Below are 115343 nucleotides of genomic sequence, written 5' to 3' on the forward strand. Positions count from 1 at the left end.
CCCAGCTCCATGCTGAATGAAACAACTGTAAACCTCGCTTCCGCACCGGACCGGTTTCAGGTGATAAACCGGCCAAGATAGTTGTCGTCTACCGGCCAAGATAATTGTCGCTCACCAGTAGCGCATACGCCACGTCCTGGGCCTGGCTCAAGATGTTGAGTTCGCTGTCGATGGCCATGCTGCGCAGGTTGATATTGGCTGAACCCAACGTGAATGCGGCGTCGTCGACGATGGCGACTTTGGCGTGGATATAGATTTCTTCGTAGTCGTAAATGCAGCACGCTTCCCTGGCGCAGGTCCACAGCGATCCCATCACCACGTGGATGCCCTGTTTTGCCATGGCGTCTGGCGTGATGGGTGGCGGACCCTCGCCGCGCATGGCCTTGTTGACGGCTTCTGCATGTTCGACAGCCATGCGCTCGCTTTCGCCTATCTTGCCCAAGACATTGTAGGTGGGCCGGTCCATGCCGCTTTTCTCTGGCGTGGAAGTGAGGATGAAGACATAGATTTTCTTGCGGTAGCCGGCCGTGCGCAGGATTTTCGCGCATTCGATCAGGTGATCGGCCCACGCTTCGTACTGGATGTACTGGTTTTGAATGAAGATGTAGTGCTGTGTTTGCCGGTTCAGGTTGGCACAACACTCCTTGATGGTTTTTTCGTCATATTGGGGCTGGGTACGCAGCAATTGCACGCTGTGCCGACCACTCGGTACATGAAATACGCCTGCTTTGATGGCCAGGCGCCTGGCGACAAAACCACTGTCCTTTTCAGGATTTATCCATTTGCTGACTTTATTTCCGGCTTGGCGCGACCAGCTATGTTTTGCAAAATTTCCTAACCAGAACAGATCCATGAACATGGCGTTGGGACGCTGCGATGTTCTCCAGCCTTGGCAGAAATTGTGATTCAAGTCATGCAGTATTGCTCCGCGTACACGGCATGACACATCCTGGAATGGTTTGGTGATGTAACTGTTCTGCTCCAGAAAGGCTTGTGCGGCTTGCTGTTTTTGCTCGAGGAGGGCCTGCGATGGTATGTAGCCGGGACATACAAACCACCTGCGGGATCGAGTGCTGGTCCCTGTTTCCATGCCTGATTGTGTTCGGTGGCTGGATCCTCACGGTAGAAGCGTTCGCGGCGCGGGTCCCGGAACAGGTGTGCTTCGGTATCCCAGAAATCGGTAATGGAGTTGTGTCCCATGACATAGCCAATGGCCTGCGCCGGTTTTTCATAGTCGATCAGTAACATTTTCTGGTGATGGCTGGCATACCAGCTACTGACGCTGGCGACGACACCCTGAGGCATAGACTCGCCTTGCAGGGAGGTTTTCAGCAGCGCAGGATCGAGCAGGCGTACGTGAAAACTGATGTTCGGTATCGCGCCTGCGCGGATTTCTTCAAACCAGGCGGCGTTATATTCCTGATGCACTTTGCTGTAGTAGCCGGCGCCGGTGCAGCCGACGGCGGGAAAGCGCGTGCCATAGAAACCGGGAATATTTTTCATCTGCGACTGTGCGAGTACATCATCGTGCCAGACCAGCAAGCGCACTTGGACGGGGTTGTGCTTGCGTGCGGCGATTGTCTTGAGCAGGTCGCCATAACGCGTCCCCAGTTCGCCAGCCACGCCGCGCACCAGCACCATGCCTGGATCGAAACCCCAGGTGATGATGTCTACGCTATCTGTAGCGTTGTCGAGATCGGCGGCGATCCGTTTGAAGACATTCTCGCCGCAGATCAAAGGCTCGATGTGACAACTATGGCGCGGAGAATAAACGGGCTGCGGCGTGCGTACCCACCAGGGTTGCGCCAGCACTTGCGCCGGAGCCGCATTCTCGTTGTACGACAGGGTTTGAATGTACAGCTTGGCATTGTCGTTCATGCTGGACATGACGCTACTCCGTTTCGATGAAAGCGATGGTCCGCAGGCCTGCGCCATTGAGCGGGTATCGGTCATGTTAACGGGGTGAAAGAGGGTGGTATTGATGAGGCACAATCGTGCTTGATAAGCAGAAGAGGCTCAAGGAACTTTGATAAATATCAAGAAGCTGTGATGACGCAGCGCCTAAACTAGACAGGAACTCCCTGCCCCTGTCAGTGGTCTGCATCGGCGTCGGCACCATCGTGTTCGACTCTTCCTTGTGTGACGCAACAACATTGGCGATGGCGGGAGTTCACTTTTCAGCTTGCCACTATTTCACTTTCTTTTTCCGCCCAGCGCAGCCGGATGGCGTCGATGGTGGGCAATTGCTGCACAAACAGGTCGACCAGCCGCGCATCGAAGTGGCTGCCTTTTTGCGCCTGCAGGAAGGCCACGGCGTCTGGCACGGATCTGGCACGCTTGTACGGGCGTACCGTCGAAGACGTCGGCCACGGTGACGATACGGCCCGCCAGCGCCAGCATGCCGCCCTCGGCGTGTTCGCCGATGCTGGCGGCTTGCCATGAGGAATGTATCTGGGGCTATGTTTCTACCCGGCCTTGCTAGCGCGCGCGCCGTCGAGCTGGCGCGCGCGGTGCCGGTATTGTTAGTTGTGAGGTTGCAAGTCCAGCCAGACGGCGTATGACAGGCGCTTGCCGTTCCACAGCCCGCCGCCACGGATGACGGCGTCGCACGAGGTCAGCTGGCCCACCAGGTCCTGGCGGCCGAGGTTGCGGCGTAGGCGCAGCGCGTCGTTGTGCGACAGATAGCCCACCAGCTGGCCATCGATGAAGACGGCGATGGCTTTGTCCTGGAACGGGTTGGCGTCGTCGCAGACCAGCAGGGCCAGGCATTTTTCCTCTGCGTTGCCGGGGCCATGCTCGCCCGCCAGCTTGGCGATGGCTGACTGGTACATCGATTCATTTTCCACTTCCGAGGCAAAGCGCCCTTCGTCTCGCCAGTGGTGCGCGGGTGCGCCCGGGGGAATCGCCGGCACGTACTGGCGTATCGACAGCAGCGCCTTGTGCAGCGGCTGCACGGGCGTGCGGCCGCTGAAGACGTAATACAGCAGGGCGATGACGATCGCGATGGCAAGCAGGTAAAGCATGGTATCTCTCTGATTTATGGGAAGGGTGAGTCGATGGTGCGGGCGCGCAGCGCCCCGTTGCCGCTACTATAGCAAGTTCGCCTACTGACCGTGCTGGCGCAGCAGGGCCGCGTAGTCGCGCAAGGCATGGCCCTGCGCCAGCATGCGCGCGTCGACATCGACCTCGATGGCAAAGCGCGGCCGGTGCAACGGCCACCACAGGGGCAAATTCCACGGCATGACACAGAGCAAGGCATACGCCAGGGCCAGCAGCTGCGGGTCGCGCGCTTTGATCCGGCATTGCGCATGCGCCAGCAACAGCGCCTGTTGCCGGGGTGGAATCAACGACAGCCACACGGACAGCCCGATACGGGGCCGCAGCAAGCCCGCCACGCAGGGGCCGATGCCGCCGCTCAAGTACACGGGCGTGCCCAGCAACGATGTTTTTTGCCAGCGCCGCTGGTGCGACCGCCGCCAGCCTGGCATTCAGCGTTTCAGCGCCATGCCGACCGAGGCGGGCGCCGTGTGCCGGAAACCGAACTGCGCGTACAGGTCTTGCGCCTGGCCGTCGGCGATCAGGCTGACATAGGCGCTTTGCGGCACGTCGGTATCGATGAATCGCATGATTTCGCGCATGATCCGTTTGCCCAGGCCCTTGCCTTGGTGGGCGGGCAGCACGGCAATATCAACCACCTGGAAGAAACAGCCGCCATCACCGATGATCCTGCCCATGCCCACCACCTCGTCGCCCTGCAGCACTTGCACGGCAAACAGGGAGTTCGGCAAGCCCTTGGCTGCCGCCGCCGTGCTTTTCGCGCTCAGGCCGGCGGCAAGGCGCAGGTACTGGTAGGTGACGATTGCGGGGATGGCCAGGCGGGTGGTGTAGGGCAATGCTGCGGACAAGGCGCTCTCCTGTGAGGTTGGTCTGAAGGGCCATTATAGGCGGCCATGGCGGACAGGGCCGGCAGGCTTTATTCCTCGCGCGCCTATGTTGTCCGCGCCGCTTTTGCGCTATGGTGGCGCCATCCATTTACGTTGAAAGCATGCCATGTCCGCAGAATTTACCGCCACCGAGTTGTCCGTCGTCAATGAAGACGAGGCCCTGATCACCACCCTGGCTGCGCCGGCAGGCAAAGGCGAGCCCGACTACCTGATGCTGCAGCGCGCCGACGCCTACGACGCGCAGGACGTGGCGCTGGGCATGGATGAGCCGTATATCGAATATTGCGGCCAGCAATTTTCCTGGTATGGCCACATGCACGCCGTGATCCTGCATCCGAACCGCCTGTCCGTGCAGATGGATGCCGAGGCGGCCATGCAGATGGACGACGATGGCCAGATCGACGTGCGCTTCAAGCTCCCGCCGGAGCGCTACGCCCAACTGCAGCAAGCGCTGCGCACCACTTTCGCTGGCTGTGACTATTATCGCGAAGAGCGTTGATCTGCGATGATGGCGCCGCGCCTGCCGGTGCGACCGTTTGGTTATTGAAAGAACTTAAACGATGCACGCCGCCTTGCGCGGCCAACTGGCGGCGAGGGGAATCCCATGCATCGTGTGCGTCGCGCAAAGGCTGCGCCGTGGGCCCTTGCGTTGAAATGCATGCAGTAAAAAATTCAGGGAAAACAATAGGACGGAAATGCAAAAAGCACCGACCGAAGTCAGTGCTTTTTTACTTTAATTCTGGTGCCCGAGGCCGGACTTGAACCGGCACGCCTTGCGGCGGCGGATTTTGAGTCCGCTACGTCTACCAATTCCATCACTCGGGCAGCGCGAGACGCATTATCACTTATTTGTCGCAATTCGGCAAGTTTTTCGCTTGCCGTGTTAGCCCAAAGTAGAAACGCCGCCCCGGGCGCGGGCGCGGGGCGCGAACCCGGGGCGGCGTTTTCACCACTGCTGCGGCGTCAGGCTCAGTGATGCGCGGAGTTCAGCTGGCGCGCGATGATGTCGTGGTTGAGCCAGATGACGGGCGCTTGCGGCTCCGACATGGCGTGGAATATCAGCGGACCCGTGCCTTCCAGTATCAGGGAACTCAGGTGGTCGGTGATCAGCTCCTTGCGCTCCTTGTGCAGCTTGGTGATGTCGTCCGAGGTGCCGATCATGACTTCGGCCAGTTCCGGCGTGTTGTCCATCGGCCAGGCGGCAAAGTTGCGGAACTGCACGCTGGTGGCGTCGCCGTTGTAGGCGGCGATGCGGTCGAGCAAGTCTTGCAGCGAGACGCCGTCTTCCAGCAAGCCCTGGCAGATTTTCCACTGTTCTTCGGCCCACGCTGCGCCGCCTTCTTTTTTCAGCGCGTCGAGCAGGGGGAACAGCGACAGTTCCACGCCGACGAAAATATCGGACGAGTTGGTGCGGATTTCCGGGCAGTTGAAGACGGTCGCCTTGATGCCTTTTTCCCACGCGGCCTTGGCCACGTTTTCCAGGCGTATCTTGGCCAGGCCTTGCGTGTAGTTGCTATACGTTTGCCACTGGTATTTGCCGTCGATCAAGATCTCGGTGCCGTGGTAGCCGTAGGCGCTGTAGCGCACCTGGCCGCCCGTTTGCTCGATGCGGGCGCGGATGGCGGCGCTGCCGTCGATCAGGTGCTGCAAGGTGTTGGCGGTGACTTCGTCGAAGTTCATCAGGATCAACTTGCCCAGGTCGCTGTCGAGCAGGGCGCGCGAGGACATGAAACGCTCGCTGCGGCCTTTGTAGATGCGGTTGGCGATGGCCAGGAAGACTTTTACTTTTGGAATGCCGCCGGCCATGGTGTGGGCAAAATACACATTGCTGCCGTCAGGAATCAGGCTGTCCAGTTCGGCCATGGCTTTCGCCACGGAAGCGCTGAAGCGGGCGATGCCGGCTTCGCGGCAGCGCTCGATCTGCGCCCAGTCCAGCTTGTCTTCCTGCCAGCTTTTCAGAGTCATGCCAGCCAGCAGGGCCGTCGGCGTCGGCTCGCCCGCTGGTGCGTCGAGGTCGAAACCTGCCATCAGCGGCACATTGATGATGCGGCCGCCCAGGTTGGCTTCGGCTTCGGCCAGCTCTTCCGCGTTCAGCGGGCGCAGCGCCATGTTTTCATCGCGGCGGCCGACCGTCATGCCGACGATATTCATGCCCGCCTTGCGCGCTTCGTCCAGCAAGCCATTCACATAGCCGCGGCCGAACAGCTCGCCAAACAGCACAAAGGTGTCGCCTTTGCGGAAGATATTTTTTTGCGGGATGTCTCTTAAGGACGTGATCTCGGTCATGGTTTCAATTCATTCAAAAATTAGCAGGGCAGACGATGAGATGTACTGCTGCTGGTTCATAGTGTTAAATTATGCGCCATTTCAGCGGGAAAAATCCTGTTGCGAACGATTCTCGTCTGAAGTGGCATCTTCTTCTCTGGAACAGCTCTTATTCTTTCGCCATGGCGTATTTTACGCTGCTGCGGCGCAGAGCGCCTGCAGACAGGGCAGGACAGGCCCGGCAGGCGCCGATATTACCTCAGCTTGGCCGCGCAGGTAAGCAGAATTGATCTAAAACAAATTTAAAACAAGTCCTGCTGTCCCGATACGAGGCGCGAAAAATCGTCGCCCAGGAACGGCAGGATGGCGTCCGCCACCGGTTGCAACTGGCGCGTCAGGTAGTGCTGGTAGTCGATGGGCGAGCGCTGCGTCTCCAGCGGTTCCGGCCCCGCTACCGTGATGACATAGCTGATCCAGCCGCCGTTCTGGTATTGCAGCGGCCGTCCCTGCGCCAGGTTGTAGGCGTCGGCCGTGCGCGCCGCGCGCACATGGGGCGGCACGTTGCGCTGGTAGTCGCCGAGCGGACGGCGCAATCGCTTGCGGTAGACCAGCAAGGCGTCGAATTCGCCGCGCACGGTACGCGCCACATAGTCGCGCACATAGTCCTGGTAGGCGCTGCGCTGGAAGATGCGCCGGTACAAGTCTTGCTGGAATTGCTGCGCCAGCGGGGTCCAGTCGCTGCGCACCGTTTCCAGGCCCTTGTAGACCATCTGCTCGCTGCCGTCGGGCTTGCCCACCAGGCCCGCGTAGCGCTTCTTGCTGCCTTCTTCCGAGCCGCGGATGGTGGGCATCAGGAAGCGCCGGTAATGCGTCTCGAATTCCAGTTCCAGCGCATTGTCGAGGCCAAACTCTTCGCGCAGGTGGCGGTCCCACCAGGCATTGACATGCGTTACCAGGGCGCGGCCGATCTTGCCCGCTTCGACATCCGTATGCGCCGTTTTCAGCCACACGAAGGTGGAATCGGTGTCGCCATAGATCACCTGATAGCCCTGCCCGGTAATCAGCTCGCGCGTGCGGTGCATGATGTCGTGGCCGCGCAGGGTGATCGACGAAGCCAGGCGCGGGTCGAAAAAGCGGCAACCGCTGGAACCCAGCACGCCATAAAACGCATTCATGATGATTTTCAAGGCTTGCGACAGGGGCGCGTTGCGCTCGCGCTTGGCCGCCTCGCGCCCCCGCCACACCTGTTCCACGATGGCAGGCAGGCAATGTTTCACGCGCGAAAATTGTGCGCCCCGGTAGCCGGGCACGGTTTCCTCTTCCGCTTCAAGTTCCCCCATGCGCGTGCCCACCACCAGGCCCACCGGGTCGATCAGGAAGGTGCGGATGATGGATGGGTACAGGCTCTTGTAGTCGAGCACCAGCACCGAGTCGTACAGGCCCGACTGGGAATCCATGACGAAGCCGCCCGGGCTGTTTTCGCCGGAAACATCGCCCAGGTTGGGCGCCACATAGCCCTGCCGGTGCATCAGCGGCAAGTACAGATGCTCGAAAGCGGCCACCGAGCCGCCGCTGCGGTCGGCCGCCAGGCCTGTCACGCTGGCTCGTTCCAATAGAAAAGTCAGCAATTCCGTCTTGGCGAAGATGCGCGTGACCAGCTCGCAATCCCTGAGGTTGTAGCGCGCCAGCGCGGGTTTGTCTTCGCGGAAACGCCGGTCGATCTCGGCCATGCGCTGGTAGGGATTGTCGATGGACTTGCCTTCGCCCAACAGCGTCTGCGCCACGTTTTCCAGGCTGAACGAGGAGAAATTCCAGGTCGCCGATTTGAGCGCTTCGATGCCGTCGATGATCAAACGCCCCGCAGCGGCGGCAAAGTAATGTTCTTGCTTGCCGCCATGCTCGCGCCATTCCATGATGGCGCCGCCGCGTCCCAGCCGCAAGGGCACCTTGTAGCGCTCGGCATGTTCCTTAAGGACGCGCAAGTCGAACTGCACCAGGTTCCAGCCGATGATGGCGTCCGGGTCGTGCAGCGCCATCCAGGCATTGAGTTTTTCCAGGATCAGGGCGCGCGTGTCGCAGTATTCCAGCGCGAAGTCGAGCACGCAATCGGGCACTTCAGCGCCGCCGTTTTGCGGCCCCAGCATGTAGACCTGGCGCTGGCCGCAGCCTTCCAGCGCGATCGAATACAGTTCGCCGTGCGCCGTCGTCTCGATATCGAGCGACACCAGCTTTAATGCAGGGCGGTAGCCGGGTGCCGGTTTCAAGTGCACTTCCTGCGCCGTGTCGCCGCTGAACGCCACCGGCGCCGTGATGAAGCGTTCCATCAGGTAGCGCTCGGGCGGGCGGATGTCGGCTTCGTAGACGTCGACGCCGTGCGCGCGCAGCTGTTTTTCCAGCGCCAGCAAGTGCCGGTATTGCTTGCAATACAAACCCAGCACCGGGCGGTGATGAAAGTCCGACAGGGACAGGGGGCGCAGCTCGGCATGGCGTTCGCCGCGCAGCAGCAGTTCTGCCTGTTCGCGTTGCTCCATGGGAATAAAGGCGACCGCCGTCTGCACGGGCAGGCGCACGTGGCGGGGCCCGGCATCTGTTGCCAGCCAGAAATCGACCTGCGTGCCGGCGCTGGTGTCGCGCCAGTGGCGGGTCAAAATAAAGCCCTGTTCGGGCGGGGGCGCCGTGTTGTTGCCTGTCATGAATGGGTCGTGCCGTGATTTACTGTGAGTTGGCGTGAGTTGGCGTGCGTCCCTTGCGTGCCGGTCTGCACATTACAGCAAGCCGACGCAGGGTGGGGGCGTATGCGGCTATAATTTTCAGCATCGAAGACACATCGAAGATGATAACAAGAGCGCGTCGCGCCACACACCCTGGAGACAGCATGCAAGCAATGAGTTATGTACACGGCGCTCACGAGACGCCGTTGATCGGCGAAACCATCGGCGCCTACCTGGACGGTATCGCCGCCCGCTACGGCCAGCACGATGCCCTGATCGTGGCGCACCAGGACGTGCGCTGGACGTACGCGCAATTCCAGCAGCGCGTGCACCGCCTGGCCGCCGGTTTGTTGAAACTGGGCTTGCGGCCCGGTGAGCGCGTCGGCATCTGGTCGCAAAACTGCGCCGAATGGGTGCTGACCCAGTTTGCCACGGCGAAAGCCGGTTTGATCATGGTCAACATCAACCCCGCCTACCGGCGCTCGGAACTCGAATATGTGCTCGACAAGGTGCAATGCAGCGCGCTGATCCTGTCGCCCAGCTTCAAGTCCAGCGATTACCTGGCCATCGTGCAAGATGTGGTGCCGGAAATCGCCCATAGCCGCGCCGGCGACCTGCAGTCGCCGCGCCTGCCGCAGTTGCGCCACATCATCCGCCTGGGCGCGGCCGCCACGCCGGGCATGCACAACTTCGACGCCTTGCTCGATGGCATCACGGACGCCGACCTGGCGCACCTGGAAGAAGTGAGCGCCACCTTGCAGTTTGACGACGCCGTCAACATTCAGTTCACCTCCGGCACCACGGGCGCGCCGAAAGGCGCCACCTTGACGCACCACAACATCCTGAACAACGGCTTTTTCATCGGCGAAGCCATGCGCCTGACGGAAAAGGACCGCCTGTGTATTCCCGTGCCCCTGTATCACTGCTTTGGCATGGTGCTGGGCAACCTGGCCTGCGTCACGCACGGCGCAGCCATGGTGTATCCGGGCGAAGGTTTCGACCCCAAGGCCGTGCTTGAAACGGTGCAGGCCGAACGCTGCACGGGCTTGCACGGCGTGCCGACCATGTTCATCGCCATCCTCGACCATCCTGATTTCAAGCAATACGATCTGTCGAACTTGCGCACCGGCATCATGGCCGGCTCGCCATGCCCGATGGAAGTCATGACGCGCGTCATCGAACTGATGCACATGGCGGAAATCACCATCGCCTATGGCATGACGGAAACCTCGCCCGTCAGCTTCCAAACCTCGATCGACGATCCGCGCGCCATGCGCGTGTCGTCTATCGGCCGCGTGCACCCGCACCTGGAAGTGAAAATCGTCGATGCGGAAGGGGCCATCGTGCCGCGCGGTGAGAAGGGCGAATTGCTGACGCGCGGCTATTCCGTGATGCAGGGCTACTGGGGCGACCCTGAAAAAACGGCCGAAGCCATCGATACGGCGCGCTGGATGCACACGGGCGACCTGGCCGTGATCGATGAAAACGGCTTTTGCAGCATCGTCGGCCGCTCGAAAGACATGGTCATCCGTGGCGGCGAAAACATCTATCCGCGCGAGGTGGAGGAATTCCTGTACCGCCATCCGAGCGTGCTCGACGTGCAATGTGTGGGCGTGCCGGACGCCAAGTATGGCGAAGAGTTGTGTGCCTGCATCATATTGCGCCCCGGCATGCAAACCACCAGCGAAGATATCCGCGCCTTTTGCGATGGCCAGATCGCGTATTACAAGATTCCCCGCTATGTGCGCTTCGTCGAAGCTTTCCCCATGACGGTGACGGGCAAGATCCAGAAATACCTGCTGCGCAAGCAAGTGGCGACGGACTTGGGCCTGGGCGCGGAATAAGCGCTTACTTTCCTGTCTGACATAAAAAAACACCGGGACGCTGGCGCGGCCCGGTGTTTTGTTGTTGCTTGCCTCGCTTATGCCATGTGCGCCTGCGGTGTGCGCGCTGGCGTGCGGCGGCGCACAAAGGCGAGCAAGCCCAGGCCGGCCAGCAGCATGGCGTAGGTGCCCGGTTCCGGCACGGCCGACACGCTCACGGTGTTGAAGCCGGAGCCGAGCATGGTGATACGGCCTTTGCCGTCGTTGACCGAATTGGCGATCAGTGTGCCGGTCATATCGCCCGAGCCCGAAAATGCGCTGTCCGGCGCCAGGATGCTGCCGCGCACGTAGACGCCCGAGACGGTGGTGGTGCTGGCATTGGCAAAGTTGAACAGCGTGCGGTCGGCGTAGTTGCCAAAATTGCTGAAGCCGCCACTCATGTTGATGTCGCTGGCGGTACCGTTGATGATGATGCTGGCCGTGCTTTTCAGCGTGGTCAGGTCCAGCGTCAGGTTATGCAGTTCGCTCTTATCGATATTGAAAATGTTCACGTCCGCGTTGATGTCGCCGCGCAGGGTGTAGCCGTCATTTTCCCATACCGCCGTGCCGTTCGATTGCAGCTTGGCCACATCGCTCGACAGGGTGGTCAGTTGCTGCTTGGCAGCTGCGAAGTCCAGCGTGGACGCATTGCCCTTGCTGAAGGTGCCCGGTGCATACCAGGATGGTGCCGTCAACGTGGCGTTGGCATCGGTGACGCCATACACTGCCGTACCTTTGAGCGTACCGTCGCCAATCTTCAGGCTGCCGCCAGCGACGAGCGTGTTGACGCTGCTGCCTGGTTTTTTATTCGTGCCGACATCGTAGCTGTTCAGGTAAATGTTGCCGCCAGCGGCCAGGCTGCCGCTAACGCTGCTGAAGCCACTTTGGATACTGTTGCCTGTGCTGCCGCCGATATTGCCAAAGATAAAGGCCGAGTAGCCATTGGCGACGCCCAGGTCAATCACGGTTGCCTGGGCCGAGGCGCAAAAGGAGAGCGCGAACAGGGTGGTGCTGATGAGTGGCAGGGTGCGTGTAATAAATGATTTCATGGGTATTTTTATAGTAAGAGGGAGGATAGGGCGGGAGAGCAAGAACACCGCCATCACGCTGGGCGATATTATAATCTAAAAAGCAATTTTAGTGCAATTTAACTAATTAAATATATTTAAATGCAACACTTTTCCTGCCTCTGATTATTTCGCGGCAGGCATAAAAAAACCGGGCTGAACTGGCCCGGTTTTTTTGTTTATTTGACGCGCTGGTAGAGGCGGAAGCGTTCCACGTCGTCGGTGGGGCGGCGCCCTTCCCACAGCTTGATCCAGCCGGCGCCGTGGTGCTCAGGCAGCTGTTCCTTGTTGTCGCGCACCCTCGTGCTGTCTTGCAGCAGCAACAAATCGCAGCGCTGCGTGTCCACGCTGGCAAACGGCAGGCGGCCATAGTAGGCGAACGAGGCGCGCTGGGCGGCGCCGACATTGCTGGTGATGCAATTGTTGCCTGGCGGTAAATTGATGGAAATCTGGTGCGCCACGCTGATGTAGCTCTTGCTGTAATTCAATTCCGGCAAGAACAGGGTCATGATCAGTACCCAGATGAGTATCAGTCCGCCGGACGACAGCACCACGGCGCGCCACAGCACGGCCGGCTGGCGCGAGATGCGCCAGTGCACCAGGGCGATCCAGCCAGCTGTCACGCCAGCGGCGACGAAGAAGGCGATCAGGTCCAGCCCAGGTTTGAAGCCTGGCAAGAGTTTCAGGGCATTGTGCGCCAGTTGTGTCGGCCAGCCCGTCAGGATGGCGAACCAGAACAGCCATAGCGCGGCGGCGCACATGGTCAGCACCGTCACGGAGAACCAGTCGATAGCGTTGATGGCACCCCGTTTCATGGTCAGCAAGCCAAACGCGGCCATCACGGCCAGCGGCGGCAGCAGGGGCAGCAGCTGGCTTGGGTCGGGATCGGGATGGCACAGGCCCAGGATGGCCAGCATGGCGACAAAGGTCAGCGGCACGACGATGTGCAGCACATGGTGCTGGCGGCGCCAGGCATATACGGCCCAGGCGGCGAAGGGCCAGGCCGGCCAGAAGAACCAGATGCCGACGCGCAAGAAATATTGCACGCTTTTCAGGCTTGGGGCGCTGAACTGGCGGCTATTCCACTCCATCCATGCTTGCAGCGGCGCATGGCCGTATGGTTGCAGCCATTCGCCGGGCAGCAGCCAGACCAGGGTCAGCGCGATGGCCACGAGCAAGGCCAGCGCCAGGTGGCGCACGCTGCGCAGCAGCGGCAGGCGCAGGAACACCGTGCACAGCAGCATGGCGATGGTCAGCGCCGCCGGCGTGATCCAGCCGCGCGTGAGGGTCAGGCCGCCCAGCGCCAGGCCCAGCAGGGCGGCATTGCGCACGGAAGGGCCTTCCACGTAGCGCACGGCGCGGTACAGCAGATAGGCCATCAGGGAAACATACAGCGCTTCGGCGGTGATGTCGTGGCTGTGCTGCAGCAAGCCCAGGCAGCCCAGGTAGATGAGCACGGCGGCATCGGCCAGGGTGCGGCCGAAGTCGTCCGGTTCAGGCTGGCCGCCGAACGCCAGGCGCAGGGGCTGGGCGTCGTTGCGGCGGCCCAGGTTGAAGGCGGTGTACCAGACCGACAGTGTGCTGACGACGAAGATGCCAATGGTCGACATGCGCGCGCCAAACACGTCGCCATCGATCCAGCCGAACAATTTGATGAAAATGGCGCCGAGCCAGAAGGTCAGCGGGCCTTCCTCTGGCATGGACAGGCCGGCTACATTGGGCCACAGCCAGTCGGAGAGGCCGCCGTGCGCCATGGTCCACATGATGCCGAAACTGGCGGCGTCATCGTTCTTCCACGGCTCGCGGCCAATCAGGCCAGGCAGGATGTACAGCAGGCCAAGCGCAAACAAGGCCCATCGTGGCAGCGCGAGTGTGGCAGCGGCGGGAAGGCGGACTGGCTTCATCGATGGTCGGTATCAGTAAGAATGGAAGGCGCGACGCATTGCGTCGGGGGTAAGCGGCAGTGGCAGTATAAAGTAAAGCGGCCAAGGTGGCCAAAGCGGCGGTAAAAGACAAAAAAGGCAGCCGTAGCTGCCTTTTTCCTGCTAGCCGAAGCTGCCTTTTTTTGCCGCAGAGCGGCAAAAATTAGCCTGCTGCGATGGCGGTTTTCGAACCGACGGTACCAAATTTCTGACGGAACTTCTCGACGCGACCTGCGGTATCGACGATTTTGTGCTTGCCCGTGAAGAATGGGTGCGATTCAGCCGAAACCTCGATCTTCACCAATGGGTACTCTTTACCGTCATGGGTGATTTTGTCGCGGGTTTGGATGGTCGAGCGGGTAACGAATTTGAAATCGCACGACAGATCGTGGAAAACAACTTCGCGGTATTCTGGATGGGTATCGACTTTCATGGGATTCTCTCTAAGTAGGTAGCCAAACAGCACTTCGTCGGTCGTCTTGCTTCTTGACCCGATTGCCGATCACTTGCCAGGGTTTAAAATAATGCAACCGTCGATTATATAGCGCTTTTTGGTCGCCGGCAATAAAAAAGCCGCTCGGAAGCGGCTTTGGTGGCAACATGTTACCACCGGGGAGGGAGAAACCGTAGCGAGCAGGCCGCAGTTGCGATTGAGTAGCGCAACCGTACTGGAGTACGGTGAGCAACGGAGATCGTAAATGCGGCCGCGCAGTAGGTTTATCCCCCCCGGCGGTGACGCAGGGGTTTCGTGAGGCGCAGCCACACGCCAGCGTAACGGCTTGGCCATGCAGGGCACAAGCTCCTTGCGCCTCACTTGTGGCGGGTTTACCCGCCCCGGCGCATCATGTCGAAGAACTCTGCGTTGTTCTTCGTGGCTTTCATCTTGTCGAGAATGAACTCCATCGCCTCGATCTCGTCCATCGAGTACAGCAACTTGCGCAGGATCCAGATTTTTTGCAGCTCGTTCGGCTTGATCAGCAATTCTTCGCGGCGGGTACCCGATTTGTTCAGGTTAATTGCCGGGTAGACACGTTTTTCAGCCAGGCGGCGTTCCAGATGCACTTCCATGTTGCCGGTACCCTTGAATTCTTCAAAGATCACGTCATCCATGCGCGAGCCCGTTTCGATCAGCGCCGTGGCGATGATGGTCAGCGAGCCGCCTTCTTCGATATTGCGCGCGGCGCCGAAGAAGCGTTTTGGACGTTGCAGCGCATTCGCGTCGACACCACCGGTCAGTACCTTGCCCGAGGCAGGGATGACGGTGTTGTAGGCGCGCGCCAGGCGGGTGATCGAGTCGAGCAGGATCACCACGTCTTTTTTCATTTCGACCAGGCGCTTGGCTTTTTCCAGCACCATTTCAGCCACTTGCACGTGGCGCGTGGCCGGTTCGTCGAAAGTCGATGCGACCACTTCGCCGCGTACCGAACGTTGCATTTCGGTAACTTCTTCCGGACGTTCGTCGATCAGCAGCACGATCAGGGTGATGTCCGGGTGATTCGCCGTGATGGCATGCGCGATGTGCTGAAGGATCACGGATTTACCGGATTTCGGCGATGCCACCAGCAAACCGCGCTGGCCTTTGCCGATCGGGGCGATCAGGTCGATGATGCGGCCGGTGATGTTTTCCTGGCCATTCATTTCACGTTCCAGGCGCAGCGGCTCGTTCGGGTGCAGCGGCGTCAGGTTTTCAAACAGGATGCGGTGTTTCGACATTTCCGGCGATTCGCCGTTGACCTTGTCTACTTTGACCAGTGCGAAATAGCGTTCGCCATCTTTCGGGGTCCGTACCTCGCCCTCGATCGAATCGCCCGTGTGCAGATTGAAGCGGCGGATTTGCGAAGGGGAGATGTAAATGTCGTCGGTGGACGCCATGTAGCTGGCGTCAGGCGAGCGCAGGAAGCCGAAGCCGTCAGGCAGCACTTCCAGGGCGCCGTCGCCAAAAATCTGTTCGCCCGATTTGGCGCGTTTTTTCAGGATAGCGAACATCAGCTCCTGTTTGCGCAAGCGGGCTGCGTTGTCAATGTCAAGACCGATCGCCATCTCAAGCAGGGCGGATACGTGTAGGGCCTTTAGTTCGGATAAATGCATATGTGTTGAGTGTCCCGAGACGGGATGTAAAGGTAGGGGAGGGGACTGCGTGGCTTGATTAATTTATCAGGGAAGGGACAGCGTATGGTGCTCTGTCCAATCAGGCGGCGCTGCGGGCGCAGCGCTGCCTATCATACATTAAATGTTGCTGTCGACGAAAGCGGTCAACTGGCCCTTGGCCATGGCGCCCACTTTTTGCGCAGCGGCGACACCATCCTTGAACAGGATCAGGGTCGGGATGCCGCGAATGCCGAACTTGGCAGGTACTGCCTGGTTGGCATCGACGTCCATCTTGGCGATCTGGATGCGGCCAGCGTATTCCTTGGCAACTTCTTCCAGAATAGGCGCGATGGCCTTGCAAGGACCGCACCACTCCGCCCAGAAGTCCACCAGGACGGGCAAGTCGGATTTCAGGACGTCTGCTTCAAAAGAAGCATCGCTAATGTGTTTGATATTTTCGCTCATATTTTCCTCAAATGAGGGTGGGATCAATAATGCCTGGAATTAACCATACGCTGGTTCGCCATCCATGCTTCCTGGAATGCAGCTAGCAGATGGGGGCAATGGGCACGAATTCAATGTTCTTGGAAGGTGCGACCAGAGGTATGCAGGCGGGGATGGCTGAAATAATAACCCATTTTTTCAAAACGTGGCGATTATTGCAGAAAAACTTGAGGCAGATCTGTCCCAGGTGCTTTTGCAGGGCGGCAAAGCCGCATGCCTGCTTGCCCACGGCACGTCTTCCATCCTCCCCGCCCAGTTCCTGCCTCAGGCTTGCACGCCGCTCTGGCGCGCCGTGTGCTGTCGTTGCAAGTTCATCATAAGCTCCAGTTCTGCGCTTTCCATCGGCTTGCGGAAGGTGCCTAATATATGCAGGCCATTGGCCACCGCCAGGCGTTCGGCCGCCAGGCGCACGGCCGAATGCAGGCCCGACAGCAATACGACACCGCCACGGAAGCCGTTTTCTGCCGCCATGCGCAAGAATTCGATGCCGTCGACGTCGGGCATGGACAGGTCGCAGATCAGCAAGTCGGGCTGATGCTGCTGCAAGGTGGCCAGCGCCTGCCCGCTGTGCGACTCGCAGCGGATGTCGAACTGGCCCAGCTGTTCGAGCATGTCGCTAAGCACGTCGAGCATGAAGACGTCGTCATCGAGCAGCAAGATGCGCAGTGGCGCTACGCCTGCTTCGGCTTGGGCTTGGGCCTCAGTGTGTTGATTGGATACATTGTTCATCGTGATATCTTTCTATCTCCGGTCTTTATGCTGCATCGTGGTCGATGCCGGTACCTTGCCGCAATGTCTATTCGCGGTGGCTAATCGTCATTGGCAAAGCTGGTGTTGTTCATGATGTGTTCGGTAATCTGGTCGAGCAGCGGCCACAGACGCGTGACGATGCGCTGTGCCTGCTCGGCTTCCTCGACCGGTTCGCCCGGTGCCAGGGTTTCCAGGTTGTGGCACAGCTCGGCCAGACCCAGCGCCCCGACCGTGCGTGCCGACGACTTGATGCGGTGCCCCAGCTCGCGCACCTGGTGCACGTCGCCGCGCGCCAGAGCCGCATCGATGTCGCCAAAGCCCTCCTGCGTCGTTTGCAGGAACTTGAAGGCGAACTTGCGCACCTTTTGCGGGTTGTAGCCCAACAACTTGGCCAGGATGGACAGGTCGATCACCTGCGGATCGCCGGCCAGGGTGGTCTTGAAGGCGGGCCCGGCGCGGCTGCGCACGGGCGGTGGCGTCTCGTGCACCGGCAGCCAGCTGGCGATGGTCTGGTACATCATGGCCGGCTGGATGGGCTTGGAAATGAAATCGTCCATGCCCGCTTCCAGGCAGCGCACGCGGTCTTCGCTGGTGGCCGTGGCCGTCATGGCCAGCACGCGCAAATGCGCCAGCTGCGGGTCGGCGCGGATGAGGCGCGTTGCCTGCAAGCCATCCATCAACGGCATTTGCACGTCCATCAGCACGCAGTCGAACTGCGTCTGGCGCAGCAGATCGAGCGCTTCCTCGCCATTGTTGGCCAGGCACACCGAGGCACCCGCTTCTTCCAGCAATTCCAGCGCCACCTGCTGGTTGAAAGTATTGTCTTCCACCAGCAAGATGCGGGCATGCTGGAGCGTGCGCATCACCAGGGCCGCGTCGGCGCTGGCGCGCATGGCCGCCGCCGTCTGCGCCATGCTGTCGAGCATGGCCGGCGCCGCCTGGTCGGAAATGCCCAGGTTGGCTGTGAACCAGAAGGTGCTGCCGGCACCGGTGCGGCTGTCGACGCCCACCTCGCCGCCCATCAGCTGGGCCAGCTGCTTGCAGATGGCCAGGCCCAGGCCCGTGCCGCCATACTCGCGCGTGGTAGAGGCGTCAGCTTGCTGGAAGGACTGGAACAGCTTGCTCATTTCATCTTGCGACAGGCCGATGCCGTGATCGCACACTTCAAAGCGCACCAGGCAGTGTTTGGCGTCCGCCACCACCTTGTGCACTTTGATGGTGATGCTACCTTTTTCGCTGAACTTGATGGCATTATTAGCGTAGTTAATCAGAACTTGTCCCAGGCGCAACGGGTCGCCCACCAGCACGGCCGGCAATTGCGGGTCGATCTCGAACACCAGTTCCAAGTTCTTGCCGGCGGCGCGTGGCGCCACCACCGTCATCAGCGTCTGTACTACATGGTCGAAGCTGAAATTGACGCGCTCGATTTCCAGCTTGCCCGCCTCGATTTTCGAGATGTCGAGGATGTCGTCGATGATGCCCAGCAAGTGTTCGCCGGCAAAGCGGATCTTTTCCAGGTAGTCGCGCTGGCGCGGCTCCAGCTCCGTTTTCAGGGCCAGGTAGGCCATGCCGATCACGCCATTCATCGGCGTGCGGATTTCATGGCTCATGTTGGCCAGGAATTGGCCCTTCGCCAGGCTAGCCTCTTCGGCCACCTGCTTGGCCTGGTCGAGCTGCAGGGTGCGCTGCGCCACGCGCTCTTCCAGATGTTCATTGAGTTCGCGCAAGGCGCTCTCGCTGCGCTTGTGATACGTGATGTCCGTCAGGCTGGCCACCACCATGCCCACCTTGCCGTGTTCATCGCGGATGGCTTCCGTATTCACGGACAGCCAGGACAGGCAGCCGTCTGGCTGCTGCACGCCCATCAGCACGTCGCGCATGGCGACGCCCGTCGACAGGGTGATGTGCACGGGATGGCTGTCCTGGTCGAAGGCAGAGCCGTCTTCGCGGATGGCTTGCCACCGGCTGTTGCCGACCGGACTGGCCGCCAGCATGCGCGCGGCCGCCGCATTGCTTTCCAGGATATGCCCGTCGCTATCCTGCACCACCAGGCCATTGGTCACGGCGCCGAAGACGGAGGCCATGCGCTGGCTGGAGTTCGACAACGCGATCGATGCCTGGCGCCGCTCCGTGATGTCGGTGATCATCGCCAGGGTGCCGCCCGGCTCGCCGTTGTCCGACTCGATGCTGGTGCTCGAGAGCAAGCCCCACAGGCTGGACAGGTCCTTGCGGAAGAAGCGGAAATCGACCTGGTCCGGCTGGCTGGCCAGGCTGCCGTGGCTGGCCAGGCGGCGCTGCATCAGCAGCTGGCTGTCGCGGTCCATGAAGTCGAGCAGCGGGCGGTTCAGCATTTCCTCCACCGAGTAACCCAGCATGTGCGCCATCTTCGGATTGACGAAGGTGGTCTTGCCATCGGCATCTGTCATCCAGATGCCTTCGGCCGCCGTCTGCACGATCAATCGATAGCGCTCCGAGCTGGCGTGCAGCGCTTCTTCGGCGCGTTGCCGCTGCGTCATGTCGCGCAGGGAAACGATGGAAAACACCTGGCCGGCCATATGCAGCGGCGACAGGCTGATCTTGGCAGGGAAGTGCGTGCCGTCGCGGCGGCGCGCCAGCATCACCCTGCCGGGCAGGCTGTGCCGCGCTTGCGGGTCGCTTGCGGACTGGTTGGGCGTGCTTTCCGGCACTAATTGCTCCAGCGACATGCCTGTCAATTCCGCCAGCGGATAGCCAAAGCAGCGCGCGCCGATCTGGTTGGCGTAATGCACCTTGCCCTCGATATCGGCCACCAGCATGGCTTCGGGGGCCGCTTCGAGCATGCAGCGCATGTGCGATTCCTCATCCATCTTGCGTTCGCTGATGTCGCAGACGATGCCGCTGGCCTGCGTGGCGGCGCCATCGGCGGCGCGTGCCAGGACGGCGCCGCGTACCAGCAGCCAGCGCCAGTGGCCATCGCTGTGGCGCAAACGAAATTCGCAGTGGAAGATATCGGCTGACTGACCATCGAACTGTTGGCGAAACGCAAGGCTCAGGCGTGCGCGGTCATCGCGGTGCACTTCGGCCAGCCAATCGGCCAGCGTGTGTTCCAGCCGCGCCTGCCTGTCGCCGAGTATTTCCTGGTACAGGGGGGCGAACAGCAACTGGTCGGAATGGCGCCGCCATGTCCAGCCGGCCATGGCGGCGCCGCGCAAGGCTTGCGTGAGATGCCGCCCGGTAACGCTTTCAGAGCTGTGTTGCAGCAGCCGTAATTGTTGCCGCCAGCGCCAGGCTTGCCAGCAAGCCAGTGCCGCCAGGGCCGTGGCGCTGGCGGCCGCATACGGCCACAGCAGCGCATTCGCCACGCCCGGTGCCGCTGCCTGAGCCTGCGCCAGTGCGGGCAGGGACAGTGGGATGCCCGCAGCCAGCATCGTACGAGCGAGCAGGCGCAGCGCAAAGCGCCGTGGTGCGCTGAAACTCGTGTGGCTGCAATACGGCAAATGCATCCTTTCTGGGGCGTGATTGACGGGATTGGCGGTGCAATTTGCGCGCCGGGATATCGATCTCCGGCACGTTCTGGCGGCCACTATAGCATCGAATATTTAGCCGCAGTAGTTAAGTTCGGAAAGGCTAAAAACGGGGCTCTGTTTGCCCAGGATTGGCCTGTTTTTTCGTCATTTGGTGAGAATTTGTGAGAATGTCTGCGCAAAATCATGCTACTGAAACGCGCTGTATGGCTTCAGGCGAAGCTGCCTGCGAACTGATAGCGGTGCCCAGGGTGCCACATGGTAGCGATCGAGGCGATCTTGCCGCCCGAGCGCGTCTGGCGGCGCAGCACCAGGCAGGCCTGTTTCGTGTCGATGGCCAGCATTTCGGCGATGTCGCGCGGTGCCGATAGCGCCTCGATGCTGTAGGTGGCGCCCTGCAGGGGCGCGGCGGCCATCAGGTATTCATTCGGCGTGATGCTGGAGAAATCCTGCGTCATGTAGTCGGGCGCGCAGGCGGGATTGACCCAGCGGTCTTCCACCTGGATCGGCACGCCGTTTTCAAAATGCACGATCAGCGAATGAAACAGCGGGTGTTCCGGCAGCATGCCGAATTGCTTGGCCAGCAAGTCCGAGGCCTTGGTGCGCTCCAGTAACTGCAAGCTGCTGCGGTGGATGTGCCCGCGCGCGCGCACTTCGTCGGCGATGCTCTTGATTTCCAGCAAGGTCGCCTGGTATTTTTGCTGCGCCACATAGGTGCCGGAACCCTGGCGCCGCGTCAGCACCTGTTCGCTGGTCAGTTCGCGCACGGCGCGGTTGACCGTCATGCGCGAGACGCCGAATTGCTTGACCAATGCCTGCTCGGAGGGAATTACGTCGCCTTCCTTCCAGCGTCCGGCGGCGATGCCGGCCAGCAGAAAATCCTTGATGCGCTGGAAAATGGGCGTATTTTCTTGTGTATTCTGTTCGTCCAATGCGGTTTCTCCGAAGCGCGGGCAGGGCGCGCCTCCGGGCGGAAGCGCGATGGACGATTTTAGCACCGAGCAAGGCAGGCGCCGCCAGCCTTTTTTGAATTCAAAAGCAAGCGCCGGAGTGCGTCGCGCACCAGCGCCGCTTATGCTCGATACTTAGCAACCACAAGCACGGAGTGCGTCATGGATCACCCTTACTCTACCGATGATGAACGCTGGGACGCCCTGCAGCTGCGCGCGCCTGACGCCGACGGCGTCTTTTATTACTCGGTGCGCACGACGGGCGTGTATTGCCGGCCCTCCTGCGCGGCGCGCCCCGCCTTGCGCCGCAACGTGGCGTTCCACGCCAGTTGCGAGCAGGCGGAGGCGGCCGGCTTTCGCCCCTGCCTGCGTTGCAAACCGGATCAGCCGCCGCTGGCGCAGCGCCAGGCGGCCATCGTGGCCGATATCTGCCGCCTGATCGACGCCAGCTGCGCCATGCCAGAGCTGGACAGCCTTGCTAGGGCCGCCGGCATGAGCCGCTTTCACTTTCACCGCGTCTTCAAGGCGCATACGGGCATCACGCCGAAAGCCTACGCGGCGGCGCGGCGCGGCGAACGGCTCAAGGCCGGCCTGGCCCGGGATGGCAACGTCACCGAGGCGCTGTACGCGGCCGGCTTCAATTCCAGTGGCCGCCTGTATGCCGTCACGCCCGGTTTGCTGGGCATGACGCCGGGGGCGTTTCGCGCCGGCGGCAGCGGCGCCGTGATCCGCTTCGCCATCGGTGCCTGCTCGCTGGGCGCCATCCTGGTGGCCAGCACGGACAAGGACATTTGCGCGATCCTGCTCGATGACGACCCGGAAGTGCTGCTGCGCGACTTGCAGGACCGCTTTCCCCGCGCCGAGCTGCGCGGCGCGGAGCCCGATTATGAGCAGACGGTGGCGCAGGTCGTCGGCCTGGTCGAGGCGCCGGGCCTGGGGCTGGACTTGCCGCTCGACGTGCGCGGCAGCGTGTTCCAGCAGCGCGTGTGGCAAGCCTTGCGCGAGATTCCCGCTGGCAGCACCGTCAGCTATGCCGAGCTGGCCCGGCGCATCGGCGCGCCCAAGGGCGCACGCGCCGTGGCGGGCGCATGCGCCGCCAATGCGCTGGCCGTCGCCATCCCCTGCCACCGCGTGGTGCGCAACGATGGCGCGCTGTCCGGCTACCGCTGGGGCGTGGAGCGCAAACAGGCGCTGCTGGCGCGCGAGGCGGGGGAGTAAGCCGGGGGCGATGCAATCGCGCTGGCCGCCGATGAGTTTCCGCAATTACATGGCATGATGGCTACTCCTTTCCTTATTCTTTCATTCCCGCCATGTCCGTGTTTCTCCGCCTGTTGTGCCTGTTGACCATTTTCCTGCTGCCCGGCGCCCAGGCGGCCGATGAGGGGGAGCCGTCGCTGATGGCGATGGCGCCGGTGCAGGCCGCGCCGGCCAGGACGGCGCCGCTGATGTTTGCCAACCGCAAGGTGTTTGTCTTCCGCGCCGCACTGGCCGGTTATCCGCCCGAAGAGCGCGCCACGGGCGCGCAGCGCCGCCTGGAGGGCGTGCTGGCGAAAAACGGACCCCTGCAGGCGAGCACGCGCATGATTTCCGAGGGCACGCAAGTGCTGCTCGATGGCGTGCAGCTGTTTGTCGTCGTGCCTGGCGACGTCAACCAGCTGGCGGGCGACACCACGGAAAGCGTGGCGAAGACAGCCGCCGGGGAATTGAGCAAGGCCCTGCTGGACTACCGCGAACAGAACAGCTGGCGCTACCTGGCGATCGCCGCCGCCGTGTGCGTGGCCGCTACCCTGGTGTTCTGGCTGGTGTGGATGGGCTTGACGCGCTTGTACCGCTGGGCCAAGCGCCGCAGCGGCATCTTGCTGGCTGCGCGCCTGCGCGACGTGCGCCTGAAAAACGTGCGCGTGCTCGACGCCGAGCACTACATCGCCTTCGCCTACCAGTTGCTGAGCGCCGTGCTGTGGGGCTTGCGCCTGATGGCCACCTATCTGTGGGCCGCCTTCGTGCTGGGCCGCCTGCCCTACACGCGCTCCTGGGGTGAAAGCCTGAACGGCTACCTGTTCGACGTGGCGGCCGACGTCTTCCACGCCATCATCGGCGCCCTGCCGGGGCTGGTGCTGGTATGCGTGATCTTCGCCATCGCCCGCCTGATCGCGGCCACGGCCGCCTCGCTGTTCAAGCGCGTGGAAAGCGGTGAATTGCAGATCGGCTGGCTCGACAAGGACACGGCCTTGCCCACGCGCCGCATCGCCAGCGTGGTGATCTGGCTGTTCGCGCTGGCCATGGCGTATCCGTATCTGCCCGGCTCGCACACGGCCGCCTTCCAGGGCCTGTCCGTGCTGGTCGGCCTGATGGTGTCGATCGGCGCGTCGAGCATCGTCGGCCAGGGCGCCAGCGGCCTGATCCTCATGTACACGCGCGCCCTGCGCAAGGGCGAATATGTGCGCGTGGGCGACAGCGAAGGCACGGTGGTGGACGTGGGCATGTTCGAGACGCGTTTACGCACCGGTTTGGGCGAGGAAGTGGCCTTGCCGAACGCCTGGGTGATGTCGCAAACGACCAAGAATTACTCGCGCGCCCAGCCCGGCGGCGGCTTCGTGCTCGACTCCACCGTCACCATCGGCTATGCCACGCCATGGCGACAGGTGCATGCCATGCTGGAACTGGCCGCCTCCCGCACGCCCGAGCTGTCCACCTCGCCGAAACCATACGTGATGCAGCTGGCCCTGCAAGACTACTACGTGCAATACCGCCTGGTCGCTTACGCCAGCGCCGAAGTCCCCCGCCAGCGCGCCGAAGTGCTGAATCGCCTGCACCAGAACATCATCGACGTCTTCAACGAATTCGACGTGCAGATCACCTCGCCGCACTACATTGCCGACCCGGAAGAGTCGCAGGTGGTGCCGCCGGAGGAATGGTTCAGGGCGCCGGCGCAGCGGGGGGAGGGGGACAAGTAACATCGCGTTGCCTTGTTGCTCACGCAGCCTTGAGGTGCCGGACTATGGGAGGATGGCTGGACTGGTCTTATTTCAGTCATCCGGGCTGCTGTTGCGCCTGGGCTTCGAGGTGGCAGGGCGCCATGCGGAAGGCGTCACCGGCTGCGATTACTGGCTGATGCTGCGGCCGGCCGCCGGTATCACCAACAAGGCTTGATTGACCATTTTGCTCATTTCTATACACTCGTCTTTTCGCTTGAGACCTGGAGATAGACATGCCGACCCCGCAATTGCGCCGCACCCTGTTCACGCTTGCCTGCCTTGGCGCCATCGGCCACGTTCACGCCGACACGGTGATCGACAACGCCAATGGCTACAGCTTGAGCGCCGCGAACAAGCTGCTGCGTTTTACCTCGCTGGCGTTTGACGATGCGGGCAAGATCATCGCCGTCGGCAGCGCGGCGCAGGTCAAGCGCAAGGTGGCGAAAGGTGCCACGCATGTCGATGTGCAGGGTAAAACAGTCTTGCCTGGCCTGATCGACGCGCATGGCCACGTGTTCGGCCTGGGCACGATTGCCAGCGGCGTGATGCTGTATGGCTCATCGTCTTTGCCCGCTGCCGTGCAGGCCGTGGGCGATTTCGCTAGAACGCATCCTGAGCGCAGCTGGGTCATCGGCAATGGCTGGAACCAGGAAATCTGGAAGCTGGGGCGCTTTCCCACAGCCACGGAGCTCGATGCGGCCGAAAGCGCGCGGCCCGTTTGGCTGCGCAGGGTCGATGGCCACGCGGGTTGGGCTAACAGCCGCGCGCTGGCGCTGGCTGGCATCACGCGCGCGACGCTTGACCCGGCAGGCGGCAAGATAGAACGCGATGCCGATGGCAATGCCACCGGTGTGCTGGTCGATAATGCCATGGAGTTGATGGATGCCGTGCTGCCCAAGCCGGGCGACGTGGAAAATCGCGCCGCCCTCGATGGTGCGCTGGCGCAGCTGTCGCGAGTGGGCCTGACCAGCGTGCATGATGCGGGCATCGGCCAGATGCAGGACCGGCTGTTCCGCGACTACGCGGACCATGGCAAGCTGACGGTGCGCGTGTACGGCATGATTGCCGACACCACGGAAGACTTCGACGCGCTGTCAAAAAACGCTCCCTTGAATAGCTACGCGCACGATATGTACGCGCTGCGCGCCGTGAAACTGGTGTCCGACGGCGCCCTGGGCAGCCGCGGCGCGGCCCTGCTGGCGCCGTACAGCGATGATCCTACCACCCGTGGTCTGCTGTTCTACAAGGACGACGCCATGCGCGCGAAGATGGAAAAAGCCATGCGCGCCGGCTACCAGGTGAATGTGCACGCCATCGGCGACGCGGGCAACCATCAAATCCTTGACGGTTACCAGGCGCTGATCGGGAAGTACCACAGCGTGAGCCTGCGCCACCGCATGGAACATGCGCAGGTGGTGCAATTATCCGACATCCCCCGCTTCAAGGCCTTGGGCATCGTGCCATCGATGCAGCCGACGCACGCCACCTCTGACCAGAACATGGCGGAGCAACGCTTGGGCCACGAGCGCATCAAGGGCGCGTATGCGTGGCGCACCTTCCTCAAGCAAGGTTCGCGCATCGCCTGTGGCTCGGACTTCCCGATCGAATCGCCGAACCCGTTCGAGGGCATCCACGCGGCCGTTACGCGCCAAAACAGCGAAGGTTTCCCTGCCGGCGGCTGGTATCGGCAACAGGCGATGACGGTGGCGGAAGCGCTGCGCTGCTTCACCCTGGACGCGGCATGGGCGGCGCACCAGGAAAAAGTCATCGGTACGCTGGAAACGGGAAAATGGGCTGACTTCATCGTCGTCGACCAGGACTTGTTCAAGGTGGACCCAAAGGCCATCGGCAAGACGCAGGTGCTGCAGACGTGGGTGGCGGGCCGGCGCGTGTTCGAGAAAAAATAAAGGCTGGGGTCAGTCCCTTCGGGAGCGGAATTCGCCCCATTGGGGCGAATTCCCCCAGCGGGTCTGGCCCCAAAGAAAAACCTGTTGACTTGGTTGTATAGACAACCTATGCTGGGAGTACAAGAGTGGGCCACGCATGCCCGCTCGCACCCTACAAGGAGACAGCATGAACAGCAAAATGGACACCGATCCACGCTTTGATGCCAGCCGCACCATCCGCGCCCCGCGCGGCACGGTGATGGCCTGCAAGAGCTGGCAGGCCGAGGCGGCCTACCGCATGTTGCAAAACAACCTGGACCCGGAAGTGGCGGAAAATCCGCAGCATCTGGTCGTCTACGGCGGCATCGGCCGCGCAGCGCGCAACTGGGCCTGCTTTGACCAGATTCTCGCCTCGCTGCGCGAACTGGAAGACGACCAGACCCTGTTGATCCAGTCCGGCAAGCCGGTGGGCGTATTCCAGACGCACGCGGACGCGCCGCGCGTGTTGATCGCGAACTCCAACCTGGTGCCGAAATGGGCCAACTGGGAACACTTCAACGAACTCGATCGGCAAGGCCTGTTCATGTATGGCCAGATGACGGCCGGCAGCTGGATTTATATCGGCACGCAGGGCATCGTGCAGGGCACCTACGAAACCTTCGCCGAAGCGGGCCGCCAGCATTTTGGCGGCGACTGGGGCGGGCGCTGGATTCTGACGGCGGGCCTGGGCGGCATGGGCGGCGCGCAGCCGCTGGCCGCCAGCATGGCCGGCGCCGTCTCGCTCAACATCGAATGCCAGCAAAGCAGCATCGACTTCCGTTTGCGCACGCGCTACCTGGACAAGCAGGCCGCCAGCCTGGACGAAGCCTTGACATTGATCAAGTACCACACCGGGCGCAAGGAAGCCATCTCGATTGGCCTGCTGGGCAATGCGGCCGAAGTGCTGCCGGAACTGGTGCGCCGCGCCAAGGCTGGCGGTATGCTGCCCGACCTGGTGACGGACCAGACGTCCGCGCATGACCTGGTCAATGGCTACTTGCCGCGCGGCTGGAGCGTGTCGGACTGGAAGGCAGCGCAGCAAGACCCGCAGCGCCATGCGCGCCTGATGGTGGCCGCCGCCGATTCCTGCGCCGCCCACGTGCAAGCCATGCTCGATTTCCACGCCATGGGCGTGCACACCGTCGATTACGGCAACAACATCCGCCAGGTGGCGTTCGACCAGGGTGTGCAGAACGCCTTCGACTTCCCCGGCTTCGTGCCGGCCTACATCCGCCCCCAGTTTTGCGAAGGGCGCGGGCCATTTCGCTGGGTGGCCCTGTCGGGCGATCCGGAAGATATCTACAAGACGGACGCCAAGATCAAGCAACTGTTCCCGCACCACACGCAGGTGCACCACTGGCTGGACATGGCGCGCGAGCGCATCGCCTTCCAGGGCCTGCCGGCGCGCATCTGCTGGCTGGGACTGGGCGAGCGCCACATCGCCGGCCTGGCCTTTAACGAGATGGTGCGCACGGGCGAACTGAAGGCGCCCATCGTCATCGGCCGCGATCACCTCGACACCGGTTCCGTCGCCAGTCCGAACCGCGAGACGGAAAGCATGAAAGACGGCACCGACGCCGTCTCCGACTGGCCGCTGCTGAACGCCATGCTCAATACGGCAGGCGGCGCCACCTGGGTCTCGCTGCACCATGGCGGCGGCGTGGGAATGGGGTATTCTCAGCATGCGGGCATGGTCATCGTGGCCGATGGCACGGACAGCGCGGCGAAGCGTCTGGCCAGGGTGCTGGTCAACGACAGCGGTTCGGGCGTGATGCGCCATGCCGATGCCGGCTACGAAACAGCGGCCGCCTGCGCCAAGCGCAACGGCCTGATTTTACCAATGCTTCCTTGAGACTTTATCCCGAATGACTATGACACAGCATGCTAAAAGTTGGACCCTGAAGCCGGGCGCGATGACCCTGGCCGACCTGCGCTCTGTATGGGCCGCGCCCGTCAAGCTGATACTCGCGGCCGAAGCGTATCGCGTCATCGAAGCGTCGGCCGCTGCCGTGCAAGCCATCGTTGCCAAGGGCGATGCGGCCTACGGCATCAACACGGGCTTCGGTTTGCTCGCCAAGACGCGCATCCCCGATGAAAAACTCGAGCAATTGCAGCGCAACCTGATTTTGTCGCACTCCGTCGGCACGGGCGAACTGCTGTCGGACGCCGTCGTGCGCCTGATCATGCTAATGAAAATCGGCAGCCTGGCGCGCGGTTTTTCCGGCGTGCGCCCGCTGATCGTCGACACTCTCATCGCGCTGTACAACGCGGGCATCATGCCGGCCATTCCTGCCAAGGGTTCGGTGGGCGCCTCGGGCGACCTGGCGCCGCTGTCGCACATGACGCTGGCCATGCTGGGCGTGGGCGACGTGCGCGTCAACGGTGAATTGATGGCGGCACCGGACGCACTGGCGCAGGCGGGCATTGCGCCCGTGGTGCTGGCAGCGAAGGAAGGGCTGGCGCTGATCAACGGCACGCAGGTGTCGAATGCGCTGACGCTGCATGGCTTGTTCATGGCCGAACGCCTGCTGGAAGCGGCTATGGTTACGGGCGCGCTGTCGCTGGACGCGGCCAAGGGCAGCGATGCTCCTTTCGATGCGCGCGTGCACGCCGTGCGCGGCCAGCCGGGGCAAATACTGGCGGCGCAGATGTACCGCCAGCTGGTGGCGCACAGCGCGATTCGCGCCTCGCACCTGGAAGGCGACGAGCGCGTGCAAGACCCGTACAGCCTGCGCTGCCAGCCGCAAGTCATGGGCGCCTGCCTGGACTTGATCGGCAACGTGGGCCGCACTTTGCTGATCGAGGCCAATGCCGTCACGGATAACCCGCTGATTTTCCAGGATGGCCCCAACGGGCAGGCGGAAATCGTCTCGGGCGGGAACTTCCACGCCGAACCGGTCGCCTTTGCCGCCGACACGCTGGCGCTGGCGATTGCCGAAATCGGCGCGCTGGCCGAGCGCCGCATCGCGTTGCTGATCGATGCGACCCTGTCCGGCCTGCCGCCCTTCCTGGTGCGCGATCCGGGCGTCAATTCCGGCTTCATGATTGCCCACGTGACGGCCGCCGCGCTGGCGTCGGAAAACAAGTCGCTGGCGCATCCGGCCAGCGTCGACAGCCTGCCCACCTCGGCCAACCAGGAAGACCATGTGAGCATGGCCACGTTTGCCGGGCGCCGCCTGGACGACATGGCGCACAACACGGCCGTCATCGTCGGCATCGAGCTGCTTGCCGCCGCGCAGGGCATCGATTTCCACCGCCCCCTGAAAACCTCGCCGCACCTGGAACATGTACACCAGCAGCTGCGCCAGAAAGTGCCGTTCTTCGACGCCGACCGTTTCTTTGCACCGGATATCGAAGCGGCCAAGCAGATGGTCTTGCGCGGCGAGTTGAGCACCACGTGCAAGAATTTGTTTGCCCCGCTGTACGCCCAGAGATGAACTGACGCCCGGCCGGCCATGCGGCAGCAGCCGGGCGCAAGGAGACAAGCATGGATTTCCGCTTCAACGAAGGCAGCATTGCGCTACTGGTGTCGATGCCCCACGTGGGCACCGACATTCCCGACGATATTGCCGCGCGCATGACGCCACAGGCGCTGCAAAAGGCCGACACGGACTGGCATCTGCGCGAGCTGTATGGTTTTTTGCACGAGATGGATGCCTCGGTGCTGTCGGCGCGCTGGTCGCGCTACACCATCGACTTGAACCGCCCGCAGGAAGACACGAATCTGTATCCGGGGCAGGACACCACCGGCTTGCTGCCCAGCGATACCTTTCACCGCGAACCGCTGTATTTGCCTGGCCGCGAACCCGATGCGCAAGATGTGCAGCAGCGGCTGCAGCGCTACTGGGCGCCGTACCACCGGCAGTTACGCGCGGAACTGGACCGCCTGCTGCGCGTGCACGGCGCCGTGGTGCTGTGGGACGCCCATTCCATCGCCTCGCACGTGCCGCGTTTTTTCGACGGCAAGCTGCCCGACCTGAATTTCGGCACGGCCGATGGCGCCAGCTGCGATGCGGGCCTGACGTCCGCCGTGGTCGATATCGCGCGGGCGCAGGAACAATTTACCGTGGCGCTGAATGGCCGCTTCAAGGGCGGGCATATCACGCGCCATTACGGCCAGCCGGACAGCCGCGTGCATGCGATCCAGCTTGAAATGTGTCAATGCCTGTACATGAATGAAGCGGCGCCATTCGGCTACCGGCCCGACCTGGCAGCGCAAGTGCAGCCGCTGCTGCGCCAGATGATGGCAGCGGCCGTGGCGTGGGTGCAGCGTTGAGTTCCCCATCCAGGCTGTTTGCGCGCCACGCGTTGCTGCCGCAGGGCTGGCGCCGCGACGTGCTGCTGGAATGGGATGCTGCCGGCGATTTGATGCAGCTCAAGGAGGGCGCCGCGCCACCGGCTGGCGTGGAAGTGGCTCAATATGTCTTGCCCGGCATGGTCAACCTGCATTCGCATGCCTTCCAGCGGGCGCTGGGCGGCATGACGGAAAAGGCGGGCGATGACATTCATCATGCGCCGGACAGCTTCTGGACCTGGCGCGAGCTGATGTACCGCTTCGCGCGCCAGATCACGCCCGGGCAGATGGAGGCCATCGCCGCGCAGCTGTTTGCCGAATGCCTGCGCCACGGCTATACGGCTGTCTGCGAATTTCACTATATCTTGCGCGATGCGGCTGGCGCCCTGTATGCGCGTCCGGCGCAGACGGCCGAACGGGTGTTGCAGGCGGCGCGCATCAGCGGCATCGGCATGACCATGCTGCCCGTGCTGTACAGCCATGCCGGCTTCGGCGAACAGCCCTTGAAAGCGGAGCAAGCGCGCTTTCGCTCGGATGCGAACGACGTCTTGCGCATCATCGAGGCGCTGGCACCGTTGCGCGGCGGGCAGGTGGAAGTGGGCTTTGCACCGCATTCGCTGCGCGCCGCCAGCGTGACGCAGATCAGGCAGGTGCTCGACGCGCTGCCTGCCGGGCGCCCCGTGCACATCCATATCGCCGAGCAGCAGGGCGAGGTGCGCCAGTGCCTTGATGTCAGCGGCCGGCGCCCGGTGCAGTATCTGTATGAGCAGCTTGACGTCGATGCGCGCTGGTGCCTGGTGCACGCCACGCATGTGCAGCCCGGCGAAGTGGCGCAGATGGCCGCCAGCGGCGTCGTGGCGGGCCTGTGCCCGACGACGGAAGCGAACCTGGGCGACGGTCTGTTCCCGCTGGCCGAATTCATCGCCGCAGGTGGGCGTTTCGGCATTGGCAGCGACAGCCATGTGTCGCAGTCGCCCGTCGAGGAATTGCGCTGGCTGGAATACGGCCAGCGTTTGCAGCGCCAGCAGCGCAATGTCGCCGTCACGCCGGCCGAGCGCCATGTGGGCGACTGCCTGTGGCAATCAGCCTTGCAGGGCGGCGCGCAGGCGGCCGGGCGCAAGCTGGGTGCCCTGGCGCCCGGTTGCCGCGCCGACCTGCTGGTGCTCGACGACGCGCACGTGAACCTGTGCGGCGTGGCCATCGAGGACGTGCTGGGCAGTGTTCTGTTCTGCGGCAACGATAACCTGGTGCGCGACGTGCTGTGCGGCGGCCAGTGGCAGGTGCGCGGCGGGCGCCATGTGGCGCAGGATGCCATCGCGGCCGCCTACAAGCGCACGCTGGCGCAACTGAGGGCGCTCTGATGGCCACCTTCATTGCCCACGCATGCCTGCGCGCCGCGCCGTGGAAAAATGGCGGCGGCAGCACCACGGAAATCGCCATTTCGCCGCCAGGCGCCGGCTTTGATGATTTCGACTGGCGCATCAGCCTGGCGATGATTACCGCCGACGGGCCGTTTTCCAGCTTTCCCGGCATCGACCGCAGCCTGATGCTGGTCGATGGCGACAGCATGCGGCTGACGCTCGATGGCGCGCGCAAGGTGGTCTTGAGCGCGGCGCAACCCACGCTGTGGTTTCCCGGCGAGGCGGCAGTGTCGGCGCAGGTGAAGGGCGTGACGACGGATTTCAATGTCATGACGCGGCGCGACCGCTGCCGCCACCAGCTGGAAAAAATCACGGCGCCGGGCCGGCTGCTGCGGCGCAGCGGGGCCACCTTGCTGTTTGTCGCCGGCGACGGTCCCGTGCTGGCGCGCGGTGGCGAGCAGCAGTTTGCGCTGGCCCGCTACGACGCACTGCTGCTGGAGGCCGATGATGCGCCGGAATGGCGGCTCGAAGCCTTGCACGGGTTTGTAACAATCCCGGCCGTGCTCTGCGTCGACCTGTTCATCTAGGAGAAAAAACCATGCAAGACTGGGATCTGGTCATCCACAACGTCCACCTGGCAACCATGGAGCACGGTTATGGCGAGCTGCTCGACGCGGCCATCGCCGTCAAGCATGGGCGCATCGCCTGGTTTGGCCCCGGCGACGAGCTGCCGGCCAGCGCCGCGCCCCTGATCGACGGCCAGGGCTGCTGGTTGACGCCCGGCCTGATCGACTGCCACACGCACATCGTCCACGCGGGCAACCGCAGCGATGAATTCGAGGCACGCCTGAATGGCGCCAGCTATGCAGACATCAGCCGCGCCGGTGGCGGCATCATGTCCACCGTGCGCGCCACGCGCGCGGCCAGCGATGAGCAATTGCTGCAGGAAAGCCTGCCCCGCGTGCTGGCGCTGCTGGCCGAAGGCGTGACCACCATCGAGATCAAGTCCGGCTACGGCCTTGACGCGATGAGTGAGGCGAAGATGCTGCGCGTGGCGCGCCATATCGGCAAAATCCTGCCCGTCTCCGTGCGCACCACGTTTCTGGGCGCGCACGCGCTGCCGCCCGAATATGCGGGCCAGGCCGACGCCTTTATCGACCTGCTGTGCAGCCAGATGCTGCCGCTGCTGGCCTCTGAAGGTCTGGTCGACGCCGTCGACGCGTTTTGCGAGCGCATCGGCTTTACGCCAGCGCAAACGCAGCGCGTGTTCGAGGCGGCGCGCGCCTTGCATTTGCCCGTCAAGCTGCATGCGGAGCAGTTGTCCGACCTGGGCGGCGCGGCGCTGGTGGCCGGCTACGATGGCTTGTCGGCCGATCACCTGGAATTCCTGTCCGAGGCGGGCATCGCCGCCATGGCAGAGCACGGCACGGTGGCCGTGCTGCTGCCGGGCGCGTATTACTTTTTGCGCGAGACGCAGCCGCCGCCCGTGGCGGCCCTGCGCGCGGCCGGCGTGCCGATGGCGGTCTCCACTGATTGCAACCCGGGCACCTCGCCCATGACGTCCTTGCTGCTGGCGATGAACATGGCGTGCACCCTGTGGCGCCTCACGCCGCAGGAAGCGCTGGCCGGCTGCACGCTCCACGCGGCGCGCGCGCTGGGCTTGCAGCACGAAACGGGCAGCCTGGCGGTGGGAAAATGCGCCGATTTCGCCCTGTGGCGCATCGCGCGCCCTGCCGACCTGTCGTATGCGCTGGGCCTGAACCCGTGCGCGGGCGTGGTGCATGGCGGTATCTGGCGCCCACCGGTGGTAAGCTTGGCGGATTGATCATTCGTCCGGAGCGCCGCGTGCGTCTTGCTTATTGGCTGGCCTTGTTCTTTTTCAGCGCCGCATCGTCCGCGCATGCCGCCGATGCGGGCACCCTGAAAGTCGGCTCGAAGCGGTTTACGGAATCCTACATCCTCGGCGAAATCATCAAACAGAGCGCCGCGCCGCACGTCAAGGCTGAACACCGCCAGGGCTTGGGCAACACGGCCATCGTGCTCGCTGCGCTGCAGGCGGGCAGCATCGACGTGTATGCCGAATACATGGGCACCATCGCCAGCGAAATCCTCAAGCACGATAGCCCCATTGATCTGGAACAGATGCGGCGCGAGCTGGCGGTGCTGGGCCTGGGCGTGGCCGTGCCGCTGGGTTTCAATAATACCTATGCGCTGGCCATGCGCGGCGACGCGGCAGCAGTGACGCAACTGGGCCAGCTGGCGCAGCATCCCGCCTTGACATTCGGCCTGTCGCATGAATTCATTGGCCGGGTCGATGGCTGGCCGGGGCTGGCCGCCCGCTATGGCTTGCCGCAGCGCCCGCGCGGACTCGATCATGGCATCGCCTATGAAGCGCTGGCGCAGCGCCAGGTGGACGTGATCGATATCTATTCGACGGACGCGAAGATACGCCAGTATGGCTTGCGCGTGCTGGCCGACACGCTGCAGTATTTTCCCCGTTACGACGCCATGCTGCTGTACCGGCTCGATCTGCCATCGCGCTTTCCCGCCGCCTGGCAAGCCGTGCAGGCGCTGCAGGGGCGCATCAGCGAGAGCGACATGATCGCCATGAATGCGGCCGTGGAAATCGAGGGCAGGAGCTTTGCCGGCGTGGCGCAGCAGTGGCTGGCATCGGGCGGTACGGCAGGCAAGCCGGCCACCGGCAGTGCTGACACTGCGCGCAACAGCCTGTTGGGAAAAATCATCGGCGACGATTTATGGACCCTGACGCGCCAGCATGTGACCCTGGTCTTGCTGTCGGTGGCGCTGGCCTGCCTGGTCGGCATTCCGCTGGGCGTGCTGGCGGCGTTTTCGGCGCCGCTGCGGCAAACGGTGCTGGCGTTCGTCGGCGTGCTGCAGACGGTGCCGTCGCTGGCTTTGCTGGCGATCTTGATACCCGTACTGGGCATGATCGGCACCGTGCCGGCGCTGGTGGCGCTATTCGTCTATGCGTTGCTGCCCATCGTGCGCAATACCTGCACGGGCATCCTGCAAGTGCCGGCCGGGCTGCGCATGGCGGCGCTGGCGCTGGGCTTGAGCCGGCGCGACCGCTTGCTGTCGGTGGACTTGCCGCTGGCCTTGCCCGTGATGCTGGCGGGCATCAAAACGGCGGCCGTGATGAGCGTAGGGACGGCCACCATCGCCGCCTTCATCGGCGCGGGCGGCTATGGCGAACGCATCACCATCGGCCTGGCGCTGAATGACAACGACATGCTGCTGGCCGGCGCGATCCCCGCAGCCGTGCTGGCCCTGCTGACGCAGGGCTTGTTCGAGCTGGTGGAGCGCTGGGCCGTCGCCGGCCAGCGCTGAACGCGTCGCCTTACAGTGAATGCAGTTTCGAGCGCACCGAGACGACCTCCTGGTGCAGGATGCGTTCGGCCTGGAAGTCGTTCTCGCGCTGTTCGGCGATGGCTTGCAAGTCGCGCGTGTAGCGTTCCAGGCGGGAACGCAGGTAGGCGCGGTACAGTTTCATGACGAGCGGTTTGGCAGAGACATTCATGATGTGGCTCCAGTGCGTAGCGATTCGTTCATTTTTTGTGAGCGCAATGCTGCTTCGGCTCAAGTTGCCACACTGAATCTTCCCTGCAAGTATGAGATGACTGCGTTCAGTCAGTTAAGCGCACACCCTCATCCCCAAGGAAATTATCGCATGGTCATTTTTGCCATGATTGCTGGCTGCATCGCTTGCCTGACAGTGTACCAAATCCATAGAAAATCGCATGGGGTAGTGGTGTTTCAACAACACATAGTCTTGCATGGCAGATTGATTGAACCATGGAAATAAACTGCCGCCAATAATGGACATTTGCGTGGCAGATTTAAGGCAAATGTAAGGCCCGGTAAGCAAATGTAAAGGTCATCGTGGTGACAAGTCGTAGCGTTTATATTGATAACCGTTGATTGCATTCTCCCCCTCCCACTTGACAATGGGTTCACCCCGCGGTGCCGCTAGCCCGCGGGGATTTTTTTTTGTGCTAGCGATTTACACAGCCTTGGGCGTTCCCGCCGACAATTGCGTCAAGGCATCACCCGCCACGCGGCAGATGCGCCAGTCCGGCATCACGTCGGCGCCCATGCCCTTGTAGAAATTGATCGCGTTTTCATTCCAGTCCAGCACCGACCATTCGAAGCGGCCGCAATCGCGTTCGATGGCCAGTTGCGCCAGCGCCACCAGCATCTGTTTGCCATAACCCTTGCCGCGCACCGACTGCTTGACGTAAAGGTCTTCCAGGTACAGGCCCTTGCGGCACAGGAAGGTGGAAAAATTGTGGAAGAACAGGGCGAAGGTCACCACCACGCCGTCTTCCTCGCCCACCAGCGCTTCGCAAACGGGTTGCTTGCCGAACAGGCTGTCGTGCAACATGGATACTTTGGCGATCATCATGTGTTCGAGTTTTTCAAACACGGCCAGTTCGTGGATCATGCCGAAGATGGCGGCCACGTCGGCTTCCTGGGCGGGACGGATGGAGAGGGAAGGTGTGGAAGTGCTCATGTTGCCTTTGCGGATGAAATGGTGGAAATGGAAGAGGCTACTACTGTCTTGCGCGCGCCCGAGGTCAGTGCCCAGGCCACGCTGGACAGGCACAGGGCCATGCCGACCCATTCGATGGCGGCGGGCCGGTAGTGTTCGAACTGGACCGACAGCAGCACGGAAATGACGGGCGTAACCACGCCGATATACACGGTCTTTTGCGTACCGATGCGGGCAATCAAGGTGAAATACGCGCTGAAGGCAATCACCGAGCCGAAGATGGCCAGGTAGGCCAATGCCATCCAGTAACTGGGGCGCGTGGGCAGCTGCCACGACAGGCCCGTGGCGACGGCCCAGATAGCCACCATGAGCGTGCCCCACAGCATGGTCCAGGCCATGCTCAGCATCACGTTGCGGGAATGTTCGCGCACTTTCATGACGAGAGCGTTGCCCACGGTGCTGGAAACGGTGGCCACCAGCGCCAGCATGAATCCCAGCAGGAAATGGCCATTGCCACCGCCCACAATATCTTTCAGCGCCGCGCCGATGGATTGGTAAAACAGCAGCACGATACCGCAGATGGCGACAAACGCCGCGCAGCAGGTGCTCCAGGTGATGGGCGTGCCAAAAGCGATGCGGTTGAGCAACGGCGTCCAGAACACCATCAGTGCAAACAGCACGCTGACCAGGGCCGACACCAGATATTGCTCGGAGCTGTAGGTACACACGTAGCTGAGGGAAAACGAAGCCAGGCCTTGCAGCAGCATCCATTTTTGCGCGCGCCAGGGCAGGCGCAGGGTGTCGCCGCGCAAGGCGCACCAGGCAAACAGGGTGGCCGAAGCGAGACCGAAACGGTAGACCACGGAAACGGCGGGGGCGACATCGCCCAGCTGCAAGGTGATGGCCCAGAAGGTGGAGCCCCAGATCAGGCAGGCAATGATGAACAGGAGAGGAGAGGACATCGCGCAAGTATACGGGCATAGCGTCTCCCGGTCGAGCTTGCCAGTTGAAAAGGGGAAATGTACAGGCGAGATACACGCTGGCATTGAGCCAGCGCAGTGCTTCTGAAAAATGTTGAATTGATGAAAATATTTAAATTATCATTAAGTAAATATTTTCTGAATTACATCGTTGAAGGAGCGTGCCATGCCAGCCTCACTGCAGATCAAAGTATGGAGCGTGCTCGTGTATGTCATCGTGACTACCGTGATCGCCATCTGGCTGCATCCTTCTGCCTTGCTCGCTGCCGGCGCCTTCGGCTGAGCGCATGCACCGGCAAGCCGGTCAGTGGGTGACGCGGGTCTTGCGGCCGTCCGACAGCAGGCGCACGCGCTCGCCTGGGCGGAACAGTTCATCGGCGTCTTGCACGATGGCGCGCAGGTCGCCATTGTCCAGGCGCACGGTGATTTCCAGGCCGCGCTTGTTGGCAGCATTCGCTTCGATGCTCTGGCCGGCGATGCCGCCGGCGACTGCGCCGAGGATACTGGCCGCGATGGCGCCCTTGCCGCCGCCCACTGCCGACCCTGCTACGCCGCCCAGGGCCGCGCCAGCGAGCACGCCGGTGCCGCTTTCGCCCTTGTCGATGGTCACTTCGCGCACGGATTCAACCGTACCCATGCGTACCGATTGTTCATTCTGCGCCTGGCGCGCATTGTAGACATTCGCCGAGTTCGGTTGTACGGCGCAGCCGGCCAGGGTGGCCAAGGTGGCCACTAATGCCACGGTAATAATTGGTGCTTTCATATGGAACTCCCTTGGACAAAGATGGTATGCCGATTACGTCGACCGGCAATGAAAAAGCTGTTACTTATCATAAAGGCACTTGCCTAAGATAACTAGTTGTGAATGGTAAGAATCTGTTACTGCTGCCTGTGGCCGCCTTCCGTTCAATATGCCAGCCGCAGGCGCCGGTATAAAAATCCCAGTACGAACAGCGGACCGATCAGCAAAAAGCGCAAGTCGTCGAGGAATGACGGCTTCTTGCCTTCGATTTGATGGCCGATGAACTGGCCTATCCACGCGAGCACGAACAGTGCCAGCGACACGGGCAAGATGGTCATCGCCGGCATGGCCAGCAGCACGCCGAGCATGACGGCCAGCATCGCCAGCATGCCCGCCGCAAATGACGGCGACAGCCTGTAATAATAGTATAAGGCAACAATACTGCCGAGTAGCGCCACGCTGGCGTGCACGCTCCATAGCAGGCCCAGCAGGCTGAACACGATGAGCGGCACGCACACGATGTGCACCCATTCATTGACGTGGTTGCGGTGGCTCTCGCCGTACTGGGCCAGCAGGGTGTCGATGGTGCGCATGAAGCATCTCTCTTATTGTTCGTCTGGCATGTGGCGTGGTCAGGAAATTTTACACCGTATTGTGGCCGCCGGTGCCGGTGCGCCAGGCGGGGTAAAATGGCCATCCCGTATACCCCGCCATCGAGGAAGCCAGACTTGAATAGCGTTATTCCATCGCCCGCCACGCCCGCAGGGACGCGCAAGCGCTGCTTCGATCCGGTCATTGACCAGCATACCCGCTTGCTTATTTTAGGAAGCTTGCCGGGCGAGCAATCACTTGCAAGCAATGAATACTACGGAAATCGCCAGAACAAATTCTGGGAGCTGGTCGGTGCCGTCATCGAAGTCGATTTGCGCAGCCTGCCCTACGCATCACGACTCGAAACGCTATTGGCCCACGGCATCGGCTTGTGGGACGTGATTGCCGAAGCCGAACGCAAGGGCAGTCTCGATGCCAATATTCGCAATGAATCGCACAATGCCCTGGAGGAATTGCTGGCGACCCTGCCGGCACTACGAGCCGTTGCGTTCAATGGCGGGACCGCGGCGCGCATCGGCCGGAAGCGCCTCAGTTCGCTTGCGGACAGGCTGGTATTGATCGACCTGCCGTCATCATCCCCTGCGCATGCGACGCTGTCGCTCGATCGGAAATTGGCGCTCTGGCGTCAAATTGCGCAGTAATTCGGGGGAATGATCGCGTCGGTTCAGCTGGTGCTGTGATTCAAGTAGTTCTGCCATCGCCCTTGCTCGGCGTGTTTCTGCGCGCCGCCCTCTCAAGCAAGCGGATCACTTCCTCATCGCTGACCTGCTCGAAGTCCTCGTACCATTGGCCTACCGAAAAGAACGGAGTAGGCGTGTGCAGGCATATCAATGCATCGACTGCGGGGAGCAATGCCGTGCAGCTTTCACTGGGCGCAACGGGAACGGCGACAATGATTTTCGCTGGTTTCGCCCGCCGCACGACCCGGATTGCCATGTGCATGGTCGAACCGGTCGCAATGCCGTCATCTATGAGGATTACGTTTTTTCCTTGCAACAGCAGGGCTGGCTTGCCAGTTCGATATCGGGTTTCGCGCCGCGCGATTTCTTCCCGTTCCCGGTCGACCATGGCTAGGACCACCCCCATCGGTATGCCGATTAACTTGAGCTCTTCCGTTTGCAGCAGATACGAACCCTTGCCGGCGACGGCGCCAATCGCATATTCCGGTTGACCGGGCAGTCCAAGCTTGCGCACCAATATGACGTCAAGGGGAGCCGCGAGTGCCCGAGCGACCATGTAGCCTAGCGGCACCCCGCCGCGCGGCAAGGCCAGCACAATGACATCGGGGTGGCGAACGTAGTCTGCCAGACGCCGCGCGAGCATATTGCCTGCTTGAAAACGATTCTTGAACAGTTTTTGCATGAAATACTTTTGTGTCGTTTGGACCGGCATGATCAGTACGGCGCGCTCCAGCTTCTGTTTCCTCATTTCCCTTGAAGGCCTGGCCGATCCTGGCAATCTCGACAACTCCCCCGGTACTGGGGCTAGACGAGCCCCTCCACATTCCCGGCCCAGGCATCATGGACATACAGGGGAAAATTGCCTATTATGAAATGCAGTCCCCGGTACCATTTGCTGGCAGCGGGACATTACTTCGATGCTCGATTTGCGGCTAAGTTCTGCGAGTTTCTGGCCTGAAGCAAGAGGGTGGACGAAGGGAGTACGCCATGTTCTCCGAGTTAAGCTTGTTGGGCTTGTTCCTGGTCTTTATAGTAGCAATCCTGGCCATCTCGTCAATCTGGATTTTCCGGGAGTACGAGCGCGGCGTTGTCTTTACCCTGGGACGCTTCTGGAAGGTCAAGGGGCCAGGGCTGGTCATCATCATCCCGGCGATTCAAAAGGTGGTGCGCGTGGATTTGCGCACGGTCGTATTGGAGGTGCCGACCCAGGATGTCATCTCGCGCGACAATGTTTCCGTGAAAGTTAGCGCCGTGGTGTATTTCCGCATCATCGATCCGCAAAAGGCGATCATACAAGTGGAAAATTACTTGAACGCGACGAGCCAGTTGGCGCAAACCATGTTGCGCTCGGTGTTAGGCAAACACAGCCTGGACGATATGCTGGCCGAACGCGAAACGCTCAATCAGGACATCCGGGAATCGCTCGATGCGCAGACCGATTCGTGGGGGATCAAAGTCGCCAATGTGGAGATCAAGCAAGTCGATCTGACTGAATCAATGATACGCGCCATCGCAAGGCAGGCCGAGGCAGAGCGCGAGCGGCGCGCGAAGGTGATTCATGCCGAGGGAGAATTGCAGGCGTCGGAGAAATTGTACGCAGCCGCCAAAATCCTGGCGCAGGAACCCCAGGCGATTCAGTTGCGTTATCTGGAAACATTGACGGTGATCGGCGCAGACAAGAACACGACGATCGTTTTTCCCCTGCCGATGGAGTTGGTCTCTTTCCTGACCCGGAGCAAATCCGAGCTTGATCCACCCCGCACGTAAGCTACGCCAGAATGGATGCCCCATGCCATGGCTACGGCTCGGCTTCTTGGTGGTCGACAACTCACTGCTGCTCGCTACGGTTTTGTCAGGCGTTGGAAGCTGGAGGGTAGCTTTGCACTTCCAGCGGCTTTCCCTGGGCATCGAATCTCAGCGCCACGGACAATTGCGTCACGCCAATGATGGCCAGTGCGTCGCAGATGTCGTCGACTTCCTCCTGCAGGTCGGCGGCCAGGTCGAGCGGCTTGTCGGCGCTGTGCAACAGCGCGCCGCCCGCCGTGGTGACATTCACGCGCAGCAGCATTTCACCGTGTTCATCGGCCGGGCCGACGACGACCGCTACGTCGGCTGCCTCCACGTTGTGTTCCGCCAGGGCATGATTGATGCCGGACATCATTTGCAGCATCGCGTACTCGCTCATGCCTTGTTCCTTGCCGCCGTGGAACAGATCCTGGTACAAGAAGCTCACTTCCAATGCCTTGCCGGCCGGCGCCAGGCAGCGCTTGACCAGCTCGCCCACTTCCGTCGTCCACTGCTGGTAGCGGGCCATGCGCGCGTCGAACCAGGCGTCCTGCGCCGCTTCGTCTTTCGGTTCCGCATAAAACGGGTCATCCACGCGCTTGAGGGCAAAGCCCAGCAGGAAGCGCAGCTCGACGGCCGTGTCTTGCGGGCCGAAAGCCGTTTCGCTCCAGCCGACGATGCTGCTTTCCAGGCCCGGCGTGGCGACGATTTTCTTGTCCGTCATCGACGCGTACGCATCGCGCACCATTTCATGCAGATGGCTGTAGGTGATGCGGTCGATTTCATCGAGGTCGTAGGCATGGCTCATCAAGACCACCTTGGCCTTGGCGCTTTCCAGTTCTGCCTGCTGGAAGCTTTTCACCAGCGCTTCGAATGCGTCCTGCTCCTGGAAGCCGTCTGCTTCCTTCAGGCCGCCCGTGCTTTGCACCAGCAGCGGCACGACGAAGGCGTTGATTTCCATGGTCGGGGCATTGTCGCGGCGGATCGTCACGACCGACGACGCTTCCTCGATATGGCTGCGCAAGTACTGGTAGGCGCCCACGTCTTCATATTTGGCCCGCTCGATGGCGTCGTACAGCACTTCATCTTTCTTTTGATTCAAGGCCTTGCGGATGAGGCGGCCGAATTCGACGGCTTGCTCGGCCAGCACCGTGCCCTGCGATTCGCTGTCTTCCTGTTCCGCCAGGTTCAGGGCCATCGTGCACAGCATGCGCGTGACGGCTTCATCCTTGTCTTCAGGCGTGTTGGCGGATTTACGGGGGACAGGGCGCTTATTTTTGGGCATGGCGGTCAACTAGTTATCAACATTAGGTCAGGCAAACGGAAACGGGCGCCAAGGCTGTGTGCCTGGCGCCAGGAGGGATGATACAGGCGGCAGCGGCCGCGCAGTGGATCAGTGATCGGTATCGAACATTTCGTGCAGCTCGTCGAGCAGGTCGGCCGCCTCTTCTTGCGACAAGCCAAGATGTTGGCAGGCAAGATTGCCGCCTTTATCCCACTCCAGCGAGGTACTGTTGCCATGGTAGCGCTGAATACCCTTTTCGGCCAGCAGGGACAGGGCAATGAGCGAGCGGATGGCGTCGTCCGTGGACGGGTCGGCCAGCACAGTATAGTCGTGGTGGTGCAAGATGGCCCAGGAGACATCGGACGAAAGCCCCCAGTTGCGTGCGAGCAAGCAGCCGATGGCCGCGTGGTTGGTCTGGTGGCGCGCGTCTTCCAGGGTCGTAAAGCAATTGTGCGCGTCATTCGCCGCCGCCGCATAGGTCTTGACGTAGTCGGGGAAGCGGTTCATCAGCAAAGGTACGCCGATATCGCAGAACAGGCCAAAGGTGTGGGCGATGTCGGGCGGGGCGATGCGCAGCTTGCGCGAGGTAAATACCACGGCGCGCGCGCGCTTGGCCGATACATCCCAGAAATTGTTCAGCTCCACGCCTTCCGCTTCCAGCGCCTGGCGCGCCAATAGGCCCGTCATCATGGCGCTGCATTGGTTGATGCCGAGAAAGTTGATGCCTTGCTCGACAGACTTGGCCTTGCGCGCGGCGCCATAGAAGGGCGAGTTGGCCAGCTTCAGCAGGGCGCCCGACATGCCGACGTCGTCGGCGATGATGCGCGCGATCTTGCGTGGCGACGGGTCGTCTGCGGCCAGCTCGCGCTGCAAGTCGACCAGCAGGCTGGGGCGTGGCGGGATACGGATGGAACGCATCAAGGCGTCAACCGGATCTTCCTGCACTGCCTGCATGTGCGCTGCCGCTCTCATCATGATTATCTTTGCATTGCCTGGTGGATATTGTGCTGCGCGCTGCTCCCCCTCGCAGGGCCGTCTGGCGCAGTGCCGGACGATTATCGCTGTTTATACATGGCAATAGTTCATATCAGCAATGGATTGTCGAAAAAATCCTCGCTATTGCCGTGTTCATACCTTATTTCGCCATTTTGTGATGATCATTCAGTCTATTTTCATGATTGAAACGATAATTTTAATTTGTTTTCAAGGCTGCACTGCAGGTGCGGCAGGGCGGGCGGCGTTACAATTGCCGCATGAAAAAACTCCTTGCCGGCATCGATTTTTCGGCCGATTCCAGCGTCGTGGCGCGTCAGCTGATCGGCGTCACCGTGCTGGTCGACGGCGTGGGCGGGCGCATCGTGGAAACGGAAGCGTATGACCGGCTGGACCCGGCCTCGCACACGTATGCCGGCATGACGCCGCGCAATGCGGCCATGTTCGGCGCGCCAGGGCACGCCTATGTGTACCGCTCGTATGGCATCCACTGGTGTTTGAATTTTGTGTGCCGCGAAGCGGGCCATGGCGCGGGCGTGCTGATCCGCGCCATCGAGCCGCTGTCCGGGATCGAGAGCATGCGCGCACGGCGCGGCGTCGAGGCTGTGCGGCTGCTGTGTTCGGGGCCGGGCCGCGTGTGCCAGGCGCTGGGCGTGACGCACCAGCACAATCGCCTGGCGCTGGACGCGCCGCCATTCGCCCTGCAGGCGCGCGAAGAAGAGTTCACGGTGCAGGCCGGCCCGCGCATCGGCATTTCCAAGGCGATGGAGACGCCGTGGCGCTTCGTGCTGGCCGGTTCGCCATATTTAAGCAAACCGATGCGCGTGCCTGCCGCCTAGGGTTCAAAGCAGACGGCGTTTGGCGTGCTGGCGGCCGGAATTATGATGTTTTTCCTTCGCCGCCACAGGCGTACCGGGCCATCCGGTAAAATGGCCGCCTGCACAGCGGCAATGATCAACTCCAAGGAAGACTATGAAACTCGTTCGTTATGGACGTCCAGGCAAGGAAAAACCGGGCCTGATCGATGAAGAAGGAAAACTGCGCGACCTGTCCGGCGTGATTGCCGATATTGACGGCGCGCAACTGTCCGACAAGGCCCTGCGCAAGCTGGCCAAGCTCGACGAAAAAACGCTGCCCCTGGTGCGTGGCAATCCACGCTTCGGCGTGCCGCTGGCCAAGGTCGGCAAGTTCATCGGCATCGGCTTGAATTACGCGGATCACGCGGCCGAATCGGGCATGCCGATCCCTGCCGAACCGATCGTCTTCATGAAGGCGATTACCTGCCTGAATGGCCCGGACGACAATGTCGTGTTGCCGAAAGGCTCGAAAAAGACGGATTGGGAAGTGGAACTGGGTGTGGTCATCGGTACGCGCGCGCAGTACGTCAGCGAAGAAGACGCCCTGAAACACGTGGCCGGCTACTGCGTCGTCAACGATATCTCCGAGCGCTCGTTCCAGCTGGAACGGGGCGGCCAGTGGGATAAAGGCAAGGGCTGCGACACCTTCGGCCCCGTCGGCCCGTGGCTAGTGACGCGCGATGAAGTCATCGACGTGCAATGCCTGGATCTGTACCTGGAAGTGAACGGCAAGCGCATGCAGACCGGTTGCACGGACACCATGATTTTCAGCGTGGCGCAAATCGTCAGCTACCTGTCGCAATTCATGACCCTGGAACCGGGCGACGTCATCGCCACGGGCACGCCGCCGGGCGTGGGCCAGGGCCGCAAGCCGCAGCGCTTCCTGAAAAAAGGCGACAGCATGCGCGTCGGCATCGCCGGCCTGGGCGAGCAGCAGCAGGAAGTGCTTGCCTGGACTGCCTGATGGCCGGTTTTGATGTCGACCGTTTGCCGCCGTTGCCGCTGGATCAGCTTGATCCGCAGCAACGTGTGGCCGCGCAAGCCATCATCGATGGCCCGCGTGGGGCGCTGTACGGCCCCTTCGTGCCGCTGATCCGCAGTCCCGAGCTGATGGAAACGGCGCAGCGCATGGGTGAATACCTGCGCTACCGCAGCGCCATCGGCACGCGGCTGTCGGAATTGGCGATCCTGGTGACGGCGCGCCAGTGGGACCAGCAAGTCGAGTGGGCCATCCACGCGCCGCTGGCGGTGCAAAACGGCATCGCGCAAGCAGCCGTGGACGCCATCGCCGCACGGCGCGTACCTGATGCGCTGAAGGAAGACGAGCAAGCCGTACACGATTTTTGCATCGAGTTGCAACAGAGCAAGCGCGTCAGCGATGCCACGTATGCGAGCGCGCTGGCCTTGTTCGGCGAGCACGGCGTGGTCGACTTGATGGGCATCAATGGCTATTACACATTTTTGGCCATGCTGATGAACGGCGCGCAGACGGCCGTGCCGGCATTGGGCGTGACGCCGCTGCCTGATTAGAGGATTTCTTCGAGCAAAGATGGACAAAATGTAATGATATTGCTGTTATTCAATATATACTTTTGTTTCCCTTCCATTGCCAAAATGCTCAATGAAAACACGTCCTGGTTTCACCCTGATGGGCCGCGCCTTCCTGGCGCTGGCCCTTTCTTTTTGTCCATTGATGACCGTTCGTGCGCTCGCCGCCGATACAGCCGCCAGCGCTTCCGCACTGGAAAACTCCGTCGTCAAGGTGTTTTCCACCCTGCGCGGCCCTGACCCGTACAAGCCCTGGAGCAAGGTCGCGCCGCAAGAGGTGACGGGTTCCGGCGTCGTCATCGAAGGCCACCGCATCCTCACCAACGCGCATGTGGTCGGCTATGCCAGTCAGGTACAGGTGCAGGCCAACGGTTCCGGCGACAAGATCCCGGCCACGGTGCTGGCCATCTCGCGCGGCATGGACCTGGCCTTGCTGAAAATCGACGACGAGCGTTTTTTCGATAGCCATAAACCGGTGCCGCGCGCTAATGTCTTGCCGGACGTGCGCGATGCCGTGCTGGCCTACGGCTATCCGACGGGCGGCACGTCGCTGTCGATCACCAAGGGCATCGTGTCGCGCATCGAGTTCGTGCGCTACAATTTTCCCGTTTCCGGCCTGCGCATCCAGATCGATGCGGCCATCAATCCGGGCAATAGCGGCGGCCCCGTGATCGCCGGCGACAAGATGATCGGCCTGGCCTTTGCCGGCATGCTCAATGCGCAAAGCATCGGCTACATCATTCCCAACGAGGAAATCGAGCTGTTCCTGCGCGACCAGGAGAGCGGCGCAGCCAAGGGCAAGCCCGCCATGCTTGATGTCACGCAAAATCTGGAAAACCCCGCCTTGCGCAGCTATTTGAAGCTTGCCAAGGGTGTCGAGGGCGCCGTGGTAATGACGCCGGCCAGCAACGATGCCGCCTATCCGCTCAAGCAGTGGGACGTCATCACGCATATCGGCGACTTTCCCATCGACAATCAAGCCATGGTCAAGCTGAATGCCAACAGCCGCGTGCGTTTCCAGTACCGCGTGCAGCAACTGGCGAAAAACGGCGTGCTGCCGTTGACGGTGGTGCGCCAGGGCGTGCCGGTGAAAGTGAGCTTGCCCGTCTCGGCTTCGCGTCCGATGCTGATCTCTAGCCTGCAGGGCAACTACCCATCCTATTTCATTTTCGGCCCCATGGTGTTTTCGCGCGCCACCACGGAATTCATGGCGGGGCCGAGCGGCAATGCGGGCGTGCTGGCGGGCATGAGTTTTGCGGGCAATCCGCTGGCGACGCGCCGCGGCGATGCGCCCGATGCCGAGCGCGAGGAACTGGTGGTGATCGCCGCGCCGTTCTTTCCCCACAAGCTGATGAATGGCTACAGCACCCGTTTCTTCTCGGTTGTCGACTCTGTCAATGGCGTGCCTGTGCGCAGCCTGGCGCACCTGGTGGCCTTGCTACGCGACCAGAGCAATGAATTGCTGACCTTCCATTTCCTGCAGCGCGACGCCGAAATGATGGTCGTGCCGCGCAAGGAAATGCTGGCGGCCACGGAATCGGTGCTGACAGACAACGGCATCCGCTCGGAAGCCTCGGCTGACATGCTGAAAATCTGGAATGAAAAAACGCCGGCGAGCAATTAAGCTCCCGGCGTTGCGTTTGACAGCAGGCGTGGCGCACACCGCGCCTGTTTTACATCAGGCCAATACTTTTTTCAGCCACGCGCCGATATCGTCGATCTCTTCCTGGCACAGCGAGTGCTGCATTTGGTACTCATGCCATTCCACCTGGTAGCCCATGCCGGTCAGCAAGTCGCGCGACTGTTGCGCACGGTCAACTGACACCACGGGGTCGGCTGTGCCGTGCGCCATGAAGATCGGTGTTGACAGGCTGGCCGGCGCGCGCTCAAAGGCCGTCTTGTCAGCCAGCGGCAGGTAGCCGGACAGGCACATCAGGCCGGCCAGCGGTTCCGCGTGGCGCAAACCCGTCTGCAGTGTCATGGCGCAGCCTTGCGAGAAGCCAGCCAGGATGATGCGGCTGGCGGGAATGCCGCGCGCCTTTTCGCGGGCGATCAGCGCTTCGATCTGTGCTTGCGAGGCGCGCAAGCCGCTTTCATCTTCGCGGCGCACCAGGTCGTTCTCGCGGATGTCGTACCAGGCGCGCATCACATAGCCGTTGTTGATGGTGACGGGCATGGTGCCTGCGCTGGGGAAGATGAAGCGGATGGCGGGGCAGCCGCGCAGGTCGAGTTCCTTGACCAGTGGCACGAAATCGTTGCCGTCGGCGCCCAGGCCATGCATCCAGATGATGGAGACGGTCGGGTTCGGTGCGCTGTCGAGTACTATGGTTTCCAGCAAGGTGCTCATGTATTTTCCTCAGGTAATGGTTGCGCCGGACGCAGCGCCGATTTGGGACGGAAGGCCTTGCAGATGGCCGGGTCGGTTTCCATGTAGGGGCCACCGATGAGGTCGATACAATACGGCACGGCGGCAAAGATGCCGTTCACCAATTGATTTCCATCAACGTCTTTCAGCCCTTCCAGGGTCTCCTTGATGGCTTTCGGCTGGCCCGGCAGGTTCATGATCAGGGCGGCGCGCTCGGGCGTCTCACGAATCACGGCTACCTGGCGCGACAGGATCGCCGTCGGCACGAATTGCAGGCTGATCTGGCGCATTTGCTCGCCGAAACCGGGCATTTCCTTGGTGCCGACGGACAGGGTCGCGTCCGGCGTTACATCGCGCCGCGCGGGGCCCGTGCCGCCCGTCGTCAGGATCAGGTGGCAATGGTTCAGGTCGACCATGTCGATCAGGGTGTTTTCAATCTGCGAGCGCTCGTCCGGAATCAAACGCTTTTCCAGGCGGAAGGGCGTGCGCAGGGCGCTGGCTAGCCAGCTTTCCAGGGCCGGGATGCCCTGGTCTTCATACACGCCGCCGCTGGCGCGGTCCGAGATCGACACGAGGCCGATAATCAATTCGTCTTCGATGGTGGTGGGCATCTTGCACCTATACAGTCTGGAGTGGCGTAAAAACAATAAAACCGGGATTATCCCGGTTTTTTGTCCATCCTTGCGTTTCGGACGGCGGATTACTCGTCGTCTTCTGCTTCTGCGCCATCTTCGTCAGCATCTTTCTTGCCGCCGTTTTTCTTCTTGGCGATCTCTTTCAAGATCTGGAAGATTTCACGGTAGGCTTTTGGCGGCTTGTTTTCGGCTTGCTCCTTGCGGGCATTGCGGATCAGGGTGCGCAGGTGCTGCACGTCCAGTTCCGGGTTTTCCGACAGCAAGATGGTCAGCGCCTTGTCATCCGTCAACAGCTTGTCGCGGCGGCGCTCCATCGCGTGCATGTTGGCCGTGTCGGCTTTCGACAAGCCTTTCCAGCTATCGATGGTGCGTTGGATGGCGGCAACTTCTTCTTCATCCAGGGTACGCATCTTCTTGCCCACGAACTGCAACTGGCGGCGGCGGCCTTCGTGATCCCGGATCATCTGGCATTCGAGGATGGCTTCGCGCACGTCTTCCGGCATCGGGACGCGCTTGACGCGGTCGCGTGCTTCATTGACGAGTTCTTCCCCCATCTTTTGCAGGACGGTCATCTGGCGCTTGAGTTCCGACTTCGATGGACGTTCATATTCCTGTTCGAATTCGGTGGATTGGAAGCCGCAAGCTCCCCGGTTTGGATTTGGCATGATAAGGCGGGATTGGCCGCGTAGGCCGCACCTGTAAACTGTAAACGACTGCTATGATAACCTTTTTAGCGGCTTTCCGAAGAAAACAGCACATGAACGACTGCGTATTTACCCATAGCCAAGAGCAATTACAGCAACTTGCCCGTGATGTGTTGTCTTTTGCGCGCGATGCCGGCGGCACGGATGCCGCTGTCGAAGTCAGTGTAGGGGGCGGCTTGTCCGTTTCTGTACGGAAAGGCAAGATCGAGACGATCGAGCAAAATAAAGACAAGGGCATGGGCGTGACCGTGTTTGTCGGCAAGAAACGCGGCAATGCCAGTACCTCCGATTTCTCTCCCGCCGCCCTGCGCGCTACGGTGGATGCCGCCTACAATATCGCCCGCTTCACGGCCGAGGACGATTGCGCAGGCCTGGCCGACGCCGACCTGCTGGAAATGGCGCCCCGCGACCTGCAACTGTTCTATCCCTGGATGATTTCCGCAGAGGAAGCCGTCGTGCTGGCCCAGCGCGCCGAAGCGGCCGCCTTTGCCGTCGATCCGCGCATCACGAATAGCGAAGGCGCGGGCGTACACGTGCAGCAATCACATTTCGTTTCCGCCAATTCGCGCGGCTTCATCGGCGGCTACCCGTTTTCGCGCCATACCCTGTCCGTGGCGCCCATCGCCGGCAAGGGCGCCAAGATGCAGCGCGACGACTGGTATTCGTCCGTGCGCGACGCTGCCACAATGTCGAGTCCGGAAGCCATCGGCCGCTATGCCGCCGAGCGCGCCCTGTCGCGTCTGAATGCGCGCAAGTTGGGCACGCGCACCTGTCCCGTACTGTTCGAAGCACCGCTGGCGGCCGGCTTGCTGGGTACCTATGTGCAAGCGACCTCGGGTGGCGCCCTGTACCGCAAGTCCACTTTCTTGCTCGATTCCCTGGGCACGCAAGTGCTGCCCGGTCACCTGCAGATCTTCGAAGACCCGCATGTGATCGGCGGCGTGGGGTCGGCGCCGTTCGATGAAGAAGGCGTGAAAACCGTCAGCCGCGACGTTGTCAAGGATGGCGTGGTGCAAGGTTATTTCCTGTCAACCTACACGGCGCGCAAGCTGGGCATGCAGACGACGGGTAATGCAGGTGGTTCGCACAATCTGTACCTGACGTCGTCCCAGACGGCAGCCACCGACGATTTTGTTGCCATGCTGAAAAAGCTCGGTACGGGCTTGCTGGTGACGGAACTGATGGGGCAGGGCACCAACTACGTCACGGGCGACTATTCGCGTGGCGCCTCCGGCTTCTGGGTGGAAAATGGCGTGATTCAATATCCGGTGGAAGAAATCACCATCGCCGGCAACATGAAAGACATGCTGCGCAATATCGTCGCCATCGGTGCCGACAGGTTGCGCCGCGGCACCAAGGAAACCGGTTCCATCCTCATCGAAAGCATGGTAGTGGCGGGCGGTTGACGAACGCAGTGTTTGTTGCAAATCAAAGGCGCCGCTGGCGCCTTTTTTCATGGCCATGTGGTTTATCGCTTCTTGCTCTGATCGTCATACGCAGGAAATATTGCCTTCGTATGATGTCGCCATCTGACATTATTTGCATAAATTAAATGCTTTTAATGTAAGTAAGCCGAACTTCGTGATATTTCATGCAATATTCAAATTTTGCAGCATGCGCGTCGTTGTTGATCCAACCTGCATAGTGACTCTCCATGACCTACTCCCGTACCCGCATCGCCCGCGCGGTGGCCCTGCTGTGTGCCATGAACGCCGTGTTCGCCAGCCAAGTGTATGCTGACAATCAAGCCCATGGCGATGCGCCAGCCGCCCCAGTTTCCGCCAGTGCAACCCTTGAGGCGCCGCAAGCGGTGATCGTCACCGGCACGCGCGGCAGCAACCGCACCCAGTTCGACACCATGTCGCCCGTGGATGTATTCAACCGCGAAGATATCGGCGCCGTCGAATCCTCGGACTTGAACGATGTGCTGGCGCAACTCGTACCCTCGTATGTGGTGCAGCGTTTGCCGATGGCTGACGGGCAAGTTTTCGTGCGTCCCGCCACCCTGCGCGGCCTGTCGCCGGACCAGACCCTGGTGCTGGTCAATGGCAAGCGCTTTCACCGCAGCGCCTTGCTCGGTGCGCGCGGCGCCCAGGCGGCCGACCTGGCGCAGATACCCGTGTCCGCCATCAAGCGCATCGAAGTGCTGCGCGACGGTGCCTCGGCCCAGTACGGCTCCGACGCGATTGCCGGCGTGATCAACATCATCCTCGACGACACGCCGGGTACGGAAATTTCCGTGCACCACTCGCAATACTCGGAAGGCGACGGCAAGGGCAACGAGCTCAATCTGAAAACAGGTTTTGCGTTTGGCGAGACGGGCAAGGCAACGATTTTTGGCGCACTGGCTAAGTCAGATCCCACCTCGCGCACGCGCCAGCGGGCCGACGCGATTGCTTTCCAGCAAGCTCACCCGGAACTGAAGGTGCCCAATCCCGTGCAGCGCTGGGGCCAGCCTGAACAGGGTAGCAAGCGCGTGGGCTTCAATGCCAGCATGGCGCTGTCCGACACCATGGACGTGTATGGTTTCGGCCTGTTCAGCCGTAGCGACGGCACCTCGGACTTCAACTGGCGCAATCCCGACACCAGCACGGGCGCGTATAAAACAAGCAGCCTGTTCCCTGGCTGGGATTTGCGCAGCCTCTACCCGCTCGGCTTCAGCCCCAGCTATTCAAACGAGCAGGACGACTTGCAGGTGGTGGCCGGCGTGCGCGGCCACTTCAACGAGCTCTTCGGCTGGGACGTGAGCGCTTCCTACGGCCGCAACCGCATCGATTACAACTTGGCAAACTCCATCAACGCCTCGATGGGCCCGGGCAGCCCGACAGCGTTCTACCTGGGTCAGCTGTCGCAGGTGGAAAAGATTCTTAATGCCAACTTCAATTATGAATTGCCCGTGGCGTCCCTGCCGCAGCCCGTCAATATCGCCTTTGGCGCGGAAGCGCGCAATGAAACCTATGGCGTGAAGGCGGGCGATGCGGCGTCCTACACGGTGGGGCCGGGCGCGGCCATCGGCCTCGATGCGAACGCCAACGGCGCACCCGGTTTCAGCGACCGCCAGGCGGGCAGCTGGGGTCAGGACAGCTATGCCGCCTACCTTGACGTGGAAGTGCCGCTGAGCCGCGCCTGGAGCCTGGGCGGCGCGGCCCGCTATGAGCATTTCTCGGAATTTGGCAGCACGGTCAACGGAAAATTGTCGGCCCGCTATGCCCTGAGCGAGGATGTGGCCTTGCGTGGCTCCTATTCGACGGGTTTTCGCGCGCCAACACCTGGCCAGTCCAATACCAACAGCACCAACCAGGGCTTGGACACCAAGACCCTGCTGTTGTTTACCAGTGGCCGCCTGGCCAACAACGATCCGCTGGCCCTGCTGCTGGGCGCCCAGCCCTTGAAACCGGAAAAATCGAAAAACCTGTCGCTGGGTTTTACGTGGAAGACAGGGGCTGGTTTCTCTGGCTCCGTCGACGTGTATGACATCAAGGTCAGCGACCGATTCAGCACCTCGGCCGCGTTCGCCATACCGGCCGGCGTGGCCAATCCGCTGCGCTACACCTCCGTCAGCTATTTCACGAACGATTTCGACACCAGTACGCGCGGCATCGATATCGTCGGCAGCCACCTGAGCCGCATCGGCGACGGCAAGCTGAATGTGACGCTGGCCTACAACTACAACACGACGAAGGTTGATGGCGGCAATTCCAGCCTGGTGACGAACCCGGCCCAGCGCCAGGTCTTCGAGGAACGCTTGCCGCGCCAGAAGGCCACCATCAGCGGCAACTATGATCTTGGCAACTGGAATACCCTGGCCCGCGTGCGCTACTATGGCGCGTGGACGGATAGTTCCGGCAACGCCACTGGCGACATCTTCCAGCGCTTTGGCGCCATGCAATTTCTCGACCTGGCCGCCAGCTACAAGATCAGCGACAAGCAGTCGCTGCGCGTGGGTGTCGATAATGTGCTGGATAAATATCCCGATGAAGCAAGCTTCCAGGCCAGTCGCGGCTTGATTTATTCGCGTAACGCGCCGTACGACACGGATGGCCGCAACTTGTACGTCGAGTACAAAGTGAAATTTTAAGGGGTAACTTTGAAGATGAATCCACAACGCCGCGCCCTGTTGTGCGCGGGTTCGCTGGCGGCGGCGCTGCCTTTTTCTGCCAGCGCTGCTGGCGCCGCGCCGCTGGCGGCCGCTGTCTTGCCACCGCTGCCCAAGGTTCCGGCCGGCACCACGCCGGAAATGCTGGCCACGGACCAGGCTTACTGGCAGGCTGTCGCCGCGCAATATGACACCACCGATGCTGTCGTACAGTTGGATAACGCCTTCTGGGGCTCGATGGCCCGGCCCGTGCTGGCCCACTATGAGCAGCAATTGTCCATGGTCAATCGCGACAATGCTTGGTATGCGCGCATGCGCTTTCCTGCCGACTTCGAAGCGGCACGCGGGGCGGCAGCCAGGGCGCTGGGCGTGGCGGTCGATGAAATCGTCCTGACGCGGGGCGCCACGGAGGCGCTGCAAGTGCTGATCGCCGGCTACAACCGCCTGCAGTCCGGTGACACGGTGCTGTATGCGGACATCGATTACGACAATATGATCACCGTCACGCGCTGGCTGCAGCAGCGGCGTGGCGCCGAGGTGGTGTCCATTGCCATACCGGAACCTTTTACGCATGACAATGTGATCGCCGCCTATGTTGCCGCCATGGAGCGCCATCCGAAGCTGAAACTGATGCTGCTGACGCACGTGAACCACCGCAATGGCATGGTCTTGCCGGTGGCCGAGATCAGCCGCCTGGCGCGCGCGAGGGGTATTGATGTGATCGTCGATACGGCGCATGGTTTTGGCCAGCTGGACATGACCATTCCCGACCTGCAAGCGGACTTCGCCGGCATCAACCTGCATAAATGGATAGGCGCGCCCGTGGGCGTGGGCGCCGCCTACATCAAGCGGGGCAGGGTGGCCGATATCGACCCGTATATGGGTGAACAGCGGGGAGAAAAGGGGAACGAGGACATCCGCACGCGCGTGCACACGGGCACGGTCAATTTCGCCGCCTACCTGAGCTTGCCCACGGCGCTGGACTTGCACGCGCACATCGGCGTGGCCAACAAGCAGGCGCGGCTGCGGCTGCTGCGCAACCGCTGGGTGGAGGCGGCGCGCGGCATCGACGGCATCGAAGTGCTGGCCTCCAGCGATCCACGCCTGGCGAGCGCCATCGCTTCGTTTCGCCTGAAGGGCAAGGCGAGCGTGGCCGACAATTTTGCCTTGTCGAAAAAGTTGGTGCAGGAACACGGTATCTTCGCCGTGCCGCGCGACGGTCTCGCTTCCGGCGCGTGCGTGCGCGTGACGCCAGGCATCTTTACGCCCGAGTCGCATCTGGACCGGCTGGTGGACGCCCTGCGCCAGGTAGCCAGGCGATAAGAGAGGGGGCGGCCCGATCCGCAAGGGCGGGCCGCGTTACTGCAATGAAACTTAAGCGCGCAGGGTGGCCAGGATAGGCTGCAACACGGCGGCGCCCAGGGCGGCGCTGCGGGCACCACTCCAGCCTGTTTGCGGGTCGGGATCGTTGGCGTTGTCCTTGAACGGCAGTTCCAGGGTCAGCGACAGGCAGCCGAAGGCGTGCGTGATGTGGGGCGAGCCCATGGTCAGCACTTCCGGCGTGAACGGGCCGTCTTCATAGCCGTACACATCCTGGAAGTCGGGGCTGGCTACCTTGAAGTCCGCGATGAAGCGGTCTTGTTCGGCCTTTTGTTCTGCAGTGAAATTTTCCAGTGCGTCGCTGCCGGCCACAAATACGTACGGCAAGCCTTCGTCGCCATGCACGTCGAGGAACAGGTCACAGCCGATTTCATGCATCTTCTGTTTCACCAGGAACACTTCCGGGCTACGTTCCATCGTCGGCGTCATCCATTCGCGGTTCAGGTTGGCGCCTGCCGCGTTGGTGCGCAGGTTGCCATGCACGGAACCGTCCGGGTTCATGTTCGGCACCACGTAGAAGACGGCGTCTTGCAGGCACTGGCGGGCAAACGGATTGGCCTGGTCCAGCAGCGCTTCGAGCATGCCTTCGACAAACCATTCGGCCATCGTTTCGCCCGGGTGTTGACGCGCGATGACCCAGACTTTCTTCTCGGCATCGGCGTCACCCACCACCAGCACATTCATGTCGCGTCCTTCGACGGTGCTGCCCAGGTCTAGCAGACGCACCAGCGGCGACGCCTGCGCGCTGTCGATCAGGGCCAGGTGGCGGTCCCATGGATAGGGTTCGAAGTAGGCGTAGTACACGCTTTCTTCTTCCGGCGTATGTTCGATGGTCATCACCGTGCCGTCATAACTGGTCGGCACGCGGAACCAGGTTTCGCGGTCGTAGCTGGCGACAGCCTGGTAGTCTTTCCAGCCGTCCGGGTAGGCCGACTTGCCTGCATTCATGAAGCGGATCGTGCACGCCTCGCCTTGCGCGCCTTGCAGGCGGAAGTAAAACCACTGCGTGATGTCGGCGTGGGAATCCTTGCGGATGTTCAGCTCGATGGAGTGGGCATCGTCGGCGCGCAGCACCTCGATCGCGCCGGCGTCGAATTGCTGGCTGATTTTAATGGTCATGAGTGTTCCTGATAAAAACAAGTGAGGTTTGCATCGTGTGCAATGGCGCGATGATACCTGTTTTACCTGGAGTGTACGACCAGGCACTGCAAGGTCGCCATGGACTTTTCTTCAGGTATTGAGGCCGCCGAAGCGTTCAAAGAACCACGGCTCCACATCCGCTGCCTGCGCATCCTCGCGCCGCAAGGTGGCCAGGATATGTTCGTCGGCCGCCGCATAGGTAATGCGGTACAGGTCGCGCGCCAGTGCGTATGCTTGCGTGCCGGGCCAGGGTTCGGGCAGCAGCTCGACGGGCAGTTGCGGGTCGTGCAATTGTACGCGGCGGTAGGCGTGCGTCAGCAGCGAGCGGATGACGAACGCCTGTTCGGCGTCAAACACGGGCTCTTCCTGCAGCAAAGTCAGCAGTGGCTGGAAACTGGCGATGAATTTCTCATAGCCGGCCATCACTTCCGATAAATCCCAGCATTCGCCCACCATGTCGCGCAGCGGGCGCGTATTGACGCCCGGCAATTCCGTGGTATGGCAGACATACAGCTTGCCCTGCACCTCGTTGCGCACGAGGATATCTTCCAGTGTTTCGGCATTGCTGGCCGGGTGGCCGAAGATGCCGGGTGCAATCAATCCATAGCCGGCCCACAACAGTTCCTTGCGCAGTGCGCCCCGTTCGACCGCGCCGATGCTGCCGGCCGGCCCGATGACCAGCGTCCAGCTGCCATCCCAATGCACGACCAGCGGCGCATAGATGCGGCGGTAGGCGCGTTCGAAGCGGGCCAGCGCATCCGGACGTATCGTGTAGGCGCTGCGGCGGCCATCCCTTTGCGAGCTGAGCCAGCCTTCCTGTGCCAGGCGGAATACGCTGGTGCGCAGCAAGCGGTCGTTCACGCCAAACGGCGCCAGCAGTTCGATCAGGCTGCCCAGCCAGATGGCGCCGCCGCGCGGCACGATGGCATCGCCAAAAATCGTCATCACCAGGGACTTCGAGCGCGGTGGGTCGCTTTCCAGGAATGCGGCTATCCATGCCATGCAGCGGGTGTTCTTCATGTGGTCCTGGTCTGGCCGTATTGGTCGTTTCAATAAAAGCAGCAGTTTACTTTGCCATGCGTCGTGGCGTGGACTATTTTTCACATCATACCTCCGCAAAAGGCGCATAAGATACGAATTTTTAAAATGATTCACATCAAGTGTATGCAAATAGTTTTTTGTATCGTATTATCTGTTCATCGCACTGCGCTGCTGCGCAAATCAACGACATGGGAGACACATCATGTACGCACAAATGGTTGAAACCGGCCTCAAGAACGTTCGTTCCATCGATGACATGGGGCAGGAAGAACGTGCTTTCCAGGCGCGCATCGACGAAGGCATCAAGATCGAGGCCAAGGACTGGATGCCGGATGCCTACCGCAAGACCCTGATACGCCAGATTTCGCAGCATGCGCATTCGGAAATCGTCGGCCAGTTGCCCGAAGGTAACTGGGTTACGCGCGCCCCTACCCTCAAGCGCAAATCGATTTTGCTGGCCAAGATCCAGGACGAAGCGGGCCATGGCCTGTACCTGTATAGCGCCGCCGAAACCCTGGGCGTGTCGCGCGACGAACTGCTCGCTGCCTTGCACTCGGGCAAAGCCAAGTATTCCAGCATCTTCAACTATCCCACCCTGTCGTGGGCCGATATGGGCGCCATCGGCTGGCTGGTCGATGGTTCAGCCATCATCAACCAGATTCCCCTGTGCCGCTGCTCGTATGGTCCGTATGCACGCGCCATGATCCGCGTCTGCAAGGAAGAGTCGTTCCATGCGCGCCAGGGCTACGACATCATGATGTCGCTGTGCAAGGGCACGCCGGCTCAAAAAGCCATGGCGCAAGATGCGCTGAACCGCTGGTGGTGGCCGTCGCTGATGATGTTCGGGCCGTCCGACGCCGCCTCTGTCAACAGCGCCCAATCGGCGCAATGGCGCATCAAGCTGTTTTCGAACGATGAATTGCGCCAGCGCATGGTCGACCAGAGCGTGCCGCAAATCGAATACCTAGGCTTGAGCGTGCCCGATCCCGACCTGAAATTGAATGCCGAAACGGGCCATTACGAGTTTGGCGAGATCGACTGGTCCGAGTTCAACAACGTCTTGAAGGGCAATGGACCGTGCAACCGCGAACGTTTGCAAACGCGCGTCAAGGCGTATGAAGATGGCGCATGGTTCCGCGACGCTTTGCTTGCCTATGCAGATAAACAAGCCGATCTCAAAGCGGCAGCCTGAGCATACATAATGATAGGGAGAGCAACATGAGCAAAGAATGGCCATTGTGGGAAGTTTTCATCCGCAGCCAGCACGGCCTGGCGCACAAGCATGTGGGCAGCCTGCACGCCTCCGACGCCACCATGGCAGTCAATCATGCGCGCGACGTCTACACGCGCCGCAATGAAGGCGTGAGCATTTGGGTGGTGCGCGCGGCCGATATCGTCGCCAGCAGCCCCGGCGACAAGGGCGCGCTGTTCGAACCGTCGAACAGCAAGGTGTACCGCCACCCCACCTTCTTCCCGATGCCGGAAGAAGTCAAGAACCTGTGATGCGGAGACTCTGCAATGGATGACAAGGTTAATTACCTCCTGCGCCTCGGCGACAACGCCCTGATCCTCAGCCAGCAGCTGTCGCAGCTGTGCGGCAAGGGGCCGGCGCTGGAAGAAGACATGGCGCTGACCAACGTCGCGCTCGATTTGCTGGGCCAGACGCGCTTGTGGTTCAGCTATGCGGCCGAACTGGAAAACGCGGGCCGCGACGAAGACGACATCGCCTTCATGCGCGACGCCCACGACTTCAAGAACTGCCTGCTGCTCGAGCAGCCAAACGGCAATTACGCCGACACCATGGTGCGCCAGTTCTTCTTCGACACCTGGCACTACTTCCAGCTGCTGGAGTTAGCCAAGTGCGGCGATGCGCGCATCGTCGAAGTGGCGCAAAAGTCGATCAAGGAAGTCACGTATCACCTGCGCCGCAGCGGCGATTTGATCGTGCGCCTGGGCGACGGCACGGCGGACAGCCATGCGAAAACGCAGGCCGCGGCCGATGCGCTGTGGATGTACACGGGCGAGATGTTCAAGTACGACGCCGTCGACCAGGCCATGCTTGCCGCCGGCATCGCGCCGCCGTCCGACATCCTGCGACAGGCTTTCCTGGAGCACGTGGCCGAGATCTTCGCCGAAGCTACCCTTGTCATGCCGGCGCCCGACGCCTGGATGCAAAAGGGCGGCAAGCAGGGCACGCACACGGAGCACCTGGGTTTCATCCTGGCCGAGATGCAGTTCCTGCAACGCGCCTATCCCGGCTCGGAGTGGTAATGAATGCCGCCGCTGGTGCTGCCGCGCTGGACGCCGCCCAGGTCTGGGCCTGGCTCGGTGATGTGCCAGACCCGGAAATTCCCGTTATTTCGGTGGTGGACCTGGGCATCGTGCGCGCCGTCGATGTGGTCGCTGACGATGAATGCATCGTGACGATCACGCCCACCTATTCGGGCTGCCCCGCCATGCAGGTGATCGCCGACGCCGTCACGGATGCCTTGCGCAGCCATGGCGTGGCCAAGGTCAGGCTGGTGAACCAGTTGTCGCCCGCCTGGACCACGGACTGGATGAGCGAAGCGGGCAAGGCCAAGCTGAAAGGCTATGGCATCGCCCCGCCGCAGCAGCAGGTGATCGACATCAGTGGTTTGCATGGAGGAGTCAAGCGCCAGGTAATGCCCAAGCTGGACGTGATCTGCCCGAACTGCGGCTCGACGCATACGCAGCTGACCAGCCAGTTCGGTTCCACGCCGTGCAAGGCCCTGTACAAGTGTCTCGATTGCCGCGAACCGTTTGATTACTTCAAGTGCCACTAAAAAAAACAGGCACACGTTCCGAAGAAACTGGAGATGAAGCATGAGTAAATTTTATCCGCTGTCCGTGTCGAACGTGCGCAATGAAACGCGCGACACCATCGCCGTCACGTTCGCCGTACCGGCCGAACTGGAGCAGCAGTTCCGCTTCCAGCAGGGCCAGCACCTGACCCTGCGCGCCAATATCAATGCGCAAGATGTGCGCCGCTCGTATTCCATCTGTTCAGCGGTGCAGGACGGCACCCTGCGCGTGGCCATCAAACGCACGCCGGGCGGCGCTTTTTCCACCTGGGCGAATGACACGTTAAAAGCTGGCGCCACTATCGAGGTGATGCCGCCCATGGGCCACTTCAATGTGCCGCTCGACTGCGTCAACCGCAAGCATTATTTGGCTTTTGCTGCAGGCAGTGGCATCACGCCCATCCTCTCCATCATCAAGACTACCCTGCTGGCGGAACCATTGAGCCGCTTCACGCTGTTCTACGGTAACCGCGCCTCGTCGTCCGTCATCTTCAAGGAAGAATTGACGGACTTGAAGGACGTGTACCTGGAGCGCCTGAACCTGGTGTACGTCATGAGCCGCGAGCAGCAGGATATCGAATTGTTCAACGGCCGCATCACGCAGGAAAAATGTGAACAGTTTTTGCAGCACTGGATCAAGATCGAAGACTACGACAACGCCTTCATCTGCGGCCCGGAAGACATGATGCTGGGTGTCTCCGCTGCCCTGCAGGCGGCCGGCATGCCCAAGCAGAATATCAAGATCGAACTGTTCGCCGCCAGCATTCCGAAAAACGCCCACAAGCCGCGCGCCCAACTGGATGCAGGCGCCGTGCAGGAAACGGAAGTGACGGTCATCCTGGACGGTAGCCACACGACGTTCATGATGGACAAGGACAAGGAATCCATCCTCGACGCGGGCCTGCGCTGTGGGCTAGACATGCGCTACTCGTGCAAGGGCGGCGTGTGCTCCACCTGCCGCTGCAAGATCCTCGACGGCAAAGTCGAGATGGACGTCAACTACGCGCTGGAAGACTACGAAGTGGCGCGCGGTTTCGTCCTCAGTTGCCAGAGCTTTCCGCTGACCGACAAGGTGGTGGTCGACTTCGACCAGGCTGAATAATTCCGGCCCGGGCCATTCTGTGCATACCAACTAAAAAAGCGAGACACGCCATGACCTACCAGAATATCCTCTTCACCATCGAGCAGGGCATCGCCACGCTGACCCTGAACCGTCCCGACAAGCTCAATAGCTTCACGCAGGCCATGCACGAGGAAGTGCGTGATGCGATCGCCCAAGTCAATGCCGACAAGTCCGTGCGCGTCTTTGTGCTGACGGGTGCAGGGCGCGGCTTTTGCGCCGGTCAGGATTTGTCCGACCGTGCCGTGGCGCCGGGCTCAAAAGGCGTGGACCTGGGCGAGTCGGTGGAAAAGAACTATGCGCCGCTGGTGCTGGCCCTGAAGGCCTTGCCGATGCCGGTGATCTGCGCCGTCAACGGCGTGGCCGCTGGCGCAGGTGCCAACCTGGCGCTCGCTTGTGACATCGTCATCGCCGGAAAGTCGGCCAGCTTCGTGGAAGTGTTCTGCAAGCTGGGCCTGATTCCGGACACGGGCGGCACTTTCTTCCTGCCGCGGCTGATCGGTTCGGCGCGCGCCATGGGCCTGGCCATGCTCGGTGAAAAACTGACGGCCGAAAAAGCCGAAGACTGGGGCCTGATCTGGAAATGCGTGGAAGACGCGCAACTGTTTGATGAAACGCAAAAATTGGCCGTGCACTTTTCCACCGCGCCGACCAAGGGCCTGGCCCTCACCAAGCAGGCACTGGCCGCCAGCGGCGCCAATACCTTGCCGCAGCAGCTTGCGCTGGAAGCGCGCATGATGAGCGAACTCGGTAACAGCGACGATTACCGCGAAGGCGTTGCCTCCTTCATGGAAAAGCGCACGCCGCAATTCAAGGGACACTGATATGACCGAATTGGCAAACAAATTGGCAAACGACAGTATCGTCGCCGTCATCGGCAGCGGCGCCATGGGTGCCGGTATAGCGCAGGTGGCCGCAGCCGCCGGCTATCGCGTCAAACTGTACGACACGCGCCCTGACGCCGTCAGCAAGGCGCTGGTGGACATCGCCAGGATGTATTCCAAACTGGCGGAGAAGGGCCGCATGACGGCAGGCGAAGCCGCCGCTGCCACGGCGCGCCTGCAGGCGGCCGGCAGCTTGAGTGATATTGCTGATTGCGCGCTGGTGGTGGAAGCCATCGTGGAAAACCTCGACGTCAAACGCGGCCTGTTCGCCGACCTGGAAGCACTGGTGGCGGACGACTGCATCCTGGCGACGAATACCTCGTCGATTTCCGTCACGGCCATCGCCGCCAAGCTGCGCCGTCCGGAACGCCTGGTGGGCATGCATTTCTTTAACCCCGTACCCTTGATGGCGCTGGTGGAAGTGGTCGAAGGCCTGGCCACCAGTAAGCAAGTCGCTGCCATCGTCTACGACACCGCCATCGCCTGGGGCAAGAATCCCGTGCATGCGAAATCGACGCCGGGCTTCATCGTCAACCGCGTCGCCCGTCCATTCTATGCGGAAGGCTGGCGATTGCTGAACGAGCAGGCGGGCGACGCTGCCACCATCGATGCCGTGCTGCGCGAAGCGGGCGGTTTCCGCATGGGGCCATTCGAATTGATGGACCTGATCGGCCACGACGTGAATTTCTCCGTCACGCAATCGGTGTTCGGCGCCTACTTCAACGACCCGCGCTTCACGCCGTCCGTCCTGCAGCAGGAAATGGTGAATGCGGGTTTCCTGGGCCGCAAATCGGGTCGTGGTTTTTACCAGTATGGCGAAGGCGCGGCCACCCCCGTGGCGCAGGCGGAAAGCGCGCAGCCCATGCCCGAATTCGTCGCCCTCTCCACCGCCATTGGCAGCGACGGACGTGGCCATAGCGGCATTGTCCACAGCCTGGTGCAGCGCCTGGAGCAAGCGGGCATCACCGTCAGCCGCCGCGTCATGCAGGATGGCCAGGCGCACGATGAGGCACCCGCCCTGCATTGCAACGGCGCCGCGATCTACCTCACCGATGGCCGCAGCGCGACCCAGCGCGCGCACGACAACCAGCATCCGGACACGGTGCTGTTCGACTTGGCGCTCGATTACGCTGCTGCCCGTCGCATCGCCGTGACGCGCGCCGACCAGTGCAGCGATGCCGCCTACGCGGCAGTCGTCGGCCTGTTCCAGGCGGCCGGCTTTACCGTCACGCGCCTGGACGACGTGCCTGGCCTGGCCGTCATGCGCACGGTCGCCATGCTGGCCAACGAGGCCGCCGACGCCGTCAACCAGGGTGTGTGCACGGTGGCCGCCGTCGATATCGCCATGCAGAAGGGCGTCAACTATCCGCGCGGACCGCTGGCCTGGGCCGACCAGGTGGGCATCCAACACATCGTGACCGTACTGCAGCACCTGGCGCTAGGCTATGGCGAAGACCGTTACCGCGTCTCGCCGCTGCTGCGCCGCAAACTTGCCACTGGAGCCTCGTTTTATGCCGAATGAAGATCGCAACCGCAGCGCCCAGGCCCTCGCAGAAGCCGCCGCCGCCTCCATGCTGTCGCGCGATAACGCCACTGCCGCCATGGGTATTGCCCTCGTCGAAGTGCGGCCCGGCCATGCGCGCATGAGCATGACGGTGCGCGCCGATATGCTCAATGGCCACCAGACTTGCCACGGTGGTTTTATTTTCGCCCTGGCCGACAGCGCCTTCGCGTTTGCCTGCAACAGCTACAACATGAATACTGTGGGCGCGGGCTGCAGCATCGATTATCTGGCGCCAGGCCGCGAGGGCGACGTGTTGACGGCAGATGCCGTCGAGCAGGCGCTGGCGGGCAAGAGCGGCATCTACGACGTCAAGGTCAGCAACCAGGAAGGCCGCGCCATCGCCCTGTTTCGCGGCAAGTCGATCCGCGTGGCCGGTGAAGTCATTAGCGCTTGACGCAATACAAGAGCAGGTTTGAACTGCCGCCACGGTTTGCATAGTTAAAGAATTAAACAGGAGACAATGATGGTCCAACGTACCCCAGCCCCGAACGACCTCGAACCGATCGAGCGCGCCAGCAAGGATGAACTGCAGGCGCTGCAGCTCGAACGCATGCAATGGTCGCTCAAGCACGCCTATGACAACGTGCCCCACTACCGCGCCGCTTTTGACGCGGCGGGCGTGCATCCGGACGACCTGAAATCACTGGCCGACCTGTCCAGGTTTCCATTCACGGACAAGAAGGTCTTGCGCGACAATTATCCATTCGGCCTGTTTGCCGTGCCGCGCGAGCAAGTGGTGCGCATTCACGCATCGAGCGGCACCACGGGCAAGGCCACGGTGGTCGGGTATACGCAGAACGATATCGACACCTGGGCCAATGTGGTGGCGCGCTCGATTCGCGCCGGTGGCGGCCGTGCGGGCGACATGGTGCATATCTCCTACGGCTACGGCCTGTTCACGGGCGGCCTGGGCGCGCATTATGGCGCCGAGCGCCTCGGTTGCACGGTCATCCCGATGTCGGGCGGGCAGACGGAAAAGCAGGTGCAGCTGATCCAGGATTTCAAGCCATCGATCATCATGGTCACGCCGTCGTACATGCTCAACATCATCGAAGAATTCACGCGCCAGGGTCTCGATGCCGCTGACTCCTCGCTGAAGGTGGGCATTTTTGGTGCCGAACCATGGACGGACGCCATGCGTTCGGAGATCGAGGCGCGCGCCGGCATCGATGCGGTCGACATCTATGGCCTGTCTGAAGTGATGGGGCCTGGCGTGGCGTCCGAATGCATCGAAAGCAAGGACGGCCCGGTCATCTGGGAAGACCATTTTTACCCGGAGATCATCGACCCGGAAACGGGCGAAGTACTGCCGGACGGCGAAGAGGGCGAACTGGTGTTTACCTCGCTGTCGAAAGAGGCGCTGCCCATCATCCGCTACCGCACGCGCGACCTGACCCGTTTGCTGCCGCCGACCTCGCGCTCGATGCGCCGTATCGGCAAGATCACGGGCCGTTCGGACGACATGCTGATCATCCGCGGCGTGAACGTGTTCCCCACGCAGATCGAAGAGCTGATTCTTAAAATGCCGCGCCTGGCGCCGCAGTACCAACTGGTGGTCACGCGCGATGGTCACCTGGACAAGCTCGAAGTGGTGGCCGAACTGCGCATCGACCTGACGTCCACCATCTCGGCCGGCGAGACCGACGCCCTGGCGCGCGAACTCGAACATCGCATCAAGACGCACGTGGGCGTGAGCACGCGCGTGCGCCTGGTGGCCGCTTCCGGCATCGAACGCACCCTGACGGGCAAGGCCAGGCGCGTGATCGACCAGCGCCCGAAGATTTTCTCTTAAGACATTGACGACGCATTTACCAGGACTGACCATGAACGAAGCTTTTATCTGTGATGCCGTGCGCACTCCCTTCGGCCGCTACGGCGGCGCGCTGGCCAGCGTGCGCGCCGATGACCTGGGTGCGCTGCCGATCGCCGCGCTGATCGCACGCAATCCATCCGTCGACTGGGCCGCCATCGACGATGTGTTCTATGGCTGTGCCAACCAGGCCGGTGAAGACAACCGCAACGTGGGCCGCATGGCCGCGCTGCTTGCCGGCTTGCCGGTCGACGTGCCGGCCAATACCATCAATCGCCTGTGCGGCTCCAGCCTGGACGCCGTCGGCCTGGCAGCCCGCTCAATCAAGGCGGGCGAAGCGAACCTGATTATCGCTGGCGGCGTGGAAAGCATGACACGCGCGCCATTCGTGATGGGCAAGGCCGATAGCGCCTTCTCGCGCGCGGCGAAAATCGAAGACACGACCCTGGGCTGGCGCTTCGTCAACGGCAAAATGAAAGCGCAGTACGGCATTGACACCATGCCCGAGACGGCGGAAAACGTGGCCGTGGAATTTGGCATCAGCCGCGCCGACCAGGATGGTCTGGCCTTGCGCAGCCAGCAGCGCTGGGCTGCGGCCCACGCGGCCGGCGTGTTCGAGCGTGAAATCGTGCCTGTGGCCGTGCCGCAGAAAAAAGGCGAGCCGAAGATGGTGACGGCGGATGAACATCCGCGTCCCGACACCTCGCTGGAAATGCTGGCAAAGCTCAAGGGTGTGGTCAAGGCGGATGGCACGGTCACGGCCGGCAATGCCTCGGGCCTGAACGACGGCGCCTGCGCCATTTTGTTGGCGTCCGCCGCCGCTGTCGATAAATATCAATTGAAGGCACGCGCAAAAGTGCTGGGCATGGCTACGGCGGGTCTCGCGCCGCGCATCATGGGCTTCGGACCGTCGCCGGCCACGCGCAAGGTGCTGGCGCAAACTGGCCTCACCATCGAACAGATGGACGTCATCGAACTCAATGAAGCGTTTGCCGCGCAGGCGCTGGCGGTCACGCGCGACCTGGGCCTGGCTGACGATGCGGCGCACGTGAATCCTAACGGCGGCGCCATCGCCATCGGCCACCCGCTGGGCGCATCGGGCGCGCGCCTGGTGATGGCCGCCCTGAACCAGCTGGAGCGCACGGGCGGGCGCTATGCGCTGTGCACGATGTGCATCGGCGTGGGGCAGGGGATTGCAGTCATCATCGAAAGAGTGTAAGAAGTAAAACAAGGCGCAAGATAGCGCTAATAAGCGTAAAAAAAGCGCCAATAATTAATTGACCGTAGTGCCAACCTGGTGGAGACCACAATGATTGCCAATATCTTCAAGAAAACCCTGATCGCCGGCGTGCTTGCCATGTCTGCCTTGGGCGCGCATGCGGCCGATAATATCAAGATCGGTTCCGTGTTGTCCGTCACTGGCCCTGCTGCCTTCCTGGGCGACCCGGAACTGAAAACCCTGCAGCTGTATATCGAGAAAATCAACGCAGCCGGCGGCGTCCTGGGGCGCAAGCTGGAACTTGTGCATTACGACGATGGCAGCGATGCGGCCAAGGCGAACGGTTTTACCAAGCGATTGATCGAGTCGGACAAGGTCGATGTGCTGATCGGCGGCACGACCACGGGTGCGACGATGGCGATGGCACCGCTGGTGGACCGCGCCAGCATGCCGTTCATCTCGCTAGCCGGTGCCGTGGTGGTGGTCGACCCGGTCAAAAAATGGGTCTTCAAGACGTCGCATACGGACCGCATGGCGGCCGAGAAGGTGTTTGAAGACATGAAGAAGCGCGGCATCAGCAAGGTTGGCCTGCTGTCGGAAACGAGCGGCTTCGGCGCCTCGGGCCGCAAGGAAGCGCAGACCAGCGCCTCCCAATATGGCATCACCCTGGTGGCCGACGAGACTTACGGTCCGAAGGATACCGACATCACGGCGCAGCTGACCCGCATCAAGAATACGGCTGGCGTGCAGGCCGTATTCGTCTTCGGCCTGGGCCAGGGGCCGGCGGTGGTCACCAAGAACTACGGCCAACTGGGCATGACGGCGTTGCCTTTGTACCAGTCGCATGGCGTGGCGTCCGACGAGTATTTGAAACTCTCGGGCAAGGCCGCCGAAGGCGTGCGCCTGCCGACACCAGCGCTCCTGATCGGCGCCATGCTGCCCGATAGCGACGCGCAAAAAGCCATCGTCGTCGCCTATGGAAAGACCTACAAAGAGCGCTACAAGATCGACCCGTCGACCTTCGGCGGTTACGCATTGGATGCTTTGAACCTGTCGGTGGACGCCATCAAGCGCGCCGGCGGCACGGACCGCGAAAAAGTGCGCGCGGCCCTGGAGCAGACCAAGGGCTTTGTCGGTACCACGGGCGTGTTCAACATGTCGCCGAAAGACCACATGGGCCTCGATTTGTCCGCGTTCCGCATGGTGGAAGTGAAAAACGGCGAGTGGCAGTTGCTGAAGTGATGTAAACGCCGTACGCAACAAGTACAGCGGCGCGAGGCCGCCCTCGAAGGCGGTCCGCGCACAGCCGAACATAATGGAGGCACCATGGAAGTCGCTCAATTTCTACAATTTTTGTATTCCGGGATGACGGTCGGTTCCGCCTACGCGCTGGCGGCGCTGGGCTTTACCATCATCTACAACACCAGCGGCGTGATCAATTTCGCCCAGGGCGAGTTCATCATGCTGGGCGGGATGCTGGCCGCCGTGATGTCCGCCGCCGGCGTGCCGCTGCCGCTGGCCATCATCCTGGCCGTCATCGCCACGGGCCTGGTTGGCCTGCTGATGGAAAAAACCGTGATCGAACCGGCGAAAAATGCGCCGGTCATCAACCTGTTAATCATCACCATCGGCGCTTCGCTCGTGCTGCGCGGCCTGGTGCAAATCTGGCTGGGCAAGGATACGCACTCCTTGCCGGCGTTCTCGGGCGATGCGCCGATCGAGTTCCTGGGTGCCAGCCTGCTGCCGCAAAGCCTGTGGGTGCTGGGCGTGACGGTCGTCATCGTGCTGGTGCTGGGCTGGTTCTTTGGCCGCACCCTGATGGGCAAGGCCATGCTGGCCACCTCGCACAACAAACTGGCTGCGCAACTGGTGGGCATCAACACGCGCAAGGTGCTGCTGTTCTCGTTTGGCTTGTCGGCCCTGTTGGGCGCGGCCGGCGGCATCCTGGTCGCGCCGATCACCTACACCTCGTATGACGCGGGCATCATGTTGGGCCTGAAGGGCTTTGTCGCCGCCGTACTCGGTGGCCTGGGCGGCGGCGCGGGCGCCATCGCTGGTGGCCTGATCCTCGGCATCGCCGAAGCCATGACGGCCGGCTATATCTCGTCGGCCTACAAGGATGCCGTGCCTTTCGTATTGATACTGCTGATCCTGTTCTTCCTGCCGCAAGGCTTGTTTGGCGCTAAAAATTCGGAGCGTGTATGAAGACGCAGTTGCCAACATTCTTTACCCGCTCGCGCCATGGCGGTTTGCTGTTGCTGGCCGTGGTGCTGGCCATGCTGCCCCTGTTCCTCACTAACGCGTTCTACTATGACGTAGCGATCCGCATCGCCCTGAACGCCATCGTCGTCATCGGCCTGAATCTGTTGATGGGCTACACGGGCCAGATCAGCCTGGGCCACGCGGGCTTCTACGGCCTGGGCGCGTATGCTTCGGCCGTGCTGACCACGCACTACAACTGGCCGCCGTTGGCCGCATTGGCCGCCGGTGCCGTCGCCACGGGCTTGCTGGCTTTGCTGCTGGCGCGCCCCGTGCTCAAACTCAAGGGCCATACCCTGGCCATGGCGACGCTGGGCCTGGGTATCATCATTTCCATCGTCATCAACAACGAGACGCAATGGACGGGCGGCCCGGATGGCATCGGCGTATCCGCCTTTACGGTGGCCGGCCTGGAAATCGCTGGTGAAAAATCGTGGTATCTGGTGTGCGCCGTGCTGCTGTTGCTGGTGACATGGCTGGCGCTGAACCTGATCGATTCGCCCGTCGGGCGCGCGTTACAAGCCATCCATGGTTCGGAAGTGGCGGCCCGCGTGGTGGGCGTCGACACGACCCGCTTCAAGGTGCGCGTGTTCGTACTGTCTGCCGTCATCGCCAGCATCGCCGGCAGCATCAGCGCCCATTACATCGGTTTCATCACGCCCAACCTGGCCGGTTTCTTCCACTCGATCGAGCTGGTGACAATGGTGGTGGTGGGCGGCATGGCGTCGGTCTTCGGCTCCATCATCGGTGCGGCCCTGCTGACGATTTTGCCACAACTGCTGTCCAGCTTCGAGGGCTGGGAAACGGTGGTTTTCGGCGTGATCCTGATGGCGACCATGATCTTCATGCCGAAAGGCCTGGTGCCGAGCCTGGCCAGCCGTTCGCGCAAGCGGGCAGCGACGCCCAAGGCGCCAGCCAAACCAGCGCAGGAGGCGTGAAATGCTGACGATTAAGAACCTGAGCAAGAGCTTCGGCGGCGTGCACGCGGTGCAGGATGTCAGCTTCACCGTCAAGGAAGGCAATATCCATTCCGTGATCGGGCCCAATGGCGCGGGCAAGACGACCCTGTTCAACTTGATTACGGGCGTGTACACGCCGAGCAAAGGCGAGATTTTGCTCAATGGCGAAAACGTGGCCGCCATGCCGCCCGATGCGCTGGCGCGGCGCGGCATGAGCCGCACTTTCCAGAATCTGCAAGTGTGCATGAACATGACGGCCATAGCCAATGTGATGGTGGGCGCGCATCTGCGCCTGAACCAGAACCTGTTCGCCTCCATGCTGCGCCTGCCGTCCGTGCGCCGCATGGACGCGGCTTGCCGCGACGAAGCGGCCAGCCTGATGGAGTTTGTTGGCGTGGGCCGGCATATCGACGACGAGGCGGGACAGATGTCGTATGGGGCGTTAAAACGCCTGGAAATCGCCCGCGCGCTGGCGGCCAAGCCGAAGGTGCTGCTGCTGGACGAACCGGCGGCGGGCCTGAACCACACGGAAACGGGCGAGATCGAAACGCTGATACGCAAGGTGGCGCAATCGGGCGTGACGGTGGTGCTGGTCGAGCATGACATGAAGTTGGTGATGAATCTGTCGGACCATATCCTGGTGCTCGACTATGGCAAGAAGCTGGCCGAAGGGACCGCCGCCGAAGTGCGCGCGAACCCCGACGTCGTGGCGGCGTATCTGGGAGTGGCGGCATGATGTACGAAAAAACGCAGGAAAAAACGCAAGCTCCGCTGGTGCTCGATATCGCCGGCCTGACCAGCCATTACGGCCGCATCCAGGCCTTGCACGGCATCGATTTGCAGGTGCGCCAGGGCCAGCTGGTGGCGCTGGTGGGCGCCAACGGCGCCGGCAAGACAACCTTGCTGCGGGCGATTTCGGGCGTGCAGCCGATCAGCGGCGGCACGATACAGTTTGCGGGCCAGGACGTGAGCCGCATGAGCGCCGACAAGCGCGTGCGCAGCGGCATTTGCCAGGTACCGGAAGGACGGCAAGTGTTCGGACCCATGACGGTCGAGGACAATCTGCGCCTGGGAGCCTTTACGCGTCCTGTGCAAGATGTGGCGGGCGACATGGAGCGCATGTATGGTCTGTTCCCCATCCTGAAGGAAAAGCGTTTGCTGCTGGCCGGTACGCTCTCGGGCGGGCAGCAGCAGATGCTGGCCATGGCGCGCGCGCTGATGGGCCGCCCGCAACTGCTGTTGCTCGATGAGCCGAGCATGGGCCTGGCGCCGCTGCTGATCGCGGAAATCTTCCGTATCGTGGCCGAACTGCGCGAGCAGGGCATCACCATTTTCCTCGTCGAGCAGAATGCCCATGCCGCGTTGTCGATCGCCGACGTGGGCTATGTGATCGAGACGGGTGCCATCACCCTGTCTGGCCCTGGCCCTGAATTGCTGCACAACGAACAGGTGCAGAGCGCGTATCTCGGGATGTAACCCGGCATGTAAAGAACAAGGAGTTCGTATGGTCAAAGTCTATGAAATCAACGGCGTCACCCCCGTCGTCCACCCGAGCGCCTACGTGCACCCGTCGGCCGTGCTGATCGGCGACGTGATCGTCGGCCCGCGCTGCTATATCGGCCCACTGGCCTCGATTCGCGGCGACTTCGGCCGTTTGATCCTGGAAGAGGGCGCCAACCTGCAGGATACCTGTGTCATGCACGGCTTTCCCGGCTGCGACACGGTGGTCGAGGTCGATGGGCATATCGGCCATGGCGCCGTGCTGCATGGTTGCCGCATTGGCCGCAACGCTCTGGTGGGCATGAACGCCGTAGTGATGGATAACGCCATCATCGGCGCTGAATCCATCGTTGCCGCCATGAGTTTTGTCAAGGCGGGCATGATCGTCGCGCCGCGCAGCATGGTAGTGGGCACGCCGGCGAAGGTGATACGCGCGCTCACTGACGATGAAATCAAATGGAAAAGCTCGGGCACCCGCCAGTACCACGAACTGGCCGTGCGCTCCATGCACACGATGCGCGAGGTGGAGGCCCTGACGGAAGTCGAGGCGGACCGTCAACGCCTGAATTTTGAATCAGCGCTGCCGCTGCACTTGCATAAAAACGCCGCGGCGCAGTAAACCAACATAGGAGTAATACATATGGCTCAAATATCCACCCTGCAAAGCCTGATCGCTGGCCGCTGGCTGGGCGAGGCCGCCGCCGTGCCCTTGCATAGCGCCTTGAACAACCGCGTCATCTATCACACGCACGCCGAGAAGATCGACTTCGACGAAGCCGTCACGTATGCGCGCAAGACGGGCGTGCCTAGCCTGATGGCGCTGGATTTCCAGCAGCGCGCCGCGCGCCTGAAGGCGCTGGCCCTGTATCTGGTCGAGCGCAAGGAAGAACTATATGCTATCTCCCACTTGTCGGGCGCAACGCGCGCCGATAGCTGGGTCGATATCGAGGGCGGCACGGGTACCTTGTTCGCCTACGCCAGCATGGGCAGCAACGAGCTGCCGTCGTCGAACGTGCTGCACGAAGGCCCGGCCATCGCGCTGGGCAAGAAGGGTGGCTTCGCCGGTACGCACATCCTGGTGCCACGCGGCGGCCTGGCTGTGCACATCAACGCCTTCAATTTCCCCATCTGGGGTCTGCTGGAAAAATTCGCGCCGAGCTTCCTGGCCGCCATGCCCTGTATCGCCAAGCCAGCCACGGCGACGAGCTACCTGACGCAAGCCGTCGTGCGCATGATGCACGAATCGGGCTTGCTGCCGGCCGGCAGCCTGCAACTGGTGATCGGCTCCACGGGCGACTTGCTGGACCGCCTGAATGGGCAGGACTTCGTGACCTTTACGGGGTCGGCCGCCACGGCCGCCAAACTGCGTACGAATCCAAACCTGATCGCCCAGTCCGTGCCATTCAACGGCGAAGCCGATTCGCTCAACTGCGCCATCCTGGCGCCTGACGTCACCCCAGACGATGTGGAATTTGACCTGTTCGTCAAGGAAGTCGTGCGCGAAATGACGGGCAAGTCGGGCCAGAAGTGCACGGCCATTCGCCGCATCATCGTGCCCGAGCACCTGATGGACGCTGTCGGCACGCGCCTGCGCGAACGCCTGGCCAAGGTGGTGGTGGGCGATCCGTCCATCGAAGGCGTGCGCATGGGCGCGCTGGCCTCTAAAGAACAGCAAAGCGACGTGGCCGAACGGGTCGCCACGCTCTCGCAAGGCAACGAGGTGGTGTTCGGTGCGGCCGACGGCTTCAATCCTCTGGGCGATGGCGCGCACGATGGCAGCTTCTTTTCGCCGACCTTGTTGCTGTGCCGCGACGCCTTCGGCAACGACGCCGTGCATGACGTGGAGGCGTTCGGCCCCGTCAGTACCATGATGGGCTACAAGGATGTCGACGAGGCGTTGGCGCTGGCCGCACGCGGCAAGGGCAGCTTGGTGAGCACTCTGGTGACGCGTGATCCGAAAATCGCCGCGCGCGTGGTGCCGCAAGTGGCGGCCACGCATGGCCGCGTGCATGTGCTCGAGCGCGTCGCTTCCGTTGATTCGACTGGCCATGGCTCGCCATTGCCGCAACTGAAGCATGGCGGCCCCGGCCGCGCGGGCGGCGGCGAGGAACTGGGCGGCGTGCGCGCCGTGCGCCATTACTTGCAACGGGCAGCGGTGCAAGGTTCGCCGACCATGCTGGCGGCGATCACGGGCGAGTACGTGCGCGGCGCGGACGTCAATGAAAGCCCGATCCATCCGTTCCGCAAGCACTTCGAGGATTTGAAGACGGGCGACTCGCTGCTCACGCACCGCCGCACCGTCAGCGAAGCCGATATCGTCGCCTTCGGCGGCATTTCGGGTGATTTCTTCTATATGCACTTCGACGAGATCGCCGCGAAAGAATCGCAGTTCGGCAAGCGCATCGCCCACGGCTACTTCGTGCTGTCGGCCGCCGCCGGCCTGTTTGTCTCGCCCGGCGTCGGCCCCGTGCTGGCCAACTATGGCCTGGACAACCTGCGTTTCGTCGCCCCGGTCGCTATCGGCGACACCATTCGCGCACGCCTGACGTGCAAGCGCAAGGTCGACCGCAACCGCAAGGACGTGTTTGGCGTGGGCCAGGGCGTGGTGGCGTGGGACGTGCAAGTGACGAACCAGAACGATGAGTTGGTGGCCAGCTACGATATTTTGACGCTGGTGTCGAAGCACGAGTAAAGCAGGGGCCAAGCTGGCGCGCCGGGCAGGGCGCCAGCACATAATTCCCCATTGAACTATCCATAAGTGTATGAAAAATATAGCGTAAGTGTGGTTTTTCACGGCGTGCTATTTAGATAAACCCCTCTAGAAATCGTGTTTTTCCCGTGAAAAAAGACGAAATCGCTCATTGCCTCAAGAAAACTTTCCAAAGTAAAACTTTTTCTCTGTAGCATGGTTTTACTCACTGGTCACGTCGCCATATACGCCACACATGGCGAGGGCGGCGCGAAAAAAACGGACCTGGCCTTTTACGGCTGGTGAACCATCGACCTCGAGTCCCACTCCACGATTAATGTTCACCGCTACGGGTATTTAATTACTATGAATAAACACGTCCTGATTTTCTTGCTGGCCATGCCCCTGGCCAGCAGCCAAGCTTACGCCGAAGATGCCGTCAACGGCCCCACCGTCAAGATCAGCGGTTACGGCACGGCAGCACTGAGCGTGGCCGATACCGATAACGCGCAGTTTGCGCGCCCCAACCAGGCCAGCGGCGCGGGCCGCACTGCCCGCACGGGTGTCGATTCCAACCTGGGCTTGCAGGCGAATGTCACCGTCAATCCATGGCTGTCGGCCACCGTGCAGGGACTGGCGCGCAAGGATGGCGAAAATGACTTTGGCGCCGAACTGGCCTGGGCCTTCGCCAAGGCCAAGGTATCGGACAGTTTCAGCGTGCGCGTCGGCCGCATGGGCCTTCCCGTCTTCATGATTTCCGATTACCGCAATGTGGGCTATGCCAACACCATGTTGCGCCCGCCCGGCGAAATGTATTCGCAGGTGCCCCTCAACAGCATCGACGGCATCGACGGCACCTACCAGTTCAACGCGGGCAACACCAGCGTCACCACGCAGCTGGCGCTGGGCCGCACCAAGGCCACTCTGGCAACGGGGCCTGATTCGACCGTGCACGTGGAAGGAAAATCCATCGTCGCCCTCAACGTGGTGGCCGAACACGGCCCCGTCACCTTGCGTTTCGGCCGGGCCGAGACCAAGTTGAGCATCAACGATTCGCCGAGCCTGAACACGTTGATGGGCAGCTTGCGTGCGGCCGGCAGCGGTTACAGGATTGCCCAGTTGGGCACCCTGGCTGAGGCGCTGGAGGTAAAGGACAAGAAGGCGTCATTCACCTCCGTGGGGCTGGCGTTGGACTGGAACAATGTATTGCTGCAGTCCGAATATGCCAAGCGCAAGACGGACAGCTATGTCAGCGATAGCACCTCGTGGTACGTGATGGGCGGTTACCGCATGGGCGCCTTTTTGCCGTATTACAGCCATGCCAGCCTGAAGGCTGACGGGCGCGTGAATAACACCGTGCCGGCGGCCTGCCCTGCCGGCTATCCCGCCGCCTGCACGCCGATCTTGCGCGCCTTGTCGGCCGGCGTCGACACCCTGGCTTATATGCGCAACCAGCTGGAGCAATCGACGGACAGTATCGGCGTACGCTGGGACTTCCACCGCTCGGCGGCCCTGAAAGTGCAGATCGACCGCATCAAGCCAAAAAATGGTCCAGGCCTGTTCGTGCAAGCCAAGCCCGGCTTCCATGGTCCCGTCACGGTGGCTGCCGTCGCCATCGATTTTGTTTTCTAAGGAGCGCCGCATGAACCCCCTTATTTTTGCGGCTGCCTTGCTGGCCTTGTCGATCACCGTTCCCGCCATGGCCGAAGTGGTCGTGGTGGTTAATCCGAAGAGCGCTGCTGGCGCCATGACGAATGAGCAGGTAGCGCAATTCTTCCTCGGTAAATCGACGGCAATGACGCCGATAGACCAGCCGGAAAGCGCGCCCGTTCGCGCCGAGTTCTACAAGAAGGTGGCGGACAAGGAACCGTCGCAGGCCAAAGCGCTGTGGTCCAAGCTGGTCTTCACGGGCAAGGCGACCTTGCCAAAAGAAGTGGCCAGTAGCGCCGACGTGAAAAAGGCGGTGGCCGCCGATCCGAAAGCCATCGGCTATATCGAGAAGAGTGCCGTCGACGGCACGGTGAAAGTGGTGTTGACGACGCCGTAAGAGCCTGCGCGGGCCGTGCACCACGCTACGGCCCGAAAATAGATAAAAATCAGGAGACAGCAATGAGCATCAAACGCAAGATATGGGCGCTGCCTGTCGTCTCGGCCGTGATTTTCGGACTGGGGCTGGCGGTCAGCGCCTATCTGTCCACGGCCACGCTCAATTCCATCCACGCCACCGAAAGCGCCGATTATCCCGCGCTCGACATGGCCAAGTCGCTGAGCCTGGATGTGGCTGCCGTTGGCGACGTCCTGCGCGACGCCGTCAGCGAAGGCGACAAGGAGCGCATCGGGCAAGTCGATGCCCAGGCCGTCAAGCTGCGCGCCAAACTGGCTGCATTTGCAGCTATTCCCGGCCAGCGCGAGCATGGGCGGCGCCTAGCAAAGGAATTCGATACCTACTATGCACCGGCCCTGAGTGCGGCGCGCATCATGCTGGAAATGGAAGAGGGCGACCCGCAAGCGACCGTGGCGCGCATGCAGGGTGCGCTGGCGGTGCTCAATGCCGACCTGGCGAAGACCAACGAACAGGCACAGGCGCAGTTCAAACTGGGCATAGAACGCAGCGCGGCCAACGTGCGCAATGCGCTCAATACCAGCATTGCCGTGGCGCTGGCCGTCATCGTCTGCCTGGTAGCGGTGTCGCATTTCGTCGTGCGCGCCATCTGGCAGCAACTGGGCGGTGAACCCGAATATGCGCGCCAGATTGCACGTGCCGTAGCCGATGGCGACCTTGCTATGCAGATCGTGACCGAGGCGGGCGACCAGGCCAGCCTGCTGGCGGCGCTAAAGGAGATGCGCGCCAAGCTCGGTAGCATGGTGTCTGACATCAAGGCCTCGGCCGAAACCATCCAGGTGGCCAGTGCCGAAATCGCCCAGGGCAATGCGGATTTGGCCGCGCGCACGGAATCACAGGCGGGCAGCCTGGATCAGACGGCGCGCAGCATGGACAGCTTGACGGCGACTGTGCGCGACAACGCCGCCAATGCGGGCCAGGCACACACGCTGGTGGTGTCGGCGTCGTCGGTTGCCGTGAAGGGCGGGCAAGTGGTCAACCAGGTGGTCACCACTATGGGCGAGATCAACGCTTCGTCAAAACGCATCGTCGACATCATCGGCGTCATCGATGGCATCGCCTTCCAGACGAATATCCTGGCGCTGAATGCGGCCGTGGAGGCGGCACGCGCGGGTGAGCAGGGGCGCGGCTTTGCCGTGGTGGCGTCCGAGGTGCGCAACCTGGCGCAGCGCAGTGCCGCCGCGGCGCGCGAGATCAAGCAATTGATAGGCGATTCGGTGGCCAAGGTGAATGTCGGCTCGAAGCTGGTTGACGAGGCGGGACTGACCATGGGACAGATCGTCGATTCCGTGAAAAAGGTGGCCGACATCATGGCCGAGATCAGTGCTGCCAGCCAGGCGCAGAGCGCTGGCATCGGTGACATTGGCGTGGCCATCGCCAGCATGGACCAGATGACGCAGCAAAATTCCGCGCTGGTGGAAGAAGCGTCGGCCGCAGCCGAATCGCTGCAGGAACAGGCAGTGCAACTGGGCACGGCGCTGGCCGTATTCAAGCTGGCGCAGGCAGGCGTGCCGACGATCGCCACCGTGCCGATGGCGCGGCGGCTAGTGTTGACGCAGGCCGCTTAGGCCTGCAGGCCGAATGGATTGTCGATGCTGTGCGCAGGTTCGGTGAACCAGCGCGGACCATGTTCCGTCATGTAAAAATGGTCTTCGTGGCGGATGCCGAATTCGCCGGGGATGCAGATCATCGGCTCGTTCGAGAAGCACATGCCGACGTCGAGCAGCGTCGTGTCATTGCCCACCAGGTAAGGCCACTCATGGATATCGAGGCCGATGCCGTGGCCCGTGCGGTGCGGCAGGCCGGGCAGCTTGTAGCCGGGGCCAAAGCCGTCTGCTTCCAGTGACACGCGTGCTGCGCGGTCGACGTCGCCGCAGGGTACGCCCAGCTGCGCGGCGGAGAACGCGGCTGCCTGCGCCGCTTTTTCGCTGTTCCACACGCTGCGCTGGCGTTCGCTGATGGCGCCAAACACATAGGTACGCGTGATGTCGGAGATGTAGTTCATCACCTGGCAGCCCGTGTCGATCAGCACCGTGTCGCCTGCCTTCAGTGTCTGCACGTAGCTCACGCCGTGCGGATAGGCGGTCGCCTCGCCGAACAGCACGATGCAGAAGTACGAGCGGGGCGCTCCCACCTTGCGGTGCGCGCGCTGGATGAATTCTTCCACTTCCACCGTCGTGATGCCTTCATACAGCATGCTGGCCGTGACCACGTGCACGGCCAGGGTCATGTCCATCACGCGCTGCATCAGGGCGATTTCCGCCTTTGACTTGCGGCTGCGGCAGTATGCCGTCACGGCGCGCGCATTTTCCAGCGCGTAGCCGGCAGCCAGTGGACGGACGCCGTCGTAGATGAAGAAAGCTGCGCTTTCGCAGATACCCACGCGCGGCGGCTTGGCCGCATCCTGCGCGACACCCATGCGCGCCAGCACGTCGACGAACAACTGATATGGACTTTCATGCTCTTCCCAGCAATTGACACGGCCTTCGACGAGCATGAAGCCCTTCAAGGTACTTTCCTCGAAGGCGGGGGCGATGTATTCGAGCGCTCCGCTGGCCGGCAGGATGGCGCCCACCATGCGTTCGCTGGCATACCATTTGGTGCCGGTGAAATAGGTGAGATTGGCGCCCGCGTTCAGGTAGATCGCGGCGATGCCTTGCTCGCGCATGAAGGCTTGCGCTTTGGCGATGCGTTGCGCGTGTTCGTCTTTGCCGATGGCGACCATGCCGGAGGTCATGTCCGATAACGATGCCAATGCCTGTTCGATGGAAGTGCCGCCTATGCTCATACCTGCTCCTGCAGAAAATTCACTGAGGGCGATATGATAGCAGCCGCCCCTGGAAAGGAGGCGGCTGGGAGAGGGACAGCGAGCGCTGTTACCCGGGGATTGCTGTTACTTTTCCAGCTGCGTGCGTACGCGGGCGATCGCGGCGCGCACCTGGCGCGGCGCGGTGCCGCCCACGTGGTCGCGCGCGGCGACGGAGCCTTCCAGTGTCAGTACTTCGAACACGTCTTCGCCCATCAGTGGCGAGAAGGCGCGCAGCTGTTCCAGTGACAAGTCGGCCAGGTCGCAGCCGGCATCGACGCAAGCGCGCACGGCCAGGGCTACCGCTTCATGGGCGTCACGGAATGGCAGGCCTTTCTTGACCAGGTAATCGGCCAGGTCCGTTGCCGTGGCGTAGCCTTGCAGTGCTGCCGCACGCATCGCTTCCGGTTTGACCGTGATGCCGCCGGCCATGTCGGCGAAGATGCGCAAGGTATCGATGACGGTATCGACGGTGTCGAACAGCGGTTCCTTGTCTTCCTGGTTGTCCTTGTTGTAGGCCAGCGGCTGGCCTTTCATCAGGGTCAAGAGGCCAATCAAATGGCCGTAGACGCGGCCCGTCTTGCCACGCGCCAGCTCCGGCACGTCCGGGTTTTTCTTTTGCGGCATGATCGACGAGCCGGTGCAGAAGCGGTCGGCGATGTCGATGAAGCCGATGCGCGGGCTCATCCAGATCACCAGTTCTTCAGCCATGCGCGACACGTGCATCATCAGCACGGCGGATGCGGCGCAAAATTCGATGGCGAAATCGCGGTCGGAAACGGCGTCCAGCGAGTTATGGCATACATCGTCGAAACCCAGGGTCTTGGCCACGCGCAGGCGGTCGATCGGGAAGGTGGTGCCAGCCAGTGCGGCGGCGCCCAGTGGCAGGCGGTTCACGCGCTTGCGGGTATCCATCATGCGCTCGGCATCGCGGCCAAACATTTCAACATAGGCCAGCATATGGTGGCCGAAGGTGATCGGCTGCGCCACCTGCATGTGGGTGAAACCCGGCATGATGGTGTCGGCATGCTGCTCGGCCAGGTCCGTCAGCGCGCTGCGCAGGGTGTCCAGCAGGGCGGTGATGTCATCGATGGCGGAACGTACATACAGGCGGATGTCGGTGGCCACCTGGTCGTTGCGCGAACGGCCCGTGTGCAATCGCTTGCCAGCATCGCCTACCAGTTCAGTCAGGCGTTTTTCGATATTCAGGTGGACGTCTTCCAGGTCCAGCAGCCATTCGAACTGGCCGGCGGCGATTTCCTGCGAAATTTGCGCCATGCCGCGCTCGATTTCAGCGTAGTCGGCCGGGCTGATGATGGCTTGCGCATGCAGCATTTCCGCATGGGCCAGCGAACCTTCGATATCGAACAGCGCCAGGCGCTTGTCAAAAAATACAGAGGCAGTGTAGCGCTTGACGAGGTCCGAGACCGGTTCGGAAAACCGGGCCGACCAGGCTTCGCCCTTTTTGGAGAATTGATCAGTCATGAGAGAAGTCCTTTAGTGTAGGGCGATTATAAACAAGGTTAGCCTGTGGTAGGGCTTTTAGGCGGCTGGAAGGCGTGGAAATGGCCTGGAATGGGGCGTACAGGCGTCAAATGGCGTTAGCGGGACGTCTCCGTGCGTCTCATCCGGGCTTTTTGTATTCTGTCCCGCAAATCCTGCGTTTTGTCGCAATCGGATGGCGGTTCAGGGGTGATCGGCCTACAGTTCAATCATCGCAGGACAAACAGCAACGCACCCTCAACCTAAAGGAAAACATCATGAACATCGCTAAAAACATGGAAGCCATCTTCGTTGCCATCATCGCCATCGCCGCCGCTACCAGCCTGGCCACCGCCGCCGTGCCGAAGTTCCGCGCCGCTCCAGTCACCATTGTTGCCAGCGCCGATAACGCCACCATGCATACCGTATATGTCAGCGCCAAGCGCCTGAGCGCCGAGGAAAAAGCCGCCCTGTAATCGCGGTCATGTCATGCAGGCAGCAGTCCTCGCAGTAGCAGTAGCAGTAGCAGCAAGCAGCACACCATCACAGGCAGTCAGGACGGGCGGCGCCCCCGGTTCTTGCTGATGGAACGCTATTTTCCTGATCTGTACAAGGACGGGTGAAGCACTACTGCCAGTGCATCAGGCACGGCGGAATAAGCAGTAACAATGCCAGCACCAGATAAATCAGCTGCAGCGGGATCATCCACTTGGCCCACGTGATCCACGGTACGCGCGCCAGGGCCAGCACGCCCACGGTGATGCCGGACGTCGGGATCATCGGCGTGGTGAATTCGCCGAACTGGAAGGCCAGGATGGCGGTCTGGCGCGTCACGCCCACCAGGTCGGCCAGCGGCGCCATGATGGGCATGGTCAGGGCGGCCTGGCCGCTGCCGGAATGGATGAAGAAGTTGATCACCGACTGCATGAAGAACATCTTTTGCGCGGCGAAGACGGGGCTGGACGAGGCCACCAGTGGCGTGAGCGCATGCAGCATGGTGTCGATGATTTGCGCGTCGCGCGCCAGGATCATGGTGCCGCGCGCCAGCGCGATGACCAGCGCCACGCTGACCATGTCGCGCGCGCCCTGCACGAAAGACGCCACCAGACTGTCCATGTCGAGTCGGCCGACCAGGCCGACAACGATGGCCATCACCAGGAACAGGGCAGCGATTTCATCGATGAACCAGTCGTACTTGACGACGCCGACGACCATCGTCAGCAAGGTGGCCATAAAAATCCACAGCACGGCGCGGTGCGTGCGCGTCATGCCGGCAAAGCTGTCCAGGTCCATCGAGTGGTCGCTGCGCTTTTCAATGTCGAGCAGGTAAGTGGGGCTTTTTTCGGGATGGCGCTTGATGCGCGCCGCGTACCACATCAGGAAAATGATGCTGACAGCCGTGGCGATGCTCCACACGATCAGGCGGTAGCCGATGCCGGAAAAGATCGGCACGCCGGCGATGCCCTGCGCGATGCCGACGTTAAACGGGTTCAGAAAGGCGGCGGAAAATCCCACTTGCGAGCCGATGAAAGGAATCGATACGCCGGTGATGGTGTCGTAGCCCAGCGCCAGCGCCAATGGCACGAAGATCAGGATGAAGGGGATGGCTTCTTCGTTCATGCCGAAGGTGGCACCGCCGAGGGAAAACATGGTGAAGAAGACGGGGATGATGGCGGCGCGCACGAAGCGCGAACTGGTGTGCGCCTTGGCGATCGCCTTGATCAGGGAGTCGAAGGCTTCGGTTTTTTGCAGCACGGCGAAGGCGCCGCCGACGATCAGTATGAAACCGATGACCAGACTGGCGTCGACGAAGCCCTTGATGGGTGCCATCATCAAGGCAGCCAGGCCTTGCGGCTTGTTGTCGACATAGTGAAAAGTACCGGGGATGATCAACTGCTTGCCGTTTACCAGCTGGGTGTCGAACTTCCCGCCCGGTACCAGCCAGGTCGCCAGCGCAATCATGGCCAGGATGGCGCATAGCAGGACGAAGGTATTGGGTAGCTTGAATTTTCTCATGGTGCTCACTATTGGCTCAACAGGCTGCCACCGCGGAAGGCGACGGCGCCAGCGACTTTGCCGACATTCATGCCGCGCAGGACGTGGCGGTGGGCGCTGCGCGCGAAGAATACACCGGCGACCGTGCAGCGCAAAGTCGTCGTCTCGCCACTGACGGGGTCGATCAGGTCGGCCAGCGCATCGCCGGCGGCCAGCATGTCACCCATTTCGCGCAGATACACCAGCACGCCGTGATGCGGCGCGAGGATCGGTTCCACCCCCGCCAGCGGCGTTGCCTCGCACTGTGGCGCAGGAAGATTGTCGCCCGCGCCGGCGATGTCCAGCACGCCCTCGATGGCCAGGAAGCGCAACAGGGCGGTCGCATCGCGTTCGGCCAGGGCGTAGCTCACTTCCACCTCGCCGCGCAATTCGACGGTGGTCGACAGGCAGGCGGCGGGTATCGGATAGCGGCCGCCAAAGTGGGCCTCGAGATCCCACCACAGGCGGCTGCACGCTTCGTCGAACGGCTCTTCGCCGGCCGCCAGTTCGAGCAGCACGGCGCGTGCGCCCAGCAGGGCGGACAGGGGCGCGATCTGCGCCGCCAGCGGCGTGCCCGTATAGATATGCAGGGACGCCTCATTGTCGCAGTGCAGGTCGAGCACGATGTCGGCGTCGATGGCCATGCCCAGCAAGGTTTTTTTCAACACTTCCGCATCCGTGCCTGGCTGCCACGTGGCAACGGCAGCGCGTGCCTGCTGGCGTATCAGCTCTACGTTGGCCTTCGCATCCTGCCCCAATTTTCCATCGAGCGTGGTTTTCAGTTCATCGGCCACATGGCGGTAGGCGCGGTTGAAGTTGATGCCGGTTGTCAGGTCGAAGCGGCCGAACGGTGCGCCGTGGATGGCTTGCGCCAGGCCGATCGGGTTGGCGGCCGGCACCAGGATGATTTCGCCATAGATCTTGCCTGCCGCTTCCAGCGCCAGCAATTCGCGGCGCAGGAATTGCGACACCAGCATGCCCGGTACTTCATCCGCATGCAGGGCTGCCTGGATATAGACTTTCTTGCCGCTACGGCTGCCGGCAGCGGCTCCTCCAAAATGAAAGCTGCTCAATTGGTAGGTGGCGCTGGCGTGCGGCGTGGAGATCGGGTGCTGTTGTACCTGCATGATTAGGTTGCCACGGTGGGGCAAGGTTGGTGGATTTCGAACGATTATGTAGCATAGTTTTCACTAAGTAAATCAATGTAAATCCTTTTGCAAAAATCTGTTGAGTTTTCTTTTTGATATGAGTAGAGTGGATTCCAGCGAACAGTTTCCGCCATTCATTGTTCACACTGCATGCAAAACAACAGGTCGCCAGCGTCATGAAGTCCCCCACCAGCCCTGCCAGCACCATCGCCACAGCAGCAGCGCTGTCGTCGCCCGATGCTGCATTTGCGCAGCCGGCGCTGGGCATCGAGGAACTGGCCGAGAGTTGCCAGGTATCGGGTGCTACCATCAGCGGCTTCTCCATCAAGTTCATTCAGGAGTGCTTCCCCATGCATATCGAAAAACGCGTCTGCATCGCAGTCCCGCCCATGGTCGTCGAGCAGATTTTGAGCGAGGTCGACCGGTGGCATCTCTGGGACCCGGACACCAGGCAAGCCCGACTCAATGGGCCATTCGCAGTTGGAGCAAGGGGCCGGCTAACCCCCTGCAAAGGCATGGGTTATTATTCCATTTCGTGAGGGACTTCCGCGCACCATGCAGTCACTTAAGTCGTATGCCGAGCAGCGCCACAAGCCCTTCAATAGCGGTGCCTAACTGTTCGTCGGCACTCATGATCGGCGCGCGCCACTTTCCTTGCATTCGAAAGGCACCATGAAATTATCCACAAGCCTGTATCACACATGGCGCGCCGCGCTGCTGTTCGCGTTGGCGTTTTGCAGCTATCCGGTTGCAGCAGCGCCCGCCGGCAGTGCCATCGGCAGCGCACCGCAGGGCACCCTCGTCATCATCGGCGGCGGCCTGCGCGCCAACAATGCCGAAGTCTGGCAGCGCATCGTTACCCTTTCTGGCGGCAAGGGTGCGCGCATCGCCGTACTGGCGTCGGCCTCGATCAATCCTGAAAAATCGGGCCAGAGCATTATCGGCAAATTGAATCAATATGGCGCCGATGCTTTTTTCGTGCCGCTGGGCGTTAAGCTGCCCAATAGCGATTACCGCAAGGCCGCCGAAGATCCGGCCATCGTGACGCAGATCAAGTCGGCCAGCGGCATTTATTTTGCGGGTGGCGACCAGGGGCGCATCACGCAGGCGCTGCTGCGCCCGGACGGCAGCCGCACGGCCGCGCTTGAAGCCATCTGGTCGGTCTACCGCAACGGCGGCGTCATCGCTGGTTCCAGCGCCGGCGCCGCCATCATGAGCACCACCATGTTTTATGATGCCAAGCCGGTGCTCGACATGCTCAAGATGGGGGTCACGGATGGCCGCGAGATTGCACCCGGCCTGGGCTTTATCGGCAGCGATGTTTTTGTGGACCAGCATCTGCTGGTGCGCGGGCGCTTTGCGCGCATGATTCCCGTGATGCTGAAAAAAGGCTATCACCTGGGGCTGGGCATCGATGAAAACAGCGCCATGGTGGTCGACGCCATGCGCGACGTGGAAATTATCGGCTACAGCGGCGCCTTGCTGATCGACTTGTCTGGCGCCATCAGCGACCGTGGCGTGAAAAATTTCAATATCAGCAATGCCGCCATCAGCTACCTGGACCGGGGCGATAAATTCAACCTCGTCACGCGCGTGTTTACGCCGTCGCCGGACAAGGCCGACAACAAGCTCGATCCGAACCAGCCGGATATGCGCGAGCCCGTATTTACCAACGATATCCTCGGCAATAACGCCGTGCTGGACCTGATGGGCAACCTGATCGACAACGCACAGCAGGAAGCCATCGGCATCGCCTTCGGCAATCCGCGCGACCCATATCCGGACCTGGGCTTCGAGTTCAGGTTCAGCAAGACCGTCAACAGCGTCGGCTACAGCTCGACCGAGGCCGAAGCTTATTCGGTGCTCAAGCTGCGCCTGGACATCCGGCCGATCCAGCTGCGTCAACCCTTGTATCGCTACAAGTAACTCTGCCGTCCCGTGATGCTGGCCGATTCTCCAGGCCGGCGTCCCCTCTTCGCCTGCATGCTGCGCTTTCAAAGCGCCCCGCCTGTCGCTACAATGTGCCGCAGCCAATTTCCGTGGCGCGGCCTTTGATGCCGCAATTTATTTGGAAAACTTCCTCTTTTTCCTGTTTTTCTACCGTTTAGGAATAACATGCAGCAGACTCCGATCCGATCCTTTCTGTGTGCGCTGGCGCTGGCCGCCGGCATCATGCCGGCCGCGCAGGCCGCCAACTCCGCACAGCCGGCCACCATGCGCCTCGATTACCAGCACAGCGGCAATGCGCTGGCTGAGCACTATGCGGTCGAGCGCGTGCTGGTCGAGCCGCTGCCTTGGGCGGGCAACATGGCGCGCACCATCGACGACAGCAACCGTGGCAACAACATGCTCGAAGTAGTCGACATCAAATCGGGCAAAGTGCTGTATTCGCGCGGCTTTTCCACCATCTTTGGCGAGTGGGCCAGCACCGATGAAGCGAAAACCACCACCCGTGCGTTCCAGGAATCGGTGCGCTTCCCGCAGCCGGAACAGCCGGTGCGCGTGCGCATTCTCAAGCGCGATGAGCGCGGCTTGTTTTCTGTTGTGTGGAGCGCCGATGTCGACCCGGCGGCGCAGGATGTGATCCGCAAACAGCCGCCGGCGCCCGTCAAGCCGATACCGATCCGTGTCAAAGGTCCGTCCAGCGACAAGGTCGATCTCCTGATCATGGGCGATGGTTATACGGCGGCCGAAATGGGCAAGTTCGAAGCCACGGCACGGAAATTGGCCGACCACTTGTTTACCGTCTCGCCATTTCGCGAGCGTGCCAATGACTTCAACGTATGGGCCATGGCCGCGCCGACGCAGGAATCCGGCGTGTCGCGTCCATCGACGGGCGTGCATCACGCCTCGCCACTGGGCACGCGCTACGATATCTTCGGCAGCGAACGCTATGTATTGACGACGGACAACCGCGCCTTGCGCGACCTGGCGCAGTACGCGCCCTACGAATTCATCGAAATCCTCGTCAATAACGATACCTATGGCGGTGGCGGCATCTTCGGCCAGTTCAGCACGGCCGCAGCCAACAGCGACTGGGCCAATTACCTGTTCGTGCATGAATTCGGCCACCATTTCGCCGGCCTGGCCGACGAGTACTACACCTCGCCGGTGGCATACCAGTCGAATGGCGAACGCCAGGAACCGTGGGAGCCGAATGCCACGGCCCTGCGCGACCCGGCCAAACTGAAATGGAAAAACCATGTGAAGGCCGGCACACCGCTGCCGACACCGTGGCCGAAGGAGGCGTATGACAGCCATGCGCGCGAATACCAGAAACAGCGCGCGGCCCTGCGTGCGGCCAACCGTCCGGAAAGCGAAATGAGCGATTTGTTCAAGGCCGACCTGGCGTACACGCAGCAGCTGTTTTCCAAGGCGCCGCAGCGCCATGCGGTGGGCGCCTTCGAGGGCGCGAACTACGAATCGTCCGGCTACTACCGCCCGGAAATGCAATGCATCATGTTCGACCGCAGCGAGACTTTCTGTTCCGTATGCCGGGATGGCATCAGCACCATCATCGATCTGTATTCGCGTCCGGCCGCGTTACAGTAACCCTGCAATAAACGCGCAGTGTCAATCAAGTAATCTATGGGGTGCCATGTTGCGATGCAATAGCATGGCCCCCATTTTCGTTTTCCTGGCTCTATCCATCTCTGCAATACCATCCCTCCCTGACCTTTTTCGGTCAATACCAATTCTAGTTCTGGAAGTAACTTTCATTCTCGTCAGCTCAATATAATTATCCAATAGATATCACGATTCGATTGCGGACAGTTTGTTTCATTTAAATAAAATTGAGGTAATATTTGATATACATCAATGTTGCATCGCCGCAATCGCACTTATAGTTGACTTAGCTCAAAGCGTTATGAATGCGGATCGGACTCTTTGTAAATCACGCGTCTAAATGCTGTAGAGTAATTTTTGCCACGTACCAGTCCACTTCGCATGGGTCTGGTGCCGGCCTCGAATTTCAGTGACGGAAGCCAGATTCATGAAGATGCAGATCCTCGCGCCTGACGCATGCAGTGCCTTACATCCCCACACGCCCATCGTGCTGCCCCATGCGCGGGGCGGCGGCGTCACGCTGGCCACCTGCGCCGGCGCGGTGCAGTGCGTGAACGCCGCCACGCCGTGGCCCGCTTTGCGCCCCTCCAAGCCATGACGGCCCCCTTGCTGCAGTCCCTGCCATTGCAGGGCAAACGGGGGCTGGTGGTGGGCATCGCCAATGCGCAAAGCATCGCCTGGGGCTGCGCCAGCGCACTGCGCGCGGCTGGCGCCGAGCTGGCCGTGACCTGGCTCAATGACAAGGCGCGCCCGCATGTGGAGCCGCTGGCGCGGCAAGTGCAGGCGGCTATCATGGCGCCGCTCGACGTGTCCGTGCCGGGCCAGCTCGAAGCGCTGTTTGCGCAGATCGAACAGCAATGGGGCAGGCTTGATTTCGTCGTCCATTCGATCGCCTATGCGCCCAGGCAGGACTTGCATGGCCGCGTCACTGACAGTTCGGCCGAGGGTTTTGCGCAGGCGATGGATATCTCGTGCCACTCCTTCATGCGCATGGCGAAGCTGGCCGAGCCGCTGATGCCGGACGGCGGCAGCTTGATGACCATGAGTTATCTGGGGGCCGAGGAAGTCATCGCCGACTACGGCTTGATGGGCCCCGTCAAGGCGGCGCTGGAAGCATCGGTGCGCTACCTGGCGGCGGAACTGGGCCCTGTCGGCATCCGCGTCAATGCCATTTCGCCAGGGCCGCTCGACACGCGGGCCGCTTCCGGCATTGCCCATTTCGAGCGCCTGATGGCTGACGCCATCGAACGCTCGCCCCTGCGCCGCCTGGCCACCATCGAGGATGTGGGCGCACTGTGCGCCTTCCTCGCCGGCGACGGCGCCCGCGCCATCACGGGCAGCACCCTGTATGTCGATGGCGGCTACAACATCCTGAATTGACTGGAATATGATGAGACTCCCTGTTCCGGCTTTGCCCGTCCGCGCCAGGCTAGCTGCGCTGGCCGCCACCCTGTCCCTGGCGGGCTGCGCCTCGCTGGCGCCGCCGTATGCGCCACCGCCGCTGCCCGTGGCGGCGCTGTATCCGGAAACGGATGCCGCCGGCGCGCACGCCCCGGACATCGCCTGGCAAGCCTACTTTGCCGACGCGCGCCTGCAAGCGATGATTACGCAGGCGCTGGCCAACAACCGCGATATCCGCATCGCTGCCCTGCGCGTGGAAGAAGCGCGCGCCGCGTATGGTTTCCAGCGTGCCGACCAATTCCCTACCGTGGCGCTGGGCGCCACCGGCAGCCGTTCGCGCGTGCCGGACGACTTGAGCCTGACGGGGCGCGCCATGACGAGCGCGCAATACCAAGTGGGCTTGAACGTGAGCGCCTGGGAACTCGATTTCTGGGGCCGCGTGCGCAGCCTGAAAGACAGTGCGTTGCAAACTCTGCTTGCCAGCGACGAGGCGCGCCGCGCCGTCGGCGTGGCCCTGGTGGCCCAGGTGGCAAATGGCTACCTGGGCTTGCGCGAACTCGATGAACGGGTGTTGCTGGCGCGCGCCACGGTCGATAGCCGCGCCGAATCGCTGCGCATTTTTACACGCCGTTTTGAGGTCGGCTCGATTTCCAAGCTGGACCTGACGCAGGTGGAAACATTGCTCAGCCAGGCCTTGTCCCTGTCCGCCCAGCTGGAGCAGGCGCGCGCCGTGCAGGCGCATGCGCTGGCGCAGCTGGTGGGCGGCCCCGTCGACCTGGCACCGGACACGCGCCGTTTCGACGACGCCAGCGTGCTGCAGCCGCTGCATGCCGGCTTGCCATCGGCCTTGCTGGCGCAACGACCCGACTTGGTGGCGGCCGAACATCAGCTGCGCGCCGCACAGGCCAATATTGGCGCCGCGCGCGCCGCCTTCTTCCCGACGATTTCGCTGACCGCCGCCTACGGCACGGCCAGCGCGGAACTGAGCGGCCTGTTCGATTCGGGCAGCGGCGCCTGGAATTTCGCGCCGCGCCTGGTGCTGCCCATCTTTGATGCGGGGCGGATCCGCGCCAATATGGACCTGGCCGAAGTGCGCCGCGACGTGGCGGTGGCCAATTACGAAAAGAGCGTGCAGGGCGCCTTCCGCGAAGTGGCAGACGCGCTGTCGAACCGGCGCTGGCTGGCGCTGCAGGCCGACATTGGCAAGACCACCCTGGCCGCGCAGAGCGAACGCGCGCGCCTGGCCAAGCTGCGCTACGACAATGGCGCCGCACCGTACTTGGAGGTGCTCGATGCCCAGCGCGACCTGCTGACGGTCGAACAGCAACTGGTGCAGACGCGCCGCGCGCTGCTGGCCAGCCAGGTCAGCCTGTATGCGGCCTTGGGCGGCGGTGCTCCTGCTGCCACCACTTTCACCTATTAACCGCGATCGCCGACACCATGAATCCAGAATTGAAAAAGAAACTCGTTCCCGCCGCGCTGATCGTGGTCGTCCTCGTGCTGGGCTACGTGGCCTGGCAAAAAATGCGGCCCAGCGGTCCCGGTGAAGGTTTCGTCAGCGGCAATGGCCGCATCGAGGCGACGGAAATCGATGTCGCCACCAAGCTGGCGGGCCGGGTCAAGGAAATCCTCGTGCGCGAGGGCGATTTCGTCAAGGCTGGCCAGCCACTGGCGACCATGCAGGTCGATTCCCTGTCCGCCCAGCGCGACGAGGCGCGCGCGCGCCAGCAGCAGGCCGCCGATGCGGTGGTGGGCGCGCAGGCGCAGGTGGCCGTGCGCGAAAGCGACAAGGCGGCCGCGCAGGCCATGGTGGCGCAGCGCGAAAGCGAACTCGATGCGGCCAAGCGCCGCCTGGCCCGCTCCGAAACGCTGTCGAAAGAGGGCGCTTCCTCGGTGCAGGAACTTGACGACGACCGCGCCCGCGTGCGCAGCGTGGCGGCGGCCCTGAATGCGGCCAAGGCCCAGGTCACGGCGGCGCAGGCGGCCATCGACGCGGCCAAGGCGCAGGTGGTCGGTTCCCGTTCGGCCGTGGTGGCCGCCGAGGCCACCACGGCGCGCATCGATTCCGACCTGGCCGATGGCCAGCTGACGGCGCCGCGCGGTGGCCGCGTGCAATACCTGGTGGCGCAGCAGGGCGAAGTGCTGGGCGCGGGCGGCAAGGTGCTCAACCTGGTCGACCTGTCGGACGTCTACATGACTTTCTTCCTGCCAGAGACGGCGGCCGGCAAGGTGGCCCTGGGCGGCGAAGTGCGTCTGATTCTCGATGCGGCGCCCAATTACGTGATTCCGGCGACGATTTCCTTTGTCGCCGCCAGCGCGCAATTCACGCCGAAGACGGTAGAGACGGCCAGCGAGCGGCAGAAGCTGATGTTTCGCGTGAAGGCGCAGATCAGCCGCGACCTGCTGCAAAAGCATCTGGCCCTGGTCAAGGTGGGCTTGCCCGGCGTGGCCTGGGTGCGCCTCGATGCGAAGGAGGCATGGCCCGCTGAACTGACGGCCAGGGTCGCGCAGTGAATCTTCCGGCCACCTCCTTCGTCGTCAGCATCAAGGGCGTCAGCCAGCATTACGGCAAGACCGTGGCGCTCGACGCCATCGACCTGGACGTGCCGGCCGGCCGCATGGTGGGCTTGATCGGCCCCGATGGCGTGGGCAAATCGAGCCTGCTGTCGCTGGTGGCCGGCGCGCGCGCCGTGCAGCAGGGAAGCGTCATGGCCCTCGGTGGCGACATGCGCGATGCGCGCCACCGCGATGATGTCTGTCCGCGCATCGCCTACATGCCGCAAGGCCTGGGCAAGAACTTGTATCCGACCCTCTCGGTCGAGGAAAACCTGCAGTTTTTCGCGCGCCTGTTTGGCCACAATGCGGCCGAGCGCCGGCGTCGCATCGATCAGCTGACCCTGAGCACGGGATTGCACCCGTTCCTGGCGCGCCCGGCGGGCAAGCTGTCGGGCGGCATGAAGCAGAAACTGGGCTTGTGCTGCGCCCTGATCCACGATCCCGATTTGCTGATACTCGATGAACCGACTACCGGCGTCGATCCGCTGGCGCGGGCCCAGTTCTGGGACTTGATCGCCGGCATCCGCGTGCAGCGCCCGCAGATGAGCGTGATGGTCGCCACCGCCTACATGGACGAGGCGCAGCGCTTCGATTGGCTGGTCGCCATGGATGACGGCAAAGTGCGGGGCACGGGCACGCCGGCTGAACTGCTGGCGCGCACGCAGAGCAGCAACCTTGAGGCGGCGTTCATCAAGCTGCTGCCGGAAGCCAAGCGCGCCGGCCACCAGCCCGTGGTGATCGCGCCGCTGGACGCGGCCAGCGCGCTCGATATCGCCATTGAGGCGAAAGACCTGACCATGCGCTTCGGCGACTTCACGGCCGTCGACCATGTGAACTTCCGCATCGGCCGCGGCGAAATATTCGGCTTCCTGGGATCCAACGGCTGCGGCAAGTCGACCACCATGAAGATGCTCACGGGCCTGCTGCCGGCCACGGAAGGCAAGGCCTGGTTGTTCGGCAAGGAGGTCGATTCCAACGATATCGACACGCGCCGGCGGGTCGGCTACATGTCGCAGGCTTTCTCTTTGTACAGCGAACTGACGGTGCGCCAGAACCTGGTGCTGCATGCGCGCCTGTTCCACGTGCCGGAAACCGCGATACCGGCCCGCGTCGACGAAATGGCGCACCGCTTCGACCTGATCGAGGTGCTGGACGGCTTGCCCGACAGCCTGCCGCTGGGCATACGCCAGCGCCTGTCGCTGGCCGTGGCCATGGTGCACAAGCCGGAAATGCTGATCCTCGACGAGCCGACTTCCGGCGTCGACCCGATCGCGCGCGACAATTTCTGGCGCTTGATGATCGAACTGGCGCGGCGCGACCATGTCACCATTTTCATCTCCACCCACTTCATGAACGAGGCCGAGCGCTGCGACCGCATCTCGCTGATGCACGCTGGCCGCGTGCTGGTCAGCGATGCGCCGGCCGAACTGGTGAAAAAGCGCGGCAGCGCCACGCTGGAAGAGGCCTTCATTTCCTACCTGGAGGAGGCGGGCGGCGCCACGTCGCCCGAGGCGCAGATTGCGCAAGCGCCGCAAGCCGCCGCGGCGCCATGCGCCACACCTGCGCAGGAACACCGTCGCAGCCGCTTCAGCCTGGGCCGCATGCTCAGCTACATGTGGCGCGAAACGCTGGAATTGCGCCGCGATCCCGTGCGCCTGACCCTGGCGCTGGGCGGCTCGGTGCTGCTGCTGTTCGTGATCGGTTTCGGCATCAGCCTGGACGTGGAAGACCTCAGTTATGCGGTGCTTGACCACGACCAGACGACCCTGAGCCACAACTATGCCAACAACCTGGCCGGCTCGCGCTACTTCATCGAGAAGCCGCCGCTGCGCGATTACGCCGATATCGACAAGCGCATGCGCAGCGGAGAACTGTCGCTGGCGATCGAGATACCACCGGGCTTTGCGCGCGACGTGCAGCGCGGCGCGCAGGCGCAGGTGGGGGCCTGGATCGATGGGGCCATGCCGATGCGCGCCGAAACCGTGCAGGGCTACGTGCAGGGCATGCACCAGCTGTGGCTGGCCGACCAGGCCTTGCACCGCTATGGCATCAAGGCCAGCAACCCGCTCTCCATCGAGACGCGCTTTCGCTACAACCCGGACGTGAAAAGCCTGCCCGCCATGGTGCCGGCCGTGATTCCCCTGCTGCTGCTGATGCTGCCGGCCATGCTGGCGGCCTTGTCCGTGGTGCGCGAAAAGGAACTCGGCTCCATCATCAACCTGTACGTGACGCCTGTGACACGCCTGGAGTTCCTGCTCGGCAAGCAGGTGCCGTACGTGGTGCTGGCCATGTTCAACTTCGTGCTCATGACACTGCTGGCGGTGACGGCGTTCGGCGTGCCGATCAAGGGCAGCCTGCCGACGCTGATAGCGGCCACCTTCATCTTCAATATCTGCGCCACCGGCATCGGCCTGTTCGCCTCGACCTTCACGCGCAGCCAGATCGCGGCCCTGTTCGTGACCATGATCGGCACCATGATCCCGGCCATCCAGTTTTCCGGCCTGCTCAACCCCGTCTCGTCGATGGAAGGCATGGGCAAGGCGATCGGCCTGATGTACCCGGCCACGCACATGCTTAATATCAGCCGGGGGGTGTTCAACAAGGCGCTGGGCTTTGCCGATCTGCATGCCTCGTTCTGGCCATTGATCGTGGCCATTCCCGTGATCCTGGGCGTGACGGTTGCGCTGCTGAAGAAGCAGGAGAGCTGATATGCGCCACCTTGAAAATATCTACCGTCTGGGCGTGAAGGAAATCTGGAGCCTGATCCGTGATCCGATGATGCTGCTCCTGATTTTGTATACCTTCACGCTGGCGATTTACGTGGCCGCCACGGCCAAGCCGGAAACGCTGCACATGGCCTCGATCGCCATCGTCGACGAAGATGGCTCGCCGCTGTCGGGGCGCATCGCCTCGGCCTTCTTTCCGCCCCAGTTCACGCCGCCGGCCATGATCAACCAGAGCCAGGTCGATGTGGGCCTCGATGCGGGCCAGTACACCTTCGTGCTGACCATTCCACCCAAGCTGCAGGCCGACGTGCTGGGCGGGCGCCAGGCGGAAGTGCAGCTGAACGTGGACGCCACGCGCATGAGCCAGGCCTTCAGCGGCAGCGGCTACATCCAGCAGATCGTCGCCGGCGAGGTGGCGGAGTTCGCCAAGCGCTATCGGGGAGTGACGGTCTCGCCGGTGGAGCTGGTGATGCGGGCGCGCTTCAATCCTTCGCTGAGCCAGGCCTGGTTTGGCTCGCTGATGGAAATCATCAATCAGGTGACGATGCTGTCGATCATCCTGACGGGCGCGGCCTTGATACGCGAGCGCGAACACGGCACCATCGAGCATCTGCTGGTGATGCCGGTGACGCCGGCCGAGATCATGCTGGGCAAGGTCTGGTCGATGGGACTGGTGGTGCTGCTGGCCGCCGCCCTGTCGCTGAACCTGGTGGTGCGCGGCATGCTGCATGTGCCCATCGAAGGCTCGATCGCGCTGTTCCTGTGCGGCGCGGCACTGCACCTGTTTGCCACCACCTCGATGGGGATTTTCCTGGCCACCGTGGCGCGCAGCATGCCGCAGTTCGGCATGCTGCTGATTCTGGTGCTGCTGCCACTGCAGATGCTTTCTGGCGGCAGCACGCCGCGTGAAAGCATGCCCGAGCTGGTGCAGAACATCATGCTGATCGCTCCCACCACGCATTTCGTCGAATTGAGCCAGGCGATCCTGTATCGGGGTGCTGGCATCGACGTGGTGTGGAAGCCTTTCCTGGCCTTGCTGGCGATCGGCACGGCCTTGTTTGCCTTCGCACTGGCGCGTTTTCGCAAGACCATCAGCCAGATGGCGTAGGCCCGGCGCCGGAATGTTCCGGCGCGCACTGCATGAAAAGGATAACCATGACAACCGAATCAGCGCAATTTTTCTCCGTCGGCGGCCTGCCGGCACTGGGCATGTTGAGCGACTACGCGCTCGACTCGTGGCAACGCATCGTGCTGTATGCGGACGTGATGCGCCGCCGCGGCAATCAGTATCAGGAACACCTGGCCGAGGAAGTGCCGAACGTGCTCGATTTTCCCGCCGAGCTGGTGATGTCGGGCCTGGCGCTGGCGCGTCCCGTCAACTATGGGCTGGCGCGCATCCTGACGCCAGACGCGCCCGAGCCTGATCCGACGAAGCGCCCTTTCGTCGTCGTCGACCCGCGCGCCGGTCATGGCCCTGGCATCGGCGGCTTCAAGGCGGAAAGCGAGATCGGCGTGGCCCTGCGCGCCGGCCATCCCTGCTATTTCATCGGCTTCCTGCCCGATCCCGTGCCAGGACAGACGGTGGAAGACGTGATGCATGCGGAGGCGATTTTTCTCGAAAAGGTCATCGCCCTGCATCCGCACAGCGACGGCAAGCCCGTCGTCATCGGCAATTGCCAGGCGGGCTGGCAAATCCTCATGACGGCGGCTATGCGCCCGGAATTGTTCGGCCCCATCATCGTGGCCGGCGCACCCGTGTCGTACTGGGCGGGCTGGCATGGCCGCAACCCGATGCGCTATGCGGGCGGCCTGATGGGCGGCAGCTGGGTTACGGCGCTGGCCGGCGACCTGGGTAACGGCCGCTTCGATGGCGCCAGCCTGGTGCAAAATTTCGAGAATCTCAATCCCGCCAACACGCTGTGGAGCAAGCAGTACAATCTGTACGCAAACATCGACACGGAAGCGCCGCGCTACCTGGGTTTTGAAAAGTACTGGGGCGGACATGTCTTCCTGAACGATGTCGAGATGCAGTACATCGTCGACAATCTGTTCATCGGCAACCGCCTGGCCACGGCCGAACTGATTACCTCCGATGGCGTGCGCCTGGACTTGCGCAATATCCGTTCGCCCATCGTCGTATTCTGCTCGAACGGCGACAACATCACGCCGCCGCCGCAGGCGCTGGGCTGGATCACGGACCTGTACCGCGACGACAAGGATGTGCTGCTGCACGACCAGACTATCGTCTACGCCGTGCATGACAGCATCGGCCACCTGGGTATTTTTGTCTCTTCCAAGGTGGGCCGCAAGGAGCACCAGAAGTTCGCCAGCAATATCGACTTGATCAACTTGCTGCCGGCGGGGATTTATCAGGCCCTGATCGTCGACAAGACGCCCGATACGCCGAATGCCGACCTGGCCAGCGGCGATTACGTGCTGTCGATCCAGCGCCGCAGCATCGAGGACGTGCGCGCCATCGTGCAGCCAGACGTGGCCAACGACCGCAAGTTCGCCACCGCCGCACGCGTCTCCGAGGTGAACCTGGCCATGTACCGCAGCTTCGTGCAGCCGTGGGTACGCGCCATGGTCACGCCGCTGACGGCGCGCTTCCTGCAGGCCACGCACCCGCTGCGCGTGTCATACGAGCTGTGGTCGGACCGCAACCTGCTGGCGCCCGTGGTGGCGCTGGAGGCTGAGAAAATCCGCCAGCACCGCCAGCCCGTGTCATCCGATAATCCACTCTTGAAAATGCAGGAAGCCGTCTCCGACACCATCACCGCCAGTCTCGACAGCTGGCGCGAATGGCGCGACACGTTGTATGAAACGACGTTTGATCTGATCTACGGCTCGCCCCTGGTGCAGGCACTGACGGGGCAAGCCGCCAGCGACGCCACGCCGCCGCGCCCCCATCCGGGCATTTCGCCCGAGCATTGCGAATACGTGCGTTGCGAAACGCAGCACATGGACGACGATGTGCGCCATGGCGGCCTGGTGGAAGCGGCCGTGCGCGCGCTGTTCTACATTTACCGCTTCCGCATGATCGCCGATGAACGCCGCGTCAACCTGGCCTTGAAGCTGGTCAAGCCGCAGTACACGCAAGGCTTCGGAATGGAACAATTCCGCTGCATCGTGCGCCAGCAGGCGCGCCTGATGCTGCACGACTTCGATGGTGCCATGGCCGCCTTGCCGGACTTGCTGGCCAATGCCGAGCCGGACGCCATCCGCGCGCTGGCCGAGTGGCTGCAGCAGGTGCTGCTGGTGCCGGAAGAACCTGCGCCGGACGAGGATGCGAGCCTGCAGCAGATGCTCGACGTGTTCGAGCGCGCCGCGAGCGCCAAAGACAAGCCTGCCGTGCGAGAATCGGCAAGTGTTCCCGTGACGCAGCCCAAAGCCAAACCTGCCAAGAGCATTACCCCAGCCTAGAAGGCCAAGATGACCACTACCCAAGACGATGACTTGAATATCGTGCGTAACCGCACCTTCGACCAGATCGCTATCGGCGACAGCGCCAGCATCACGCGTACTCTGAGCATGGACGATATCGCCCTGTTCGCCGTGATGTCGGGCGACGACAACCCGCAGCATCTCGATGCCGAGTTTGCCGCTTCCAGCCGCTACCAGGGCGTGATCGCGCATGGCATGTGGGGCGCGGCGCTCATTTCCGCTGTGCTGGGTACGCGCTTGCCCGGTGCCGGCACCGTCTACACGGGTCAGACCCTGCGTTTTCTGCAGCCCGTGCGCGTGGGCGACACGCTGGCCATCAGCGTCACCGTCACGGCGCTTGAACCGGGCAACCGCCAGGTGACGCTGGCATGCCGCTGCGTCAACCAGCATGGTGTGGTGGTACTCGATGGCGATGCACAGGTGATCGCGCCGGCCGAGCAGATCGAACGCGCGCGCGCCACCTTGCCTGAAGTACGCCTGCATAATGGTGACGGCACGCGGCGCCTGCTGGAGCACGCGCGCATCCTGGGTCCCATCAAGGTGGCGGTGATTCATCCCTGCGATGCGCTGAGTCTATCGGGTGCGCTCGACGCGTACGCGGCCGGCCTGATCATCCCCGTGCTGGTGGCGCCGCGCGCACGTTTGGAAGCGGTGGCGGCAGAGGCAGGCTTGAGTTTGGACGGCATTGCCATCGAAGACGTCGAGCATAGCCATGCTGCTGCCGCGCGCGGCGCCGAACTGGCGGGCAAGGGCGAAGTGGAAGCGCTGATGAAGGGCAGCCTGCACACGGATGAATTGATGTCGGCCGTGCTGTCCGCCAGCGCCGGCTTGCGCACCAAGCGCCGCATCAGCCACTGCTTCCTGATGCAGACGCCAGCTTATCCGCGCCCCTTCATCATCACCGACGCCGCCATCAATATCGCGCCTACCCTGGAAATGAAGGCCGACATCGTGCGCAATGCGATAGACCTGGCACACGTGATCGGCGTGGCCAAACCGCGCGTGGCGATTCTCGCCGCCGTGGAGACGGTCAATCCCAGCATGCCAGCTACCCTGGACGCGGCCGCCCTGTGCAAGATGGCCGACCGTGGACAAATCACCGGAGCCATCCTCGACGGTCCGCTGGCGTTCGATAACGCCGTCTCGATCGCTGCCGCCACCGTCAAGGGCATCGTTTCCGAGGTGGCGGGCCGCGCCGACATCCTGCTGGTGCCCGATCTGGAGAGTGGCAACATGCTGGCCAAGCAGCTCGAATACATGGGCGACGCGGACAGCGCCGGCATCGTGCTGGGCGCGAAGATCCCCGTCATCCTGACCAGCCGTGCCGACTCGCGCGCCAGCCGCATCGCCTCGTGCGCGCTGGCCGTGATGCTGGCCAATCATTACCGGAGCACGCCACCATGAACGCGCCCATCGAGCAAGCCGATGGCAGCCTGATCCTGGTGCTCAATTGCGGCTCGTCGAGCATCAAGTTCGCCCTGTTCGAGCAAACGGGCGGCGTGCTGCCGCAGCAGGCAGAATGGAGTGGCAAGGTCGAAGGCATCGGCAGGGAGAGTGCCAGTTACCGCACCGGCGGCCTGCCTGCCGAACCCTTGCAGCTCGACCCGCAGCAAGCGCATCATGCGGCGCTGGCGTACATCCGCGAAAAAGTCGTCGAGCGCCTAGCCGGGCGTTCGCTGCGCGCCGTGGCGCACCGCGTGGTGCATGGCGGCAGCAAGTATTTTGCGCCCGTGCGCATCGATTTCAAGGTGTTGGCGGACCTGAAAAGTTTTATCCCGCTGGCGCCGCTGCACCAGCCGTTCGCATTGGAGGCGATTGAGGTGCTGCTGGAATCGCGTCCCGATATCGCCCAGGTGGCGTGCTTCGACACGGCCTTCCACCATACGGTGCCGCAGGTCGAGCAGATGCTGGCCCTGCCTTACGATGCGTGGGAGCGGGGCTTGCGCCGCTATGGCTTTCATGGCCTGTCGTATGAATACCAGTCGCTGGTGCTGGAGCAGCGCTTCGGGGCCGTCGCGCGCGGCAAGGTCATCGTGGCGCATCTGGGTAGTGGCGCCAGCTTGTGCGCCATGGATGGCTTGCATAGCGTGGCCACCACCATGGGCTTTTCCGCGCTCGATGGGTTGATGATGGGCACGCGCTGTGGCTCGCTCGATCCGGGCGCCGTCATCTATCTGATGGAAATCGAGAAACTGTCGCTGGAAAAGGTGGCGCATGTGCTGTACCACGAATCGGGTTTGCTGGGTGTGTCCGGCGTGTCGGCCGACCCGCCGGTATTGCTGGCGCAGCAGGACCGGCAGGATGCAACGGGTGACCGTATCCGTGCCGCGCTGGCCTTGTACATCCGCCGCATCGTGCGCGAAATTGGCGCCCTGACGGCCGTGCTGGGTGGATTGGACATGCTGGTGTTTACTGCCGGTATCGGCGAGCACAACGCGGAGCTGCGCCAGCGCATCTGTGCGGAGCTGGGTTTTATCGGTCCCGTGCTCGACAGCGAAGCCAATGCGCGCAACGCCAGCCGTATTTCCAGCGCCGACAGCCGCATCATGGTGGGTGTGGAGCCGGCGAACGAGGAGTGGGTGGCTGCCCGCCACGCGGCGCGGGCCGTCAATTTTTGATGATGAGCTGGTAGTTTCAAGCTCATTGGGAAATTTGCCGAATGGCACATATTTTCCATTGAGTGCCCATTGAGTGCCCATTGAGTGCCCATTGAGTGCGATACCGCACAGTCTGGTTTCAGCTTTGCCTTTACTATGAAGTCATGCCGTCGAGTTGCTGTAAAAAAACAGCGCGATGCCTGGCAAATTTGAAACATTTTGCCCGCCTTTAGTAAAAATAAATCGAATCTATATTGAAAGGTCATCCATGAACAAATTACTCGCCACCCTGATCGCTACCCTGTTTGCCACCGCTGCTATCGCTCAAACGGCGCCAGCCACCGAAGCTGTCGTGAAAGCCCAGGCTTCCGCACAAAAAGACGTCAACAAGGCTGCCGCTTCGGAAGCCAAGGTAGATGCCAAGGCTGACGCTAATGTCTCCAAGGCAGAAATGAAAGCCGGCGACAAGAAAGCTGACGCCCAGCACAAGGCCAACAAAACCAAGGCCAAGGCCCACGACAAAGTGGTACACGCCGATGCGGAAGATAAAATGAAAGCGGAAGCCAAGGCGGATAAAACCGATGCCAAGGCCGATGCGAAAGCGGGCAAAACTAGCGTAAAAGCGGATGCCAAGGTCGCCAAGGAAAAAGTGGAAGCGAACGCCGATAAAGCCATCGCCGCCACCAAGACCGAAGAAGCCAAGGCCAAGGCCGACGCTGAAGTCAAGGCCGCCGCCGCCAAGTAACTGCGTTCGCAGCTTTTCCTGCAGCAAGAAAGACAGCTTCGGCTGTTTTTTTTCGTCTGCCACTTTTTCTCGGGCACCGCTTGCCAGCTTTGATCTGGCTCAAATGCTCCTCTTTTCACCGTGCCATAGTGAGTTGGCAGACAGATGAAGGGAGACATGATGAGCACCGCTACAACGAAAAATTCACCGGCTACGGGCTCCGCTGAAGGCATGCCAGCCATGCATGCGATGCCATCCATGCCGATAGAGGGAGACGTGCTGGCGTCCGATGCCAGCGCGGAGCGCATCAACAGCATGCCCGGGCAGCGCCTGGGCGTGTCGTACGCTGACCAGGCCGCCAACAATGCTTCCGGGAGCATGCCAGGCGCTGGCATGCAGCAGGCATCGCAGGGCATGGCGGGTGCCAGTGGCATGCCGACAGGCGGTGGCGGCGGCATGGGCGCGGGGCGCGATGATGGAGGCGGTGGCATGGGTGGCGGTGCAGATGGGGCGGCGGGTGGCGGCACGCCACAGGTACGCACCTGCGCCACGATGGATGTCCATCGGCGCCTGCTGAGTGAAGATCCCGGCTATGCGAGCATACGCGACGAGATTGAAAACCTGGCCGGCTTGTACGAGGCCGACAGCGGCATCGCCGGGCGTGCGGGCGTGACGCAGATACCGGTGGTGGTGCACGTGGTGTGGAATACGCCGGCGCAGAATATCTCGGACGCGCAGATCGCCAGCCAGATCGACGTGCTCAATCGTGATTACCGGCGCGCGAATACCGATGTGGGCAGCACGCCGGCGCCATTCTTGCCGCTGACGGCTGATGCGCGCGTGGAATTTGCGCTGGCCACGACAGACCCGAACGGTGCGGCCAGCAGCGGTATCGAGCGCCGCCAGACGACGGTAGCGTCGTTTGGCGCCGATGATGCCGTCAAATCGCAGGCGACGGGTGGCATGAATGCCTGGCCGGCAGACACATTCCTGAATGTATGGGTCTGCCAGCTGGGCGGTGGCCTGCTGGGGTATGCGCAGTTTCCCGGCGGCCCGGCCGCTACCGACGGCGTGGTGATCCTGCAATCGGCCTTTGGCACCATCGGCACGGCCGCGCCACCTTTCCACCTGGGGCGCACGGCCACGCATGAAGTGGGGCACTGGTTGAACCTGAACCATATCTGGGGCGACGACGGCACCGGCTGTTCGGGTACCGATAACGTGGCCGATACGCCCAACCAGGGTGGGGCGAATACGGGCGCGCCATCGTTCCCGCACGTTTCCTGCAGCAACGGGCCGAATGGCGACATGTACATGAACTACATGGATTATGTCGACGACCCCGCCATGTTCATGTTTACCACGGGCCAGGCGGCGCGCATGCAGGCCTGCCTCGACGGCCCGCGCGCCAGCATCGGTAACAGCACGGGGGGAGGCGGTGGCGCCACTTTGCGCCAGAGTTCCTCACCCGTGGTGGCCTGGGGCGCGAATCGCCTGGATATATTCGTGCTCGGTACCGACCGCGCGCTATACCACAAGGCCTGGAATGGTACGGCTTGGGCGCCATCCGTCAACGCTTACGAAGGGCAGGGTGGCATCTGTACCAGCGCACCGCAAGTCGTCTCTTGGGCGCCGAACCGGCTCGATGTTTTTGTCACGGGCACCGACAGCGGTTTGTTCCATAAGTGGTGGAATGGCTCGGCCTGGGGACCGTCGCTAACGGGCTATGAAGCCATGGGCGGCCTGTGCGTGGGCGACCCGCGTGCCGTGGCCTGGGGACCGAACCGGCTTGACGTGTTTGTCGTCGGCACGGACCGTGGGCTGTATCACAAGTGGTGGAACGGCGCCGCCTGGGGGCCGTCGCTGACGGGCTATGAAGCCATGGGTGGTATCTGCCTGGGCCAGCCTGAAGCGGTGGCGTGGGGACCGAACCGGTTGGACGTGTTCGTCATCGGCACGGACCGGGCCCTGTATCACAAGTGGTGGAACGGCACGGCCTGGGGACCTTCGCTGACCGGTTATGAACGGCTGGGCGGCATCTGCACCTCGTCGCCGAAAGCGGTGGCCTGGGGGCCGAACCGCCTCGATGTGTTTGTCACCGGCACCGATGGCGCGCTGTATCACAAATGGTGGGATGGCACGAAATGGGGGCCATCTCCAGACGGCTTCGAGCGCCTCGGCGGCATCTGCGTGGGCGAGGTGGAAGCCGTGTCGTGGGCGGCCAACCGGCTTGACCTGTTCGTGATTGGCACGGATAGCGCCCTGTATCACAAGGCCTGGAACGGCACGGCATGGACGCCGTCGCTGACGGGATTTGAAAGCCTGGGCGGCATTTGCACCTCGCGTCCGCGCGCCACCGCCTGGGCGGCGAATCGCCTCGATGTCTTCGTCACGGGCACGAATGGCGCCCTGTTCCACAAGGCCTGGAACGGCACGGCCTGGTCGCCATCGGTGAGCGGCTATGAAGGCCTGGGCGGCGTGGTATCGTGCTTCTGACTGCGATGTTTTAATACGGGAGGCGGCATGCATGGCATGACAATGGCACGGCCCAGCGGCAGCTGGACGCATTCCTTCGAGGAGGATGCGGCCGGTATCGAAGTGTACCGGCCCACGGCCACGTTTGCCTTCCCTCCCAGCCGCAAGGGGCGCAAGGTGCTCGAGTTTGACGCGGAAGCGGACGCAGGCGGCATGGCCGATGGTGGCTTGCGCATGACCAGCATGTCGCCGGGCCCCGATGATCGCCCATGCGCGGGACCAGTCGCTCACCTGCTGCCCTTGGGCATGGGCCGCTATGCCTTGGCTGGCACGCAGACGCCGCAAGACGTGCTGGAAATTGTCGAGGCGACACCAGACATCCTCCGGTTGGCGCGGCGCCAGGAAGGAAATCTGTAGCACCTTGTTTCGACTTGCAATGCCTGCTGCGCACGCCGGAACATGGGCGAAAAAAAAGACAGGCAATGAATCAACCTGTCTTTTTTCGCAGTGCTAACGTGGATCTTAGCCTGGATGATCAGCCGATGGCTGCCATCGAAACAGGCTTCAGCTTGGCTGCCAGCGGCTTGCCCTTCTTCGCGCGCTTGCCAAAGTGATCGGCCAGGGCGGTAGCACCCAGCGATGCATCCTGCGGTTTTGATGCCCGGCCAATGCCTGAGACTACCACGCCGCGCTGGGTGATCGGCTGCACGGCCAGCAGCTTGTCCTTGCCTTCCAGGTCGATCAGCTTGACGCCGGTGCCGCCCTTCGACAGGGTTTTCATTTCATCGATGCCGAACACCAGCAGGCGCGCGCTTTCCGTCAGACAGGCGATGGCGCTGGCCGCTGCCGGTATGACTTTCGGTTCGAGCGGCACGTCGCCATCATCGAGGGTCATGAAGGCCTTGCCACCTTTCAGCCGGCTGACCATGTCGCCCGCCTTGGCAATAAAGCCGTAGCCGGCGCTCGATGCCAACAGCAAACTGGTGGTGCCATTGCCCGCAAAGTAGTGCAGGATGCGCACGGCATTTCCGGGCGTGCCACCGCTCATGTCGCACAAGGTCGTGATCGGCACACCATCGCCGCGCGCGTTGGGTAAGGCCGAAACGGGCACGGAATAGATCTTGCCATTGTTGCCAAAGCCCAGCAGGGTATCGACCGTGCGGCATTCGAAGGCGCCATGCAGGGTATCGCCCGCCTTGAACGTGAATTGCGCCGCATCGTGGCCGATGCCGGTACGCGCGCGCACCCAGCCTTTTTCCGAAATGATGACGGTGACCGGCTCATCGACCACCTTCTGCTCGGCCACGGCTTTTTGCGCTTCCTCGATCAGGGTGCGGCGGGTATCGCCGAACTGCTTGGCGTCCGCCTCGATTTCGCGGATGACGGCACGCTTCATCGTGCCCGGGTTATCGAGCAGGTCTTGCAGCGACTTTTCTTCCTTGCGCAGTTCGGCCAGCTCTTGCTGGATCTTGATCGTTTCCAGGCGCGCCAGCTGGCGCAGGCGGATTTCCAGGATATCGTCGGCCTGGCGCTCGGACAGCTTGAACGCTTCGATCAGGGCCGATTTCGGTTCATCCGAATTGCGGATGATGTGGATCACCTTGTCGATATTGAGCAGGATCGCTTCGCGCCCTTCCAGGATATGGATGCGGTCGCGCACCTTGCCCAGTTTGTAGCCAGTGCGGCGTGTGATGGTTTCGAAGCGGAAATCGATCCATTCGCGCAGGATGTCGCCCAGGCCTTTCTGACGCGGACGGCCATCGCCGCCGATCATCACCAGATTGATCGAGGTCGACGATTCCAGCGAAGTGTGCGCCAGCAGCATCAGCATGAATTCGGTCTGGTCCTGGTTCTTCGATTTCGGCTCGAACACCAGGCGCACAGGCGCGGCGCGGCCCGATTCGTCGCGGATGGTGTCGAGCGAATTGAGGATCAGCGCTTTCAATGCCACCTGTTCCGGCGACAGGGCCTTCTTGCCTGTCCTGATCTTGGGATTGGTCAGTTCCTCGATTTCTTCGAGCACCTTTTGCGACGATGTGCCAGGCGGCAGTTCCGTCACCACGGCTTGCCACTGGCCGCGTGCCAGTTCTTCGATCTTCCAGCGCGCGCGCACTTTCATGCTGCCACGGCCGCTCGCGTACATGTCCTGGATTTGCGACGGCGGGGTGATGATCTGGCCGCCACCGGGAAAATCGGGGCCGGGGATGATGGCCATCAGCTCGGCGTGCGTGATCTTCGGATCGCGGATCATGGCCACGGCTGCTTTTGCCACTTCCGTCAGGTTGTGCGACGGGATTTCCGTGGCCAGGCCGACGGCAATGCCGGAGGCACCATTTAGCAGCACCATCGGCAAACGCGCCGGCAGCAGCTTGGGTTCTTCCGTCGAGCCGTCGTAGTTGGGCTGGAAGTCCACCGTGCCCATGCCGATTTCATCCATCAGTAATTTGGCGATCGGCGTCAAACGCGCCTCCGTGTAGCGCATTGCCGCCGCGCCGTCGCCATCGCGCGAGCCGAAGTTGCCCTGGCCGTCGATCAGCGGGTAGCGCAGCGAGAAATCCTGCGCCATGCGTACCAGCGCGTCGTACACGGACTGGTCGCCGTGCGGATGCAATTTACCCAGCACGTCGCCGACCACGGCCGCCGATTTGCGCGGCTTGGCTGTGGAATTGAGGCCCAGTTCATTCATCGCATACAGGATGCGGCGCTGCACTGGCTTCTGGCCATCGCAGACGTCGGGCAGGGCGCGGCCCTTGACCACCGAAATGGCGTAATCGAGATAGGCGCGCTCGGCGAAGGTGGACAGGGTCAGCGCTTCGCCGTCGAATGCCGGCTCATCGGGCACGGTTGGCTCAGGCTGGGCTTCGTCAAATAAATTGGTTTGTGTGGACATGGTTTATCTTGCTACTTGGTTTGTCTGGTATGGATAGGCTGTGCGGCGCGTTGCTTAAATATCGGCTTCCGCCTCATTGCCGTGCTCCTCGATCCAGGCGCGGCGTCCTGCCGCTTCGCCCTTGCCCATCAACATATTGAAGCGGGCGGCGGAGGTCATGTGGTCGATTTCGCCCAGGGTCACGGGCAGCAAGCGGCGCGTATCCGGGTTCATCGTGGTTTCCCACAGCTGTTCGGCGTTCATCTCGCCCAGGCCCTTGAAGCGCGAAATGGACCAGGCGCCCTGTTTTACGCCTTCCTTGCGCAGTTTATCCTCGATGGCCACCAGTTCGCCGGCGTCGAGCGCATAGATTTTTTGCATCGGTTTCTTGCCGCGCGCAGGCGCGTCGACGCGGTACAGCGGCGGGCGGGCGATGCAGATATGTCCCTTGTTGATCAGGGCCGGGAAGTGCTTGAAGAAGAGCGTCAGCAACAGTACCTGGATGTGCGAGCCGTCCACGTCCGCATCGGAAAGGATGCAGATTTTGCCGTAGCGCAGGCCGGACAGGTCGGGCGTGTCGCCCACGCTGTGTGGGTCGACGCCGATGGCCACGGCGATGTCGTGGATTTCGTTATTGGCGAACAGGCGGTCGCGGTCCGTTTCCCATGAGTTCAGCACCTTGCCGCGCAGGGGCAAAATAGCCTGGAATTCCTTGTCGCGGCCCATCTTGGCCGAACCGCCCGCTGAGTCGCCCTCGACCAGGAACAGTTCATTGCGCGTGATGTCGGACGATTCGCAGTCAGTCAGCTTACCCGGCAGGACGGCCACGCCCGAGGATTTTTTCTTTTCCACTTTTTGCAGCGAGCGCTGGCGCGATTGCGCCTGCTTGATCACCAGATCGGCCAGCTTCTTGCCATAGTCGACGTGCTGGTTCAGCCACAGTTCCAGCGGTGGCTTGGTGAAGGTCGAGACCAGGCGCACGGCGTCGCGCGAATTGAGGCGTTCCTTGATCTGGCCCTGGAATTGCGGGTCCAGCACCTTCGCCGACAGCACGAAGGAAGCGCGCGCGAACACGTCTTCGGGCAGCAGTTTCACGCCCTTGGGCAGCAGCGAGTGCATCTCGACGAAGTTTTTCACGGCGCCGAACAGGCCGTCGCGCAAGCCCGATTCGTGCGTACCGCCATTCGAGGTGGGAATCAGGTTGACATACGACTCGCGCACGATGGCGCCTTCTTCCGTCCATGCCACCACCCAGGCCGCGCCTTCGCCTTCGGCAAAGCCTTCCGAATCCGGGCCCGCATATTGCGCGCCTTCGAACAGGGGAATCAGGGTTTCGCCATTCGACACTTGCGCCAGCGATTCGGTCAGGTAGCCGCGCAAGCCCTCCGCGTACAGCCAGGTTTGCGTGTCGCCCGTCTTGGCGTTGGTCAGGGTAACGGTCACGCCGGGCAGCAGCACGGCTTTCGAGCGCAGCAGGCGCTGCAGCTCGGTCTGCGAGATATTGGGCGAATCAAAATACTTCGGATCTGGCCAGGCGGTGACGCGCGTGCCCGATTTTTTACCGTCGCGCGGGGCGGGGCGGGAATTCAAGGGTTCGATCACATCGCCGTTGGCAAACACCATGTGATGCAGGCCGTTGCCGTCGCTTTCCTTGCGCCAGACGGTGATTTCCAGCCGTGTGGACAGCGCGTTGGTAACGGACACGCCGACGCCATGCAAGCCGCCCGAAAATGCATAGGCGCCGCCTGAACCCTTGTCGAACTTGCCGCCCGCGTGCAGCCGCGTAAACACGATTTCCACCGTCGGCACGCCTTCTTCCGGATGCAGGCCGACGGGAATGCCGCGGCCATTGTCTTCGACAGTGATGCTGCCATCGGTGTTTTGCGTCACGGCGATATGCGTGCAATGACCGCCCAGCGCCTCGTCGGAGGCATTGTCGATCACTTCTTGAATGATGTGCAGCGGATTTTCAGTGCGGGTGTACATCCCCGGGCGCTGCTTGACGGGTTCCAGTCCTTTCAGGACACGGATGGATGATTCGCTGTAGTCGGATGCTGGTTTTTTAGTGGCCATACGTGTTCAAGCTAAGTAAAGACAGTGGTTGGAACGCCAGGCCAGGGCACTGCGCGGCGCAGTGACAACGGCGGCGATAACTGTATAAATATACAGTATATTCCGTCCAGCGTCACTGGGGAATGGCAGTGCGGCAGGTATGGCGTCCTTGTGCGGACGCTCGCGCATTCTATCTTGATCGGCGGGCAATAGCGCTACTGCTAGCTAACAACGGTGCACCTTGCCCCGCCGTTTTGCGCCAGCCAGGGCAGATTTTATGCGGCCAACACCGCATTTTTACATCTTGTTTACATCGCCCTCCCCAGTCTTTACAAATTTTTTAGACCCTTTTGGCTAATCTGCTCACTATCAAAACAAACCTGAATGAGGGTGGGAATGGATATCGTGTATCTCGGCTTGATTGCCGTTTTTTTCGTCGTGGTGGTCGGCTTTGCCGTGGCCTGCGACAAATTAAGGAGCGTCAAATGAACGCATTTTATGTACTGGGCGCCGTGGTGTCGGCCGGCCTGCTCGTGTATCTGCTGGTGGCGCTGCTGAAGGCTGAGGAACTGTGATGACGACGCAATCGATATTGATGTTGGTGCTTTTCTTGTTTGTCTTGCTAGCAGCAAGCTATCCGCTGGGCCTGTACATGGCCAAGGTGGCCGGCGACGGCCCCGTGCGCGGCATGGGCTGGCTGCAAAAGCTGGAAAACCTGCTGTACCGCTGTTCCGGCCTGGACATGAGCAAGGATAGCGACCGGGCCATGGGCTGGAAAAGCTATGCCATCGCCCTGGTCGTGTTCAATACCGTGGGCGCCTTTTTTGTTTACGGCCTGCAGCGCCTGCAGGGCTTTCTGCCTTTAAATCCTCAGGGATTGGCTGGCGTGAGCCCCGATTCCTCGTTCAATACCACCGTCAGCTTTGTCGCCAATACCAATTGGCAGGGCTACGGCGGCGAACAGACCATGAGTTACCTGACCCAAATGCTGGGCCTGGCATGCCAGAACTTTTTCTCGGCCGCCACCGGCATCGCCGTGATCTTTGCGCTGGTGCGCGGCTTCACCTCGCGTTCGGGCAAGTCGATCGGCAATTTCTGGATCGACCTGGTGCGCTCCACGCTGTATATCCTGCTGCCGCTGTCGCTGGCCCTGTCCGTGGTCTTCATGGGCGAAGGCATGATCCAGAATTTTTCCCCTTACAAGGAAGTAACCCTGCTCGACCAGGTGGCATATGAAACGCCGAAAGCTGGTGCCGATGGCCAGCCCGTGCTGGATGCTGCCGGCAAGCCCGTGATGGAAGCGCAAGTGGCGAAAACGCAGACGATCGCCATGGGTCCCGTCGCGTCGCAGGAATCGATCAAGCTGCTGGGTACGAATGGCGGCGGTTTCTTCAACGCCAACTCCGCGCACCCATATGAAAACCCGACCGTGCTGTCGAACTTCCTGCAGATGCTGGCCATTTTCCTCATTCCCGCCGGCCTGTGCTTCACCTTTGGCCGCATGGTGGGTGACATGCGCCAGGGCTGGGCCGTAGTGGCCGCGATGACCTTGATCTTTGTCGTCATGACGGCCGGCGTGATGGGCGCCGAGCAGCAAGCCAATCCTGCCTTGCAGGCGCTGGGCGTGGACCAGCAGGCCAGCAGCCTGCAATCGGGCGGCAATATGGAAGGCAAGGAAACGCGTTTCGGCATCAGCTCATCGACCCTGTTTGCGGCGGTGACGACGGCCGCATCGTGCGGTGCCGTCAACTCCATGCACGATTCCTACATGCCCCTGGGCGGCATGGTGCCGCTGCTGCTGATGCAGTTCGGCGAAGTGATTTTTGGCGGCGTGGGCACGGGCTTGTACGGCATGCTGATGTTCGCCATCCTGGCCGTCTTCATCGCTGGCTTGATGATAGGGCGCACGCCTGAATACCTGGGCAAGAAAATCCAGGCTTACGAAATGAAGATGGTCTCGCTGGCCATCCTGGTGACACCAGCCCTGGTGCTGACGGGCACGGCGATCGCCGTGATGGTGGAGCCGGGTACGGTGGGCGTGGCCAATCCGGGCGCGCACGGTTTCTCGGAAATCCTCTACGCCTTCACCTCGGCGGCGAATAACAACGGCAGCGCGTTTGCCGGCCTGTCCGCCAACACGCCGTTCTATAACGTGATGCTGGCGATCGCCATGTGGTTCGGCCGCTTCGCCGTGATCGTGCCTGTGCTGGCGGTGGCCGGTTCGCTGGCGGCCAAGCAGCGCCTGTCGGCCAATGCCGGCACCATGCCCACGCACGGCCCCATGTTCATCGGCTTGCTGATTGGCGTGGTGGTGCTCGTTGGCGTGTTGAATTATGTTCCCGCGCTGGCCCTGGGCCCGATCGTCGAACACCTGCAACTTTTTACAAAATAAGAGGCTATCATGTCACGCAAAAGCCTGACCTTGTTCGATTCCGCATTGATCGGCCCCGCCATCGTCGATGCGTTTAAAAAACTCAGCCCCCGCACGCAGTGGCGCAGCCCCGTGATGTTCGTGGTCTACGTGGGCAGCATCATCACCACCCTGCTGGCCATCCAGGCGGCGGGTGGCCAGGGCGAGGCCTCGTTCGGCTTCATCCTGTCCGTCGCCGTGTGGCTGTGGTTTACCGTGTTGTTTGCAAACTTTGCCGAAGCGCTGGCCGAAGGCCGCAGCAAGGCCCAGGCGGCCTCGCTGCGCGCCCTGAAGCAAACGGTGATGGCGAAGAAAATGCAAACGCCGAAGTACGGCACTTCCTGGCTGCCGACGCCGGCCACTGACCTGCGCAAGGGCATGACGGTGCTGGTCGAGGCGGGCGACGTGATTCCAGCCGACGGCGAAGTGACGGCCGGCGTGGCTTCTGTCGACGAAAGTGCCATCACGGGCGAATCGGCGCCAGTGATCCGCGAATCGGGTGGCGATTTTTCGGCCGTGACGGGCGGCACCCGCGTGCTGTCGGACTGGCTGCTGGTGCGCGTTTCCGTCAATCCTGGCGAAGCCTTCATCGACCGCATGATTGCCATGGTCGAAGGCGCCAAGCGCCAGAAGACGCCGAACGAAATCGCCCTGACGATCCTGCTCGTCGCCTTGTCCATCGTTTTCCTGATCGTCACCGTGACGCTGCTGCCGTATTCTCTGTTCTCCGTGGCGGCGGCCGGCAGCGGCACGCCGGTGACGATTACCGTGCTGATCGCGCTGCTGGTGTGCCTGATCCCGACCACCATCGGCGGCTTGTTGTCGGCCATCGGCGTGGCCGGCATGAGCCGCATGATGCAAGCCAATGTGATCGCCACCTCGGGCCGCGCCGTGGAAGCGGCCGGCGACGTCGACGTACTGCTGCTCGACAAGACGGGCACCATCACCTTGGGCAACCGCCAGGCGTCCAGCTTCGTGCCTGCCCCTGGCGTGACGGAGCAACAACTGGCCGACGCGGCGCAACTGGCCTCCCTGGCCGATGAAACGCCGGAAGGGCGCAGCATCGTCGTGCTGGCCAAGCAGAAGTTCAATATCCGTGAACGCGAGATGGCCAGCCTGCATGCCACCTTTGTTCCGTTCACGGCGCAGACGCGCATGAGCGGCGTGGATATTCCAGCCGACCAGCATGTGCGCCAGCTGCGCAAGGGCGCGGCCGACTCGATGAAAAAGTACGTGGAAGCACTGGGCCAGCCGTATCCGGACGAGGTGGCGCGCGCCGTCGACGATATCGCCCGCCGCGGCAGCACGCCGCTGGTGGTGGTCGACGATGGCCGCATCATGGGTACCGTGGAACTGAAGGATATCGTCAAGGGCGGCATCAAGGAACGCTTTGCGGAACTGCGCCGCATGGGCATCAAGACCGTCATGATCACCGGGGACAACAAGCTGACAGCGGCGGCGATTGCGGCCGAAGCGGGCGTGGACGATTTCCTGGCCGAGGCGACGCCGGAAGACAAACTGAAGCTCATACGCAGCTACCAGTCCGAGGGACGCCTGGTGGCGATGACGGGCGACGGCACCAACGATGCGCCCGCGCTGGCCCAGGCCGACGTGGCCGTGGCCATGAACTCAGGCACGCAGGCGGCGAAAGAGGCGGGTAATATGGTCGACCTGGATTCGAACCCGACCAAGCTGCTGGAAATCGTCGAAATCGGCAAGCAGATGCTGATGACGCGCGGTTCGCTGACGACGTTCTCGATCTCGAACGACATCGCCAAGTACTTCGCCATCATTCCGGCCGCCTTCGTAGGCACCTATCCGCAGTTGAAGGCGCTCGACATCATGCACCTGTCGAGTCCCGCGTCGGCCATCATGTCGGCCGTGATCTTCAATGCGCTGATCATCGTCGTGCTGATCCCGCTGGCACTGAAGGGCGTGCAATACCGGGCCATCGGCGCGGCCAGCCTGTTGCGCCGCAATCTGCTGATCTACGGCGTGGGCGGCATCATCTTGCCCTTCATCGGCATCAAGCTGATCGACATGCTGCTGTCCGCACTTAATTTAGTCTAAAGGAACCGTCATGAGCACTATCGTACGTCCCGCCCTGGTCCTGTTTGCCGCGCTGACCGTGATCTGCGGCGTGATTTATCCGTTTGCCACCACCGGCATCGGCCAGCTGGCTTTCAATGATGAAGTCAACGGCAGCATCGTCGAGCGCGACGGCAAACCCGTCGGCTCTGCCCTCATCGGCCAGTCGTTCACCTCGCCCAAGTATTTCTGGGGCCGGCCATCGGCCACCGCGCCGATGGCCAACAATGGCGCCGGTTCTGGCGGCTCCAACCAGGGGCCGACGAATCCTGCCCTGGTCGATGCCGTCAAGTCGCGCATCGCCGCCCTGCAGGCGCTTGACCCCGGCAACCGGAACCCGATCCCTGTCGACCTGGTGACGGCGTCGGGCAGCGGCCTGGATCCGGAAATCAGCCTGGCTGGCGCGCTGTACCAGGCGCCGCGCGTGGCACGCGTGCGCGAAATACCGCTGGCGCAGGTGGAAAATGCCATCGCCAAGGTACAGAAAACCGCGTATATCGGCTTTTTCGGCGAGGCACGCGTGAATGTGCTGGAACTGAATCTGGCGCTGGACGCGGCGCAGAAGTAAGATGATGCTGGGGGCGGTGCCACCGGCACGCCTCCTGTTTTTACATGTAAAGATACCCATGCTCCCCAACGACAGCCAACGCCCCGACCCTGACGCCCTGCTGGCACAGGTGCAGGCGCAGGAAAAGAAAGCTGCGCGCGGCCGGCTGCGCATTTATTTCGGCGCATCGGCCGGCGTCGGCAAGACTTATGCGATGCTCGCCGCCGCCCGAAAGCTGTTGGCCGATGGCCAGGAACTGCTGGTGGGCGTGGTGGAAACGCATGGGCGCCAGGATACCGCCGCCCTGCTCGATGGCCTGCCGCTGTTGCCATTGAAGGCGGTCGAATACCGTGGCAAGACCTTGTTCGAGTTCGACCTGGACGAAGCGCTGCGGCGCGCGCCTGCGCTGATACTGATGGATGAACTGGCCCACTCGAACGTGGCCGGTTCGCGCCATCCGAAACGCTGGCAGGATGTCGAGGAATTGCTGGCGGCCGGCATCGACGTGTTGTCCACCGTGAATGTGCAGCACCTGGAGAGCCTGAATGATGTGGTGGGCGGCATTACCGGCGTGCGTGTGGCCGAGACCCTGCCTGACACGGTGTTCGACCGCGCCGATGAAGTGGTGCTGGTCGATATTCCCGCCGACGAACTTCTGCGCCGCCTCAAATTGGGCAAGGTGTATCAGCCGCTGCAGGCCGAGCGGGCGTCGCAGAACTTTTTCCGCAAGGGTAATTTGATCGCCCTGCGCGAACTGGCCTTGCGCCGCACGGCGGACCGGGTGCAGGATGACGTGCAGGCCTACCGCGTCGAAAAATCCATCAACCCCGTGTGGAAGACGGGGGCAGCGCTGCTCGCTTGCGTGGGGCCGCGCGCGGGTGGCGAACATGTGATCCGCAGTACGGCGCGCCTGGCCAGCCAGCTGAACGCCGAATGGCATGCACTGTATGTGGAAACGCCGCGCTTGCAGCGCCTGCCGGCGCGCGAGCGCGAACGCATCCTGAAAACGTTAAAGCTAGCGCAAGACCTGGGCGCGCGCACGGCCGTCAATCCGTCCGGCGATATCGCCGCCGCGGTGGTCGAGTATGCGCGCAATGCGAATATCTCGAAAGTCATCGTGGGGCGTGGCCGCGTCAGTGCGCTGGCGCGCCTGTGGAATGCGCCGCCGGCCGAGCGCATGGCCAGCCTGGCACCCGATATCGACCTGATCGAAGTGGGCTTGCCGCAAGCCGATGCCGCGCCCCGGCGCGCTGCGGGCGACGTTGCGGAAGTGGCGCGCCGCCCATCGCGTCACTGGCGCTACATTTTTGCCGCCGGCGCCAGCCTGGCGACGGCCATGGCTTCGTTGCCGCTGCAGCCCTACCTGGACCTGGCCAATATCGCCATGTTGTCCCTGCTGACGGTGGTACTGGTGGCCGTGCGCCTGGGACGCGGGCCGGCGGCGCTGGCTAGCCTGGTGGGCGTGGCCTGCTTCGATTTCATCTTCGTGCCGCCCCGCTTCTCGTTTGCCGTGGGTGATTTTCAATACGTGATCACCTTTGGCGTGATGCTGGCCGTGGGTCTGATCACGGGGTATTTGACTGCCGGCCTGCGCTTTCAGGCACGGGTCGCCTCGCACCGTGAAGCACGCGCCCGCGCCCTGTACGAGTTTTCGCGAGATTTATCTGGCGTGCTGCAGATGGAGCAGATCTTCGACATCACGAAGAGTGCCATCGAGCGCGCTTTTCGCGCGCGCGCCACCTTGCTCTTGCCCGATGACGAGGGCCGTTTGCAGGAGTCGCATGGCGTGGAACAGCTGGACATGGGCATCGCGCAGTGGGCTTTTGACCATGCCCAGGCGGCTGGCACGGGCACGGACACCCTGCCCGGTTCGAACATTTTCTATTTGCCGCTGATCGCGCCCATGCGTACACGTGGCGTTCTGGCGCTGTTGCCATTGCAGGCGCCGTATCAAGGACGCTGGCTGCTGGTGCCGGAACAGCGCCAGCACCTCGA

The 115343-nt window shown here is 62.1% G+C and carries 98 protein-coding genes and 1 tRNA gene (1 of these 99 running past the window's edge); 62 read left to right on the forward strand and 37 right to left on the reverse strand.

Translation table 11 applies throughout. The annotated features are described in order from the left end of the window. Nucleotides 1–88: 88 nt before the first annotated feature. The 6 genes from ACQ4W6_RS06240 to ACQ4W6_RS06265 all read right to left on the reverse strand — a co-directional run bounded on the left by ACQ4W6_RS06240 (nt 89) and on the right by ACQ4W6_RS06265 (nt 3905). Nucleotides 89–691: a phospholipase D-like domain-containing protein gene (locus ACQ4W6_RS06240; protein WP_436566321.1), complete on the reverse strand. Its 603-nt coding sequence runs from the start codon at nt 689–691 to the stop codon at nt 89–91. A 215-nt stretch (nt 692–906) separates the two neighbouring features. After that, complete coding sequence (locus ACQ4W6_RS06245) at nt 907–1887, reverse strand: phospholipase D-like domain-containing protein (protein WP_436566322.1); 981 nt, start codon at nt 1885–1887, stop codon at nt 907–909. 290 nt (nt 1888–2177) lie between these two features. Further along, nucleotides 2178–2324, reverse strand: coding sequence for a hypothetical protein (locus ACQ4W6_RS06250; RefSeq protein WP_436566323.1), 147 nt, complete (start codon nt 2322–2324; stop codon nt 2178–2180). 198 nt (nt 2325–2522) lie between these two features. Then, a complete protein-coding gene (locus tag ACQ4W6_RS06255; RefSeq protein WP_436566324.1) occupies nt 2523–3023 on the reverse strand; it encodes a hypothetical protein in 501 nt (166 codons plus the stop codon). An 81-nt stretch (nt 3024–3104) separates the two neighbouring features. Beyond that, the gene (locus ACQ4W6_RS06260) at nt 3105–3488 is read right to left on the reverse strand and encodes a hypothetical protein (protein WP_436566325.1); all 384 of its coding nucleotides are present in this window, start codon (nt 3486–3488) and stop codon (nt 3105–3107) included. Beyond that, nucleotides 3489–3905, reverse strand: a complete 417-nt coding sequence (locus ACQ4W6_RS06265; RefSeq protein WP_436566326.1) for a GNAT family N-acetyltransferase — start codon at nt 3903–3905, stop codon at nt 3489–3491. 145 nt (nt 3906–4050) lie between these two features. Between ACQ4W6_RS06265 and ACQ4W6_RS06270 the strand changes: the two genes are divergently transcribed. Beyond that, nucleotides 4051–4443 (forward strand): Imm10 family immunity protein, encoded by a 393-nt coding sequence (locus tag ACQ4W6_RS06270; protein WP_436566327.1) that lies wholly within the window; start codon nt 4051–4053, stop codon nt 4441–4443. A gap of 241 nt (nt 4444–4684) precedes the next feature. Here the strand turns inward: ACQ4W6_RS06270 and ACQ4W6_RS06275 are convergent. The 3 genes from ACQ4W6_RS06275 to ACQ4W6_RS06285 all read right to left on the reverse strand — a co-directional run bounded on the left by ACQ4W6_RS06275 (nt 4685) and on the right by ACQ4W6_RS06285 (nt 8902). Continuing rightward, nucleotides 4685–4769, reverse strand: a tRNA-Leu gene (locus ACQ4W6_RS06275). Between the two features lie 144 nt (nt 4770–4913). Then, nucleotides 4914–6230, reverse strand: coding sequence for an enoyl ACP reductase FabMG family protein (locus ACQ4W6_RS06280; protein ID WP_436566328.1), 1317 nt, complete (start codon nt 6228–6230; stop codon nt 4914–4916). 281 nt (nt 6231–6511) lie between these two features. After that, complete coding sequence (locus ACQ4W6_RS06285; RefSeq protein ID WP_436566329.1) at nt 6512–8902, reverse strand: DNA polymerase II; 2391 nt, start codon at nt 8900–8902, stop codon at nt 6512–6514. Nucleotides 8903–9084: 182 nt separating this feature from the next. Between ACQ4W6_RS06285 and ACQ4W6_RS06290 the strand changes: the two genes are divergently transcribed. After that, nucleotides 9085–10764, forward strand: a complete 1680-nt coding sequence (locus ACQ4W6_RS06290) for an AMP-binding protein (protein WP_436566330.1) — start codon at nt 9085–9087, stop codon at nt 10762–10764. Between the two features lie 77 nt (nt 10765–10841). On the opposite strand, the gene ACQ4W6_RS06300 is transcribed toward ACQ4W6_RS06290, so the two are convergent. The 9 genes from ACQ4W6_RS06300 to hutC form a co-directional block, all read right to left on the reverse strand. Next, the gene (locus tag ACQ4W6_RS06300; RefSeq protein WP_495542718.1) at nt 10842–11831 is read right to left on the reverse strand and encodes a choice-of-anchor A family protein; all 990 of its coding nucleotides are present in this window, start codon (nt 11829–11831) and stop codon (nt 10842–10844) included. 197 nt (nt 11832–12028) lie between these two features. Further along, nucleotides 12029–13753: an ArnT family glycosyltransferase gene (locus tag ACQ4W6_RS06305; protein WP_436566331.1), complete on the reverse strand. Its 1725-nt coding sequence runs from the start codon at nt 13751–13753 to the stop codon at nt 12029–12031. Nucleotides 13754–13934: 181 nt separating this feature from the next. Next, on the reverse strand, nt 13935–14204 hold the full coding sequence (locus ACQ4W6_RS06310) for a type B 50S ribosomal protein L31 (protein WP_436566332.1): 270 nt from the start codon (nt 14202–14204) through the stop codon (nt 13935–13937). Between the two features lie 392 nt (nt 14205–14596). Continuing rightward, the gene (gene rho, locus ACQ4W6_RS06315) at nt 14597–15859 is read right to left on the reverse strand and encodes a transcription termination factor Rho (RefSeq protein ID WP_034746249.1); all 1263 of its coding nucleotides are present in this window, start codon (nt 15857–15859) and stop codon (nt 14597–14599) included. A 138-nt stretch (nt 15860–15997) separates the two neighbouring features. Further along, on the reverse strand, nt 15998–16324 hold the full coding sequence (gene trxA / locus ACQ4W6_RS06320; RefSeq protein ID WP_077408631.1) for a thioredoxin TrxA: 327 nt from the start codon (nt 16322–16324) through the stop codon (nt 15998–16000). An 82-nt stretch (nt 16325–16406) separates the two neighbouring features. After that, complete coding sequence (locus ACQ4W6_RS06325; RefSeq protein WP_436566333.1) at nt 16407–16592, reverse strand: hypothetical protein; 186 nt, start codon at nt 16590–16592, stop codon at nt 16407–16409. 35 nt (nt 16593–16627) lie between these two features. Further along, the gene (locus tag ACQ4W6_RS06330) at nt 16628–17092 is read right to left on the reverse strand and encodes a response regulator (RefSeq protein WP_436566334.1); all 465 of its coding nucleotides are present in this window, start codon (nt 17090–17092) and stop codon (nt 16628–16630) included. Between the two features lie 80 nt (nt 17093–17172). Continuing rightward, nucleotides 17173–20589, reverse strand: coding sequence for a PAS domain S-box protein (locus tag ACQ4W6_RS06335; protein WP_436566335.1), 3417 nt, complete (start codon nt 20587–20589; stop codon nt 17173–17175). Nucleotides 20590–20828: 239 nt separating this feature from the next. Beyond that, nucleotides 20829–21548, reverse strand: coding sequence for a histidine utilization transcriptional repressor HutC (gene hutC / locus ACQ4W6_RS06340; protein ID WP_436566336.1), 720 nt, complete (start codon nt 21546–21548; stop codon nt 20829–20831). Between the two features lie 180 nt (nt 21549–21728). On the opposite strand from hutC, the gene ada reads away from it, so the two are divergent. The 11 genes from ada (at nt 21729) to ACQ4W6_RS06395 (ending at nt 35469) form a co-directional block, all read left to right on the forward strand. After that, nucleotides 21729–22784 (forward strand): bifunctional DNA-binding transcriptional regulator/O6-methylguanine-DNA methyltransferase Ada, encoded by a 1056-nt coding sequence (ada, locus tag ACQ4W6_RS06345; RefSeq protein ID WP_436566337.1) that lies wholly within the window; start codon nt 21729–21731, stop codon nt 22782–22784. Between the two features lie 92 nt (nt 22785–22876). Next, nucleotides 22877–24520, forward strand: coding sequence for a mechanosensitive ion channel family protein (locus ACQ4W6_RS06350; RefSeq protein ID WP_436566338.1), 1644 nt, complete (start codon nt 22877–22879; stop codon nt 24518–24520). 52 nt (nt 24521–24572) lie between these two features. After that, nucleotides 24573–24716 (forward strand): hypothetical protein, encoded by a 144-nt coding sequence (locus ACQ4W6_RS06355; RefSeq protein WP_436566339.1) that lies wholly within the window; start codon nt 24573–24575, stop codon nt 24714–24716. A gap of 58 nt (nt 24717–24774) precedes the next feature. After that, on the forward strand, nt 24775–26448 hold the full coding sequence (locus tag ACQ4W6_RS06360; RefSeq protein WP_436566340.1) for an amidohydrolase: 1674 nt from the start codon (nt 24775–24777) through the stop codon (nt 26446–26448). Nucleotides 26449–26614: 166 nt separating this feature from the next. Continuing rightward, a complete protein-coding gene (hutU, locus tag ACQ4W6_RS06365) occupies nt 26615–28318 on the forward strand; it encodes a urocanate hydratase (protein ID WP_436566341.1) in 1704 nt (567 codons plus the stop codon). Between the two features lie 19 nt (nt 28319–28337). After that, complete coding sequence (gene hutH / locus ACQ4W6_RS06370) at nt 28338–29903, forward strand: histidine ammonia-lyase (protein WP_436566342.1); 1566 nt, start codon at nt 28338–28340, stop codon at nt 29901–29903. Nucleotides 29904–29953: 50 nt separating this feature from the next. Then, the gene (gene hutG / locus ACQ4W6_RS06375; RefSeq protein ID WP_436566343.1) at nt 29954–30742 is read left to right on the forward strand and encodes an N-formylglutamate deformylase; all 789 of its coding nucleotides are present in this window, start codon (nt 29954–29956) and stop codon (nt 30740–30742) included. Next, nucleotides 30739–32121 (forward strand): formimidoylglutamate deiminase, encoded by a 1383-nt coding sequence (locus ACQ4W6_RS06380; RefSeq protein ID WP_436566344.1) that lies wholly within the window; start codon nt 30739–30741, stop codon nt 32119–32121. Before hutG ends, ACQ4W6_RS06380 begins: the two co-directional genes overlap by 4 nt. Next, nucleotides 32121–32708: a HutD/Ves family protein gene (locus tag ACQ4W6_RS06385; RefSeq protein ID WP_436566345.1), complete on the forward strand. Its 588-nt coding sequence runs from the start codon at nt 32121–32123 to the stop codon at nt 32706–32708. The genes ACQ4W6_RS06380 and ACQ4W6_RS06385 overlap by 1 nt, the downstream gene beginning before the upstream one ends. 11 nt (nt 32709–32719) lie before the next feature. After that, nucleotides 32720–33946 (forward strand): imidazolonepropionase, encoded by a 1227-nt coding sequence (gene hutI / locus ACQ4W6_RS06390; protein WP_436566346.1) that lies wholly within the window; start codon nt 32720–32722, stop codon nt 33944–33946. A 20-nt stretch (nt 33947–33966) separates the two neighbouring features. Continuing rightward, nucleotides 33967–35469: a glycine betaine ABC transporter substrate-binding protein gene (locus ACQ4W6_RS06395; RefSeq protein ID WP_436566347.1), complete on the forward strand. Its 1503-nt coding sequence runs from the start codon at nt 33967–33969 to the stop codon at nt 35467–35469. Between the two features lie 10 nt (nt 35470–35479). On the opposite strand, the gene ACQ4W6_RS06400 is transcribed toward ACQ4W6_RS06395, so the two are convergent. The 5 genes from ACQ4W6_RS06400 to ACQ4W6_RS06420 form a co-directional block, all read right to left on the reverse strand. Then, nucleotides 35480–35659 carry a hypothetical protein gene (locus ACQ4W6_RS06400; protein WP_436566348.1) on the reverse strand — a complete coding sequence of 60 codons (180 nt, stop codon included), beginning with the start codon at nt 35657–35659 and terminating at the stop codon, nt 35480–35482. 483 nt (nt 35660–36142) lie between these two features. Then, nucleotides 36143–36652, reverse strand: a complete 510-nt coding sequence (locus tag ACQ4W6_RS06405; protein ID WP_436566349.1) for a GNAT family N-acetyltransferase — start codon at nt 36650–36652, stop codon at nt 36143–36145. Beyond that, complete coding sequence (locus ACQ4W6_RS06410; RefSeq protein ID WP_436566350.1) at nt 36649–37593, reverse strand: DMT family transporter; 945 nt, start codon at nt 37591–37593, stop codon at nt 36649–36651. The genes ACQ4W6_RS06405 and ACQ4W6_RS06410 overlap by 4 nt, the downstream gene beginning before the upstream one ends. A gap of 322 nt (nt 37594–37915) precedes the next feature. After that, complete coding sequence (locus tag ACQ4W6_RS06415) at nt 37916–38374, reverse strand: outer membrane lipoprotein (RefSeq protein WP_436566351.1); 459 nt, start codon at nt 38372–38374, stop codon at nt 37916–37918. A 143-nt stretch (nt 38375–38517) separates the two neighbouring features. Beyond that, on the reverse strand, nt 38518–38946 hold the full coding sequence (locus ACQ4W6_RS06420; protein WP_436566352.1) for an Mpo1 family 2-hydroxy fatty acid dioxygenase: 429 nt from the start codon (nt 38944–38946) through the stop codon (nt 38518–38520). A 135-nt stretch (nt 38947–39081) separates the two neighbouring features. Between ACQ4W6_RS06420 and ACQ4W6_RS06425 the strand changes: the two genes are divergently transcribed. Then, nucleotides 39082–39606, forward strand: coding sequence for a DNA-deoxyinosine glycosylase (locus tag ACQ4W6_RS06425; protein WP_436566353.1), 525 nt, complete (start codon nt 39082–39084; stop codon nt 39604–39606). Nucleotides 39607–39646: 40 nt separating this feature from the next. On the opposite strand, the gene ACQ4W6_RS06430 is transcribed toward ACQ4W6_RS06425, so the two are convergent. Continuing rightward, entirely contained in the window at nt 39647–40393 is a 747-nt protein-coding gene (locus ACQ4W6_RS06430) for a phosphoribosyltransferase (protein ID WP_436566354.1), read from the reverse strand. 239 nt (nt 40394–40632) lie between these two features. Here ACQ4W6_RS06430 and ACQ4W6_RS06435 point away from each other — a divergent pair, with 239 nt between their 5' ends. After that, a complete protein-coding gene (locus ACQ4W6_RS06435; protein WP_436566355.1) occupies nt 40633–41412 on the forward strand; it encodes a slipin family protein in 780 nt (259 codons plus the stop codon). Between the two features lie 85 nt (nt 41413–41497). On the opposite strand, the gene ACQ4W6_RS06440 is transcribed toward ACQ4W6_RS06435, so the two are convergent. Next, entirely contained in the window at nt 41498–42715 is a 1218-nt protein-coding gene (locus ACQ4W6_RS06440) for a hypothetical protein (RefSeq protein ID WP_436566356.1), read from the reverse strand. Between the two features lie 108 nt (nt 42716–42823). Continuing rightward, a complete protein-coding gene (locus ACQ4W6_RS06445; protein ID WP_436566357.1) occupies nt 42824–43690 on the reverse strand; it encodes an HDOD domain-containing protein in 867 nt (288 codons plus the stop codon). A gap of 278 nt (nt 43691–43968) precedes the next feature. Between ACQ4W6_RS06445 and ACQ4W6_RS06450 the strand changes: the two genes are divergently transcribed. From ACQ4W6_RS06450 to ACQ4W6_RS06465, 4 genes are all read left to right on the forward strand, one after another. Beyond that, nucleotides 43969–44547 (forward strand): DNA-3-methyladenine glycosylase, encoded by a 579-nt coding sequence (locus tag ACQ4W6_RS06450; RefSeq protein ID WP_436566358.1) that lies wholly within the window; start codon nt 43969–43971, stop codon nt 44545–44547. Between the two features lie 133 nt (nt 44548–44680). Continuing rightward, on the forward strand, nt 44681–45529 hold the full coding sequence (locus tag ACQ4W6_RS06455) for a fumarylacetoacetate hydrolase family protein (protein WP_436566359.1): 849 nt from the start codon (nt 44681–44683) through the stop codon (nt 45527–45529). Further along, nucleotides 45529–46095, forward strand: a complete 567-nt coding sequence (locus ACQ4W6_RS06460) for a carboxymuconolactone decarboxylase family protein (protein WP_436566360.1) — start codon at nt 45529–45531, stop codon at nt 46093–46095. The genes ACQ4W6_RS06455 and ACQ4W6_RS06460 overlap by 1 nt, the downstream gene beginning before the upstream one ends. Nucleotides 46096–46186: 91 nt before the next feature. Further along, nucleotides 46187–47737: a S1C family serine protease gene (locus tag ACQ4W6_RS06465; protein ID WP_436566361.1), complete on the forward strand. Its 1551-nt coding sequence runs from the start codon at nt 46187–46189 to the stop codon at nt 47735–47737. 54 nt (nt 47738–47791) lie between these two features. On the opposite strand, the gene ACQ4W6_RS06470 is transcribed toward ACQ4W6_RS06465, so the two are convergent. The 3 genes from ACQ4W6_RS06470 to yjgA form a co-directional block, all read right to left on the reverse strand. Continuing rightward, the gene (locus ACQ4W6_RS06470; RefSeq protein WP_436566362.1) at nt 47792–48460 is read right to left on the reverse strand and encodes an alpha/beta hydrolase; all 669 of its coding nucleotides are present in this window, start codon (nt 48458–48460) and stop codon (nt 47792–47794) included. Then, a complete protein-coding gene (gene mog / locus ACQ4W6_RS06475) occupies nt 48457–49089 on the reverse strand; it encodes a molybdopterin adenylyltransferase (RefSeq protein WP_436566363.1) in 633 nt (210 codons plus the stop codon). Before mog ends, ACQ4W6_RS06470 begins: the two co-directional genes overlap by 4 nt. Nucleotides 49090–49178: 89 nt before the next feature. Further along, entirely contained in the window at nt 49179–49778 is a 600-nt protein-coding gene (yjgA, locus tag ACQ4W6_RS06480) for a ribosome biogenesis factor YjgA (protein WP_436566364.1), read from the reverse strand. A 92-nt stretch (nt 49779–49870) separates the two neighbouring features. Here yjgA and pmbA point away from each other — a divergent pair, with 92 nt between their 5' ends. The 3 genes from pmbA to ACQ4W6_RS06495 all read left to right on the forward strand — a co-directional run bounded on the left by pmbA (nt 49871) and on the right by ACQ4W6_RS06495 (nt 55236). Further along, nucleotides 49871–51223: a metalloprotease PmbA gene (pmbA, locus tag ACQ4W6_RS06485; protein WP_436566365.1), complete on the forward strand. Its 1353-nt coding sequence runs from the start codon at nt 49871–49873 to the stop codon at nt 51221–51223. A 248-nt stretch (nt 51224–51471) separates the two neighbouring features. Continuing rightward, nucleotides 51472–53895 (forward strand): TonB-dependent receptor plug domain-containing protein, encoded by a 2424-nt coding sequence (locus ACQ4W6_RS06490; RefSeq protein ID WP_436566366.1) that lies wholly within the window; start codon nt 51472–51474, stop codon nt 53893–53895. A 15-nt stretch (nt 53896–53910) separates the two neighbouring features. Next, nucleotides 53911–55236 (forward strand): aminotransferase class V-fold PLP-dependent enzyme, encoded by a 1326-nt coding sequence (locus ACQ4W6_RS06495; protein ID WP_436566367.1) that lies wholly within the window; start codon nt 53911–53913, stop codon nt 55234–55236. 51 nt (nt 55237–55287) lie between these two features. On the opposite strand, the gene ACQ4W6_RS06500 is transcribed toward ACQ4W6_RS06495, so the two are convergent. Both ACQ4W6_RS06500 and paaX read right to left on the reverse strand, forming a co-directional pair. After that, entirely contained in the window at nt 55288–56412 is a 1125-nt protein-coding gene (locus tag ACQ4W6_RS06500; RefSeq protein WP_436566368.1) for a M14 family metallopeptidase, read from the reverse strand. Nucleotides 56413–56523: 111 nt separating this feature from the next. Then, nucleotides 56524–57453 (reverse strand): phenylacetic acid degradation operon negative regulatory protein PaaX, encoded by a 930-nt coding sequence (paaX, locus tag ACQ4W6_RS06505; protein ID WP_436566369.1) that lies wholly within the window; start codon nt 57451–57453, stop codon nt 56524–56526. A gap of 223 nt (nt 57454–57676) precedes the next feature. Between paaX and paaA the strand changes: the two genes are divergently transcribed. The 20 genes from paaA to ACQ4W6_RS06605 all read left to right on the forward strand — a co-directional run bounded on the left by paaA (nt 57677) and on the right by ACQ4W6_RS06605 (nt 77990). Next, entirely contained in the window at nt 57677–58666 is a 990-nt protein-coding gene (paaA, locus tag ACQ4W6_RS06510) for a 1,2-phenylacetyl-CoA epoxidase subunit PaaA (protein WP_436566370.1), read from the forward strand. A gap of 26 nt (nt 58667–58692) precedes the next feature. Next, nucleotides 58693–58977, forward strand: coding sequence for a 1,2-phenylacetyl-CoA epoxidase subunit PaaB (paaB, locus tag ACQ4W6_RS06515; RefSeq protein ID WP_034746356.1), 285 nt, complete (start codon nt 58693–58695; stop codon nt 58975–58977). Nucleotides 58978–58992: 15 nt separating this feature from the next. Beyond that, nucleotides 58993–59745 (forward strand): 1,2-phenylacetyl-CoA epoxidase subunit PaaC, encoded by a 753-nt coding sequence (gene paaC / locus ACQ4W6_RS06520; protein WP_436566371.1) that lies wholly within the window; start codon nt 58993–58995, stop codon nt 59743–59745. Beyond that, nucleotides 59745–60278, forward strand: coding sequence for a 1,2-phenylacetyl-CoA epoxidase subunit PaaD (gene paaD, locus ACQ4W6_RS06525; protein WP_436566372.1), 534 nt, complete (start codon nt 59745–59747; stop codon nt 60276–60278). The genes paaC and paaD overlap by 1 nt, the downstream gene beginning before the upstream one ends. Before the next feature lie 40 nt (nt 60279–60318). Continuing rightward, nucleotides 60319–61398 carry a 1,2-phenylacetyl-CoA epoxidase subunit PaaE gene (gene paaE / locus ACQ4W6_RS06530; RefSeq protein WP_436566373.1) on the forward strand — a complete coding sequence of 360 codons (1080 nt, stop codon included), beginning with the start codon at nt 60319–60321 and terminating at the stop codon, nt 61396–61398. A 50-nt stretch (nt 61399–61448) separates the two neighbouring features. Then, nucleotides 61449–62240 (forward strand): 2-(1,2-epoxy-1,2-dihydrophenyl)acetyl-CoA isomerase PaaG, encoded by a 792-nt coding sequence (gene paaG, locus ACQ4W6_RS06535; RefSeq protein ID WP_436566374.1) that lies wholly within the window; start codon nt 61449–61451, stop codon nt 62238–62240. A gap of 1 nt (nt 62241) precedes the next feature. Next, complete coding sequence (gene paaH / locus ACQ4W6_RS06540) at nt 62242–63822, forward strand: 3-hydroxyacyl-CoA dehydrogenase PaaH (protein ID WP_436566375.1); 1581 nt, start codon at nt 62242–62244, stop codon at nt 63820–63822. Continuing rightward, nucleotides 63812–64258: a hydroxyphenylacetyl-CoA thioesterase PaaI gene (gene paaI, locus ACQ4W6_RS06545; RefSeq protein ID WP_436566376.1), complete on the forward strand. Its 447-nt coding sequence runs from the start codon at nt 63812–63814 to the stop codon at nt 64256–64258. Before paaH ends, paaI begins: the two co-directional genes overlap by 11 nt. 69 nt (nt 64259–64327) lie before the next feature. Then, a complete protein-coding gene (gene paaK, locus ACQ4W6_RS06550; protein ID WP_436566578.1) occupies nt 64328–65656 on the forward strand; it encodes a phenylacetate--CoA ligase PaaK in 1329 nt (442 codons plus the stop codon). A 31-nt stretch (nt 65657–65687) separates the two neighbouring features. Beyond that, nucleotides 65688–66893, forward strand: a complete 1206-nt coding sequence (gene pcaF / locus ACQ4W6_RS06555; RefSeq protein WP_436566377.1) for a 3-oxoadipyl-CoA thiolase — start codon at nt 65688–65690, stop codon at nt 66891–66893. A 90-nt stretch (nt 66894–66983) separates the two neighbouring features. After that, nucleotides 66984–68135 carry an ABC transporter substrate-binding protein gene (locus ACQ4W6_RS06560; protein ID WP_436566378.1) on the forward strand — a complete coding sequence of 384 codons (1152 nt, stop codon included), beginning with the start codon at nt 66984–66986 and terminating at the stop codon, nt 68133–68135. An 84-nt stretch (nt 68136–68219) separates the two neighbouring features. Further along, nucleotides 68220–69098 (forward strand): branched-chain amino acid ABC transporter permease, encoded by an 879-nt coding sequence (locus tag ACQ4W6_RS06565; protein ID WP_436566379.1) that lies wholly within the window; start codon nt 68220–68222, stop codon nt 69096–69098. Then, the gene (locus tag ACQ4W6_RS06570) at nt 69095–70090 is read left to right on the forward strand and encodes a branched-chain amino acid ABC transporter permease (protein ID WP_436566380.1); all 996 of its coding nucleotides are present in this window, start codon (nt 69095–69097) and stop codon (nt 70088–70090) included. Before ACQ4W6_RS06565 ends, ACQ4W6_RS06570 begins: the two co-directional genes overlap by 4 nt. 1 nt (nt 70091) lies before the next feature. Then, the gene (locus ACQ4W6_RS06575) at nt 70092–70847 is read left to right on the forward strand and encodes an ABC transporter ATP-binding protein (protein WP_436566381.1); all 756 of its coding nucleotides are present in this window, start codon (nt 70092–70094) and stop codon (nt 70845–70847) included. Continuing rightward, nucleotides 70844–71587 carry an ABC transporter ATP-binding protein gene (locus ACQ4W6_RS06580; RefSeq protein ID WP_436566382.1) on the forward strand — a complete coding sequence of 248 codons (744 nt, stop codon included), beginning with the start codon at nt 70844–70846 and terminating at the stop codon, nt 71585–71587. Before ACQ4W6_RS06575 ends, ACQ4W6_RS06580 begins: the two co-directional genes overlap by 4 nt. Before the next feature lie 28 nt (nt 71588–71615). Then, nucleotides 71616–72230 (forward strand): phenylacetic acid degradation protein PaaY, encoded by a 615-nt coding sequence (gene paaY / locus ACQ4W6_RS06585; RefSeq protein WP_436566383.1) that lies wholly within the window; start codon nt 71616–71618, stop codon nt 72228–72230. A 21-nt stretch (nt 72231–72251) separates the two neighbouring features. Further along, nucleotides 72252–74303, forward strand: coding sequence for a phenylacetic acid degradation bifunctional protein PaaZ (gene paaZ / locus ACQ4W6_RS06590; RefSeq protein WP_436566384.1), 2052 nt, complete (start codon nt 72252–72254; stop codon nt 74301–74303). Nucleotides 74304–74666: 363 nt separating this feature from the next. Further along, complete coding sequence (locus ACQ4W6_RS06595) at nt 74667–75932, forward strand: hypothetical protein (RefSeq protein WP_436566385.1); 1266 nt, start codon at nt 74667–74669, stop codon at nt 75930–75932. A gap of 10 nt (nt 75933–75942) precedes the next feature. After that, nucleotides 75943–76347 (forward strand): type 2 periplasmic-binding domain-containing protein, encoded by a 405-nt coding sequence (locus tag ACQ4W6_RS06600; protein WP_436566386.1) that lies wholly within the window; start codon nt 75943–75945, stop codon nt 76345–76347. Between the two features lie 62 nt (nt 76348–76409). Beyond that, nucleotides 76410–77990, forward strand: a complete 1581-nt coding sequence (locus ACQ4W6_RS06605; protein ID WP_436566387.1) for a methyl-accepting chemotaxis protein — start codon at nt 76410–76412, stop codon at nt 77988–77990. On the opposite strand, the gene ACQ4W6_RS06610 is transcribed toward ACQ4W6_RS06605, so the two are convergent. Continuing rightward, entirely contained in the window at nt 77987–79210 is a 1224-nt protein-coding gene (locus ACQ4W6_RS06610) for a M24 family metallopeptidase (protein ID WP_436566388.1), read from the reverse strand. The two genes, ACQ4W6_RS06605 and ACQ4W6_RS06610, sit on opposite strands and share 4 nt — an antisense overlap. 105 nt (nt 79211–79315) lie before the next feature. After that, entirely contained in the window at nt 79316–80713 is a 1398-nt protein-coding gene (argH, locus tag ACQ4W6_RS06615; protein ID WP_436566389.1) for an argininosuccinate lyase, read from the reverse strand. A 275-nt stretch (nt 80714–80988) separates the two neighbouring features. Here argH and ACQ4W6_RS06620 point away from each other — a divergent pair, with 275 nt between their 5' ends. After that, on the forward strand, nt 80989–81186 hold the full coding sequence (locus ACQ4W6_RS06620) for a hypothetical protein (RefSeq protein WP_436566390.1): 198 nt from the start codon (nt 80989–80991) through the stop codon (nt 81184–81186). Between the two features lie 151 nt (nt 81187–81337). Here the strand turns inward: ACQ4W6_RS06620 and ACQ4W6_RS06625 are convergent, their stop codons facing one another. Beyond that, nucleotides 81338–82726: a YfcC family protein gene (locus ACQ4W6_RS06625; protein WP_436566391.1), complete on the reverse strand. Its 1389-nt coding sequence runs from the start codon at nt 82724–82726 to the stop codon at nt 81338–81340. Between the two features lie 8 nt (nt 82727–82734). After that, entirely contained in the window at nt 82735–83871 is a 1137-nt protein-coding gene (locus ACQ4W6_RS06630) for a succinylglutamate desuccinylase/aspartoacylase family protein (RefSeq protein WP_436566392.1), read from the reverse strand. A gap of 197 nt (nt 83872–84068) precedes the next feature. Between ACQ4W6_RS06630 and ACQ4W6_RS06635 the strand changes: the two genes are divergently transcribed. The 14 genes from ACQ4W6_RS06635 (at nt 84069) to ACQ4W6_RS06700 (ending at nt 103799) form a co-directional block, all read left to right on the forward strand. Continuing rightward, nucleotides 84069–84431, forward strand: a complete 363-nt coding sequence (locus tag ACQ4W6_RS06635) for an SRPBCC family protein (protein WP_436566393.1) — start codon at nt 84069–84071, stop codon at nt 84429–84431. 133 nt (nt 84432–84564) lie between these two features. After that, nucleotides 84565–85818, forward strand: a complete 1254-nt coding sequence (locus ACQ4W6_RS06640; protein ID WP_436566394.1) for a cyanophycinase — start codon at nt 84565–84567, stop codon at nt 85816–85818. 189 nt (nt 85819–86007) lie between these two features. Then, a complete protein-coding gene (locus ACQ4W6_RS06645) occupies nt 86008–87444 on the forward strand; it encodes an IgA Peptidase M64 (protein ID WP_436566395.1) in 1437 nt (478 codons plus the stop codon). 609 nt (nt 87445–88053) lie between these two features. After that, complete coding sequence (gene fabI / locus ACQ4W6_RS06650) at nt 88054–88839, forward strand: enoyl-ACP reductase FabI (RefSeq protein WP_436566579.1); 786 nt, start codon at nt 88054–88056, stop codon at nt 88837–88839. Nucleotides 88840–88849: 10 nt separating this feature from the next. Further along, nucleotides 88850–90283 (forward strand): efflux transporter outer membrane subunit, encoded by a 1434-nt coding sequence (locus ACQ4W6_RS06655; protein ID WP_436566580.1) that lies wholly within the window; start codon nt 88850–88852, stop codon nt 90281–90283. Between the two features lie 17 nt (nt 90284–90300). Beyond that, nucleotides 90301–91374, forward strand: a complete 1074-nt coding sequence (locus ACQ4W6_RS06660; protein WP_436566396.1) for an HlyD family secretion protein — start codon at nt 90301–90303, stop codon at nt 91372–91374. Beyond that, complete coding sequence (gene rbbA, locus ACQ4W6_RS06665; protein ID WP_436566397.1) at nt 91371–94124, forward strand: ribosome-associated ATPase/putative transporter RbbA; 2754 nt, start codon at nt 91371–91373, stop codon at nt 94122–94124. Before ACQ4W6_RS06660 ends, rbbA begins: the two co-directional genes overlap by 4 nt. Nucleotide 94125: 1 nt before the next feature. Further along, nucleotides 94126–95250, forward strand: coding sequence for an ABC transporter permease (locus tag ACQ4W6_RS06670; RefSeq protein ID WP_436566398.1), 1125 nt, complete (start codon nt 94126–94128; stop codon nt 95248–95250). 47 nt (nt 95251–95297) lie between these two features. Beyond that, nucleotides 95298–97565, forward strand: a complete 2268-nt coding sequence (locus ACQ4W6_RS06675; RefSeq protein WP_495542719.1) for a DUF3141 domain-containing protein — start codon at nt 95298–95300, stop codon at nt 97563–97565. A gap of 9 nt (nt 97566–97574) precedes the next feature. Continuing rightward, entirely contained in the window at nt 97575–98990 is a 1416-nt protein-coding gene (locus ACQ4W6_RS06680; protein WP_436566399.1) for a bifunctional enoyl-CoA hydratase/phosphate acetyltransferase, read from the forward strand. Continuing rightward, on the forward strand, nt 98987–100204 hold the full coding sequence (locus ACQ4W6_RS06685; RefSeq protein ID WP_436566400.1) for an acetate/propionate family kinase: 1218 nt from the start codon (nt 98987–98989) through the stop codon (nt 100202–100204). The genes ACQ4W6_RS06680 and ACQ4W6_RS06685 overlap by 4 nt, the downstream gene beginning before the upstream one ends. Nucleotides 100205–100451: 247 nt before the next feature. Then, entirely contained in the window at nt 100452–100928 is a 477-nt protein-coding gene (locus ACQ4W6_RS06690; RefSeq protein ID WP_436566401.1) for a hypothetical protein, read from the forward strand. A gap of 156 nt (nt 100929–101084) precedes the next feature. Continuing rightward, on the forward strand, nt 101085–103403 hold the full coding sequence (locus ACQ4W6_RS06695) for a DUF8189 domain-containing protein (protein ID WP_436566402.1): 2319 nt from the start codon (nt 101085–101087) through the stop codon (nt 103401–103403). Between the two features lie 27 nt (nt 103404–103430). Next, nucleotides 103431–103799, forward strand: a complete 369-nt coding sequence (locus ACQ4W6_RS06700) for a hypothetical protein (RefSeq protein ID WP_436566403.1) — start codon at nt 103431–103433, stop codon at nt 103797–103799. A 118-nt stretch (nt 103800–103917) separates the two neighbouring features. Here the strand turns inward: ACQ4W6_RS06700 and parC are convergent, their stop codons facing one another. After that, nucleotides 103918–106272, reverse strand: a complete 2355-nt coding sequence (parC, locus tag ACQ4W6_RS06705) for a DNA topoisomerase IV subunit A (protein WP_436566404.1) — start codon at nt 106270–106272, stop codon at nt 103918–103920. A 54-nt stretch (nt 106273–106326) separates the two neighbouring features. Continuing rightward, nucleotides 106327–108324, reverse strand: a complete 1998-nt coding sequence (locus ACQ4W6_RS06710) for a DNA topoisomerase IV subunit B (protein WP_436566405.1) — start codon at nt 108322–108324, stop codon at nt 106327–106329. A 464-nt stretch (nt 108325–108788) separates the two neighbouring features. On the opposite strand from ACQ4W6_RS06710, the gene kdpF reads away from it, so the two are divergent. The 5 genes in view from kdpF to ACQ4W6_RS06735 are tightly spaced (at most 58 nt apart) and all read left to right on the forward strand, a layout consistent with a single transcriptional unit that may run on beyond the window. Continuing rightward, nucleotides 108789–108878: a K(+)-transporting ATPase subunit F gene (gene kdpF / locus ACQ4W6_RS06715; protein ID WP_034746483.1), complete on the forward strand. Its 90-nt coding sequence runs from the start codon at nt 108789–108791 to the stop codon at nt 108876–108878. Then, nucleotides 108878–110695, forward strand: coding sequence for a potassium-transporting ATPase subunit KdpA (gene kdpA / locus ACQ4W6_RS06720; protein ID WP_436566406.1), 1818 nt, complete (start codon nt 108878–108880; stop codon nt 110693–110695). Before kdpF ends, kdpA begins: the two co-directional genes overlap by 1 nt. Nucleotides 110696–110704: 9 nt before the next feature. Then, nucleotides 110705–112783 (forward strand): potassium-transporting ATPase subunit KdpB, encoded by a 2079-nt coding sequence (gene kdpB / locus ACQ4W6_RS06725; protein ID WP_436566407.1) that lies wholly within the window; start codon nt 110705–110707, stop codon nt 112781–112783. 10 nt (nt 112784–112793) lie between these two features. Continuing rightward, entirely contained in the window at nt 112794–113369 is a 576-nt protein-coding gene (gene kdpC / locus ACQ4W6_RS06730; RefSeq protein WP_436566408.1) for a potassium-transporting ATPase subunit KdpC, read from the forward strand. Between the two features lie 58 nt (nt 113370–113427). After that, nucleotides 113428–115343 carry the 5' portion of a DUF4118 domain-containing protein gene (locus ACQ4W6_RS06735; protein WP_436566409.1) on the forward strand. 823 nt of this gene lie beyond the right edge of the window, so 1916 of the gene's 2739 nt are visible here — the first part of the coding sequence; it begins with the start codon at nt 113428–113430; its stop codon lies off the right edge, out of view.

It is taken from the genome of Janthinobacterium woesei, from assembly GCF_051380875.1.
Classification (GTDB): Bacteria; Pseudomonadota; Gammaproteobacteria; order Burkholderiales; family Burkholderiaceae_D; genus Janthinobacterium.

Bases quoted from the DNA above. Each gene is read 5' to 3' on its own strand.
- ACQ4W6_RS06245 (WP_436566322.1), bottom strand. From the start codon at position 1,887: ATGTCCAGCATGAACGACAATGCCAAGCTGTACATTCAAACCCTGTCG.
- ACQ4W6_RS06255 (WP_436566324.1), bottom strand. From the start codon at position 3,023: ATGCTTTACCTGCTTGCCATCGCGATCGTCATCGCCCTGCTGTATTAC.
- ACQ4W6_RS06260 (WP_436566325.1), bottom strand. From the start codon at position 3,488: ATGCCAGGCTGGCGGCGGTCGCACCAGCGGCGCTGGCAAAAAACATCG.
- ACQ4W6_RS06270 (WP_436566327.1), top strand. From the start codon at position 4,051: ATGTCCGCAGAATTTACCGCCACCGAGTTGTCCGTCGTCAATGAAGAC.
- ACQ4W6_RS06280 (WP_436566328.1), bottom strand. From the start codon at position 6,230: ATGACCGAGATCACGTCCTTAAGAGACATCCCGCAAAAAAATATCTTC.
- ACQ4W6_RS06285 (WP_436566329.1), bottom strand. From the start codon at position 8,902: ATGACAGGCAACAACACGGCGCCCCCGCCCGAACAGGGCTTTATTTTG.
- ACQ4W6_RS06290 (WP_436566330.1), top strand. From the start codon at position 9,085: ATGCAAGCAATGAGTTATGTACACGGCGCTCACGAGACGCCGTTGATC.
- ACQ4W6_RS06300 (WP_495542718.1), bottom strand. From the start codon at position 11,831: ATGAAATCATTTATTACACGCACCCTGCCACTCATCAGCACCACCCTG.
- ACQ4W6_RS06305 (WP_436566331.1), bottom strand. From the start codon at position 13,753: ATGAAGCCAGTCCGCCTTCCCGCCGCTGCCACACTCGCGCTGCCACGA.
- ACQ4W6_RS06310 (WP_436566332.1), bottom strand. From the start codon at position 14,204: ATGAAAGTCGATACCCATCCAGAATACCGCGAAGTTGTTTTCCACGAT.
- rho (WP_034746249.1), bottom strand. From the start codon at position 15,859: ATGCATTTATCCGAACTAAAGGCCCTACACGTATCCGCCCTGCTTGAG.
- trxA (WP_077408631.1), bottom strand. From the start codon at position 16,324: ATGAGCGAAAATATCAAACACATTAGCGATGCTTCTTTTGAAGCAGAC.
- ACQ4W6_RS06330 (WP_436566334.1), bottom strand. From the start codon at position 17,092: ATGAACAATGTATCCAATCAACACACTGAGGCCCAAGCCCAAGCCGAA.
- ada (WP_436566337.1), top strand. From the start codon at position 21,729: ATGGATCACCCTTACTCTACCGATGATGAACGCTGGGACGCCCTGCAG.
- ACQ4W6_RS06350 (WP_436566338.1), top strand. From the start codon at position 22,877: ATGTCCGTGTTTCTCCGCCTGTTGTGCCTGTTGACCATTTTCCTGCTG.
- ACQ4W6_RS06355 (WP_436566339.1), top strand. From the start codon at position 24,573: ATGGCTGGACTGGTCTTATTTCAGTCATCCGGGCTGCTGTTGCGCCTG.
- ACQ4W6_RS06360 (WP_436566340.1), top strand. From the start codon at position 24,775: ATGCCGACCCCGCAATTGCGCCGCACCCTGTTCACGCTTGCCTGCCTT.
- hutU (WP_436566341.1), top strand. From the start codon at position 26,615: ATGAACAGCAAAATGGACACCGATCCACGCTTTGATGCCAGCCGCACC.
- hutH (WP_436566342.1), top strand. From the start codon at position 28,338: ATGACACAGCATGCTAAAAGTTGGACCCTGAAGCCGGGCGCGATGACC.
- hutG (WP_436566343.1), top strand. From the start codon at position 29,954: ATGGATTTCCGCTTCAACGAAGGCAGCATTGCGCTACTGGTGTCGATG.
- ACQ4W6_RS06385 (WP_436566345.1), top strand. From the start codon at position 32,121: ATGGCCACCTTCATTGCCCACGCATGCCTGCGCGCCGCGCCGTGGAAA.
- hutI (WP_436566346.1), top strand. From the start codon at position 32,720: ATGCAAGACTGGGATCTGGTCATCCACAACGTCCACCTGGCAACCATG.
- ACQ4W6_RS06400 (WP_436566348.1), bottom strand. From the start codon at position 35,659: ATGAATGTCTCTGCCAAACCGCTCGTCATGAAACTGTACCGCGCCTAC.
- ACQ4W6_RS06405 (WP_436566349.1), bottom strand. From the start codon at position 36,652: ATGAGCACTTCCACACCTTCCCTCTCCATCCGTCCCGCCCAGGAAGCC.
- ACQ4W6_RS06410 (WP_436566350.1), bottom strand. From the start codon at position 37,593: ATGTCCTCTCCTCTCCTGTTCATCATTGCCTGCCTGATCTGGGGCTCC.
- ACQ4W6_RS06415 (WP_436566351.1), bottom strand. From the start codon at position 38,374: ATGAAAGCACCAATTATTACCGTGGCATTAGTGGCCACCTTGGCCACC.
- ACQ4W6_RS06420 (WP_436566352.1), bottom strand. From the start codon at position 38,946: ATGCGCACCATCGACACCCTGCTGGCCCAGTACGGCGAGAGCCACCGC.
- ACQ4W6_RS06430 (WP_436566354.1), bottom strand. From the start codon at position 40,393: ATGAGGAAACAGAAGCTGGAGCGCGCCGTACTGATCATGCCGGTCCAA.
- ACQ4W6_RS06435 (WP_436566355.1), top strand. From the start codon at position 40,633: ATGTTCTCCGAGTTAAGCTTGTTGGGCTTGTTCCTGGTCTTTATAGTA.
- ACQ4W6_RS06440 (WP_436566356.1), bottom strand. From the start codon at position 42,715: ATGCCCAAAAATAAGCGCCCTGTCCCCCGTAAATCCGCCAACACGCCT.
- ACQ4W6_RS06445 (WP_436566357.1), bottom strand. From the start codon at position 43,690: ATGATGAGAGCGGCAGCGCACATGCAGGCAGTGCAGGAAGATCCGGTT.
- ACQ4W6_RS06450 (WP_436566358.1), top strand. From the start codon at position 43,969: ATGAAAAAACTCCTTGCCGGCATCGATTTTTCGGCCGATTCCAGCGTC.
- ACQ4W6_RS06455 (WP_436566359.1), top strand. From the start codon at position 44,681: ATGAAACTCGTTCGTTATGGACGTCCAGGCAAGGAAAAACCGGGCCTG.
- ACQ4W6_RS06460 (WP_436566360.1), top strand. From the start codon at position 45,529: ATGGCCGGTTTTGATGTCGACCGTTTGCCGCCGTTGCCGCTGGATCAG.
- ACQ4W6_RS06465 (WP_436566361.1), top strand. From the start codon at position 46,187: ATGAAAACACGTCCTGGTTTCACCCTGATGGGCCGCGCCTTCCTGGCG.
- ACQ4W6_RS06470 (WP_436566362.1), bottom strand. From the start codon at position 48,460: ATGAGCACCTTGCTGGAAACCATAGTACTCGACAGCGCACCGAACCCG.
- mog (WP_436566363.1), bottom strand. From the start codon at position 49,089: ATGCCCACCACCATCGAAGACGAATTGATTATCGGCCTCGTGTCGATC.
- yjgA (WP_436566364.1), bottom strand. From the start codon at position 49,778: ATGCCAAATCCAAACCGGGGAGCTTGCGGCTTCCAATCCACCGAATTC.
- pmbA (WP_436566365.1), top strand. From the start codon at position 49,871: ATGAACGACTGCGTATTTACCCATAGCCAAGAGCAATTACAGCAACTT.
- ACQ4W6_RS06490 (WP_436566366.1), top strand. From the start codon at position 51,472: ATGACCTACTCCCGTACCCGCATCGCCCGCGCGGTGGCCCTGCTGTGT.
- ACQ4W6_RS06495 (WP_436566367.1), top strand. From the start codon at position 53,911: ATGAATCCACAACGCCGCGCCCTGTTGTGCGCGGGTTCGCTGGCGGCG.
- ACQ4W6_RS06500 (WP_436566368.1), bottom strand. From the start codon at position 56,412: ATGACCATTAAAATCAGCCAGCAATTCGACGCCGGCGCGATCGAGGTG.
- paaX (WP_436566369.1), bottom strand. From the start codon at position 57,453: ATGAAGAACACCCGCTGCATGGCATGGATAGCCGCATTCCTGGAAAGC.
- paaA (WP_436566370.1), top strand. From the start codon at position 57,677: ATGTACGCACAAATGGTTGAAACCGGCCTCAAGAACGTTCGTTCCATC.
- paaB (WP_034746356.1), top strand. From the start codon at position 58,693: ATGAGCAAAGAATGGCCATTGTGGGAAGTTTTCATCCGCAGCCAGCAC.
- paaC (WP_436566371.1), top strand. From the start codon at position 58,993: ATGGATGACAAGGTTAATTACCTCCTGCGCCTCGGCGACAACGCCCTG.
- paaD (WP_436566372.1), top strand. From the start codon at position 59,745: ATGAATGCCGCCGCTGGTGCTGCCGCGCTGGACGCCGCCCAGGTCTGG.
- paaE (WP_436566373.1), top strand. From the start codon at position 60,319: ATGAGTAAATTTTATCCGCTGTCCGTGTCGAACGTGCGCAATGAAACG.
- paaG (WP_436566374.1), top strand. From the start codon at position 61,449: ATGACCTACCAGAATATCCTCTTCACCATCGAGCAGGGCATCGCCACG.
- paaH (WP_436566375.1), top strand. From the start codon at position 62,242: ATGACCGAATTGGCAAACAAATTGGCAAACGACAGTATCGTCGCCGTC.
- paaI (WP_436566376.1), top strand. From the start codon at position 63,812: ATGCCGAATGAAGATCGCAACCGCAGCGCCCAGGCCCTCGCAGAAGCC.
- paaK (WP_436566578.1), top strand. From the start codon at position 64,328: ATGGTCCAACGTACCCCAGCCCCGAACGACCTCGAACCGATCGAGCGC.
- pcaF (WP_436566377.1), top strand. From the start codon at position 65,688: ATGAACGAAGCTTTTATCTGTGATGCCGTGCGCACTCCCTTCGGCCGC.
- ACQ4W6_RS06560 (WP_436566378.1), top strand. From the start codon at position 66,984: ATGATTGCCAATATCTTCAAGAAAACCCTGATCGCCGGCGTGCTTGCC.
- ACQ4W6_RS06565 (WP_436566379.1), top strand. From the start codon at position 68,220: ATGGAAGTCGCTCAATTTCTACAATTTTTGTATTCCGGGATGACGGTC.
- ACQ4W6_RS06570 (WP_436566380.1), top strand. From the start codon at position 69,095: ATGAAGACGCAGTTGCCAACATTCTTTACCCGCTCGCGCCATGGCGGT.
- ACQ4W6_RS06575 (WP_436566381.1), top strand. From the start codon at position 70,092: ATGCTGACGATTAAGAACCTGAGCAAGAGCTTCGGCGGCGTGCACGCG.
- ACQ4W6_RS06580 (WP_436566382.1), top strand. From the start codon at position 70,844: ATGATGTACGAAAAAACGCAGGAAAAAACGCAAGCTCCGCTGGTGCTC.
- paaY (WP_436566383.1), top strand. From the start codon at position 71,616: ATGGTCAAAGTCTATGAAATCAACGGCGTCACCCCCGTCGTCCACCCG.
- paaZ (WP_436566384.1), top strand. From the start codon at position 72,252: ATGGCTCAAATATCCACCCTGCAAAGCCTGATCGCTGGCCGCTGGCTG.
- ACQ4W6_RS06595 (WP_436566385.1), top strand. From the start codon at position 74,667: ATGAATAAACACGTCCTGATTTTCTTGCTGGCCATGCCCCTGGCCAGC.
- ACQ4W6_RS06600 (WP_436566386.1), top strand. From the start codon at position 75,943: ATGAACCCCCTTATTTTTGCGGCTGCCTTGCTGGCCTTGTCGATCACC.
- ACQ4W6_RS06605 (WP_436566387.1), top strand. From the start codon at position 76,410: ATGAGCATCAAACGCAAGATATGGGCGCTGCCTGTCGTCTCGGCCGTG.
- ACQ4W6_RS06610 (WP_436566388.1), bottom strand. From the start codon at position 79,210: ATGAGCATAGGCGGCACTTCCATCGAACAGGCATTGGCATCGTTATCG.
- argH (WP_436566389.1), bottom strand. From the start codon at position 80,713: ATGACTGATCAATTCTCCAAAAAGGGCGAAGCCTGGTCGGCCCGGTTT.
- ACQ4W6_RS06620 (WP_436566390.1), top strand. From the start codon at position 80,989: ATGAACATCGCTAAAAACATGGAAGCCATCTTCGTTGCCATCATCGCC.
- ACQ4W6_RS06625 (WP_436566391.1), bottom strand. From the start codon at position 82,726: ATGAGAAAATTCAAGCTACCCAATACCTTCGTCCTGCTATGCGCCATC.
- ACQ4W6_RS06630 (WP_436566392.1), bottom strand. From the start codon at position 83,871: ATGCAGGTACAACAGCACCCGATCTCCACGCCGCACGCCAGCGCCACC.
- ACQ4W6_RS06635 (WP_436566393.1), top strand. From the start codon at position 84,069: ATGAAGTCCCCCACCAGCCCTGCCAGCACCATCGCCACAGCAGCAGCG.
- ACQ4W6_RS06640 (WP_436566394.1), top strand. From the start codon at position 84,565: ATGAAATTATCCACAAGCCTGTATCACACATGGCGCGCCGCGCTGCTG.
- ACQ4W6_RS06645 (WP_436566395.1), top strand. From the start codon at position 86,008: ATGCAGCAGACTCCGATCCGATCCTTTCTGTGTGCGCTGGCGCTGGCC.
- fabI (WP_436566579.1), top strand. From the start codon at position 88,054: ATGACGGCCCCCTTGCTGCAGTCCCTGCCATTGCAGGGCAAACGGGGG.
- ACQ4W6_RS06655 (WP_436566580.1), top strand. From the start codon at position 88,850: ATGAGACTCCCTGTTCCGGCTTTGCCCGTCCGCGCCAGGCTAGCTGCG.
- ACQ4W6_RS06660 (WP_436566396.1), top strand. From the start codon at position 90,301: ATGAATCCAGAATTGAAAAAGAAACTCGTTCCCGCCGCGCTGATCGTG.
- ACQ4W6_RS06670 (WP_436566398.1), top strand. From the start codon at position 94,126: ATGCGCCACCTTGAAAATATCTACCGTCTGGGCGTGAAGGAAATCTGG.
- ACQ4W6_RS06675 (WP_495542719.1), top strand. From the start codon at position 95,298: ATGACAACCGAATCAGCGCAATTTTTCTCCGTCGGCGGCCTGCCGGCA.
- ACQ4W6_RS06680 (WP_436566399.1), top strand. From the start codon at position 97,575: ATGACCACTACCCAAGACGATGACTTGAATATCGTGCGTAACCGCACC.
- ACQ4W6_RS06685 (WP_436566400.1), top strand. From the start codon at position 98,987: ATGAACGCGCCCATCGAGCAAGCCGATGGCAGCCTGATCCTGGTGCTC.
- ACQ4W6_RS06690 (WP_436566401.1), top strand. From the start codon at position 100,452: ATGAACAAATTACTCGCCACCCTGATCGCTACCCTGTTTGCCACCGCT.
- ACQ4W6_RS06695 (WP_436566402.1), top strand. From the start codon at position 101,085: ATGATGAGCACCGCTACAACGAAAAATTCACCGGCTACGGGCTCCGCT.
- ACQ4W6_RS06700 (WP_436566403.1), top strand. From the start codon at position 103,431: ATGCATGGCATGACAATGGCACGGCCCAGCGGCAGCTGGACGCATTCC.
- parC (WP_436566404.1), bottom strand. From the start codon at position 106,272: ATGTCCACACAAACCAATTTATTTGACGAAGCCCAGCCTGAGCCAACC.
- ACQ4W6_RS06710 (WP_436566405.1), bottom strand. From the start codon at position 108,324: ATGGCCACTAAAAAACCAGCATCCGACTACAGCGAATCATCCATCCGT.
- kdpF (WP_034746483.1), top strand. From the start codon at position 108,789: ATGAACGCATTTTATGTACTGGGCGCCGTGGTGTCGGCCGGCCTGCTC.
- kdpA (WP_436566406.1), top strand. From the start codon at position 108,878: ATGACGACGCAATCGATATTGATGTTGGTGCTTTTCTTGTTTGTCTTG.
- kdpB (WP_436566407.1), top strand. From the start codon at position 110,705: ATGTCACGCAAAAGCCTGACCTTGTTCGATTCCGCATTGATCGGCCCC.
- kdpC (WP_436566408.1), top strand. From the start codon at position 112,794: ATGAGCACTATCGTACGTCCCGCCCTGGTCCTGTTTGCCGCGCTGACC.